Source organism: Aerococcaceae bacterium zg-252 (assembly GCA_016237705.1).
Taxonomy (GTDB): Bacteria; Bacillota; Bacilli; order Lactobacillales; family Aerococcaceae; genus Globicatella; species Globicatella yangjingiae.
In genome coordinates, this window is the sequence record CP066204.1 from 1,610,001 (window position 1) to 1,725,343 (window position 115,343).

General features: G+C 36.4%; 111 protein-coding genes, 1 tRNA gene, 2 rRNA genes and 2 pseudogenes (2 of these 116 cut by a window edge). 21 read left to right on the forward strand and 95 right to left on the reverse strand.

Annotated elements, in window-relative coordinates; genetic code table 11:
* From JDW14_07475 to JDW14_07495, 5 genes are all read right to left on the reverse strand, one after another.
* A 23S ribosomal RNA gene (locus tag JDW14_07475) occupies positions 1–537 on the reverse strand (it extends 2,352 nt beyond the left edge of the window).
* Between the two features lie 199 nt (positions 538–736).
* Positions 737–2,285, reverse strand: a 16S ribosomal RNA gene (locus JDW14_07480).
* The 16S and 23S rRNA genes sit together here, the layout of an rRNA operon.
* A 406-nt stretch (positions 2,286–2,691) precedes the next feature.
* Complete coding sequence (locus JDW14_07485) at positions 2,692–4,035, reverse strand: glucose-6-phosphate isomerase (protein QQD65135.1); 1,344 nt, start codon at positions 4,033–4,035, stop codon at positions 2,692–2,694.
* A 5-nt stretch (positions 4,036–4,040) separates the two neighbouring features.
* Entirely contained in the window at positions 4,041–4,445 is a 405-nt protein-coding gene (locus JDW14_07490; protein ID QQD65136.1) for a S1 RNA-binding domain-containing protein, read from the reverse strand.
* A gap of 25 nt (positions 4,446–4,470) precedes the next feature.
* On the reverse strand, positions 4,471–5,049 hold the full coding sequence (locus tag JDW14_07495) for a peptidylprolyl isomerase (GenBank protein QQD66531.1): 579 nt from the start codon (positions 5,047–5,049) through the stop codon (positions 4,471–4,473).
* 282 nt (positions 5,050–5,331) lie between these two features.
* On the opposite strand from JDW14_07495, the gene JDW14_07500 reads away from it, so the two are divergent.
* From JDW14_07500 to JDW14_07510, 3 genes are all read left to right on the forward strand, one after another.
* Positions 5,332–5,817, forward strand: a complete 486-nt coding sequence (locus JDW14_07500; GenBank protein ID QQD65137.1) for a divergent PAP2 family protein — start codon at positions 5,332–5,334, stop codon at positions 5,815–5,817.
* A 1-nt stretch (position 5,818) separates the two neighbouring features.
* Positions 5,819–6,823, forward strand: a complete 1,005-nt coding sequence (locus JDW14_07505; GenBank protein ID QQD66532.1) for an NAD(P)/FAD-dependent oxidoreductase — start codon at positions 5,819–5,821, stop codon at positions 6,821–6,823.
* Positions 6,824–6,915: 92 nt separating this feature from the next.
* A complete protein-coding gene (locus JDW14_07510; GenBank protein QQD65138.1) occupies positions 6,916–7,404 on the forward strand; it encodes a phosphatidylglycerophosphatase A in 489 nt (162 codons plus the stop codon).
* A 118-nt stretch (positions 7,405–7,522) separates the two neighbouring features.
* On the opposite strand, the gene JDW14_07515 is transcribed toward JDW14_07510, so the two are convergent.
* From JDW14_07515 to JDW14_07600, 18 genes are all read right to left on the reverse strand, one after another.
* Positions 7,523–8,263 (reverse strand): serine/threonine protein phosphatase, encoded by a 741-nt coding sequence (locus JDW14_07515; GenBank protein QQD65139.1) that lies wholly within the window; start codon positions 8,261–8,263, stop codon positions 7,523–7,525.
* A gap of 26 nt (positions 8,264–8,289) precedes the next feature.
* Entirely contained in the window at positions 8,290–10,479 is a 2,190-nt protein-coding gene (locus JDW14_07520; GenBank protein ID QQD65140.1) for an RNA-binding transcriptional accessory protein, read from the reverse strand.
* Between the two features lie 207 nt (positions 10,480–10,686).
* Positions 10,687–11,295 carry a 30S ribosomal protein S4 gene (rpsD, locus tag JDW14_07525; GenBank protein QQD65141.1) on the reverse strand — a complete coding sequence of 203 codons (609 nt, stop codon included), beginning with the start codon at positions 11,293–11,295 and terminating at the stop codon, positions 10,687–10,689.
* 212 nt (positions 11,296–11,507) lie between these two features.
* A complete protein-coding gene (locus JDW14_07530; GenBank protein QQD65142.1) occupies positions 11,508–12,854 on the reverse strand; it encodes a D-serine ammonia-lyase in 1,347 nt (448 codons plus the stop codon).
* Positions 12,855–13,070: 216 nt separating this feature from the next.
* Positions 13,071–13,583, reverse strand: a complete 513-nt coding sequence (locus JDW14_07535; GenBank protein QQD65143.1) for an HD domain-containing protein — start codon at positions 13,581–13,583, stop codon at positions 13,071–13,073.
* Positions 13,584–13,673: 90 nt separating this feature from the next.
* Positions 13,674–15,065, reverse strand: a complete 1,392-nt coding sequence (locus tag JDW14_07540; protein QQD65144.1) for a peptidoglycan binding domain-containing protein — start codon at positions 15,063–15,065, stop codon at positions 13,674–13,676.
* A 168-nt stretch (positions 15,066–15,233) separates the two neighbouring features.
* Entirely contained in the window at positions 15,234–15,782 is a 549-nt protein-coding gene (locus JDW14_07545; GenBank protein QQD66533.1) for a DUF402 domain-containing protein, read from the reverse strand.
* 190 nt (positions 15,783–15,972) lie between these two features.
* On the reverse strand, positions 15,973–17,715 hold the full coding sequence (locus JDW14_07550; GenBank protein ID QQD65145.1) for an ABC transporter ATP-binding protein: 1,743 nt from the start codon (positions 17,713–17,715) through the stop codon (positions 15,973–15,975).
* Positions 17,702–19,429 carry an ABC transporter ATP-binding protein gene (locus tag JDW14_07555; GenBank protein QQD65146.1) on the reverse strand — a complete coding sequence of 576 codons (1,728 nt, stop codon included), beginning with the start codon at positions 19,427–19,429 and terminating at the stop codon, positions 17,702–17,704. Before JDW14_07555 ends, JDW14_07550 begins: the two co-directional genes overlap by 14 nt.
* 2 nt (positions 19,430–19,431) lie before the next feature.
* A complete protein-coding gene (gene mutY / locus JDW14_07560) occupies positions 19,432–20,559 on the reverse strand; it encodes an A/G-specific adenine glycosylase (GenBank protein ID QQD66534.1) in 1,128 nt (375 codons plus the stop codon).
* Between the two features lie 76 nt (positions 20,560–20,635).
* The gene (locus JDW14_07565; protein QQD65147.1) at positions 20,636–21,484 is read right to left on the reverse strand and encodes a RecX family transcriptional regulator; all 849 of its coding nucleotides are present in this window, start codon (positions 21,482–21,484) and stop codon (positions 20,636–20,638) included.
* Between the two features lie 206 nt (positions 21,485–21,690).
* Positions 21,691–23,439, reverse strand: coding sequence for a DNA repair protein RecN (recN, locus tag JDW14_07570; protein QQD65148.1), 1,749 nt, complete (start codon positions 23,437–23,439; stop codon positions 21,691–21,693).
* A gap of 25 nt (positions 23,440–23,464) precedes the next feature.
* Positions 23,465–24,277, reverse strand: a complete 813-nt coding sequence (locus tag JDW14_07575; GenBank protein ID QQD65149.1) for a TlyA family RNA methyltransferase — start codon at positions 24,275–24,277, stop codon at positions 23,465–23,467.
* 3 nt (positions 24,278–24,280) lie between these two features.
* The gene (locus tag JDW14_07580; protein ID QQD65150.1) at positions 24,281–25,165 is read right to left on the reverse strand and encodes a polyprenyl synthetase family protein; all 885 of its coding nucleotides are present in this window, start codon (positions 25,163–25,165) and stop codon (positions 24,281–24,283) included.
* Positions 25,162–25,398, reverse strand: coding sequence for an exodeoxyribonuclease VII small subunit (xseB, locus tag JDW14_07585; GenBank protein ID QQD65151.1), 237 nt, complete (start codon positions 25,396–25,398; stop codon positions 25,162–25,164). The genes JDW14_07580 and xseB overlap by 4 nt, the downstream gene beginning before the upstream one ends.
* Positions 25,399–25,417: 19 nt before the next feature.
* The gene (locus JDW14_07590) at positions 25,418–26,758 is read right to left on the reverse strand and encodes an exodeoxyribonuclease VII large subunit (GenBank protein QQD65152.1); all 1,341 of its coding nucleotides are present in this window, start codon (positions 26,756–26,758) and stop codon (positions 25,418–25,420) included.
* 49 nt (positions 26,759–26,807) lie between these two features.
* The gene (folD, locus tag JDW14_07595; GenBank protein ID QQD65153.1) at positions 26,808–27,677 is read right to left on the reverse strand and encodes a bifunctional methylenetetrahydrofolate dehydrogenase/methenyltetrahydrofolate cyclohydrolase FolD; all 870 of its coding nucleotides are present in this window, start codon (positions 27,675–27,677) and stop codon (positions 26,808–26,810) included.
* A gap of 180 nt (positions 27,678–27,857) precedes the next feature.
* Positions 27,858–29,051: a cation:proton antiporter gene (locus JDW14_07600; protein ID QQD65154.1), complete on the reverse strand. Its 1,194-nt coding sequence runs from the start codon at positions 29,049–29,051 to the stop codon at positions 27,858–27,860.
* 124 nt (positions 29,052–29,175) lie between these two features.
* Between JDW14_07600 and JDW14_07605 the strand changes: the two genes are divergently transcribed.
* Positions 29,176–29,454, forward strand: a complete 279-nt coding sequence (locus JDW14_07605; GenBank protein QQD65155.1) for a hypothetical protein — start codon at positions 29,176–29,178, stop codon at positions 29,452–29,454.
* A 155-nt stretch (positions 29,455–29,609) separates the two neighbouring features.
* On the opposite strand, the gene trmL is transcribed toward JDW14_07605, so the two are convergent.
* Together trmL and queG are read right to left on the reverse strand one after the other, a co-directional pair.
* On the reverse strand, positions 29,610–30,137 hold the full coding sequence (gene trmL / locus JDW14_07610) for a tRNA (uridine(34)/cytosine(34)/5-carboxymethylaminomethyluridine(34)-2'-O)-methyltransferase TrmL (GenBank protein ID QQD65156.1): 528 nt from the start codon (positions 30,135–30,137) through the stop codon (positions 29,610–29,612).
* Positions 30,138–30,140: 3 nt separating this feature from the next.
* A complete protein-coding gene (queG, locus tag JDW14_07615; protein ID QQD65157.1) occupies positions 30,141–31,313 on the reverse strand; it encodes a tRNA epoxyqueuosine(34) reductase QueG in 1,173 nt (390 codons plus the stop codon).
* Positions 31,314–31,646: 333 nt separating this feature from the next.
* Between queG and JDW14_07620 the strand changes: the two genes are divergently transcribed.
* Positions 31,647–32,054: a NusG domain II-containing protein gene (locus JDW14_07620; protein QQD65158.1), complete on the forward strand. Its 408-nt coding sequence runs from the start codon at positions 31,647–31,649 to the stop codon at positions 32,052–32,054.
* A gap of 55 nt (positions 32,055–32,109) precedes the next feature.
* Here JDW14_07620 and JDW14_07625 read toward each other — a convergent pair whose 3' ends face one another.
* The 11 genes and pseudogenes from JDW14_07625 to tsaE form a co-directional block, all read right to left on the reverse strand.
* Positions 32,110–32,496: a methylglyoxal synthase gene (locus JDW14_07625; protein QQD65159.1), complete on the reverse strand. Its 387-nt coding sequence runs from the start codon at positions 32,494–32,496 to the stop codon at positions 32,110–32,112.
* 53 nt (positions 32,497–32,549) lie between these two features.
* The gene (locus JDW14_07630) at positions 32,550–32,840 is read right to left on the reverse strand and encodes a rhodanese-like domain-containing protein (GenBank protein ID QQD65160.1); all 291 of its coding nucleotides are present in this window, start codon (positions 32,838–32,840) and stop codon (positions 32,550–32,552) included.
* 86 nt (positions 32,841–32,926) lie between these two features.
* A complete protein-coding gene (locus tag JDW14_07635; protein ID QQD65161.1) occupies positions 32,927–33,271 on the reverse strand; it encodes a DUF2200 domain-containing protein in 345 nt (114 codons plus the stop codon).
* A gap of 82 nt (positions 33,272–33,353) precedes the next feature.
* Positions 33,354–33,599: a DNA repair protein gene (locus tag JDW14_07640; protein QQD65162.1), complete on the reverse strand. Its 246-nt coding sequence runs from the start codon at positions 33,597–33,599 to the stop codon at positions 33,354–33,356.
* A 564-nt stretch (positions 33,600–34,163) separates the two neighbouring features.
* Positions 34,164–34,679 (reverse strand): DNA repair protein RadC, encoded by a 516-nt coding sequence (radC, locus tag JDW14_07645; protein QQD65163.1) that lies wholly within the window; start codon positions 34,677–34,679, stop codon positions 34,164–34,166.
* Between the two features lie 52 nt (positions 34,680–34,731).
* On the reverse strand, positions 34,732–36,015 hold the full coding sequence (locus JDW14_07650) for a bifunctional folylpolyglutamate synthase/dihydrofolate synthase (GenBank protein QQD65164.1): 1,284 nt from the start codon (positions 36,013–36,015) through the stop codon (positions 34,732–34,734).
* A gap of 1 nt (position 36,016) precedes the next feature.
* Positions 36,017–36,919, reverse strand: a complete 903-nt coding sequence (murB, locus tag JDW14_07655; protein QQD65165.1) for a UDP-N-acetylmuramate dehydrogenase — start codon at positions 36,917–36,919, stop codon at positions 36,017–36,019.
* Positions 36,920–37,152: 233 nt separating this feature from the next.
* A pseudogene (locus JDW14_07660) lies at positions 37,153–37,421 on the reverse strand (type II toxin-antitoxin system RelE/ParE family toxin).
* On the reverse strand, positions 37,411–37,638 hold the full coding sequence (locus tag JDW14_07665) for a translation repressor RelB (protein QQD65166.1): 228 nt from the start codon (positions 37,636–37,638) through the stop codon (positions 37,411–37,413). The pseudogene JDW14_07660 and the gene JDW14_07665 overlap by 11 nt, the downstream one beginning before the upstream one ends.
* Positions 37,639–37,745: 107 nt before the next feature.
* Positions 37,746–38,264 carry a GNAT family N-acetyltransferase gene (locus JDW14_07670; GenBank protein QQD65167.1) on the reverse strand — a complete coding sequence of 173 codons (519 nt, stop codon included), beginning with the start codon at positions 38,262–38,264 and terminating at the stop codon, positions 37,746–37,748.
* The gene (gene tsaE / locus JDW14_07675) at positions 38,248–38,736 is read right to left on the reverse strand and encodes a tRNA (adenosine(37)-N6)-threonylcarbamoyltransferase complex ATPase subunit type 1 TsaE (protein QQD65168.1); all 489 of its coding nucleotides are present in this window, start codon (positions 38,734–38,736) and stop codon (positions 38,248–38,250) included. The genes JDW14_07670 and tsaE overlap by 17 nt, the downstream gene beginning before the upstream one ends.
* A gap of 242 nt (positions 38,737–38,978) precedes the next feature.
* Here tsaE and JDW14_07680 point away from each other — a divergent pair, with 242 nt between their 5' ends.
* Positions 38,979–39,548 (forward strand): DUF4430 domain-containing protein, encoded by a 570-nt coding sequence (locus JDW14_07680; GenBank protein QQD65169.1) that lies wholly within the window; start codon positions 38,979–38,981, stop codon positions 39,546–39,548.
* A gap of 267 nt (positions 39,549–39,815) precedes the next feature.
* Here JDW14_07680 and JDW14_07685 read toward each other — a convergent pair whose 3' ends face one another.
* The 14 genes and pseudogenes from JDW14_07685 to JDW14_07750 form a co-directional block, all read right to left on the reverse strand.
* Entirely contained in the window at positions 39,816–40,010 is a 195-nt protein-coding gene (locus JDW14_07685; protein ID QQD65170.1) for a DNA-directed RNA polymerase subunit omega, read from the reverse strand.
* Positions 40,011–40,040: 30 nt separating this feature from the next.
* A pseudogene (gmk, locus tag JDW14_07690) lies at positions 40,041–40,671 on the reverse strand (guanylate kinase).
* Between the two features lie 126 nt (positions 40,672–40,797).
* Positions 40,798–41,751: an LCP family protein gene (locus JDW14_07695; GenBank protein ID QQD65171.1), complete on the reverse strand. Its 954-nt coding sequence runs from the start codon at positions 41,749–41,751 to the stop codon at positions 40,798–40,800.
* Positions 41,752–41,753: 2 nt separating this feature from the next.
* A complete protein-coding gene (gene proC, locus JDW14_07700) occupies positions 41,754–42,560 on the reverse strand; it encodes a pyrroline-5-carboxylate reductase (GenBank protein ID QQD65172.1) in 807 nt (268 codons plus the stop codon).
* Positions 42,561–42,757: 197 nt separating this feature from the next.
* Entirely contained in the window at positions 42,758–44,098 is a 1,341-nt protein-coding gene (gdhA, locus tag JDW14_07705; protein ID QQD65173.1) for an NADP-specific glutamate dehydrogenase, read from the reverse strand.
* 137 nt (positions 44,099–44,235) lie between these two features.
* Positions 44,236–44,931: a DUF1275 domain-containing protein gene (locus JDW14_07710; GenBank protein ID QQD65174.1), complete on the reverse strand. Its 696-nt coding sequence runs from the start codon at positions 44,929–44,931 to the stop codon at positions 44,236–44,238.
* A gap of 2 nt (positions 44,932–44,933) precedes the next feature.
* A complete protein-coding gene (locus JDW14_07715) occupies positions 44,934–45,461 on the reverse strand; it encodes a GNAT family N-acetyltransferase (GenBank protein QQD65175.1) in 528 nt (175 codons plus the stop codon).
* 154 nt (positions 45,462–45,615) lie between these two features.
* Positions 45,616–45,689: transfer RNA gene (locus JDW14_07720), tRNA-Arg, on the reverse strand.
* A 129-nt stretch (positions 45,690–45,818) separates the two neighbouring features.
* The gene (locus JDW14_07725) at positions 45,819–46,568 is read right to left on the reverse strand and encodes a hypothetical protein (protein QQD65176.1); all 750 of its coding nucleotides are present in this window, start codon (positions 46,566–46,568) and stop codon (positions 45,819–45,821) included.
* 97 nt (positions 46,569–46,665) lie between these two features.
* Positions 46,666–48,288 (reverse strand): alpha-glucosidase, encoded by a 1,623-nt coding sequence (locus JDW14_07730; GenBank protein QQD65177.1) that lies wholly within the window; start codon positions 48,286–48,288, stop codon positions 46,666–46,668.
* Positions 48,289–48,544: 256 nt separating this feature from the next.
* Positions 48,545–49,366 carry a carbohydrate ABC transporter permease gene (locus JDW14_07735; protein ID QQD65178.1) on the reverse strand — a complete coding sequence of 274 codons (822 nt, stop codon included), beginning with the start codon at positions 49,364–49,366 and terminating at the stop codon, positions 48,545–48,547.
* A gap of 25 nt (positions 49,367–49,391) precedes the next feature.
* Positions 49,392–50,261 carry a sugar ABC transporter permease gene (locus JDW14_07740; GenBank protein QQD65179.1) on the reverse strand — a complete coding sequence of 290 codons (870 nt, stop codon included), beginning with the start codon at positions 50,259–50,261 and terminating at the stop codon, positions 49,392–49,394.
* 109 nt (positions 50,262–50,370) lie between these two features.
* On the reverse strand, positions 50,371–51,597 hold the full coding sequence (locus tag JDW14_07745; protein QQD65180.1) for an extracellular solute-binding protein: 1,227 nt from the start codon (positions 51,595–51,597) through the stop codon (positions 50,371–50,373).
* 306 nt (positions 51,598–51,903) lie between these two features.
* A complete protein-coding gene (locus JDW14_07750; GenBank protein ID QQD65181.1) occupies positions 51,904–54,069 on the reverse strand; it encodes an alpha-galactosidase in 2,166 nt (721 codons plus the stop codon).
* Between the two features lie 262 nt (positions 54,070–54,331).
* Here JDW14_07750 and JDW14_07755 point away from each other — a divergent pair, with 262 nt between their 5' ends.
* On the forward strand, positions 54,332–55,174 hold the full coding sequence (locus JDW14_07755; GenBank protein ID QQD65182.1) for an AraC family ligand binding domain-containing protein: 843 nt from the start codon (positions 54,332–54,334) through the stop codon (positions 55,172–55,174).
* A 156-nt stretch (positions 55,175–55,330) separates the two neighbouring features.
* Positions 55,331–56,635 carry a branched-chain amino acid transport system II carrier protein gene (brnQ, locus tag JDW14_07760; GenBank protein ID QQD65183.1) on the forward strand — a complete coding sequence of 435 codons (1,305 nt, stop codon included), beginning with the start codon at positions 55,331–55,333 and terminating at the stop codon, positions 56,633–56,635.
* A 54-nt stretch (positions 56,636–56,689) separates the two neighbouring features.
* Here the strand turns inward: brnQ and pta are convergent, their stop codons facing one another.
* The 12 genes from pta to JDW14_07820 all read right to left on the reverse strand — a co-directional run bounded on the left by pta (position 56,690) and on the right by JDW14_07820 (position 70,854).
* Positions 56,690–57,664 carry a phosphate acetyltransferase gene (pta, locus tag JDW14_07765; GenBank protein QQD66535.1) on the reverse strand — a complete coding sequence of 325 codons (975 nt, stop codon included), beginning with the start codon at positions 57,662–57,664 and terminating at the stop codon, positions 56,690–56,692.
* A gap of 153 nt (positions 57,665–57,817) precedes the next feature.
* Positions 57,818–58,300: an S-ribosylhomocysteine lyase gene (locus tag JDW14_07770; protein ID QQD66536.1), complete on the reverse strand. Its 483-nt coding sequence runs from the start codon at positions 58,298–58,300 to the stop codon at positions 57,818–57,820.
* 246 nt (positions 58,301–58,546) lie between these two features.
* Positions 58,547–59,572 (reverse strand): tRNA dihydrouridine synthase DusB, encoded by a 1,026-nt coding sequence (gene dusB / locus JDW14_07775; GenBank protein QQD65184.1) that lies wholly within the window; start codon positions 59,570–59,572, stop codon positions 58,547–58,549.
* Position 59,573: 1 nt separating this feature from the next.
* A complete protein-coding gene (gene hslO / locus JDW14_07780; protein QQD65185.1) occupies positions 59,574–60,455 on the reverse strand; it encodes an Hsp33 family molecular chaperone HslO in 882 nt (293 codons plus the stop codon).
* Positions 60,456–60,865: 410 nt separating this feature from the next.
* A complete protein-coding gene (gene ftsH / locus JDW14_07785) occupies positions 60,866–62,953 on the reverse strand; it encodes an ATP-dependent zinc metalloprotease FtsH (GenBank protein ID QQD65186.1) in 2,088 nt (695 codons plus the stop codon).
* A 52-nt stretch (positions 62,954–63,005) separates the two neighbouring features.
* Positions 63,006–63,551: a hypoxanthine phosphoribosyltransferase gene (gene hpt, locus JDW14_07790; GenBank protein QQD65187.1), complete on the reverse strand. Its 546-nt coding sequence runs from the start codon at positions 63,549–63,551 to the stop codon at positions 63,006–63,008.
* A gap of 114 nt (positions 63,552–63,665) precedes the next feature.
* Positions 63,666–65,126, reverse strand: a complete 1,461-nt coding sequence (tilS, locus tag JDW14_07795) for a tRNA lysidine(34) synthetase TilS (protein QQD65188.1) — start codon at positions 65,124–65,126, stop codon at positions 63,666–63,668.
* A 124-nt stretch (positions 65,127–65,250) separates the two neighbouring features.
* The gene (locus tag JDW14_07800; GenBank protein QQD65189.1) at positions 65,251–65,766 is read right to left on the reverse strand and encodes an RNA-binding protein S1; all 516 of its coding nucleotides are present in this window, start codon (positions 65,764–65,766) and stop codon (positions 65,251–65,253) included.
* A gap of 48 nt (positions 65,767–65,814) precedes the next feature.
* Positions 65,815–66,165 carry a septum formation initiator family protein gene (locus JDW14_07805; GenBank protein ID QQD65190.1) on the reverse strand — a complete coding sequence of 117 codons (351 nt, stop codon included), beginning with the start codon at positions 66,163–66,165 and terminating at the stop codon, positions 65,815–65,817.
* Between the two features lie 158 nt (positions 66,166–66,323).
* Complete coding sequence (locus tag JDW14_07810) at positions 66,324–66,614, reverse strand: RNA-binding S4 domain-containing protein (protein ID QQD65191.1); 291 nt, start codon at positions 66,612–66,614, stop codon at positions 66,324–66,326.
* A gap of 20 nt (positions 66,615–66,634) precedes the next feature.
* Positions 66,635–70,171 carry a transcription-repair coupling factor gene (mfd, locus tag JDW14_07815; GenBank protein ID QQD65192.1) on the reverse strand — a complete coding sequence of 1,179 codons (3,537 nt, stop codon included), beginning with the start codon at positions 70,169–70,171 and terminating at the stop codon, positions 66,635–66,637.
* 116 nt (positions 70,172–70,287) lie between these two features.
* Positions 70,288–70,854: an aminoacyl-tRNA hydrolase gene (locus tag JDW14_07820; GenBank protein ID QQD65193.1), complete on the reverse strand. Its 567-nt coding sequence runs from the start codon at positions 70,852–70,854 to the stop codon at positions 70,288–70,290.
* Between the two features lie 357 nt (positions 70,855–71,211).
* Between JDW14_07820 and JDW14_07825 the strand changes: the two genes are divergently transcribed.
* Positions 71,212–72,174, forward strand: a complete 963-nt coding sequence (locus tag JDW14_07825) for an L-lactate dehydrogenase (GenBank protein QQD65194.1) — start codon at positions 71,212–71,214, stop codon at positions 72,172–72,174.
* A gap of 156 nt (positions 72,175–72,330) precedes the next feature.
* Here the strand turns inward: JDW14_07825 and nusB are convergent, their stop codons facing one another.
* From nusB to tadA, 10 genes are all read right to left on the reverse strand, one after another.
* Entirely contained in the window at positions 72,331–72,792 is a 462-nt protein-coding gene (gene nusB / locus JDW14_07830; protein QQD66537.1) for a transcription antitermination factor NusB, read from the reverse strand.
* The gene (locus JDW14_07835; protein ID QQD65195.1) at positions 72,770–73,201 is read right to left on the reverse strand and encodes an Asp23/Gls24 family envelope stress response protein; all 432 of its coding nucleotides are present in this window, start codon (positions 73,199–73,201) and stop codon (positions 72,770–72,772) included. The genes nusB and JDW14_07835 overlap by 23 nt, the downstream gene beginning before the upstream one ends.
* Positions 73,202–73,230: 29 nt before the next feature.
* The gene (locus tag JDW14_07840; protein QQD65196.1) at positions 73,231–74,292 is read right to left on the reverse strand and encodes an aminopeptidase P family protein; all 1,062 of its coding nucleotides are present in this window, start codon (positions 74,290–74,292) and stop codon (positions 73,231–73,233) included.
* 225 nt (positions 74,293–74,517) lie between these two features.
* The gene (locus JDW14_07845) at positions 74,518–75,252 is read right to left on the reverse strand and encodes a hypothetical protein (GenBank protein QQD65197.1); all 735 of its coding nucleotides are present in this window, start codon (positions 75,250–75,252) and stop codon (positions 74,518–74,520) included.
* The gene (locus JDW14_07850; GenBank protein ID QQD65198.1) at positions 75,245–75,664 is read right to left on the reverse strand and encodes a ComGF family competence protein; all 420 of its coding nucleotides are present in this window, start codon (positions 75,662–75,664) and stop codon (positions 75,245–75,247) included. The genes JDW14_07845 and JDW14_07850 overlap by 8 nt, the downstream gene beginning before the upstream one ends.
* Entirely contained in the window at positions 75,639–75,974 is a 336-nt protein-coding gene (locus JDW14_07855) for a hypothetical protein (protein QQD65199.1), read from the reverse strand. Before JDW14_07855 ends, JDW14_07850 begins: the two co-directional genes overlap by 26 nt.
* Positions 75,958–76,341, reverse strand: a complete 384-nt coding sequence (locus tag JDW14_07860) for a hypothetical protein (protein QQD65200.1) — start codon at positions 76,339–76,341, stop codon at positions 75,958–75,960. Before JDW14_07860 ends, JDW14_07855 begins: the two co-directional genes overlap by 17 nt.
* A gap of 28 nt (positions 76,342–76,369) precedes the next feature.
* Positions 76,370–76,714: a prepilin-type N-terminal cleavage/methylation domain-containing protein gene (locus tag JDW14_07865; GenBank protein QQD65201.1), complete on the reverse strand. Its 345-nt coding sequence runs from the start codon at positions 76,712–76,714 to the stop codon at positions 76,370–76,372.
* 18 nt (positions 76,715–76,732) lie between these two features.
* Positions 76,733–77,809, reverse strand: coding sequence for a type II secretion system F family protein (locus JDW14_07870; protein QQD65202.1), 1,077 nt, complete (start codon positions 77,807–77,809; stop codon positions 76,733–76,735).
* Positions 77,763–78,764, reverse strand: coding sequence for a Flp pilus assembly complex ATPase component TadA (gene tadA / locus JDW14_07875; GenBank protein ID QQD65203.1), 1,002 nt, complete (start codon positions 78,762–78,764; stop codon positions 77,763–77,765). Before tadA ends, JDW14_07870 begins: the two co-directional genes overlap by 47 nt.
* 533 nt (positions 78,765–79,297) lie before the next feature.
* Here tadA and JDW14_07880 point away from each other — a divergent pair.
* The 3 genes from JDW14_07880 to JDW14_07890 all read left to right on the forward strand — a co-directional run bounded on the left by JDW14_07880 (position 79,298) and on the right by JDW14_07890 (position 83,612).
* Positions 79,298–81,448, forward strand: a complete 2,151-nt coding sequence (locus JDW14_07880; protein ID QQD65204.1) for a hypothetical protein — start codon at positions 79,298–79,300, stop codon at positions 81,446–81,448.
* A gap of 224 nt (positions 81,449–81,672) precedes the next feature.
* Entirely contained in the window at positions 81,673–81,888 is a 216-nt protein-coding gene (locus JDW14_07885; protein ID QQD65205.1) for a DNA-dependent RNA polymerase auxiliary subunit epsilon family protein, read from the forward strand.
* A 2-nt stretch (positions 81,889–81,890) separates the two neighbouring features.
* Entirely contained in the window at positions 81,891–83,612 is a 1,722-nt protein-coding gene (locus JDW14_07890; protein QQD65206.1) for a ribonuclease J, read from the forward strand.
* A gap of 67 nt (positions 83,613–83,679) precedes the next feature.
* Here JDW14_07890 and JDW14_07895 read toward each other — a convergent pair whose 3' ends face one another.
* Both JDW14_07895 and JDW14_07900 read right to left on the reverse strand, forming a co-directional pair.
* Positions 83,680–85,260 carry a peptide chain release factor 3 gene (locus JDW14_07895; protein QQD65207.1) on the reverse strand — a complete coding sequence of 527 codons (1,581 nt, stop codon included), beginning with the start codon at positions 85,258–85,260 and terminating at the stop codon, positions 83,680–83,682.
* A 142-nt stretch (positions 85,261–85,402) separates the two neighbouring features.
* Positions 85,403–86,053, reverse strand: coding sequence for a DivIVA domain-containing protein (locus JDW14_07900; protein QQD65208.1), 651 nt, complete (start codon positions 86,051–86,053; stop codon positions 85,403–85,405).
* A gap of 398 nt (positions 86,054–86,451) precedes the next feature.
* Here JDW14_07900 and JDW14_07905 point away from each other — a divergent pair, with 398 nt between their 5' ends.
* Positions 86,452–88,212: a flavocytochrome c gene (locus tag JDW14_07905; protein QQD65209.1), complete on the forward strand. Its 1,761-nt coding sequence runs from the start codon at positions 86,452–86,454 to the stop codon at positions 88,210–88,212.
* Between the two features lie 66 nt (positions 88,213–88,278).
* On the opposite strand, the gene JDW14_07910 is transcribed toward JDW14_07905, so the two are convergent.
* From JDW14_07910 to JDW14_07930, 5 genes are all read right to left on the reverse strand, one after another.
* The gene (locus JDW14_07910) at positions 88,279–88,869 is read right to left on the reverse strand and encodes a Fic family protein (GenBank protein QQD65210.1); all 591 of its coding nucleotides are present in this window, start codon (positions 88,867–88,869) and stop codon (positions 88,279–88,281) included.
* A gap of 108 nt (positions 88,870–88,977) precedes the next feature.
* Positions 88,978–89,625, reverse strand: a complete 648-nt coding sequence (locus JDW14_07915) for an ATP-binding cassette domain-containing protein (protein QQD66538.1) — start codon at positions 89,623–89,625, stop codon at positions 88,978–88,980.
* Positions 89,626–89,648: 23 nt separating this feature from the next.
* Positions 89,649–90,491: a hypothetical protein gene (locus tag JDW14_07920; GenBank protein QQD65211.1), complete on the reverse strand. Its 843-nt coding sequence runs from the start codon at positions 90,489–90,491 to the stop codon at positions 89,649–89,651.
* A complete protein-coding gene (locus JDW14_07925; GenBank protein ID QQD65212.1) occupies positions 90,488–91,345 on the reverse strand; it encodes a hypothetical protein in 858 nt (285 codons plus the stop codon). The genes JDW14_07920 and JDW14_07925 overlap by 4 nt, the downstream gene beginning before the upstream one ends.
* Positions 91,342–92,436 (reverse strand): hypothetical protein, encoded by a 1,095-nt coding sequence (locus tag JDW14_07930; protein ID QQD65213.1) that lies wholly within the window; start codon positions 92,434–92,436, stop codon positions 91,342–91,344. The genes JDW14_07925 and JDW14_07930 overlap by 4 nt, the downstream gene beginning before the upstream one ends.
* A 552-nt stretch (positions 92,437–92,988) precedes the next feature.
* On the opposite strand from JDW14_07930, the gene JDW14_07935 reads away from it, so the two are divergent.
* A complete protein-coding gene (locus JDW14_07935) occupies positions 92,989–93,930 on the forward strand; it encodes a helix-turn-helix transcriptional regulator (GenBank protein QQD65214.1) in 942 nt (313 codons plus the stop codon).
* Positions 93,931–94,001: 71 nt separating this feature from the next.
* Here the strand turns inward: JDW14_07935 and lysS are convergent, their stop codons facing one another.
* The 4 genes from lysS to JDW14_07955 all read right to left on the reverse strand — a co-directional run bounded on the left by lysS (position 94,002) and on the right by JDW14_07955 (position 98,102).
* On the reverse strand, positions 94,002–95,507 hold the full coding sequence (gene lysS / locus JDW14_07940; GenBank protein ID QQD65215.1) for a lysine--tRNA ligase: 1,506 nt from the start codon (positions 95,505–95,507) through the stop codon (positions 94,002–94,004).
* Between the two features lie 251 nt (positions 95,508–95,758).
* A complete protein-coding gene (locus JDW14_07945; GenBank protein ID QQD65216.1) occupies positions 95,759–95,944 on the reverse strand; it encodes a hypothetical protein in 186 nt (61 codons plus the stop codon).
* A gap of 28 nt (positions 95,945–95,972) precedes the next feature.
* Positions 95,973–97,169: a 50S ribosome-binding GTPase gene (locus JDW14_07950; GenBank protein ID QQD65217.1), complete on the reverse strand. Its 1,197-nt coding sequence runs from the start codon at positions 97,167–97,169 to the stop codon at positions 95,973–95,975.
* 243 nt (positions 97,170–97,412) lie between these two features.
* The gene (locus tag JDW14_07955; protein ID QQD65218.1) at positions 97,413–98,102 is read right to left on the reverse strand and encodes a zinc metallopeptidase; all 690 of its coding nucleotides are present in this window, start codon (positions 98,100–98,102) and stop codon (positions 97,413–97,415) included.
* Between the two features lie 162 nt (positions 98,103–98,264).
* Between JDW14_07955 and JDW14_07960 the strand changes: the two genes are divergently transcribed.
* On the forward strand, positions 98,265–98,819 hold the full coding sequence (locus JDW14_07960) for a hypothetical protein (GenBank protein QQD65219.1): 555 nt from the start codon (positions 98,265–98,267) through the stop codon (positions 98,817–98,819).
* A gap of 45 nt (positions 98,820–98,864) precedes the next feature.
* Here the strand turns inward: JDW14_07960 and JDW14_07965 are convergent, their stop codons facing one another.
* Genes JDW14_07965 through JDW14_07985 form a run of 5 tightly spaced genes read right to left on the reverse strand, consistent with a single transcriptional unit; the run spans position 98,865 to position 103,971 of the window.
* On the reverse strand, positions 98,865–100,106 hold the full coding sequence (locus JDW14_07965; protein QQD65220.1) for an ABC transporter permease: 1,242 nt from the start codon (positions 100,104–100,106) through the stop codon (positions 98,865–98,867).
* The gene (locus JDW14_07970) at positions 100,103–100,834 is read right to left on the reverse strand and encodes an ABC transporter ATP-binding protein (GenBank protein ID QQD65221.1); all 732 of its coding nucleotides are present in this window, start codon (positions 100,832–100,834) and stop codon (positions 100,103–100,105) included. The genes JDW14_07965 and JDW14_07970 overlap by 4 nt, the downstream gene beginning before the upstream one ends.
* 4 nt (positions 100,835–100,838) lie before the next feature.
* Complete coding sequence (locus tag JDW14_07975) at positions 100,839–101,348, reverse strand: N-acetyltransferase (protein QQD65222.1); 510 nt, start codon at positions 101,346–101,348, stop codon at positions 100,839–100,841.
* A 15-nt stretch (positions 101,349–101,363) separates the two neighbouring features.
* Positions 101,364–102,584, reverse strand: coding sequence for a bifunctional phosphopantothenoylcysteine decarboxylase/phosphopantothenate--cysteine ligase CoaBC (gene coaBC, locus JDW14_07980; protein QQD65223.1), 1,221 nt, complete (start codon positions 102,582–102,584; stop codon positions 101,364–101,366).
* Positions 102,585–102,600: 16 nt separating this feature from the next.
* Complete coding sequence (locus tag JDW14_07985; protein QQD65224.1) at positions 102,601–103,971, reverse strand: TrkH family potassium uptake protein; 1,371 nt, start codon at positions 103,969–103,971, stop codon at positions 102,601–102,603.
* Between the two features lie 146 nt (positions 103,972–104,117).
* Between JDW14_07985 and JDW14_07990 the strand changes: the two genes are divergently transcribed.
* The 3 genes from JDW14_07990 to JDW14_08000 all read left to right on the forward strand — a co-directional run bounded on the left by JDW14_07990 (position 104,118) and on the right by JDW14_08000 (position 106,954).
* Entirely contained in the window at positions 104,118–104,666 is a 549-nt protein-coding gene (locus JDW14_07990; protein QQD65225.1) for a cysteine hydrolase, read from the forward strand.
* 125 nt (positions 104,667–104,791) lie between these two features.
* Entirely contained in the window at positions 104,792–105,799 is a 1,008-nt protein-coding gene (locus JDW14_07995) for a hypothetical protein (protein QQD65226.1), read from the forward strand.
* Between the two features lie 114 nt (positions 105,800–105,913).
* Entirely contained in the window at positions 105,914–106,954 is a 1,041-nt protein-coding gene (locus tag JDW14_08000) for a S41 family peptidase (GenBank protein QQD65227.1), read from the forward strand.
* Between the two features lie 201 nt (positions 106,955–107,155).
* On the opposite strand, the gene mgtE is transcribed toward JDW14_08000, so the two are convergent.
* The 5 genes from mgtE to JDW14_08025 form a co-directional block, all read right to left on the reverse strand.
* A complete protein-coding gene (gene mgtE / locus JDW14_08005) occupies positions 107,156–108,520 on the reverse strand; it encodes a magnesium transporter (protein QQD65228.1) in 1,365 nt (454 codons plus the stop codon).
* 71 nt (positions 108,521–108,591) lie between these two features.
* The gene (locus JDW14_08010; GenBank protein ID QQD65229.1) at positions 108,592–109,488 is read right to left on the reverse strand and encodes an RluA family pseudouridine synthase; all 897 of its coding nucleotides are present in this window, start codon (positions 109,486–109,488) and stop codon (positions 108,592–108,594) included.
* A gap of 1 nt (position 109,489) precedes the next feature.
* Complete coding sequence (locus JDW14_08015; GenBank protein QQD65230.1) at positions 109,490–110,098, reverse strand: thioredoxin family protein; 609 nt, start codon at positions 110,096–110,098, stop codon at positions 109,490–109,492.
* Positions 110,099–110,345: 247 nt separating this feature from the next.
* Positions 110,346–111,200: an NAD kinase gene (locus JDW14_08020; protein QQD65231.1), complete on the reverse strand. Its 855-nt coding sequence runs from the start codon at positions 111,198–111,200 to the stop codon at positions 110,346–110,348.
* A 16-nt stretch (positions 111,201–111,216) separates the two neighbouring features.
* Positions 111,217–111,843, reverse strand: a complete 627-nt coding sequence (locus JDW14_08025) for a GTP pyrophosphokinase family protein (GenBank protein QQD66539.1) — start codon at positions 111,841–111,843, stop codon at positions 111,217–111,219.
* 225 nt (positions 111,844–112,068) lie between these two features.
* Between JDW14_08025 and JDW14_08030 the strand changes: the two genes are divergently transcribed.
* A complete protein-coding gene (locus JDW14_08030; GenBank protein QQD65232.1) occupies positions 112,069–112,656 on the forward strand; it encodes a CYTH domain-containing protein in 588 nt (195 codons plus the stop codon).
* A gap of 96 nt (positions 112,657–112,752) precedes the next feature.
* Positions 112,753–113,421 carry a DsbA family protein gene (locus JDW14_08035; protein QQD65233.1) on the forward strand — a complete coding sequence of 223 codons (669 nt, stop codon included), beginning with the start codon at positions 112,753–112,755 and terminating at the stop codon, positions 113,419–113,421.
* 88 nt (positions 113,422–113,509) lie between these two features.
* Here JDW14_08035 and JDW14_08040 read toward each other — a convergent pair whose 3' ends face one another.
* Complete coding sequence (locus JDW14_08040) at positions 113,510–114,637, reverse strand: ATP-grasp domain-containing protein (GenBank protein ID QQD65234.1); 1,128 nt, start codon at positions 114,635–114,637, stop codon at positions 113,510–113,512.
* Positions 114,638–114,779: 142 nt separating this feature from the next.
* On the reverse strand, positions 114,780–115,010 hold the full coding sequence (locus tag JDW14_08045; protein ID QQD65235.1) for a helix-turn-helix transcriptional regulator: 231 nt from the start codon (positions 115,008–115,010) through the stop codon (positions 114,780–114,782).
* 230 nt (positions 115,011–115,240) lie between these two features.
* Here JDW14_08045 and JDW14_08050 point away from each other — a divergent pair, with 230 nt between their 5' ends.
* Positions 115,241–115,343 carry the 5' portion of a helix-turn-helix transcriptional regulator gene (locus JDW14_08050; protein ID QQD65236.1) on the forward strand. Its footprint extends 239 nt past the window's final position, so only the first 103 of its 342 coding nucleotides appear in the window; its start codon is at positions 115,241–115,243; its stop codon lies beyond the right edge, outside the window.

Consider the following 115,343-nt stretch of genomic DNA (forward strand, 5'->3'; position numbering starts at 1 on the left):
GGTTTCAGGTACTCTTTCACTCCCCTCCCGGGGTCCTTTTCACCTTTCCCTCACGGTACTGGTTCACTATCGGTCACTAGGTAGTATTTAGCCTTGCCAGATGGTCCTGGCGGATTCCGACGGGATTCCTCGTGTCCCGCCGTACTCAGGATTCTGCTAGAGGTTCAATCAATTTCGAATACGAGGCTCTCACTCTCTTTGGCTGACCTTCCCATGTCATTCTTCTATCAATCTCACTCCCACGTTGCAGTCCTACAACCCCAATGTGCATGCACATTGGTTTGGGCTCTTCCCATTTCGCTCGCCGCTACTCCGGGAATCGATTTTTCTTTCTCTTCCTGCAGGTACTTAGATGTTTCAGTTCTCTGCGTCTACCTCGCTTTCGCGTACTACGTTTCTACTCGTAGTGGGTTCCCCCATTCGGATATCGCTGGATCATAGCTTACTTACAGCTCCCCAACGCATTTCGTCGTTCGTCACGTCCTTCTTCGGCTCCTAGTGCCAAGGCATCCACCGTGCGCCCTTTGTTACTTAACCACTTATTTTTGCGCTCGTTATCCTCTCAGATAACTTTCTTGTTAACTCTTTGTTAACTCGGTTTGATTTCTCGGTTTAATTTATATGCTTTGTATAAATTTGTTTGTTTTCGGTTATTCAGTTTTCAATGTGCTTGTTGAGTGAATGCTCACTCAAAACTAAACAAAGTCTCAAGAATGGTAGTTCCATTACTCCTTAGAAAGGAGGTGATCCAGCCGCACCTTCCGATACGGCTACCTTGTTACGACTTCACCCCAATCATCTATCCCACCTTCGACGGCTCCCTCCTTTCGGTTAGGCCACCGGCTTCGGGTGTTACAAACTCTCGTGGTGTGACGGGCGGTGTGTACAAGACCCGGGAACGTATTCACCGCGGCGTGCTGATCCGCGATTACTAGCGATTCCGGCTTCATGTAGTCGAGTTGCAGACTACAATCCGAACTGAGAATGGCTTTTAGAGATTCGCTTACCCTCGCGAGTTCGCTGCTCGTTGTACCATCCATTGTAGCACGTGTGTAGCCCAGGTCATAAGGGGCATGATGATTTGACGTCATCCCCACCTTCCTCCGGTTTGTCACCGGCAGTCTCACTAGAGTCCCCATCTTATTGCTGGCAACTAGTGATAAGGGTTGCGCTCGTTGCGGGACTTAACCCAACATCTCACGACACGAGCTGACGACAACCATGCACCACCTGTATGGATGTCTCGAAAGACTTCACCTATCTCTAGGTTATGCATCCTATGTCAAGACCTGGTAAGGTTCTTCGCGTTGCTTCGAATTAAACCACATGCTCCACCGCTTGTGCGGGTCCCCGTCAATTCCTTTGAGTTTCAGCCTTGCGGCCGTACTCCCCAGGCGGAGTGCTTATTGCGTTAACTCCAGCACTGAAGGGTGGAAACCCTCCAACACTTAGCACTCATCGTTTACGGCGTGGACTACCAGGGTATCTAATCCTGTTTGCTCCCCACGCTTTCGAGCCTCAGCGTCAGTTACAGACCAGCAAGTCGCCTTCGCCACTGGTGTTCCTCCATATATCTACGCATTTCACCGCTACACATGGAATTCCACTTGCCTCTTCTGCACTCAAGTTAACCAGTTTCCAATGACCCTCCACGGTTGAGCCGTGGGCTTTCACATCAGACTTAATTAACCGCCTGCACTCCCTTTACGCCCAATAAATCCGGACAACGCTTGCCACCTACGTATTACCGCGGCTGCTGGCACGTAGTTAGCCGTGGCTTTCTGGTTAGATACCGTCACTTTGTAAGCATTCCCTCTTACAACCGTTCTTCTCTAACAACAGTGCTTTACGATCCGAAAACCTTCTTCACACACGCGGCGTTGCTCCGTCAGACTTGCGTCCATTGCGGAAGATTCCCTACTGCTGCCTCCCGTAGGAGTTTGGGCCGTGTCTCAGTCCCAATGTGGCCGATCACCCTCTCAGGTCGGCTATGCATCATCGCCTTGGTAAGCCGCTACCTTACCAACTAGCTAATGCACCGCGGGACCATCCTTCAGTGACGCCTTAGCGCCTTTCCTCTTCCCACCATGCGGCAGAAAGTCCTATGCGGTATTAGCAGTCGTTTCCGACTGTTATCCCCCGCTGAAGGGTAGGTTTCCCACGTGTTACTCACCCGTGCGCCACTCACTTCGACGAAAGCAAGCTTCCGTCTCCGTTCGTTCGACTTGCATGTATTAGGCACGCCGCCAGCGTTCGTCCTGAGCCAGGATCAAACTCTCATGAAAGTTTCATGAGTCTTCTTTGACTCTTACTATTTACTAGCTTACATCTTTTAAGAGGTGTCCCTCTGTCTCGAATTTATTATTCGGGTTGTGATAGCTATTGCTATCCCCTACACATTCTTGGTTTGTTCTTTGTTTAGTTTTCAATGAGCTTTTGTTGTCGCTTGTGACAACTCCTATATATTACTCCAAGCTTTTAAGTTTGTCAACATCTTTTTTTAGATTTTTTGAAACTTTTTTCGCTCGTTCGTGTTCTCTCCTGAGAACTCCCTTATACTATCATCCTTTACGTTGTCAGTCAATACTTTTTTTGAAAGTTTTTTAATTTTTTGTTAGATTTTGACTGTTACATATAAAGAAAACCCCTAAGAATCTTATTTTTCTTAGGAGTTTTGGCTCTATAATTTTATTATAAACGTTCGTTTAATTCTTTTGCTAAGTCTTCAAATCCTTTTTTACCTAATAATGCGAACATATTTTTCTTATATGCTTCTACACCTGGTTGGTCAAATGGATTAACACCATTTAAGTATCCTGAAATCGCTACTGCAATTTCAAAGAAGTAGATTAAATGACCCAATGAATATTCATCCATTGCAGGAATTGTTACCAATAAGTTTGGCACTTGTCCGTCTGTATGGGCTAATAATGTACCTTGGTAAGCCTTAGTATTGACAAAATCAACTGTCTGGCCTTCTAAATATTGTAAACCGTCTAAGTTTTCTGCCATTTTAGGAATAGCTATATCATGTCTTGGTTTTTCAACTTTAATAACAGTTTCAAAAATATTACGTTTACCTTCTTGGATTGTTTGACCTACTGAATGTAAATCAGTTGAAAAGTTTGCACTTGACGGATAAATGCCTTTGTAATCTTTTCCTTCTGATTCGCCAAATAATTGTTTCCACCATTCACTAAAATATTGTAATCCTGGTTCATAGTTAACAAGAATTTCAATATCTTTCCCTTTGCGATGTAAAATATTACGAATAACTGCGTATTGGTACGCTTCGTTTTCTGCTAAATCAGCTGAACTATATGCGTCCATAGCGTCTGCTGCCCCTTGCATTAAACGATCAACATCTGCTCCTGATACAGCAATCGGTAATAAACCAACAGCAGTTAATACTGTAAAACGTCCGCCAATTCCGTCTGGGATTACAAATGTTTCGTATCCAGCCGCATCTGCTTCTTGTTTTAACGCCCCACGAGCTTTATCGGTTGTTGCATAAATACGTTTAATCGCTTCTGCTTCACCATATTTTTCGATTAATTTTTCTTTTAACACACGAAACGCAATCGCTGGTTCTGTGGTTGTACCTGATTTAGAAATAATATTGATTGAAAAATCACGGTTACCAATTATTTCTAATAAGTCGTGTAAGTACGTTGAAGAAATGCTATTACCTGCAAATAAAATTTGTGGCATTCCTTTATGACCAGCTTTTAAGTTATAGAATGTATGATTTAAGAAATCAATGGCAGCACGTGCCCCTAAATAAGAGCCACCGATACCAATTACTACTAAAACATCTGAATCAGCTTTAATTTTTTCTGCTGCAGCTTTAATACGTGAAAATTCATCTTTATCGTATGCTTTTGGCCAGTCTACCCAGTCGGTAAAATCACTTCCTGCCCCTGTTTTTTCACGTAACATTTTATCTAATGCAGTTACTTGTGTTTGTAACTGTGTTAATTCATGTTCACTAACATACTGCGATACTTTTGAATGATCAAATTTAATATGTGTCATTTCAATTATCCTTCTTTCTTCTTATTTTGATTATAACGATCAATTTCAATATTTTCGATTGCTTCATTTATCCAGTGAGGTAATTTTTTCTCCATGGTCGCAAATCCGATTGACGGCGTATAGCGTTTTCGTCTTTTTTTAGGTCTAGCTGGAAATGGTGGTGTGTTTAATTTATTTAAGGCACGCATTGATAAACTGATTTTACCAGTGTACTCATCAATATCTACAATGATAACTTTCACTTTTTGGCCAATTTTAAATTGATGATCAAAGTCCGTCACATAACCATGTCGGCACTCGGATATATGAATTAATCCTTGTACCTCTTTTGATAACCCAACAAACACACCATAATTTTGAACTCCGGTAACTTCCCCTTCAATAATGTCCCCTATTTTAAATTCTGACATAGTAAGCACCTCACTTATATAGATGCTACTTCACTGTAATCCCTGTAATTACAACAGGTTCTACTGGCTTATCTTGGGCTCCTGTTTCCACTTGTTCAATTGCTAACACATTTTCAAATCCTGCTTTTACATGTCCAAACACAGTATGACGTTGGTCTAACCATGGTGTACCACCATTTTCTGCGTAGGCTGTAATAATTTCCTCTGGAAACCCTAAACCTTTCATTTGACCTAACATTTGTGTCGGCACCATACTGCTTGTTACAATGAAAAATTGACTACCATTAGTATTTGGGCCAGCATTAGCCATTGAAAGTGCACCACGAATATTGAATAATTCACGTGAAAATTCATCTTCAAAAGATTCACCATAAATACTCTCGCCACCCATACCAGTCCCAGTTGGGTCACCGCCTTGAATCATAAAATCTTTGATAACACGGTGAAAAATGATACCGTCATAGTAACCTTTTTTAGCTAATTCAACAAAGTTTTCTACTGTCTTCGGTGCTTGTTCTTTAAATAACACCAATTCAATATCACCCTTTGTTGTATGCATAACTACATTTGTTTCTAATTGTTCAACGTTTAGTTGTGGGAACATCAATTGTTCGCCTCCTTTTGTTATTATCAAAGTTAGGAATAAAAATTTTAGTAAGCCTACAATTCATGGTAAACACCTAGAAAGCAGGATTCTTTACGATTCACTTACACCTAACTCTATTTTTCAATCCTTTATTATCTTACCTTACTTTATTGAAAGTTTCAAAATTTTTTAATAGTTATTCCTTATTTTTTTTGATATGATAGAGAAGTATCTCTAGCGAAATGTTATTAATACTGTACGCTTGATTCCGTTATATCAATGATTAGGAGACCTATATACATGAACTTTCCACTTATAACAGCATTAGTTGCAATTATTTTCACGCAACTAATTAAGTATCCTATTGCTAAAATCTTTAATAAATCAAAAGCGAATATCGATATTGTCACTTCAACAGGTGGTATGCCTAGTTCACATTCTGCTGCTACTAGTTCGCTAATTACTGCTTTAATCTTACAATATGGAATTCGCTCCCCTTATGTTGCGATTGCAACAGTTTTTGGTGTAATTATTATGTTCGATTCCATGGGTGTACGACGTCAAAGTGGTGAACAAGGTTTAATCTTAGATCAATTAGCAAAAGATTTTTTAAAAAATGATGCAAACCATTCAATCGGAGATTATGGCATTGACGAATATAAATCAATGATTATAAAAAAATACTTAGGACATAAGCCAAGTGAAGTCATCGGAGGAGTAATTACTGGCATTATTTTAGCGATTATCTTATACCGTCTTTTTGGACTAGCACTCGAACTACAATAATATCGGAGGTATTAATTTGGAATTATATGATATTACTATTATTGGCGGCGGGCCCGTTGGGCTTTACACCGCCTTTTATGCAGAAATGCGTCAAGTAAAAGTAAAAATTATTGAAAGTTTAGAAAGTTTAGGTGGGCAGCCTGCTCATTTATATCCAGAAAAAAATATTTATGATATACCTGGATTCCCCTCAATTACAGGTGTGGAACTGACACAAAATCTTGCACAACAATTAGAACGCTTTGAAACTACGATTGCCTTGGGTGAAAAAGTAACAAATATTCAAAAAAATTCAGAAGATGTATTTGAAATCACTACTCAAAAAGGTATTCACTACTCTAAATCAGTCATTATCGCTATTGGCAACGGCGCTTTTAGCCCAAGACGGTTAAATCTACCTGAGGCAAGTCTATATGAGGGACAAAATTTACACTATTATGTCAATAATTTATCTCAATTTGAAAATAAAGATGTGGTTATTTGTGGTGGTGGCGATTCGGCTGTCGACTGGTCATTAATGTTAGAAACAATCGCCAAATCTGTTACGCTTTTACACCGCCGTCCACAATTTCGTGCCATGGAACATAGTGTATCCTTATTAGAAAAATCATCAGTCAATGTTCTAACACCATATATCCCAACTAAAATCATTGGCGATAATCACCAACTTTCTGCGATTGAAGTATCCGAAGTACGTGGAGATTCAATATTACAATTGCCTGCTGACCATTTTATTGTTAGCTATGGCTTTTCATCAAGTATTGGCAATATTAAAGAATGGGGTATTATAACACAAGGTAATAAAATTCCGGTGTCCAATCATTACGAAACAAATATCCCCGGCATTTTTGCTATTGGTGATATTGCGACTTATGAGGGGAAAATTGATATTATCGCAACCGGATTTGGTGAAGGGCCTACTGCCGTAGGCAATGCAGTTGCTTATTTTGACCCAACTAGTAAACGACAACATTTACACAGTACCAGTCTATTTGAACAACAATAGCACAAGCATGCCAAATAAACTAAAATAACATATGATAACGAGCTGGAGTGACTATCATTTCAGCTCGTTAAAATAATAGAAGGAGAATAAACATGACTAACTTATTAAAACTAGAAAAAAGAGCGTATGAATTATTAGAACAACGTGGTGTTACAATTCGTGATATCGCTGAAATCGTATTTGAGTTACAAGAAAAATACGTACCTGAACTAACAATTGAACATTGCGAAGAAAATGTCCATGCTGTATTACGCAAGAGAGAAGTACAAAATGCTGTTATCACTGGTATTGAAATTGATATTGCAGCCGAACAAAACCATTTTTCACCTATATTATGTGATTTATTAATGCGTGATGAGGGATTATACGGAATTGACGAAATTCTTGTGCTATCAATTGTCAATGTCTACGGCTCAATTGGCATGACTAATTTTGGCTTTGTCGATAAAACAAAACCGGGTATTATCGGTCGCTTAGATTCTGCCAAAGGTGCACACTGCAATACATTTATTGACGACATAATCGGTGCTTTAGCAGCTGCTGCTGCAAGTCGTATCGCTCATTCACAACCAAAAGGATAGTAATATCAATGAATTATCGGCCAAAAATAGCACAGAAATCAAAACAATAACAAATTTGGGTATTAAGTTTACACTTCCAACTTAATACCCTACTCTTTTATCTCATAAAATCAAAACTTTAATCTTCGTCTTTAAACTCTCCCGGTCCCTTTACACGTGACTCACTCAAAATACTACCGTCACGATGAATATGCAAACCGATTAAATCACCACCATAAACAGCACCACCGTCAATTCCGAGTTTATCTTGATGTTCCCAAATAGTTAAATCACTCGTACTACCATTAAGATACGGTAATGGTGTATGACCAAACAAAAATTTTCTTCCAGTTAAATTATCTGCTTTATGGAAATCATCACGTATCCAATAAAAACGAGTTGGTTCAGATTCTTTCCAATTCTCAATTTTCAAATCAACACCAGCATGCACAATCACCCAATTGCCAAACTCAATATAATACGGCAACGAATGGAGCCAGGGTTCTACCCATGGTTGACGCTCTTTTACTAAAGTTACGAATTCTCCAAGCGATAATTCACTTAATCTCTCAGCTGTTTCTCCGGTCAACTCTGACAATGTTGTCATACCACCATTTCGTTGGTATCGTGACCAATACCGTTCAGCTTCCGTCAAAAACTCCAACAACATCGCTTCATGATTACCACGAATAATGTTAGCCCCTTGGTTTTCTTGCAATCCAATTGCTAATTCTAATGTTCGTTTAATTTTCGGACCACGGTCAATTAAATCCCCAACAAAAATAAGTTGTTCATTTTCTTGATCCCATTCTTGCAACAACTGCTCCAGCATGTCAGCCATACCGTGGATATCTCCAATGACAAATGCACATTCTTTCATAATAATCCCCATTCTTGTTTGATTGTTTAATGGATTTTTTTCAATTGCAAACCAATCCGTTGCTTATCTAATTCTAACTTAATTACTTCAACATCTACAATATCTCCCACCGATAGCACTTCACTTGGATGATTCACTTTACGTTTTTGTCCCAGTTTTGAAATATGAATTAAGCCGTCTTGTTTAACACCAATGTCAACAAAGGCTCCAAAATCAACAACATTACGCACGACACCTTCCATTTCCATTCCAATCGTTAAATCCTCCATTGACAGCACATCACTGCGTAAAATTGGGGTCACCTGACCGTCACGAATATCTGCTGTTGGATTTTTCAAACCAGAAATAATATCTTTTAATGTTTCTACTCCGACTGATAATTGCTCAGCTACTTCTACCACATTCACGATATTTAAGACATCATTGACTTTTTCAGAACCAATTTCAGCTACTTCTAAATCTAGTGATTTCAATAATTTTTGAGCTACATCATAACTTTCTGGGTGAATATTGGTTTGGTCTAATGGATTATCGCCACCGACTACACGCAAAAATCCAATCGCTTGTTCATACGTTTTAGGCCCTAAACGTTTGACATCTTTTACTTGCCGTCTTGAAGTAAAACTTCCTAATTCTTCACGTAGAGCAATAACATTTTGTGCCGTTGTTTTCGTTAATCCCGAAACGTGCTGCAATAACGGAACACTTGCAGTGTTAATATCAACACCCACTTGGTTAACGGCTACATTGACTACGAAATCTAATTGTTCAGTCAATGCTTTTTGTGCAACATCATGTTGATATTGACCGACTCCCATTGATTTTGGATCAATTTTAATTAATTCAGCTAATGGGTCTTGAACACGACGTGCAATGCTGACAGCACTTCTTTCAGATGCTTCCCAATCTGGAAATTCTTGTCGTGCTATTTCGCTAGCACTATAAACTGATGCCCCTGCTTCACTGACTACTAAGTAATGCACTGGTCTTGATAAAGTTTTAATCACGTCACTAACAAATTGTTCTGACTCACGACTTGCCGTTCCATTTCCAATCGCAATTAATGTCACTTGATGTTTTTCAATTAATTCTACAAATGGTTTGCGTGCTTTATCCCACCTTGCCTGTTGACCAGCTTTATCATCACTACCTTTATGCCCAATATGTGGATAGATAACAGCCTTATCTAACACCGCCCCAGTTTCGTTAATAATCGCCAATTTACACCCTGTTCGATATGCTGGGTCAAATCCCATGATAACTTGCCCTTTTAATGGGGCTGTCAATAATAAATTCCGTAAATTTTCGCCGAATACAGCAATCGCCTGTAAATCAGCACGCTCAGTTGCTTCATTGCGTAATTCACGTTCAATCGCTGGTGCGATAAATCGTTTATAAGCATCTGAAATGGATACTTCTACCAATGCTCTTTGTTCGTGAGACAATACTTGTTCGATAAATCGTTGTTGAATATAGCGTAAAACAGGTGCTTCATCAACGTGTACTGCTACCGATAGCACTCCTTCTTTTTCTGCACGATTAATCGCTAAAATACTATGCTCACGTACTTTTTCAATTTTTTCACTGAAATCGTAATATAGTTGGTAGACACCTTGCGTATCCAACGTTTCATCTTTCAACTTTGTTACTAACAATGCGTTGTAGCGGCTATATTTACGAATAAATTCACGATATTCCGCATTATCCGATACCCATTGTGCAATAATCTCATGTGCACCCGCCATTACTGCATCAATATCCGCAACTTCTTCTGTAATAAATTCAGCTGCCTTATCAGCAATTGGTTGCTTTTCAGTATTCGTAAGTAACCACTTAGCAAAAGGCTCTAACCCTTGTTCAATCGCAATCATCGCTTTCGTGCGACGTTTTTGCTTGTAAGGACGGTATAAGTCTTCCACTTGTTGTAATGTTTGAGCTTGCTCAATTAATTGTGCTAATTCGTCGGTTAATTTATCTTGCTCACCAATCAAACGAACCACTTCAGCTTTACGTTCAGCTAAATTTTGTAAGTAACTAAAACGCTGCTCAATTGTATGAATCTGCACTTCATCTAATGACCCTGTCACTTCTTTTCGGTAACGAGCAATAAAGGGAATCGTACTCCCTTCTGCTAATAATTTCAAGGTCGCTTTAACCTGCTCTACTGAAATAGATGTTTCTTTACTTATTTGCGTATAAAAAACTGTATCTGACATAATAACTCCTTCAAAATTATTCTATTAGCAGTATACCATAAAATAGGGTAAATCGGTTGATATAATCATCAACGCATTCAAACCAAAGAAAACATGGCACAAAAATTTACAAATTACATCAACTTTTAGCATTACTTATCATTTGCTTATCAAAGCAGAAAAAACACCCTAAAACCTTATCGTAATAGGGTTTTAGGGCATATATGATTAACCTAATTTGTTGTAGTATTCTACGACTAATGCTTCATCGATTTCAGCATTTAATTCAGCACGTTGTGGTAAACGAGTTAAAGTACCTTCGAATTTATCTGCATCGTAAGAAACGAATTCTAAACGAGATACTGTGCTTTCTAAGTTTTCTTTAACGATTGCTAACTCACGAGAAGACTCTTTCAAGCCGATAACTTGACCAGGAGTTACTAAGTATGATGGAATATCAACACGTTTTCCATCAACAGTAACGTGACCGTGGTTTACTAATTGACGAGCTTGACGACGAGTAGCAGCAAAACCTAAACGGTAAACTAAGTTGTCTAAACGAGTTTCTAATAAAGCCATGAAGTTTTCACCATGTTTACCTTCACGGATTTTACCAGCTTTTTTATATAAAGTTGAGAATTGACGTTCAGTCATACCATACATATGACGTAATTTTTGTTTTTCTTGTAATTGAGCACCGTACTCAGATAATTTTTTACGTTGGTTACCGTGTTGTCCTGGTGCATAGTTACGTTTTGATAATTCTTTACCTGTTTCAGTTAATGAAATTCCTAAACGACGTGATAATCTCCAAGATGGTCCTGTATATCTTGACATAATTCTTTTCCTCCAATATTGGTTGTTTTTTGGAGTAAAATAATCCTTTAAAAAACCGAATGCGTGCATTTCAACTTCAATTTTCGCTTTTTGCAGCCGCAAGTTACTCATTGACCTAAAAGGGTTGAACTGTTGACGCGCTTTCTTTTTTTACGCTGCATTATTTTACACAAACGTTATTTTAACACATAATTACGCACTTAATCAAGTACTTATGCCTTATTTTTACCTAATTGATAAAAAATCTCCATATCTTCTTCTGGCACCATACTACCGCCAGTCGCCCAAGCAATATGAGTTGCTTGATTCATTTTATCTGCTAATCCTCTTGACTCAATATAATGTTGCCCTTCCGGAGTGCTAAAAATTCTTGCAGCTCCTGGTACCCCTGCCACTGCAGCTGGTTCTAAGCGAATATTTTCTAAATCAATCATCTGCGCTAAGAAATGATAGGCTTCTTCTTCTTGCAATGTATAACCACCGTCAAAGAAATCTTTCATCAATTCAGCTACAAATCCTGATGTACGTGGTACAGCTAGTCCATCCATACCGGTTTTACCGTCAACATCAAAATCAGCAATCGAAACTTCGTCAAATGATTCAGTAATTTGTCCGATGAGCATTGACGGCATGTGCACTGGTTGTGCAAAGAAACAATGAACATTATCACCGTATACTTGTTTCAAACCAAATGCAGTTCCACCAGGGCTACCACCAATTCCACAAGGTGAATAAACGAATAGTGGATGTTCAGCATCAACAATGATACCTAAATCATCTAATTGACGTTTTAATCGATTAGCAGCAACGGTATAACCTAAGAACAATTCAACTGAATGCTCATCATCAACAAAATATGATTTCGGGTCTGCATCAGATTGTTGACGTCCATTGCGTACAGCTTCGGTAAAATTCGTATTATGCTCAATTACCGTTACCCCACGTGAACGCAATAAATCTTTTTTCCATTGTTTTGCCTCAATTGACATGTGAACAGTTGCTTCAAATCCTAATTTCGCACCCATTACACCAACACTAATACCTAAGTTACCTGTTGTCCCAACAACTACTTTATAATCGCTGAAAAATTGTTTAAATTCATCACTAGCAAATTTTGTATAATCATCTTCAAATCCAGTTAATAAACCATTTTCAATCGCTAATGTTTCCGCGTGTTTTAATACTTCATAAATAGCACCACGAGCTTTAATTGTCCCTGCAATTGGTAAGGTATCATCACGTTTTAAATACAAATCGCCTTGAATTTGAGTATTATAATAAGTTTCAAGATGTTCTTTAATTTGCTCAATTTTTGTAAGTTCTGATTCAATTAAACCATTGTTTTCTGCCGTTTCTGGAAATACTTTTGCGATAAATGGTGCAAAGCGTGCCAAACGTGCCTCAGCATCATCTACATGTGCTTTTGAATAAGCCGCTTGTTTTGAAGCCTCATTAAATGGTAGTTTCGCCTCATTAACCCAAAACACCGATTTCATTTGCATTACATCATTTAAATATTTTACTTTATCCGTCCACTTTAAACGTGATTGATTTTTCACAAGATACCCTCCAATATCATAATATTTTGAACTCAGCACTGATATTTTATTTACCTGTGCGTACTTCCCTAATATTTTTATTGCCACCAGTCATTGTATCAGATTTTCACTATCAATTGGGATAATTAGGCAAATTCTATCTAAATTCTCATTTTCATATAAAAAAATGAATTCAACTGAACAACTTACCCATTCAGTCAAACTCATTTTAAATCTCTATAATAAAAATGTGGTCACTTTTTTAAAATATCGACGATAAACATTATTCGTATAAGTTCTTGCTCCAATCCACAATTCACTAATCGCACTTTGCTTATCCATTAAACTAACAATTAAACTTTCTGGATATTTCGGTGGAGATAAAGTCGCCCCAAACATATGTTTAACAATTATATCTTGCTCCAAATCTGTCAATTCTGTTAACTCCAAGGCATTCTTTAGTGCAATACGTGGATGCTCCCAATTATGACCTTTACCACCTATCAAATGTTTATTAGCACCTTCATAGAAAAACAAATCATGTAAAAGCCCTGCACGTGCCACTGCTCGAGTATCCAAATTTAAACGTTTTGCCCATAAATAACTGCGGTATGACACTGAAATGGAATGTGCTAAGCGATTAGTTACTTTATGATGAACAAAAGTTTCAAGACGCTGTACTTCATTCGTTTCCAATAAATCTGCAATTAAATCAATGTACTCTTGATTTTGTTGCCAATCTTTGCTCATTTCATCACCTCTTGTGCATTCCAATTTATTATCTATTTTACCGTAAACACTTGAGGTTTCTTTGAATATTTTCTTAAACTTCTATTAAGTTTAGAAGATAATGACTGGCATACCATAATCAACTAATTCATACACTTGTCCCATAATACTAGGTGGTGTGTTTACACAACCTAAGGACCCATTTGATAAATAAGCCTGCCCTCCGAATGTCGGCTGCCAATTTGCATCGTGAATACCTTGTGCTTGGTCATCAAATGCAATCCAATAACTAACCGGCTGTTGGTAATCGACATTCGTTATCGGATTATGCCCAGTTAAAACACTTGGCGTTTCTTTATTCCACACTTGATACGCTCCTGGAACTGTATTTGCACCAACACGCCCTGTCACAACAGGTGTACTGAGCACTAACTCCCAATCACGATAAATAAACATCATCTGATTTGCAATATCAACTTCAACATAAGAACCACCGACACTATCACCCATACCATATCCCGAACCACCAATTATCGGTTCACGTTTAACAACACCACCGGCATGAATATTTTCAATAATCGCATCAGGTTCTTGTGTTCGGTCAATATACCAACCATACGTTCCTGGTTGAACTTGTACCGTTCCTTGATAAGTACTTTCAAAATAACGTGGTAAAAATAATCCAGCATATTGATTATTTAGCTCTCGAATATAATCTTCAACCTCTTCACGATTAACCTGTGCTTGGCCTTCTTCATCGACATAAAGCCACGATTGGATTCTTTCTTTTGGTATTATAACTTCATTTCCGTCAAATGTCAGCGTAATCGAAGTGTTTTCCATTACCTTTAGCTTCTCCATAGTTTGAGAAATCACTTCATCTTCTTGTTTCACTTTTGGTTGAATATAGGCATTCGCAATATCAACAATTGATTGACCTTGATTCAAAGTTTTGAGAACGGCTAGGTGAAGTGACTGTGGATTAACCTGCTGTCCATAAACTTCTGGGACAATTGAAAATTGATTTTCTTCTTTATTAATATAGGCAGATTGACTCGCTGGACGAGATTCATCATTTAATTGTAGCTGTTGAATTAGTAGCAATAATTTTTCTTCGCTAAATTTTAATGATTGCGGCGACACTTCAATATTATTACGCACAATCCCAAAGAAAGCTGGTACCCACTGACTACTTTTTTGCTGATTTAATTTTTGTGTCAACAATTCATTTAGCTCAGTTGAAATATCTAATTCAGATAGTTTAATCGTACCCTTTTCAGATTCTTTTTCTTTTATTTCAAGGATTGTATCTGCTATCTTTTCTTGTACTAATCGACCTGCACTTACTACTGTTTGGTCATCAATTGGTATTCCTAGCACAGTGCTGTTTGCTACAAAGTGATTTTGATAATAAAAGAGACCTGCTACATAAAAAACAATCATCAATACAGAGAGCGTTGTCGCAATCATTACTCCCCATATTTTTTTACTCCATTTAGGCATAATTCAACCTCCTCGCTCTATTTTCTCTATTATTATAAAAGGTTAATCAAATATTATCAAATGCAACATTTTAATTTTTTTGACAGTACTACATCAAGCCAACCTACGCAACATAAAAAAGCCAGGCAAATGCCTGACTTTTTAACAAACAGTGAACTCATACTATTGTTAAAGTTTTCCTTTTTTCCGATGGGTTAGTTGAATATAGCGTTCATACCAAATTTCAATAAATTGTGGTGAAAATGGGCCTTTCTCTTCTTCAATCCATCTTACAAGTTCTTGGATATTATATTTTAAAATACGATCAATTTCCTCGGGATACTGATAACGTCTCCCATGTAATTCGTATTCATCTAAATCCAATAATCGTTTCTCTCCATCAGGAAATACTTTGATATCTAAATCATAGTCGATATACTTCAATGCTTCTTGATCAATCAAGTAAGGAGAAGCTAAATTGCAGTAATAAGTGACACCACGTTTTCGAATCATCGCTACAATATTAAACCAAAAATGTTTATGGTAATACAATAACGCTGCTTCTCTCGTTACCCATCGACGACCATCGGATTCAGTTACCAACGTATGATCATTACAACCAATAATTGCTTGATCGCTAGTTTTTAATACCATTGTATCTCGCCAAGTACGGTGCAATGACCCATCATGTTTATAACTTTTAATAGTGATGAATTCACCCTCTTTCGGTTGTTTCATCACTCAATCCTACCTTCTGTTTGTCAAATTAGATGTCATCAAGCATTAAAATCACACTTTTCAAATGAATTTTACACACTCTAAAACATCTTCAAATCGTAAAACATTATATCACATTTTTATATGTATGAATACTCATAAGATAGGAATTGTCTAAAAATATACTTGACCTTTTAATAGCTACATAGTTTTATGCACTCTCACGTGTATGTTGCATTTGATAATATAATCCTTGTTGACGCATCAATTGCTCATGATTACCTTGCTCAATAATTTTACCGTCTTGCATGACTAAAATAAGGTCAGCCGTTTGTATCGTTGACAAACGATGAGCGATAATAAAACTTGTTCGTCCTGTCATCAGTTTATCAAATGCTTTTTGAATCAAGATTTCTGTACGTGTATCAATTGATGATGTTGCCTCATCTAAAATCAGTAATTGTGGTACATTGATGAAAATTCTCGCTATACACAATAACTGTTGCTGCCCAATTGATAAATTCTCGCCACCGTCTTCTAAATATGTATCATAACCATTTGGTAATTGTTCAATAAAATGATGTGCATGTGCCGCTTTAGCTGCTTGAATCACTGATTCACGAGACGCATTAGGATAACCATACGCAATATTTTCATAAATCGTACCGGTTTTTAACCATGTTTCTTGTAAGACCATACCAAAATTTTGACGTAATGATTCACGTGTATACTGCGTAATCGACTCATCATCAATTAAAATTAAACCACTATCCACTTCATAAAAACGCATTAACAAATTGATAATCGTTGATTTTCCTGCACCAGTCGGCCCTACAATCGCCACTTTTTGCCCCGGTTGTACCTTTACATTTAAATCGGTGATCAATGGTTGAGTCGCTTCATAACTGAATGCAACTTCTTCAAATGCAATAGCACCTTTCAATTGTTGATGAGCTATCTGCTGTTGACCTGTTTCCGTTAAAACCGGCATATCAAATATTTCAAAAATGCGTTCTGCACAGGCTAATGCCCCTTGTATTTCTGAAAATACACTCGATATATCATTAAATGGTTTTGTATATTGATTGACATAATTTAAAAAGGTCGTTAATTCTCCTACGGTAAAGGTGCCATTAATAATTCGCATTGTAGCAATAAAAGTTAAAATAGCATAAATAATCGCATTGATAAATCGAGTACCTGGATTGGTTATGGAAGAATAAAAAATTGCATCTTGTGAATTTTGAGCATATTCATCATTGATTTTTATAAATTTTTCTAATGTTGATGCTTGCCCATTAAATACACGCACTACTTCTAACTGCTGAATCGTTTCTTCTACCATTTGCCCATGCTGACCGCGAGCACTCGTTTGTTTTCTGAAAAGATGATAGCTACGTTTAGCAATAAATCGTGCAAAGAACAAGGATAATGGTGTCAGCAACACTACTATCATCATCATGAACCAATCTAATTGTAGCATTGTGATAATCGTGACAAAAATGGTTAAAACACCGATAACGAATTGGCTAAAAATCATGGTCAATCCGTCACTCAACTGTTCTATATCGGAAACAACACGTGTCACTAAATCACCCGTTGATAATCTATCAAATTGCTGCATCGGTATCCGATGAATTTTTTCTAATATTTCTTGTCGTAATATCGTCATCATTTTTAAAATCAAGCGATTATATAATTGTGGATTCACCCATTGAACTAATGATGAAATCGCAATTACCATTCCCATTTGTTTTAAAATATCGAGCAACTGAACAAAATCCACTTGCCCTTGTCCAATCATTACATTAATTGCTTGCCCCATTAACACAGGCAAATAAATTGCTAAACCTACTTGAAGAACACTTAATATAAAAATGATGATGAGTGATATTTTTTGTTTAAAAAACAAAGGTGCTAGACGTTTAATTGTCATTCGATTACGCATTTTCACTCACCTCTTTCACTTGTTGCGACTGGTGAATTTCTCGATAAACTGGACAAGTATCCAATAATTTTTCATGCGTCCCTAAACCAACTTGCTCACCCTCGTTTAAGACTAAAATTTGGTCAGCACTCGCCACACTATGTGTTCGTTGCGAAATCATAATAATCGTTCGATTACCGTACTGTTCTTTCAATGCTTGTTGAAATCTCGCCTCTGTTAAATAGTCGAGTGCCGAAGTCGAGTCATCAAAAATATAAATTTGTGCTGGTTTCACTAAAGCACGTGCTATTGTTAAACGTTGACGTTGTCCACCCGAAAAATTCCGTCCGAAAGCAGTCACTGCTGTATCAAGTCCGTCCTTACTACGAATGAAATCTGCTGCTTGAGCTACGGTGAGTGCTCGCCACATCTCTTCATCAGTCGCCTGTGGATATGCCATTTGCAAATTACTGCGTACCGTCCCTTGAAATAAAGTCGCTAATTGTGGTACTAAACTAATCGCATTACGCACACTTTTTCGTGTCGAAACATCAATCAACTGATTATTAATAGCAATAGCACCCTTACTCGTATCATAAGTTTTAGTAATTAATTCTAATATAGCCGATTTCCCAGCACCAGTCCCACCGATAATACCGAAAAATTCACCTGAACGAATCGAAAAATCTAATTGGTGCAATGCAGGAGATTGTCCATTAGGATATGTAAATTGCACATGCTCAAATTGATACAATGCTTGACTATCTGTCAACTCGCCATTGACAAAAGTATCCGTTTCGTCCACTTCATTAAGCACTTCAGCAACTCGCTTAGCACTGGTATATGATTTATTAAGCATAGTCACGACCATTGTCAATTTGACTAACTCAACTAAAATTTGCAATAAATAATTCACTAAAGCAACGATACTTCCTTGTTGTATCACGCCGTCATGAATCCAGTGACTTCCTTGCCATAAAATGACAATCAAAGCGATATTAACTACTACATATGTTAAAGGATTGGTTAATAAATTAATATTCGTCACAAATAATTGTTGCCGATAAAGTGTTGTATTCGTTGCTTGAAATTCATCTATTTCACGTTGTTCTTGACGAAACGCACGAATCACTCGCATTCCTTTCATCTGTTGACGTGTCTGTTGCACTAATCTGTCCAATGTATAACGAACTTTAGTAAATAATGGTGCAGTTGCGTATAATATGCCACCTACAATCATAAACAATAAGATTATCATACTGGAAAACACAAGTGTCACCTGCGGTTCTAATTTCACTGCCATTACCAATGAACCTAAGACGATAAATGGTGAGCGTAAAAACAATCGGAAAAATATATTTAAGCCAGATTGTATTTGTAAAGTATCATTTGTTAAACGATTGACTAAACTCGCCGGAGAAGTTATATCCAATGCACTTTTCGGTAAAGCTAATACTTTTTCAAACACACGCTCATTGAGTTGTCGTGTAAAACCTACGGCTGCTTTGGCAGAAAAATACTGTGCTGTAATCGAAAAAACAAAGCCTATCAATCCTAGTATTAGCATTAAAATAATATAACGAATAATTAATGAAGTATCCCGACTTGATAATGCCGTATTAATCACTTGAGCAACAATCATCGGAATCGTCAACTCTAATAGAGCCTCAAACAGTTTGAATAAAGGGCCTAAAATACTTTCTTTATAATAACCTTTAAAAAATATAGCTAATGATTTCACTATTACGAATCACTCCTATCATCCCGCACTTGTTCTAATTTTTTCTGCAAAGTTGAAATTGGCAATATTAACCAGTCTTGATTGGAAACCCACTGCCAGCCACTTGGAATTTCTTTGACATTCGACTCTGTTAAGGTAACGGAAATCAGTTGAACATGCCACACACGATGCGAGAATACATGCTTAACGACTGGAAATGCTATTGCATTTACCCTAACTTCATCATGTAAAAGCCAGTCAAGGCGATAACGCTCAGCTAATGGTTCTAACAATTCCTTTTGAGTGGCAGCCTCATAATCAATATCATATTCAACCATTGGAAAATGCCATAATCCAGTTAACAATTCTTCTTCAAGATGTTGACGATATAAAACATTCCCACTGCTATCTTGAATATAGTAAGCAATCATTGTGTGATGTGTTTGCTTTACTTTTTTCGATTTTACTGGATAATTTTCAGCCGTTTCATTAATAAATGATGCATCATAATCTTTTACCGGACTGTTTTCAGGATAATAATTTGTCGGTGTCATAATTGTCGCACCTAAATCCATCATCGCTTGATTAAAATCACCTGGTCTTTTTGGGTCAATCAGTTCATATAAAATCGCAGCAAATTGTTTGCGTGAACTCGGTTTGGCAATATCGGCATCTAGTTCAAACAATCGTGCTGTGACACGCAATAAATTTCCGTCAATCGCTGGTTCAGGTAAATTGAATGCCATACTACCAATTGCAGCTGCCGTATAAGGCCCTATTCCTTTTAATGCTAATAATTCTGGCATGGTCTTAGGCATTTCGCCACCATGTTTTTCTACAATTTGTTGTGCTGCAATTTTTAAATTCCTAGCTCTCGAGTAATAACCTAATCCTTGCCACAACTGCAACAATACTTGCTCATCCACTTGTGCTAATGTGGCAATATCTGGAATTGTCGCAATAAATCGTTCAAAATACGGAATGACAGTTGCCACTTGTGTTTGTTGCAACATAATTTCACTAATCCAAATATAATAGGGATTATTATCTCGTCGCCAAGGCAAATCACGCTTATTCGCATCATACCACGCCAATAAATCTGAGCGAAACTGATTTATCTTCTGCTGATTCCAACCATATGATTGTAAAATGTTAGTTGTTTCTTCCAAGCTATAAACTCCTCCGTCTATTTCTTATATCACGATGATGAATGACATTTTTCATTCATTAGTTATCAAATACTTCCGAATTATCTTCTTGCCACCGTTTTATCGCATCATAGTCGAACCCTTTGCGTAATAATGTTTCTGTTATTTTCTGTTTAAGCAGATAACCGTCATATTTGCGAGATAAGCGACGCAAAGCTTTATCTGCTTCTTTTATTAATAATTCATCTTGTTGGTCCTCCTGTGTCGATACATCAACCATTTGCAAGACACTTTGTATTATCTCTTGTTCATAACCCTTTTTACGCAATTGCTCACGTAATTTTTCAACTAATTTTTTAGGTGGATAATTCGTCTTACTAGCAATATATTTATTCACAATCAGTTCAGCATTTTCTAATTGCTGTTGTGATGGATATTCTTGTAAAGCCTCATCAATAAGCGTATCGGCTACACCCTTTTGTCGCAATTGATGCTTTAATAATGTAGGCCCTTTATAGTTCAAATTCGCATGTGTTCGAATATAGCTCTGACTATACATCAAATCATCTAAATATTTTTGCTCAATCAATCGTTGCACAACTGATTCAACTACTAAATCCGGTCGCTGCTCACTCAAATCAGCAGCCTCTTCCTTTGCTCGCTCATCAACATATTCAAATAAATAATCACACATTTCTTGAATTGTTCGTAAACCATACGATAAATAATGAACCCCTCTTAAATAGACACTCTGTGCATATTCGCTTGCAATAATTTCTTGCATGGTCGAAGTTGTTATATCTTGTGCTTTATAAAGTCCAAATTGAATAAGTACCGATTCGTGTACACCAAGCCAAAACTCACCTTCGATATATAGGCTATAACGCTCAGTATTCTTTTTTTGACGTTCAATTTTTGTTAATTTCATACTCTCACCTACTTTCTCTATTCTACTCACTTAAGATGACTTGAATTACTTCGCAAATCATATAAACTTTCACATCAGTGATTCAAGTCAAAACAATCTCACTCGCATCGTATTTCTATTATAGTCAAATTCATAAAATTAAACCAATAATTTTAAAAGAGACTGTTGTGAGCAGCCTCTTTTCTTACATTTATTTCAATTGCAAATTATCCAAGCCTTTGTTTGACCGCTTGCATTTCAGCTAGCATTTCTTTCGCTAATTGTCTTGATGAATCAGTAATTTGTTTGCCTGAAATCATATTTGCTAATATTTCAATTCGTTCGTCCAAATTAACGAGTGCCACAGCTGTATGCGTGCGATTATTTTCGACAATTTTTTGAATGTATAATTGCTGCGCAGCAATCGCTGCGACTTGTGCCAAATGTGTAATACATAGCACTTGATTCATCTGCGCAATTTGAGCAATTTTTTCAGCAATCGCTTGAGCCACACGACCCGATACACCCGTATCAATCTCATCGAACACCATGACACGTTCCTTCGATTGTCGACTAAAGACAGCTTTTAGAGCTAACATAAAGCGTGATAATTCGCCACCACTCGCTACTTTTACCAATGGCTTGCTCGCTTCACCGACATTGGTTATAGCATAAAATTCAGCAATATCAAATCCTAGTTCATTCAATTGCAGAAATTCAACTGCCCCAATTTCAACCAAATCAAAGCGTTGTGATTCGACCGTCTGAAACTGCACGTCAAATCGACTATGCGGCATATATAAATCAGCTAATTCTTTTTCAATCGCTTTAACTAATTGCTCTGCTAATACAACTCGTGCATCATGCAACTGTTGTGCTAAAACAACTGCCTTTTGGTATACAACATTAAATTCTTGACTTAACTCTTTTAAGTAATCTTCACGATGTTTTACTTGATAGATTTCTTCTGAAATTTGGTCGTAGTAAGCCATAATCTCATCAATTTCCATACCATATTTGCGTTTCAATTGCCCTAATTCACTCAATCTCGCTTCAATTTCATCAATGGATTGGCTGTCATCTTCACCGAAATCACCACTCATTGCGATTTCATGAGCGACTTCTTGTAAATCGAAACGCATTGATTTTAATTGTTCATAAAGAGCTGGAAAAGCATCATGATAATGTTGAATTTGTGCCATTTCACCGATGACTTCGTTCAAATTACCTAGAACACTACTTTCGTGCTCCGATAATAAATAATTGATAGCCGATACCCCTTGAGCAATTTTAACTGCATTTTGCAAGCGTTGACTCGTTTGTTCTAATGTTTCATATTCATCTTGTGAGAGATTCGCTGCTTCGATTTCGCTGACTTGAAACTCTAAAAAGCTCAAACGTTGTAATTGCTCTTGCTCATTTTTTTGACTCTGTTGCCATTTCGTACGAACAGCTTGATAATGTTCATATGCTTGTTGATAATCTGCTTTCAACTGTTCAAATTCAGCATCACCTAACTGGTCTACCAACGCTAAATGCTGCGTATTATCAAGTAGTGCTTGATGTTCATTTTGCCCATGGATATCAACTAAATGTTCGCCGATACGTTTCAATGCTGTCACATTAATGAGCTGACCATTGACACGAATAATATTTTTACCTTGCTGCGTAATTTCACGTCTAATGATTAAACCGTCTGCTGACAGAGAACTGCTGTCAATTCCCAGTTCGTCCAATGTCCGAATTAACGCAAGTGGCACTTCATCAAATGAAAACATTCCTTCAACTACTAATTTGTCACTACCTTGACGAATATATTCATTTGAGCCACGACCACCACAAAGAATTCCCAATGCATCAATAATAATCGACTTTCCTGCACCAGTTTCCCCCGATAAAACGGTCATGTGATTGGAAAAATCAATCGTCACCTGTTCAATTATCGCAAAGGATTCTATCATGATACTTTGTAACATCGTTTATTTTCCTCTCCTATCCGTTTTAAAATGTTTCATGTGCTTGTGCAACAATTTCGCTAATCGCAACATTTTTCCAGCTCTGATTGTTTAACTGCTTAGCATTTCGCAATTTCGCTAAAAATTCGATATTGCCCTCACCACCAGTAATCGGTGAAAATGTTAAGTCTTCTACGACATAACCAATCGAACTAGCAAATTGTAATACTTCTTCTAGTACATCTTGGTGGACACTTGCATCTTTTACAATTCCATTTTTACCAATACGCTCACGTCCAGCTTCAAATTGTGGTTTAATCAAGGCTAAAACAATACCGTCATTGGCTAGAATATCCACTAAAGGTGGTAAAATCAATCGCAAAGAAATGAATGATACGTCAATACTCGCAATAGTTGGCACACCACGTGTAAAATCAGCCGGTGTTGAATAGCGAAAATTTTGTCGTTCCATTACTTCCACTCGTGAATCAATTCTCAACGAGTAGGCAAGTTGATTATAGCCTACATCTAGTGCATAACTCATTTCAGCACCAAATTGCAATGCTGCGTCGGTAAAGCCACCTGTCGATGCCCCAATATCTAATAAACGCTGATTGGTCATATCAATATCAAACACTTTAATTGCTTTTTCTAACTTCAAGCCCCCACGACTGACATAGGGCATTGTTTTACCTTTAATATGTAATTCCTTATCTGCCGGTATTTTTTCACCTGGTTTATCATACCGTTGATTATTTTCATCGTAAATTTGTCCAGCCATAATTAAGCGTTTCGCTTGTTCTCTGGACTCTGTCAATCCTAATTGGACTACTAATTTATCTAATCGTTCTTTTTTCATTCTTTACTCCACACTTACAAACGATAAAAATTGCGCTAAAGATTGGTAATCCTTACCTGTTTGTACTGTTAATGTTTCTAAAATTTTCATTGCTTGTGCCACTTCGTCTGATAGAGCTTGTTTAGCACCCTTTAAGGATAATAAACTTGGGTAAGTTGCTTTTTCTAAGGCACTATCAGCTTGCGTCTGTTTCCCAGTCGTATCCAATGTCCCAATTTCGTCCATAATATCATTATGGATTTGAAATGCTCTTCCAAAATGTGCAGCAAATTGTTCTAACTGTTCTTGAACTTCGATAGGTAATTCAGCAATTACACTGGCTGCCTGAACAGCAAATAAAAATAATTTTCCTGTTTTTAAATAGTGAATCCGAGCCAATTGCTCCAATGTAATGGATTGACCCTCAGATTGAATATCGCTCATTTGACCAGCAACCATGCCGACTGACCCAGCTGCTTGACTAAGCAAATGAACAATCTGCACTTTTTGCTCAGCTGTTAAAAAATCATCGGTGGCAATTAAATTAAAAGAATCAGTCAACAATGCATCGCCAGTTAAAATAGCCGTTGCCTCACCAAATTTTTTATGGCTCGTCAAATGACCACGACGATAATCATCATTATCCATTGCAGGTAAATCATCGTGAATTAAGGAATATGTATGAATATATTCCAATGCTATCGCTGTTTTCAAACCTAATTTGACTGAATCAATCCCTTGAATACCTAATACCCACAATAACATTACTGGACGCACCCGTTTGCCGCCATTTAATAAGGAATAAATCATCGGCTCCATTAACTCAATTGGTGTTGTTTCATAGCGAGTCGTTTGTTCTAATCCACGATTAAAAATTTCTCGGAAATTATCAAAAGTTAAGATACTCATACTGTAGCCTCATCTAATAAAACTTCCCCTTGTGGTGTCATCATTTTCGCAACCGTTTGTTCTGCATTGGTCAATGTCGTTTGACAATACTGACTTAATTCAATACCCTCTTTAAAGGCAGAGAGTGCTTCTTCTAATGGTAATTCACCACGTTCCAATTGCTGTACAATTTGCTCTAACTGCGATAATGCTATCTCAAAACTTTCTGGTTGTTTTGCTTTCTTTGTTGGCATGACAATCCCCTTCCTTTGTTTACTTTCGTTGTGTCGCTGTCACATTCGCATCAATCAAACCGTCACTCACACGAATGGTTATCGCTTGATTTACTTCCACTTGTTGAACACTTTTAATTACTTCATCATCAGTAGTCCTTACGACCGAATACCCTCTAGCTAAACTGTTTAAAGGACTATATGCATCAAGTTGTACGACTTGCTTTTGAAAAACTTGTTGTTTTGCTTGCAAATAATGCTGCATACTACGGCTAAGACGCTCTGCTAAAAAGTTTATTTGTTGTTCATGTTGTTTTACTCTTTGTTGTGGCGTTGATAAAAGCAATCGCTGCGTCAATAATTGAATACTATGATTGCGTTGATTAAAATAACGTTGCTGATACTCATTTAATAATTGAGATAATCGGTCTAATTGTTGCGAATAAGCTTGATACAAACGCTCTGGCTGAGTTAATAAATATGATTGTTGTACAGTTGCTAAACGCTTTTGTTTGTCTTTCATTAATTTATTCATTGCATGAATCAGTCGCTCTTGATGACCCGTTATTGCTTGCAACAAATCCACCATGACAGGCGTCGATAATTCAGCGGCCGCCGTTGGTGTCGGTGCACGTAAATCAGCGACCAAATCAGCAATGGTCGTATCCGTTTCATGTCCAATCGATGAAATCACTGGTATCGGACACGAAAGTATCGCTTGTGCGACAACTTCTTCATTGAATGACCATAAATCTTCGATTGAGCCACCACCACGCGCTAAGATAACCGTATCAAATTCATCGGCTCGTTGTTTCACTTGGTCAAATGCAGCGACAATTTCACCAACTGACTCCTTACCTTGAACACGAGTTGGAAAGACCGTCACTTGTACAATCGGATAACGGCGTTTAATTGTCGTTAATATATCACGAATAACAGCACCAGTCGGACTTGTAATCACAGCGATTTTCTTAGGGAAACGTGCGATAGGACGCTCATTTTGTTGGAATAAACCGGCTGCCTGAAATTTTTGCTTCAATTGTTCCAATGCTTGATATAGAGCCCCAACACCGTCAGGCTGAATTGATTCAATCACCAATTGATATTGCCCCGATGGTTCAAACAATGTCACACGCCCTACTGCTAATACTTTCATTCCTTCTTCTAAGCGAAATGACAACTTATTAAAGGCTCCCTTGTACATCACAGCACTGATTCGTGCCGCTTCGTCCTTCAAATTAAAATATTGATGCGAATTCGGTCGCAATCGAAAGTTCGACACTTCCCCTACCACAAAGACACGTTGTAAATGCGGGTCTACATCAAATTTTCGCTTTAAATATTGCGTTAAAGCCTTAACACTTAAATACTTTTCTGACACATTTCCACCACCTATTCTGGTTCGCTTGGACTATTTTTTCACTAGTGTTTTATAATGAATTTATATCAATTTGATGCTGCTCACAAGCACATTGTAAAGTCTGTTGCATTAACATCGCAACGGTCATCGGCCCAACACCACCGGGAACTGGTGTAATCGCAGCTGCTACTTCACTGACTTCTTCATATTGTACATCGCCAACTAATTTACCATTTTCTTGACGATTGATACCGACATCAATCACAACTGCACCTGTTTTAACCATTTCTTTCGTAATCAGTGCGGGTTGTCCAACGGCTGATACGATAATATCAGCTTGTTTGGTCATTGCTTTTAAATCAACCGTACGTGAATGACAAACCGTAACAGTCGCATTTTCATGTATCAATAATTGTTGTAGTGGTAAACCGACAATTAAGCTCCGTCCAACAACGACAACATGTTTTCCACTCATTTCAATATGATGTGCTTTTAGTAAATCAAGAATTCCTTTCGGTGTACATGGCAACAAAGTCGCTTGATTTGCCATTAATTTCCCCATATTGATTGGGTGAAATCCGTCGACATCTTTATGTGGTGCAATCGCTTCTAATAATAAGCGTTCATTCAAATGTTGTGGTAATGGCAACTGCAAAATCATACCATTAACCCCAGTATCAGCATTCAATTGATTGATTGTATTAAGGAGTTCTTGTTGAGTAATGGTTTCAGGTAAAGTTAACCACTCAAAGTCAAAGCCAATTGATTTTGCTTTTTTCTCTTTTTGTCCAACATATACCCTGCTCGCTGGGTCTTCACCTACTGTAATCACCACTAATTTAGGTACAATATTAAATTGTGCTTTCATTTGCGCAACTTGTTGCTTATAATGTGCTAACAAAACTTTAGACCTATCTATTCCACTTAAAATTTCTACCATATTGCCTTACTCCTTTATCTCGCAGTGATTCAAGTCGGAACACCCACGCTCCACTATTTATTTCTAACTGTAACTTACACGAACATTAGTGACTTCAATTCCAAAGCCAACATTGTCGCACACCATTTATTCGTATTATACCTTATTAACTATTAAATTTCATTGTGAAATACATCATTCTTATTTATTTTCTGCTTGAATTAGCCATTTTGATGCTAATAAATCAATAAGCCATGCTCCAATCGGTGCCGTAATTAATATCGACAGCACAGCCACCGTTAAAATTAATTCACCACTTTGTATCCCCATTGCTAATGGAATGCCACCAATTGCTGCTTGCACAGTTGCTTTTGGCAAATATGCGAGCGCCGTAAATAATTTTTCTTTCGATGATAGATTAGTACCCAATTGTGCTACAAATACTGCTAAAATACGAAAAACAATCGCTAACACAATCAAGGCGACAGCTGCCCCACTGGAAAGAATCGCATATTGAATATTGATTGACGCACCCACTAATACAAATAAAAAGATTTCACCTAAACGCCATAATTGCCCCAACTGGTTCGATATTGGCTTAACTTGAGTAGACGTATCCGAATACAAATTCAACGTCATGCCCATAGTCATAATCGCTAATAAACCTGAAAATTTAACGATTCCCGTCATCGCATCCTCGATACTTACTAAACAAAATGATACTACTAATAATAAAACAATTTTTTCAAAGCTCGCAATTGAAATTCGTTTGAATAACCATTGCATCAATCTTCCTAATAAAAATCCGACTGCAATACCTAATACAATGGCACTCGGTATCCCCAATAATTGCATTGCCTCAAAATGATTGCCCAGTGCTAATTGCGATACGGTACTGAATAATACGATAACAAATACATCGTCAACTGACGCACCTATCAAAATCATTTGTGGTATTTGTTTTTCAGTTCCACGTCCTTGTTCCATTAAATTAACCATTCTAGGAACAATAACAGCTGGCGATACAGCCGCAATCACTGTACCAAGTAAGAGTGCATCAACCGTCGACAATGGAAATAAAAGTGGCGCTATCAAAGTAATCGCAATCATTTCAAATAAAGCTGGTAAAAAGCACATCAGTAATGCCGGTCTTCCCACTTGTTTTAATTGCTGAATGTTCAGATTTAATCCTGCTCGCAATAAAATAATAATGAGTGCCATACGTCGAATATCTGAAGAGATAGATAATATCATTGGTGATAATAAATTCCAACCAAAAGGCCCAACTACCACACCTACCAGTAACATTCCGACTAAACTCGGTAATGTTAAGCGTTTTGCTAGATTGCCACCTAAATACCCCAGAACGATGATGAGTGCTATGGACAATAACATAATATTCTGCTCCTAACTATATAATTTTTATGAAAAGGGTTTTACTATTACGACTTTGTGATATAATAAACATATAAACATGAGTTATTTTTTTAGACGATAATAATTAGAAAGGAATCTGCTTATGTCTCAGTCAATTATTTCAATACTCAAGTACGAAACATTTATTTCCCCTGGTGCTTATTTTAATTTACAAACCGACTGGTTTTCAACTGATGACGAAATCAAAACGATTATCATCGACCAAGACCATGTCTACTCTAAACTGTTATCAATTTATCCTAAGGGATTTGTTATGTATTTAGAACAAGATAGCCATGGTAGCTTATATCGCACCAATATGCCAATTCATCTTAGTGACAATAAAGACTACTATGTGGTTGATTTCACCAAACAAGCATAACTAAATAATAAAGTTCCTACGATTTGCCTTTTCAGTCAAGGTACATCATAGGAACTTTATTTATTGAAATATCCGAATCGTTTGACGTCCACTTCAGAAATCTTCTCGATAAGTGCAACAACTTCTATATTCTAAAAACTTACCACAAATGCTTATTACCACTCTAATTGACGCGCCTTATCAGTATCACGGTACGCATGCGTTTTATCCATGTCAGCATAATTTTGCTGTCTTAATGCTTCATAAATAATAATATTCGCTGTATTCGATAAATTCAAGGAGCGAACATGGTCATCATTCATCGGTATTCGTAAACAATCCTGCTTGCGTTGCTCCATTAATTCAATCGGTAGTCCAGTTGTTTCCTTACCAAATAAAAATACTTGTTCTGACACCGATTCATCTGCCAAATTTGCCTGTGAATAAATGGACGGTGCAAATTTTGTAATCAAATACAAACGTCGCTCTCCCACCCATTCTAAAAAGGCAGCTAAATCTTTATGGTAATAAATTTCAACATGGTGCCAATAGTCTAATCCTGCTCGCTTTAACATTTTATCATCAGTGCTAAAGCCTAATGGTTCAATTAAATGCAGTGCCGTATTGGTCGCAGCACAAGTTCTGGCAATATTGCCTGTATTAGCAGGCATAACAGGTTCAAATAATGCGATATGATTTTTCAATTATTACTGACCCCTTTCTTGACGTGGTAATCTTTTTTCTTTTAATACTTCTAATGCACGAGACATTTCAGCGATTGTTTCTTCATCGGTTTCTTTAGCAAGTTGAGCTGCTACACACTCAATCATTGACGGATTATGGTAGCGTTGAATTTGTGAAATTGCCCACGCTGCCGTTCCACGAATCATCGGTCGTGTATCTTTTTCCATAACTTCCAATAGCAGTGGTAAAGCCGTTTGGTCACGATAATTCGCTAATGCCACAATTGCATTACGTTGCAATGGCTTTTTTCCACGCCATGAACCTGCCATATGACCAAATTGTTCCTTAAATTGCTTATTCGTTATCGTCAACATCGGTTTTAATAATGGTTGTACCGACTCTGGTTCCGGCTCCATTTCTGGATGAATATGTGAATCAATCCCTTGATTATATGGACAAACCAGCTGACAAATATCACAACCATATATCACATGCGTGATTTTACGGCGAAATTCATCTGGTAAGTAACCTTTCGTCTGTGTTTGAAAGGATAAACAGCGTGGAGCATTTAGACGTCCATCACCCATAATAGCCCCAGTTGGACAAGCATCAACACATCGTGTACAATCACCACAACCATTTTCCACTGGTTCATCGGGTTCAAATTCAATATTGGTAATAATTTCGCCCAAATAAACAAATGAGCCAAATTCTTTAGTAATCAACAAACCATGCTTACCAATAAAACCTAAACCTGCACGCTGTGCCGTTACAACATCAATCAATTCACCAGTATCCACCATGGGTTTGAATGTCGCTGTTTCAGAACGTTCTTTAATAAAGGCGATTAATTTATCCATTCGGTCACGTAAAATATCATGGTAATCAATCCCCCACGAAGCACGTGCAAACATCCCACGTCGGTTTTCCTTATCTTGTGGTACTTGATATTTTAAACGACTAGGATACGCTAATGCAATCGAAATAATTGATTTAGGCTTATCAAAAATCAATTCTGGATACAACCGCTCATCAATTACAGGATGTTCAAAACCAGTTGTACGTCCTGCAGCCTTTTGTTCTTCCAATGAGGCTTTTAAATGGTCAAATGGCGCAGCTGTCGTAAAGCCAATTTTATCAATACCAATTTCTTTAGCAGCTTGAATAATATCTGCTTTTAACTGTGCTGTTGTCATTCGCTCACTTCTTTCATTTATTCTGGTTCCAGCTCGCTGAAATGACATCCACTTCAAAAGTCTTCTCTGTGCGATACTCGCACGCCGACGACTTTCTCCAGTGATTCATTTCAGTGCGCTCATTGTCACACTATAGCTTATTCTGTCTCGCTTTTGGGAGAACACTTACTTTTCACTCCTATTGTAACATATCTTCAATTAAGTGTTGAGATTTTATTCATGCTACCAACTAAAAAGTGTATCAAAATACTCTTAGTATTCAACATAGTTGCATTCAGACATACAATCCCTTAAAATAATCACATGAAACCAAATGAAAGAGGTCTTAAATAAATGGATAAAATTAAACATTTTTTAAAACCATGGGATTATATTTTAATTATCTTAGCATTGTTTTTATCTTTCTCACCTAATCTCGTGACAGCTATTCAGCAGAGCACAAAGCCAAAAGTAACAGCTGTGGGAATTGTGAAAATTTACGGTGTAGAAGTAGACCGCTTTGAACTATATGACGGAGCACCGAATGAACAAAAAACCTATCACCCAAGCGAAGGTCAGTATAATATTATTGAACGTGAAGGTACGCATATTCGTATCAAGGAAGATAACTCGCCTGACCAAATTGGTGTTCGAACTGGTTGGATTCATAAGCCTGGACAAGTCGCTATCTGCCTACCACATGGCTTAATTATCGAAGTTCAAGGTGCAATGGAGCAAGATGAATTAGTCCTACCCCTATAAGAAAAGAATGTATGTTGCACATCTTTCACGCATCATACATTCTCTTTTTTATTTTTTAATTAGTCGTCACTTCTGCAATAAATTCAAGTGAAGACAACAGTACTTCTGCCGTTCCTAAATTCGTTGCCAATGGAATATTGTACACATCACATAAACGAATCAAAGCATTAACATCTGGTTCATGCGGCTGTGCTGCTAAAGGGTCACGCAAAAAAATCACCAAATTAATTTTTTGCTCTGAAATCATTCCCCCAATTTGCTGGTCACCACCTAATGGACCAGAATTTAATCGATGAATACTTAATTTTGTCTGTTCCATAATAACTTTTCCAGTTGTACCTGTGGCATATAACTCATGCTGTGCTAACTGCAATTCATACTTTTTAGCTAATTCTATGATACTCTCTTTCTTTTGATCGTGTGCTATCAAAGCTATTCTCATATTAATACTCCCTGTAATGTATCTTATTCCGGTTCGTTCGAACTATCGTTTTCTTAGCTCGCAGTTACTTCTCCTTGCCATTGAGACATACCACCTTCAACATTCACCACATTAAATCCTAATGCATCTAACTCAGTCGCAATACGCAATGATGTTACTCCCATTTGGCAAACAATATAATACACGTCATCTTTTGGCAATACTTTTTCCGTTTCGCCTGCTTTGAAATGTTTTGCACCTGGTATATGTCCTGATCGATATTTTGATTCATCACGAACATCTAAAATTAATAAAGCTTCATTAGCTACTTTTTCAGCAAATGCTTGCATGGATATTGATTGCATCTCGTCACTTCCTATGTTAATTATTATTGGTTTCATTATACCATTTAGTAAATTTAAAAATCTATGCTAAATCACAGCTTTCAGCTTTAACGTAATATCTTCTCCAATAGTTTACCTTTGGCTAATTCATCAATCAACTTATCTAAATAGCGAATATCTCTCATTAAAGGGTCTTCAATCTCTTGAATTTTCACACCACAAATAGAACCTTTAATTAAATGACGTGCTTCATTCATCGCTGGGGCTTGCTTAAAAAATGTCTGATAATCAATCTCTGTCTGTGCCATTTCACTTAATTGCTCTACACTATACCCTGTCATCCATGAAATAATCGTATCTACTTCTTCTTTCGTCCGATTCTTACGTTGTGCTTTATTAATTAACGCATCATAAATACTTGAAAATGTCATCGAATAAATTTTATGACTCATCTTATCTGCTCCTTAACCTAACTTCTAACTCCTTTATTATGTCGAGAAAACAGCTAACCGTCAATCATAGTATTTCAAACTCTTACTTTTCATCAAACAAATGTGTTGTTTCTCTCAAACTGATAAAACAATCTTGTCCCACAATAATATGATCCAATAATTCAATCCCCATTAATTCCCCACATTCAATCATTCTTTGCGTGAAAATTAAATCAGCAGGCGACGGTTCCGGGTCTCCTGAGGGATGATTATGTCCAATAATAAGCCTAGCTGTTGGATATTTAACAGCTTCTTTAAATAATTGTGATAGGTAAATATTTGAAGTCATCGCCTACTTTTCCCCCACACCACACGGTACAAGCAACTTTCATCGCATACCGCGTTCCATCAACAATCGTTGACTGGTGGCTATTCCTCGTTGTGCATTACCACAAGTCATCGGTCGTCCCACCGCTTTCACGAGTATTAAAAAATGTCACCATTTTACTAGTTCATCAAACGTAAATTCTCCCTATTACTCGCTTCCAATGTCCACTTATTTCTATCAAATACTAAACTTAGGTGGCCACTTTAATTGCATTACTTTCCAGTACCATTTATACTGCAAGGTTTTTCATAGCGAAACATTTTACTCAACCTCAAGTGAATACAATCGTCAACATGGCTTTGTCCCCTCACCATATTTAGCGACTTCCGGCATATCTACTTAGCCCTATTCTGCCGACTTCACTGCACTTCACACCCAATATTGTTTACGCAATATTACGCATGGCAGAGTTTAAAGAAAGTATTTCATGGCGTTACCCAATCATTCTACTTTTCAAAATAAGCGTTCGAGTTAATATGACTAATAATTACTCTATTAATTACTAAACCTCCATACCAGCTCGCATTATCTTTTCAATAATGAACATTTCGTACTTTCACGTGGATGGGCCACGGAACTATTAACCGTTCCGATAAATATATTTTTATACTTTAATATTTCATTTTTTGTGTTTAAAAAGACTGCTATTAAATGTTCTTGATGAAAGTCTTTCATCGTTAATTTCATCCAATTACCAATATCTTCTGTCGAACGAATTTTTCCAAATTTAGGTAAATTACTGGCAGTAATGCGTAAACCTAGCTCAATCATCGCTTTTAATTCTACTGCTTTGATACTGCCAATGCCTGCAACTTCTTGTAATTCATCAAGACTCGCCAATGACAATCCAGCTAAATTTTCAAATCGTTGCAGCAATCGCATCGACAATTGTAGTACATGCTCTTTACGTGTTCCAGTACGCAAAAGAATTGCTAATAATTCATGGTCTGAGAGTGCTTTTTCGCCATACTCCAATAAACGTTCACGTGGTCGTGATTGGCTCGGCACTTCTTCGATAAATGATAATATTTTTGACTCCATAAAAAAACTCCTTTCATTGTATAAATACAACAAAAAGAGATAAATTATTCTTTTATCCTATAAATTTTTGACGTACTTCGGATACAAAGTACAGAGAACCAGTCACAATCCAGATTGTATTATTCCGAGATTGTAAGACAGAATACCAATCCGATTCAAATCGTGTTGGCACATTACTATCTTGATATATCTCAGCAAACTGCACTTCTGTCATTGCTTGATAATGGTCAAAAGTAGTCAACACTAATTGTTCAAGTGGCATAGATTGCAATAAAGCTAAATGTTCTACTTGATTTTTCGTTTGCAAACCAGCATACAATATTGAAACCGACTGATTTTCAAAATGTGTTTGAATTACTTGTATAAGTGCCTTAATCCCTGCTTCATTATGAGCACCATCAATATAAACAAGTGGATTGTCGCTCATCTTCTCCATACGAGCTAGCCACTTGGTCGCTGCTAATGCATGACGCACTTTCGTTTCATCTAATTTTTGACAATTCTTTTGCATCCAATTGACAAATACCATTCGTGCCAATGCAGCATTATGTACTTGATGACGTCCTAATAAATGAATAGTATAAAAATTATCAGCAATCTTAAACGATGTGCCCTCAACTAATGATTCCGATACTAGTTGATACGGTTGTTCCTTTGGCAAATGATGTAATGTGGCCCCCTTTTCATGGCAGACAGATTCCACTGCTAGTAAGGCTGATTCTGGCAATTCTCCTACATAAACATCGGAATGTGGATAAATAATACCAGCTTTTTGCGTAGCAATCTCGGCATAAGTTGAACCTAATTTATCAATATGGTCTAAACCTACAGTCGTAATCACCACATCAGACGACTCGATAACATTAGTACAGTCCAACAAGCCACCGATTCCTACTTCAATCAAGCAAATATCCGGCTGTTTTTCTTGAAAGTATAAAAACATCAAGACGGTATATAATTCAAAATAAACTAAACGACCGTATTCCGTCTGTTCCATATAGTCATTCATTAATGCTACTTGACTCATCAAACGCATTAATGTTTCATCACTAATTTCTTCATGATTAAACGTAATTCGCTCATTAAAACGCATAATATGTGGCGAAGTAAAAGCACCCACTGACATACCATGTGCTAAAAATAATTGTTTTAAGTACGCCGTCACGGAGCCTTTGCCATTCGTTCCAGAGATGTGAATCGTCTTTAAATTTTTATGTGGATTCCCTAAAAAAGCCAGTGCCATTTTAATTTTATCCAAACTCCCACGATGTATCAGATTCTTCTGACCATGCAGCCAAGCTAATGCCTCTTCAATCGTTGAAAATTGAGTCGCCATTTTATGCTTCCTCACCAATAATACGCACTTCTGTTTCAAGACGAACTTGATTACGATTCCAAATTTCATCTTGAATAAAGGCAATTAATTGAACATAATCCGTTGCAGTTGCATTATCGATATTTACAATAAAGCCAGCATGTTTTTTTGAAACTTCTGCCCCACCAATGCGATAGCCCTGTAAGCCAGCATCTTGAATTAATTTACCAGTAAAATACCCCTCTGGACGCTTAAAGACACTACCACATGACGGATATTCTAATGGCTGCTTACTTTCTCGCAACTCTGTTAAATAAGCCATTTGCTCTTCAATTTCAGCTAAATTACCTTTTGATAACTTAAAAGTCACTCCTAAAATAATATCATCTGTCTCTTGGAAATGACTATGGCGGTAACTAAATTCACATGCTGAATTATCGACAGTTCGAATTGTACCGTCTGCCGTTAAAATATCAACCGATTCAATCACGTCCACAACTTCACCACCATAGGCACCAGCATTCATATAGACAGCCCCACCAATACTACCTGGGATACCACAAGCAAATTCTAGCCCAGTCAAATGGTGATTCGCTGCCATACGACTCACTTGAATCAACGCAGCACCACTCTGTGCATATACGCTATCTTCCGTCACTTCAATGTGATTCATTTCCGTTAAAATAAGCACTAAACCACGAATGCCACCGTCACGAACAATTAAATTACTAGCATTACCTAAAACAGTCAAAGGTACTTGATTTTCTTTTACCCAAGTGCATAATGCTTGAAGTTCTTCAATCGTTGCCGGAAAAGCAACGGCATCAGCAGGTCCACCAGTCTTTGTATAAGTATATTTAGATAGTGGCTGATTAAATTCTATTTTTATTGTTGGAAAAAGCTCGATTAAGTTTGTATATACCATTTCGTTTAATCATTCCTTTTATTTTATCAATTCGATTCATTGTAACATACTCTTACACAACGAGCAATTACACCCATTTTCATTTACTGCTAAACCCTTTATCCTATAGTTTTTAACAGTTATCTAATCTTTAAGACGCACTTACAACGATTTTACCCTTAACTTATTTTTTATGTTAGTATTTCTTGTATCCATACATTACTGCATACAAAAAAAACGCCCATCCTAAGCGTTTATTTTGTATATATGTCTTTTCTGTGCCCAACTTCTAGAGCTAATATAATTAACTCATCATCAACAATATCGCAAATAATGCGGTAATTTCCAACTCTGTACCGCCATAACCCTTTATACTGACCTGTTAGTGCCTTACCTATCTGTCGTGGATTAGTCAGCCCATCAAGCCTTTTTTCATATCTTTAGCCAGCATAAGCCCTACATGCTTATCCATTTTTTTTATTTGTTTTCTAACATCATCGCTAACCACTAGCTTATAACTCATTTTCTAGTTCCTCAATAAGATCATCTATCGAATGTGTTACAGGGTTATCGTGAAATTTATTTAAGGCTTGTATGCCTGTTTCATAGTCTAGTTGGTTTTCTATTTGTTCCAATAGTGCACTTTTAAACAGTTCTGATAAGGTTTTTCCTGTATGTATTGCGTAACTTCTAAATAATTCTTCTTCTACACTGTTAAGTCTTAACGATACCATTCCCATAAATTCATACCTCTTCCCTATGTTTGTAATACAAACAGAAGAACAAAGTCAATACACCTTATATTAAATACACCTTATATTAAATATGTTTCATCTAAACGCTTTGACTATCCGATACGTTTCTCCATAACATACGAATCGAAATATTCACATTCATGACATAATCGTTTGGATAATTTACCTACAATTTCAAAGCCAAAAGATTGATACAATCCAACGGCTGCAACATTTTCTTGTACAACTTCCAATGTAATCACCTTAATAGCAGAATGTTCTGCGAAATCCAGTAACATTTCCATCATCATTTTCGCCAAACCGTAGCCCCAATATTCCCGAATTAAACAAATTCCAATTTCAGCAACATGTTGCTGTTTTTCCTCATTAAACGCAGTTAAATTTGCCATACCTACTAATTGGTCGTCTACTTCAGCTACAATTAATAAGCTATTTTCCGATTGTTGATAGCGACGAATTTGAGTAGCTTCTTGCTCAACTGACAAATCTAATCCTTTTGGCCCAAAAGTCAAATAAGGCGTCTCACTTCCCACTTGCTGACATAGCCCAATAATTGCTCGTGCATCTTGTGGTTCTGCTAACCGAACAATTGCTTCAATTTCTTGATTCATTCATTAACTCCCTCCACCTCATCAATACTTCCTGATACTCATTCGCATAATCACCCTCAACTTGTGCGACAATTAGTCGTGCGTCCGTTTCTTCTTGTGGGATAAATTGAATTTTCAATCGATTTTTTGGTAAATAATCTTCTAAAAATTGTGCCCATTCAATCACAATAATCGTATCTTCAGTCAAATAACTTGCAAAATCAATGGTATCTGCACCACCATCTTCAAGACGGTATGCGTCAATATGAACTAAACGTCCTGTCGCATGGGGATATTCCTTAACAATCATATAGGTTGGACTTTTAATTGCACGTTGGATACCTAATTGTTTACCAAATGCTTGTGTAAATGTCGTTTTTCCACTTCCCAATAGCCCGTCCAATAATATGACCATGTTAGATGGTACACTTTTTGCTAGTAACTGGGCGCAAAATTGTGTTTCTGCTAACGATTTAATATAAAATTGCTCCATTACTTAACTCCCTTTTCTGAGTATCGCATAATAGTTATTATTATAAAGAATCAAATTATAGAATACTAATAATTTGACTTTTTAACATTTTATTGTTAAATTTATAGTTAAGAAGTAGGTTATATGACTTATACATGAAGTAAAATAACACTATAAGTATGGCAGAATATTTGTATGTTTATCTTATGTATTGCGAATGTGTATAACTCATTTCACCGAACAAAACTATAGGAGGTTATATAATGAAAAAAATCGCAAAATTATTATCATTACCTGTTTTAACAATTGTTTTAGCTGCATGTGGACAATTTAATTCTTCTACTCCTGAAACAACGACAACTGTTGCACCTGAAACAACTACTATGGCTCCTGCGACAACTACGGAAGCTCAAGTTAGTACACCTAACGATATGACAACTACTGTTGCTGGAGATGAAATGACAACTACTAGTGCTGATAACAGTGCAGCAGAGGGTACTGATTCAACAGTTGCTAAAGAAGATGTAATGTTCAAAATTTATGTTAACGGCGAAGAAAAAGCATCACTTGTTGCTAAAGAAGCTGTTGGTAAATCAATTTTAGAAGCTATGGAAAGCATTGACGGCTTTGACTTCAATTTTGATAAAGAACAAGGTATCATTACTGAAATCTCAGGAACAGAAAATGATTATGACAACATGAAAACTTGGGTATATTTATTAAATGGTGAATATGCTGAATACGGTGTTGTTTCTCAAACATTATCTGAGGGTGATGTAGTAGCATGGTACTTCGGTACAACTGATGAATTACCAGTTAACATCTATCAATAATTGAATAATTATTTTGGACATAAAAGCTCCTAGCGAGTCTTTTATGTCCCTTTTTTCTGTGTCCATAGATGAAAAAGGCAATGCATGATGATTCATACATTACCTTTTACTCACTCTAACAATTTCTTGCAATGCTCTGAGATAAAGCTATCTCGCTCGCACTATATTATTCCGGCTTGCTTGGGTTGACTTGACTTCCAATTCGCAAAGCACTTCTGTGACCTTTGCTCCAGTGTTTCGAGTCAGAACACCCTCACTCGCACTATGTTATTCCTTGGGCATTAATTTTTCAGCGATAACTTCTTCTAATGCTTTCCCTACTGCTTTTTCAGATTCATAGTTATCTAATAAATAGTCATGATTCACACGCATATCATGCGCACGTTTGCTTGCTAAAATGATTAAACCGTATTTTGACGGTACTTTTTCGATTAATTTATCAATTGACGGGTATAACATCATAATAATCCACTCCTTTGCTCTATTCTTGTATTACGATTCTTGAAAATAATCATGAATATCTGATTTAATTCTATCCACGACGCGTTCTACTTTTAAATGTTCACTTTGAATAATTGCATTGACTTTTTCAACAGCATTTTCAACTGTATCATTCACTACAACATAATCATAATGTTGCATCAATTCAATTTCTTCACGTGCCATTTGCATGCGTTCATATATAATTTCAGGTTGATCTGTTCCACGACCTAAAATACGTGATTCTAATTCTGCTAAATTTGGTGGTGCTAAGAAAATAAAAATTCCTTCCGGCATTCGCTCACGTACTTTTAACGCACCTATGTACTTCAATTTCTAAAAAGACATCATTACCTGCAGCTAAGTTTTCTTCAATTTTTTGAATTGGAGTACCATAGTAATTGCCAACATACTCGGCATACTCTAATAATGCATCTTCTTCAATATATTGTTCAAATGTTTCTCTTGAGACAAAATGGTAATCCACACCATCTACTTCACCCGGTCTACTTTGTCTTGTTGTTGCTGAAACCGAATAAACATAATTAAATCGATTATTTTTAAATATTGCAGCTCGAACGGTACCTTTTCCTACTCCCGATGGCCCTGATAATATAATGAGAAGTCCACGTTGTTGTGACATTTATTTCCTCCGCCTATCTATATTCCACGCTTTTTATATAAAGGTTATTGTATCATAATAATACCTTTTATAAAAGATACAAACTTTATTTTCATTGAAATGTAAACATATTCTCACATGCGAAACTTATTCATTCAGTTCTAATTGTGCTTTTAATTGTGTAATAACCTCGCTCAATTGAGTTTTATCTAACATTTCATAGTAAATATCATCTCGTAATTCACCAGTCCCTGAAAGTTGAATCGTATTTAACGATTGCAACGCATCGCCATATTTTTGCATTATTTTAATCATCTCAGCAAATGGCATATCCGTTGATAAATTTCCGTTCAATGTCTGTAATATCTCTTGATATTTTGCTACTAAATTCAAACTCAATGCAGCTTGTGCAATTGCTTGTAATAATTGTCTTTGACGCTCTTGGCGACCATAATCACCTTCTGCATCTGCACGATTTCGTGTATAGGCTAATGCCATTGCACCGTTCATTTGAACTGGTTGTCCTTCATTGAATTCGTAACCGTCTTGTGTAAAGGTCGATGTCGGTGTAATAGTGATACCCCCTACTGCATCGACAATATCTTCAAATCCTTGCATATTAATTGAAAAAGTATAATCGATTGGAATATCGAGTAAGGCTTGAACGGTATTCACTGCCATTGCTTTTCCACCAAATGCATACGCATGATTAATCTTGTCTTCCGTATCATGGCCAATAATTTTTGTATAGCTATCACGAGGGATACTCACTAATGTAGTTTGTTTGGTCTTAGGATTAAGCGTCGCCACCATTATCACATCTGAACGACCTTGCTCAATTCGACCAAATTCACCAGTATCAATTCCTAATAATAGAATTGAAATCGGCTTAATTTCCGATACTTTCGCTGAAGTATCACGTATCACTTGTTGTGTTTGTGGTTTTTCAGTAAACACATTCTGTGAAAGACTCTTTGCATCTCGATAAAGCTTAAATAATAAGCCACCCGCGATTAAAAGAATAACGAATAATATCAATAAGAAAAACTTTAAACAGCCCCCTCGTTTTTTGGAACGTCGCCGATATTCTCTTCTTCTCATATTTAACCTCTTTTCTCTTCTTTTAATTGTTGCGTTCGTTCAAATGCTTTTACCACCGCTTCAATTGTAGCATGGCGAAACCCATTCGCCTCTAAAGCCGTCACACCAGCAATCGTACTCCCACCTGGAGAAGTTACTGCATCTTTCAATGCAGCTGGGTGTTGAGCCGTTTGTTCTACCATTTGGGCTGAACCGATTAAGGTTTGCGTTGCTAGTCGCTGAGCTAAAGCACGTGGCAAACCAATTTTAACACCGGCATCACTTAATGCCTCAATCATTTGATAGACATAGGCTGGCCCACAACCAGCAATAGCCGTAGCAGCATCAATTTGCGCTTCAGGCAACTCGATTATCGTTCCAGTCCGTGTCATCAATTGTTTAAAAGCATTCATCTTAGAATGGGTAACATAGTTATTAGCTACATATGTCGTCATGCCGAAACCAATTTCCACCGGTGTATTAGGCATAATGCGAATAACTGCTTGCTGGTTTGTCACCTCGGTCAACTGCATTAAGTCAATGCCAGCTGCCATTGACACCCATGTAATGTTGGGATTCGCAACTTTAGTTAATCGTGCTAATTCATCAAGTATCAAATTTGGTTTCAATCCTATAAATACACAATCTGATTGAGCCACGATTTGAGCATTATCCATAAGGTAAGCATTAGGATGATGAAGCTGCGTCAATAATCGTTCTGCTTTTTCTAAAGAATAATTACTGATAAATAGCTCAATATCATCGTTTAAGGCAATACTCTTACAAAGAGCACTCCCCATATTTCCAACTCCGATAAATCCGACTTTCATTTTTTGCCTCCCTTATTATTGGCGATAAACCATTCATCACTAAACAAGATAAATGTTTTCCCCATACGTTTAAGTGTAATACAAAAATCTAAAAAATGCTATGTTTTGCACGAGAAAACGGTAGGATAAGAATGTCATATCGTTCATTCTTACCCTACCGTTTAAAGTTTATTTACAGCCTTCTCGGACTTTATTAATTAGATAACACCATGTAATAATAACAATGTTACTACTTGTTCAAATGATGCGATGTCTGCTGCTTTTCCATAATCCACACCTAAATCATAAGTATCACGAGCTTTAATACATTGTGCAAATATATTTTTCATAATTTGTTGTAATTCTTCGTCAACACGTTCAGCATCCCAGCTTAAACGCATTGAATTTTGGCTCATTTCCAAGGCTGAAACAGCAACTCCACCAGCATTGGCAGCTTTACCTGGTCCATAATGAATTGCATGTTGACGATACACTTCAATCGCTTGAGAGTCACTTGGCATATTTGCTCCCTCAGCAACAAATTTCACACCATTTTTAGCTAAACGTTCTGCTTGGACGTGGTTAATTTCATTTTGTGTTGCACATGGTAGAGCAACATCTGCTTGAATGTCTGTATCCCAAATTGAACCTTCGATAATTGTCGCTGTGGCATCAAATTCTGCATAACGACTAATTCGTTCACGACCGTCAACTTTCAATTGCTTAATAATATCTAAATTAATACCATTTTCAGCAACAACAGCATGATTAGAGTCACTTAAAGAAACAACAACCCCACCAAATTCTTCGACCTTACGAGCTGCAAAATAAGCAACATTACCTGAACCTGAGATAATTACTCTTTTACCTTTTAATACTTCACCAGCTTCAGCTAGCATTTCATTTAAGAAATAAACTAATCCATAACCTGTCGCTTCAGCACGACCTTTTGAACCACCGGCTGGAATAGGCTTACCAGTTAAGACACCCGCAGTCGGTAATTGCAGACGTTTGTATTGACCATATAAATAACCAATCTCACGTGCTCCTACCCCAATATCACCTGCGGGAACATCGACATCAGCACCAATATGGCGACTCAATTCTGTCATAAAACTTTGGCAAAAACGCATCACTTCTTCGTCTGATTTTCCTTTAGGGTCAAAATCAGAACCGCCTTTACCACCACCAATTGGTAATCCAGTTAATATATTTTTAAAGATTTGTTCAAACCCTAAAAATTTCAAAATACTTTGGTTAACCGACGGGTGAAAACGTAAACCACCTTTATAAGGGCCATTTAACGAATTGAATTGTACACGATATCCACGGTTTACTTGTACATTTCCTGCATCATCTACCCATGGAACTCTAAAAGAAATGATTCTTTCTGGCTCAATTAGGCGCTCTAATACTGCCTCTTTTTCATACTCTGGGTGTGCTTCAATCACAGGTTCCACAGCATCTAAAAATTCTTTTACTGCTTGTAAATATTCTAATTCATGTGGTAAACGTCTTTCTAATTCTTCATAAACACGTGAAATATACGCTAATGTCATACAACCGTCTCCTTTAATGGTTTTTTCATATCGACAGTATAGCACAAACAAATGTTGACTGCCTATGCTTTCTTATTAAATTTTCATTAAAATTAAAAACTAAAACTATTTCTCAAAAATACTCAACATTCTCACAACTACCGATTATTTGGAATGTCAAGTATTGAGTTAATATGTCGCTTTAATAGATGATACAATAAAAAGTAATAAAAACCAGCAAAACCTGAAATAAGAGATGCTAAATAAAAGGCACTACTACCTATAATTTGGACTGCAAAAGAAGCACTCATACAGCCGATAACAAAAGATACCCAATTCGCCAATAAAAATGTGAATTTGTTCCGATAGCGTCGGTCATTTCCACGTATCCAACGACCTAATGTTAACCCAATATCTGTTAGATTGCCTGTCATATGCGATGTACGTATGACCATTCCACGATAAAATACGAACATACCATTTTGTGTCCCCATCATAAAACTGGCATACCATAAAAAGAAATGATCAGTAAAATGAAACCATTTCACTAAAAATAAACCTAGACTTAAATAAATTAATGTTAAACCGTAACGTTTTTTAGGTCCAAATTCTTCACTATGAAATACATAACCACTCAGCATAGCACCTAAAATATAAGCGAATAATAACCCTACTAACAATACAATCGAATCTGATGTTTTGTGAATAATATTAATACCTACTTGCGTACTTGTGCCAGTATGATGCGTTACGACCACTCCATAAGTTAAAAACACTGATGCATTTAAAAAGCCAGCCGACAAGGTTAACAAAAGAATCCAAAACTTCAAAATAAAATCTAATTTTTTTTGCATCACTATGGCTCCAATGTCAACCAATAACGATACAGTACATCATTTTCTTCAAGAAATTGAACCGATTGTTCAAATACCCCACCATTATTTTCAATCACTTTTTGAGAAGCGCCATTCGTTTCGCTAGCAGTAATCAATAATTTTTCCATACCTAATTGTCGAGCGATTGGTAATAATAAGGCAAGCTGTTGCGAACCAAATCCTAGTCCTCTCACATTTGGTAATATAGAATAACCTACATGACCCCCATATTGAGCCAAATAATCATTCAACTTCAAACGCAAATTAATCATGCCTAATATTCGTTGATTGTCGTCAACTAACACATATTGATGAGCAGGCACTAAATTATCCGGTGCTGTTTCTTCCTGCTCCAGTATCTCTAAAAAATGCAGCCATTCCTCTATTGAATCATAACTCGTTAAAAACGATGTTCCGTCAATACCGTTTGGCGTCTCACCGAATGCATTACGATAAGCGATTAACTCTTCTTTATCGGATAAATTAGGTTTTCTTAGTGTTAACTTCATCAGACTACTCCTCTTTCATGTTCATTTATTCTCAAACTACTATAACACAACTACGAACGTGTTGTTTCGAAAGGGACTAAGCAACCGTTCAAGCTGAAATACAAAAAAAGATACGAAAATGAGTGAGTCATTGTCGTACCGTTTCATTTCATAACGTCACAGGCAGGATTCGAACCTGCGACCGTTCGCTTAGAAGGCGAATGCTCTATCCAGCTGAGCTACTATGACGTGTTGTTTCCAACTATTACAGTATAAAATATTTTGTGATGTGGGTCAAGAATTTTTTTCGTTTTTTGCCTTGCTTGGATTGGGTTGATACATGATGTTTTTCCACCACAAATAGTCATCTATCCACTATCATTGATTATCCATTGTCAAAACCACTACCATTCGCACATACGGCGATTTGTCCACTAAATAATCGGAAGCAGCCACTTTTATCGCAATATATTGTGATACCCATTGCTGTTCATGATTGAAGAAATCATTTTTCTCCAGTGCCTTTAATAAATAGTCTGCAAGAATTTCACTGTTTTTCCATGTCTTTAAATGAACATCTGTTGCCACAATATGCAGCTCATACAAATATTCACTGATACGAGTTTCTGCTTGAGAAATCTCAAATAAACTAGCAAAACTTTCACCATTTATTGTTTCTGCATTCAAATAATGGAAATCTGATAATTGTGCTGCACGTTGTATCGTCCCCTCAGATAGATGTTGCCCTACAGATTTTACAGCATTATACTTTTCATTGATTTTAGAAACAAATATACGATTCAATTCATCTAAATTCACGTCTTGATTAAACTGCTGTGCCACACGTTCTGCATACTGAAAATTATCATGATGATACACTGCTGAATTCAATTGCCGTGGTTTAGCGAATGTCGTTTGATTTGTTCCAATAATCTCACTACTTACATTCTTTTCTGGAAGAGGCAAATTCAACAATTGACGAGTTACTTGAACTACTTTGTCTAAAGTCGATTGATTATCTTGTTGGATAATGGATTGAATCGCTTCTTGATTTGGTAAATATAACATCAACCATACCACTGCAATAAAAATTACCTTGAAAAGTAACCATACTCTTTTCTGATTCACCCTATCACCTCGCATTCTCTGACATCAGTATAACAAATTTCACTGACTAAATTCTATGCAAAAGCTCTTTGAACAATCGTTCAAAGAGCTTGATAACTTATCGTGTTACTCGAATACAAAAGGCTTCATAAGGTGCTAACTGTAAAATACCATTAAATTCGCTGCGACTGTTGATATTCGAGATTAAGGTTTCATGCCACTGATAACCGGATAAATCAATCCCTTGATTGTCAGCACTAATATTAGCAACGGTCACCCACACCTCATCTTCAAACAAACGTTCAAACGCAAACACATTATCAACCGTATCCAATAATTTGTATTCACCCCAAGTGACAATTGAATGATTTTTACGCAACTGAATTAAGCGTTGATAAGTATAAAAAATAGAATCTGGATTATCTAATGCTGATTCAACATTAATTTCGACATAATTTTCATTGACTGCCAACCATGGCTTCCCATTAGTAAACCCTGCATGTGGTGTCGAATCCCATTGCATAGGCGTACGAGCATTATCACGTCCCTTAGCATTGATTGAACGTATCGCTTGGTCATGAGAAATCCCACGACTTAACGCATCATGATAAAAATTAATAGATTCAATATCATCCGCTTGGTCAATCGATTCAATCGGACGATTAGTCATTCCAATTTCTTCTCCTTGATAAATATAGGGTGTACCTTTCATCGTATGTAATAAAATCGCAAATAATTTGGCACTACGTTCACGCCACTCTTTATCATTTCCCCAACGACTGACAATACGAGGCGTATCATGATTATTCCAGAATAAACTATTCCAGCCGTCATTACCTAATTCTGTTTGATAACGACTCAATGCTATTTTCAGCTTTGGAATGCTTAAAGGTGCTAAATCCCATTTTTCACTACCTGCTTGGTCAAGCATGATATGCTCAAATTGGAAAATCATCGACAATTCCTTACGTTCCGGATTAGAGTACAATTTCGCTCTTTCAACATCAGCACTCCATGTCTCTCCAACCGTCATCAAATCATGACCTGCCAATACTTCTCGATGCATTTCTTGTAAATAATCATGTAACTTAGGGCCATTAACCGTAATCGATTCATCTGGTATTTTCCCAATTAAATCAATCACATCCATACGGAAACCACCAATTCCCTTATCGACCCATTGATTCATCATATCGTACACTTCTTGTCGTAAACGAGGATTATCCCAGTTCAAATCTGGTTGCTCTTTACTAAACAAATGGAAATAATATTGTCCTGTTACTTCATCCCATTGCCATGCACTTTCATTCCATGCCGCCTGCAACTCATTCGGTTCCTTACCGTCAACTGCATCACGCCAAATATAATAATCACGATACGGATTGTCTTTTGATTTTCTCGCCTCAACAAACCACGCATGTTGGTCACTCGAATGATTCACAACTAAATCCATAATAATCTCAATATTGCGTTTTTTAGCTTCTGAAATTAATCGCTCCATATCTGCCATTGTTCCAAATTCAGTCATAATCGCTAAATAATCACTAATATCATAACCATTATCCCGATTGGGCGATGCATAAACTGGACTGAGCCAAATCGCACCAATACCTAGCTTTTCTAAATAATCTAAGCGTGAAATAATCCCTTGTAAATCACCGATGCCGTCACCATTTGAATCTTGAAAACTGCGTGGATATACTTGATATACCACGACATTTTGCCACCAATGTTGTTCCATTGTCTTCTTCCTTTCATAGTCAAAAAAGGCACATTGACCTTGTTCACCTCATATAACTGAATTGAACTTTGCCAATGCCCCCTTGATTTTATTCTAGTTCGCTTAGCTAACCTCAAGTTCCACTAGCTCACACTATATTATTCCGGCTCGCTCGAGCTGCCTCGACGTCCACTTCACAAAATGCTTGGAGTGCTGATGCACTCCAACTTTTTTACTCCAGTGGTTCATTTCAAAACACTCGTTGTCACACTATTTTTTATTTGATTGCTCCATTCGCCATACCTGAAATGATATTACGTTGGAAGATTAAATAAACGATTAAGATTGCTACGATACCAATCACATATGATGCAAATGACGGTCCAAAATCACTAAAATATTGTCCTTGATAGTTATATTGGAACAATGGTAATGTCCATGAATCTTTATTGCGGTTCAACATCAATAATGGTAATAGGAAATCATTCCATATCCATAATGCATTGATAATTAAAACCGTTGCGTGCATTGGTTTTAATACCGGAAAAATAATTTTAAAATATGTTTGAATCGGATTGCAGCCGTCAATTGAAGCTGCTTCATCTAATTCAGCCGGTATTACCGAACGAATATATCCTGTATATAAAAACAATGTCTGTGGAATCGCAAATGTTAGATACAAAATAATTAAACCAGGAATATTTGCTAAATTTAGTTTTCCCATTAAATTTGTTAAAGGTAACATAATCACTTGGAATGGCACGAAAATTCCAATAATTAATAATGTGTAAATCATTTGATACGATTTTTTACGTTGCATATGACGCACTAACGCATACCCAGCCATTGGAATCACTAAAATAATTAACGCAATTGATACGACTGTAATAATACCAGAGTTAATAAAGTGCATTGATAAACCGTCTTTAAATACACGTTCAAAGTTGAATAATGTAAATGGATTCGGTAATCCAAAGAAATCACTCGTAATTTGAGAGGTTTCTTTAAAAGAACTCGTCAACGTCAAATACATCGGCACAAAAATCAAGAGTAGCCCTGCAACTAAGGCTGCAAAAACAGCTGTTTTTTTCGCTTTCATCTAATATCCCTCCTCACTCGATGTTCTAGAGCTCAAATTTCTTACTGATACGCATTTGTAAGACTGAAATAACTACAATAATAATGAATAATACCACTGCAATCGCATTAGCATAACCCACTTCATTCGTTTTAAAGGCTGTATTATAAACTAGCAATCCTAAACTTGTTGTTTTATTTTGAGGGCCACCACCTGTTAAAGCATAGATATTATCAAAAGCCGTTAGCCCACTCTTTAAAGCTAAGATGAACACCATACTAACAGACGGTAATAAATACGGCAACTTAATTTTGAAGAATAATTCCCACTTATTAGCACCGTCAATTTGAGCTGCTTCCGTAATATCCGTTGGAATACTTTGAATCCCTGCTAAGAAAATAATGATTGGCATCGCAACACCTTGCCATAATGCCACAAAGATAACACCCCAAACAACTGTCTTTGGACTAGCTAATAAGTTACCTTGTAGCCATTCAATATTTAACCATTCACCAATTTGTGGTAAGCCATAGTTGAATAGCTGATTAAATATTAATCCCACTGTTACGGTACTCAATACTGCTGGGAAGAAATAGGCAGTTCTAAAAAAGCCGACAGCTGGAATTTTTTCATTTAATAGCAAGGCAACAGCTAAACCAATGACAATTTCGCCAATAATCAATGCTAACGTAAATACTACCGTAAATTGAATACTCGTAATAAATCGGTTGTCAGAAAAAATACGTACAAAATTTTCAAATCCAATATAATCATAATTTCGTGTTAAACCTGACCAGTTCGTTAAACTATACATAAACCCTCTTAATAAAGGATAAAAAAAGAAAATGAGTTGTAACATGATGGGTACCACCACAAACAAATAACCCCAGTTTCTTGCTAAAAACTTCCCTTTCATTCCATTCCACCTCATTTACTTTTTTTGTCTTTCATTAAAATAAATGAGGCAAAAAGTGGCATCGTAAATTTGTCTTATCCACTTTTTGCCCATTCATAACTTTAATTGATTAACGTTTCATCGTATCGAAGAAGTTGTTTAAGTATTGTGCTAATGCATCTGGTGTTGCTGAATCATCATTGATGAAGTCAGTCGTTAAATGCCAGAATCCTTCTTCAGAATCCCATTCTTTTTGTAACCATACAATTTGTTTTTCAGTAAAGGCTAAATCAGTGATACCTTTAGTTTCTTCAAATGCACTTTCGTTTTCTAAAGCTGTTAAAGAAGTTGGCATTCCGTCAACTGCATAGTATTTGCGTAAAACATCTTCATTTGATAAGTAATCTAAGAATTTAACAGCTAATTCTTTGTTTTTAGAAGATTCTGCAATTGAGAATGCTAAATCGGCTGCACCTACTGTCATCGCTTCGCCTTCTTTTTCACCAGGGAATGGGAATGATGCAACTTTAAATCCTGGTTTTTGCTCATTAATTGCTGGTAATGCCCAGATACCTTGCGGCAGAATTAATGCTTCACCTTTAGCAAATGTTGCGACTGCATCAGCATAAGAAGCTCCATTAGCATTTTTTTGTGCTGTACCTGTTAGTAAACGTAAGCGTTGAGCAACAGCTTGTAATTGAGCGTCGTCACCTTTAATTGCACCTTGGTCGCTATGACGTAAGTAAGCATTTGCTCCATCGAATCCACCCGCAACTGTTGCCCAAGCTAATTGATGATAACCATTTAATGACCAAGAATCTGCTGTTGAGAATGAACCAGCAAATGGTGTTTCACCTTTTTCTTGAATGGCAGCTACTAATGCTTCAAATTCTGCCCAAGTTTTTGGTACTTCTAAACCTAATTCTTCAAATTTATCCACATTATAGAAGAATCCCCAAGCATTTGTTGTTAATGGCAAGTTATATACTTTACCGTCAACTGCATATTGTTCAGCTGAACCTGGTTTTAATTTTGATAAAAATTCTTGTTCTGTTAAATCAACAAATTGTCCGTCTTTAGCCCATAATTGAAAATCCATATTTTGTGGGTAAATATTAATAATATCTGGAGCTTCACCATTAGCCATACGTGTTTTTAATACATTTCCTGCATCTGGAACAGTTACTAATTCAACTTGTGTTCCATTTTCTTTATTGAAATCATCGACGATTTCTTGTAACACAGCTTGCATTTCACGTTTTTGGTTAAAAACTTCTAATTTTCCGTCTTGTGCATACACTTGTAATCCTGATAATAAAGCTGATGAAGCAGCTAATAATGCAACTAATTTTTTCATATTAAAAAAACTCCTTTTCTTTTGCTCTGATTCCAACAAGTTAAAATGATATTTTTTTCAACTTGTTGTCACACTATTTTATTCCGGTTCGCTCGGGTTGCCTCGACGTCCACTTCACATAGCTCTCCGAAGCGTCTTTACGCTTCTACGACCTCTGCTCCAGTGATTCGAGGCATAGCACCCTCGCTCACACTATTTTTATTCTGGCTCCAACTCGCTGAAATGACGTCCACTTCGCAAAATGCTTGGAGTGCTGATGCACTCCAACGCTTTTTACTCCAGTGGTTCATTTCAAAACGCTCGTTGTCACACTATTCTTTTAAATACTAATTGTTGACTTAGGAAATCTCCTGCTGGTAAGACCATTGTTAAGCCGGCATACATTAACTCAGCACCGGAATAACATAATCCTGTTTCTGCCAATTCATATACAGTATCTTCTTCTAGTCCTTTTAAATAAAGGGTTGATTCAATGGTTTCAATCGTAGATAAAATACGTACGTAAGTCACAACTGTTTGTTCTTCATCTGAATACTGTACAGCAACTTCATTACGCAGTTCATCTGGATTAATCAAGCGATAAAATTTCCCATTTTGAACAGTGGAACGAATTGTTTTATAACGTTCTACTTGCTCTTTCACAATGGCTTTTTCTTCATCGCTCAATTGAGTTAAGTCTAACTCATATCCTAAATTGCCCATCATCGCTACATCACCACGAGTCTGAATACTCGTCAAACGATTCACTTGATGATTCGGTACAGCTGATACATGTGAACCCATACTAATCGTTGGATATAAGAAATTCGAACCATATTGAATATCCAAGCGACAAATAGCATCAGTATTATCACTCGCCCAAACTTGTGGGAAGTAACGCATCATACCCAAATCATTACGGCCACCGCCACCAGAACAGCTTTCAAATAAAACTGTTGGATGATTTTCAGTCAAATGTGCTGCTAATTCATAAACACCTAACATATAACGATGCGATTGTGCACGTGTCGCTAAATAGCTATCCCCATTTCCGATATTCGTCATATTGCGATTCATATCCCATTTAATATAATCGATTTCATGGGTCGATAGCAAGTCATCAAATAATTTTTTCATATATTGGACAACTTCTGGATTGCTGTAATCCAACACTAATTGATTACGTGAATAAGTATGCTCACGCCCTGGCACTTGAATCACCCATTCAGGGTGTTCTTGATACAAGTCACTCTCCTGCGAAATCATTTCAGGCTCAATCCACAATCCAAACTGTAAACCACGTTGATGAACTTCTTTAATCAATTCTGCTAAAGAGCCACCTAATTTAGTTTCATTTACATACCAATCACCCAGTGCACGATTATCATCGAATCGATTACCAAACCAGCCGTCATCTAGTACAAATAACTCCATGCCTAATGCAGCTGCTTCATCAACAATTTCCAATAATTTTTCTTTATTGAAATTAAAATACGTCGCTTCCCAATTATTAATTAAAATTGGTCGCTCTTTATCTGAAAATGCTGCCGGAATAATATGTTGCTTAATATAGGACTGGCTTTCACTCGTCAAACCTTGCAAACCATTTGCACTATATGAAAGCAATGCAACTGGTGAATCAAATGACGTTTGTGGGGCTAATTCCCATGAGAAATTATCATCATTAATCCCAATACCTAAACGAATTTCATTTAATTGATTTTGTTGAACAAACGCTTGGAAATTTCCACTGTACATTAATTGTAATGCGATTGCTTCACCTTGATTATCCGTTGCTCGTTGGTCACATAAAATCAAAGCCGGTGTCTGAGCATGTCCTGAAGCTCCACGATTTGATTCAATCGAGAAAATTCCTTGCGTGACCGATTGACGACGCACTGTTTTTTCTCGCCCATACGACCCTTGTAGTGTCACTACATCGTACGGTTTCGCCGGAACATCTAGCATTGTACTTAAAACACGGTGTAAGACAATCGGCTGTTTCGATTCATTGGTCACTCGAACAAATTGCGTAATCGTATCGACTTCATCACTAACAGTGTAGAACAATTCATAACGAATGCCTGCTAATTCATCTTTAAAAATTAACTGCAGTGTTTCTGCTTCTTCTAACCCATGTGGATTTGGCAATTTATCAGCCTGTTCATGTCCTTTCATTACCTTATAGTCAACCAGTTTCAAATCTGTCCATTCATTTTGCTGATGTTGAATTCGAATTGACGGCTGCCTAAAGTCTCCTAGACCATGTTGTCCAACAATATGACGTTGCGTATCATAACTATACGTTCGGTTCAATGGGTCTCGATTTCCGGAAAAAGCATGGTCTCGTTCATGTAATTGATTGGAAAAATGATAATTCGTTATTTTCCGCCCAAAATGTTTAAGGGTAACGATTCCGTCACGATTTTCTAAAATCATTGACACCGATTTTCCATGTAAATAAAATAGAGTATCGTTTACAATAATCACCATTTTCCTACCTCCTCACTGTATGTCTTTAGAATGGAAATTCCACGTTTCTAGTGCATTCCTATCTCTAACACTGGTTCTATTATAAACGAAGAAAACGATTACCAAAATGGATATGCGCAAGCAAAATATGGAAAAATGTAAGATGTTAAATAAAATTTCAAAAAATATTGAAGAACCCGAGAATCTAAATTCATCATCTTATTTGGTGCATTTCCACAATTCGTGATACACTCATAATGAACTTTTTATGGAGGTATACAAAATGCACTATTATTCAGAATATGAAACCAATTCAATCGACCTAACTCTCGATTTTTGTGGTTTTGAACATTGTCCTCCCGGATATGCTTTTGGCCCAGCAATTCGTGAAAATTATGTGCTTCATTATATTGAAAAAGGACAAGGTTTTTTTGAACATCAAAACATTCGCTATCCATTAAAGAAAGGCGATTTATTTTTACTGCGTCCAAATGAATCAACCTATTATTACGCTGATAAAGACGACCCTTGGTCATATTATTGGATTGGAATGAATGGCACAAAACTGAAAGATTTTATTAACTTAACATTACTAGCTGACATTCCAGTGCTAATCAATTCAGCCCAAACACCTACTGATTTAATAGGTTTTTCCGTCAAATCAACAGTCTATCAAGCAAACACAATGCAAAAGACCTTAATCAACGAATTACATATATATAGCAAGCTCTACGATGTACTCTATCAAATAGCAAAAACAGTACCTAACCCACAATCAAGTATTCAAAATTTACAATATAAGCTCTATATGCAAGCACAACAAATTATGTCGACACAATATACCAAAGTGGATTTAACCATTCATTCTGTGGCACAACAATTATCCATTACACGCAACTATTTGTCTGCCGTATTTAAGCAATTTTCAGAATTATCACCAAAAGAGTACTTGCTACAAATTCGCATGAAACGTGCCAAACAATTACTCGAAACAACCAATGAACCGGTACAAGTTATTGCGTTTTCGATTGGATTTCGTGACCCACTACATTTTTCTAAAGCCTTTAAGCAATATATAGGACTTTCACCTAAACAATATCGCCAACAACTTTATGCGACACAATAATTAATCACTCAAATATAATTGCCTACTTTTTTCTTATATGTTATGATGATACTAAAAATTTAGTGTTGATTAGAATTGCTTTATTATTTACTAATTTAAAACTAATTTTTATATTCTTATATCAGAAACGAAATTATTATTTTAAAGGAGCTTTATATGTTAACAAAACGTCAATTCTTTGCCGTTGCTTTAATGGCATTTGGAATCTTTTTCGGAGCAGGAAACTTAATTTTCCCTCCTGCTGTTGCACAATTAGCTGGTTCAAATATTTGGCATGCTTGGTTTGGTTTCTTGATGACAGCCGTCGTTCTACCAGTATTAAGTATTGTCACTGTTGTCAAAACAAATGGCTTGTTAAATCTAGGTAAAAAAGTCGATACTGTTTTCGCCTACATCTTAACTATTGGTATCTTAATTGCAATCGGACCTGGTCTTGCGATTCCTCGTACAGGTAGTACTTCCTTCGCTATGGCAGTTCAACCTTATTTGAATGAATCACATCATACAATTTCCTTACTCTTATATACGATTGTATTTTTCGGATTAGTCGCTGCTGTCAGCTGGTCACCTAATAAAATTGTTCATCGCATTGGACAAATTACGACACCTAGTTTATTGTTAGCTATTGCCGTCATGTTTTTCATTACCATTTTCGGACAACCTACTGCTACTTTAGAACCAACTGTAGAATACCAAGCAAAACCTTTTATAACAGGATTTTTAGCTGGTTATAACACATTAGATACATTGGCAGGTTTAAATTATGGTCTATTGATTGCGACCGTTTTACGTTCGTATCAATTATCGGACGAAAAAATCACTAAAACGGCTACAAAGGCTGGATTAGTTGCTGGATTAGTATTAGCAATTGTGTATTTTGCCTTAACAATTATCGGTCAAGCTGGAGCTGACCAAGTGGCGAGTGGTTCAAATGGTGCCGCCATTTTATTAGCAGCAAGCCATAAAACAATGGGCTTATTCGGTTCTATCACACTTGGATTAATCTTTGTATTAGCCTGCTTTAATACATGTGTTGGCTTAATTACGTCAATTTCTCAATTCTTTAATCAAATTATACCGGTGATTAGCTATCATGGATTTGTCATCATTTTAACAATCTGGAGTTTAGTATTAGCCAATATCGGCTTAGACGGCATCTTAGCTTATTCCGTACCAATTTTATTGTTACTCTATCCGATTGCCATTACACTCGTGATTTTATCACTCACTGAACATCGCTTGCATCACACAAAACTAACTTATAAAGTGATTGCTTATACTGTTTCATTCATTAGCGTCATTAGTGCGTTAAAATCCATTAACATTTCCATTCCACTAATTACTAATCTTGTTCATTCACTGCCATTGACAGCAGAAGGACTCAATTGGTTGATACCAGTCGTTATCTTACTCATTGGTTTTGCTGCCCATAATTTGAATGCCAAACGCAATACAATATAAAGTAAAACACCGAGAGAATTCGTCGTTCTCTCGGTGTTTTCGTAGTATTTAATCTTACATCATCGCTTGATTAGCAGTGATGATTGATACTTTATAAACATCTTCTTCCACGCAACCACGTGATAAGTCAGATACTGGTTTGTTTAAACCTTGTAAGATTGGGCCAACTGCTTGATAGTTACCTAAACGTTGTGCAATTTTGTATCCGATATTACCAGATTGAATTTCTGGGAATACATACACAGTTGCAGAACCAGCTACTGTTGAATTTGGTACTTTTTGTGCAGCAACAACTGATGAATAAGCAGCATCAAATTGTAATTCACCGTCAATTTGGTATTGTGGTGCTAATTCTTGAGCAATTCTTGTTGCTTCCACAACTTTTTCAACTTCTGGAGAAGAAGCAGAACCTTTAGATGAGAAACTCAACATTGCTACACGTGGTTCAATACCGAATAATTCAGCTGTACGAGCAGATTCAACAGCAATTTCAGCCAACGCTTGTGCATCAGGATTAATATTGATTGCACAGTCAGCAAATACTAATTTTTGTCCGTCCATTTGTGGTGGAATTAAGACGAAAGCACCACTTGTACGGCTCACACCTGGTTTTGTTTTAATAATTTGTAAGGCAGGACGAACTGTATCACCTGTTGAATAAACAGCACCACATACTAAACCGTCTGCTAAGCCCATGTGAACAAGCATTGTTCCAAAATACGCTTTATCTTGTAATTGAACACGTGCTTGCTCTTCTGTTGCTTTACCTTTACGAACCGCAACAAATTCTGCTACCATTGCATCAAAGTTATCGTAATTAGTTGGATCGATAATTGTTAAGTCCTCGATATTCCAGTGTTGTTCTGACGCTAACGCTTTAATCTCACTTGGCGAACCAATTAATACTGGCTCTACTAAATTATCAGATTTTAAACGAACAGCTGCACCTAATACACGTCTGTCATTTGCCTCAGGGAAAGCAATACGAATTCCTTTACCAGAAATTTTTTGACTTAATTCTACGAACATATCCACTACTTTTCGCCTCCAAATTTTTGACTAATACAGTTTTGAATATCTATTAATACACATAACCGGATTAAATCGCTATTTATATTAATTATATTGTTACACTTTTTTAGTTAAAATACAATACGCTGCATAAAAAAATGTAAGCATTTTTTAAACTTCTGTTTTATAACTAAAGGTTAAATCCGTCCATTGTTTTAATACAGCTACATAACGTTTCGCATAGTAGCGTGCCATTGGTAAATTTTGATCTAAATAATTACCACAATCACGTGCTGATGCACCTGGAATGTCACCTTCATAATCTTGAATGAATTCAAAAGTTCGTGTTAATAAATCCAATACAGCTGTAGGTTTCACTTTATCTGTTAAAATTAGATAAAATCCAGTTCGACAACCCATTGGCCCAAAATAAATTACTTCTTGCTTATACATTGGGTCATTGCGTAAAAATGTCGCAGCTAAATGTTCGATTGTATGAATCTCTGCCGTATTCATTACTGGTTCAAAATTAGGTGCTGTAAAACGCAAATCATAAGATTTTAATGTTGCATTACCTACATGGTCTTCTCGTGATAAATAAAGACCTGGTTCAAGTATTAAATGATTGACCGTAAAACTCGGAATTTTTTCCATTTCCATTGCCGTTTCTCCTTTTACTATGTTAATCCAGTTCCAACGAGATGAAATGCGTAATTTGCTTGGAGCACTGTTGCACTCCGGCACTTTTTATTCCATTGATTCTAACGCTCGTTGTCGCACTATGTATTCCGGCTTGCTCGGGTTGGCTTGACGTCCACTTCGCAAAGTTCTTGAAGTACTTGCGTACTTCAAGAACTTTACTCCAGTGATTCAAGCCAGAACACCCTCGCTCACACTATTTTATTCATTTGTTAGTCGTTCCAATTTGCGTTCTGCTTGTTTTTCTTCGTGCATTTCTGCTAAATCAGCAAATTCTAATAACATTTGTTTCACAACAGCTGATTCTTCTGTTTCATTAATCGCTACTTTCACTTTAGAGGCACGTGGAATACCTTTTAAATAGTAATGAGCTTGCGTACGGAACTCACGTGTTGCTGGTCGGTCGCCTTTTAATTCGACTAGACGGTTTAAATGGTCAATCGCTGTATCAATTTTTTCTCTCGCCGTCATCGGTGGCAATAATTCACCTGTTGTAACATAGTGAACCATTTGCTTAATCATCCATGGATTGCCTAAAGCTGCACGTCCAACCATGACACCGTCAACACCGGTTGTATCCAATAAATGTTTTGCTTGTTCAGGTGTTCGCACATCACCATTACCTACGAATGGAATCGTCTTAATTTCTTTTTTAACTTGTGCTAAAATATCCCAATCAGCTTTACCCTCATACATTTGAACACGTGTACGCCCATGCATCGCAACCATTGCTGCTCCTGCTCGTTCTGCTGCCAAAGCATTTTCAATCGCATATAAATGCTCATTATCCCAACCAGTTCGCATTTTAACAGTGACCGGTTTTTTAACAGCATCAACTACTGACGCTACCATTTCATATACTTTGTTCGGATCTAATAACCAACGAGCACCAGCTTCTGCTTTAATCACTTTATTCACTGGACAACCCATATTGATATCGATAATAGCACAATCCGTATTTTCAGCCACATATTTAGCTGCTTCAACAAGAGTTTCTTTATTTCCACCCATAATTTGAATGCTCAATGGATACTCATTTTCAGCAATATGTAACATACTCAATGTTTTCTTATTACGAAACTGAATCCCTTTATCACTAATCATCTCACAAACTACAAGCCCAGCACCAAATTGCTTTACAATTGTACGAAAAGCAGAGTTAGAAACACCTGCCATTGGTGCCACTACAATGGGATTATCAATTTGAATATCTCCTATTTTAAACATCTTATTCTCCTACCGTTAATAATGATTCTAACTCTTTTTTTGTAAAATGATAATGCTCATTACAATAATGACATACTGTTTCTGCTTGACCGTCTTCGTCAATAATTGCTTGAAGTTCAGTATTACCAATCATTTTTAAGCTATTAGCGAAACGCTCTTTGCTACAAGGGCAGTAAAAAGCAACATCATGCTTATCTAAAATTTGTGAATTTCCCTCACCAACTAAAATATCTAATAATTCTTCTAATGGTTTCTTTTGGTCTAATAAGTCCGAAAAACGCCCAATCGCATTGATTCGTTGTTCCAAAATAGTAATTGTTTCTTCCGTTGCACCTGGCATGACTTGAATCATAAAACCACCTGCTGCTGCCACCGATTCATCCGGATTAACTAAAACACTCAATCCGATTGAAGACGGTGTTTGCTCGGAAATCGCCATATAATAAGTGAAGTCTTCTGCTAACTCACCACTAATCATTGGTACTTGTCCTGAAAATGGTTCATCTGTTCCTGTAATATATTTACGAACAGTTAGTGTGCCTGGTAGGCCAACTGCACCCGCTACATCTAATTTACCTTTACTATTTAATTCTAATGCCACATGTGGATTTTGAATATAGCCTCGTACATTACCAACAGAATCTCCGTCAGTAATAATGCGACCAACTGGACCTTCTCCTAAAATTTCAACACTGATACGGTCTTCGCCTTTCAGATTTGATGCTAATAAACTCGTCGCTACTAATGTACGCCCTAATGCAGCTGTCGCTGTATGCCAAGTATCGTGACGGCGATGTGCCTCATCAACTGATTGAGTTAAGTCCAAGACAAATACACGTACCTGTCCGTCGAATGCTAATGCTTTTAAAATTTGATCTGTCATTTATTTGTTATTTCCTTTCTATATATAGTTGTGAATTAGTAAATGAGAATATTTTATTGTTGCATCCTAAATCAATGCCTAACAATTAAACCAATGCTAGATAGCGATTCTATCTGTAATGCCAATCCACTCACTTTGTTGCTTTTTCTATCAAACACGCTTTAGTCTACCAAAAAATGATTGTAATTGCGAATGGTTTGCCTAAAAGATTTATTTGTCTGACACATTAGTTAATAGGCTTTGTAAAATATCATCAATAGAATTAATTTTAAACAATTGTTTCAATATTAATTTTACAATTTTCTGAAAACTATATTATCCAAATATTTATTCTTGTATTTCCACCAAAACGCTCATATAAAAATCAGGATAACTAAGAAAAATACTTAGTTATCCTGATTACACTCATTTTACAATGCATCATCAGCATCATATGGATTTTCTTCAACCTGTGTTTCTTGTTCAGACTCAGCAATTACTGCCTCATGGCTTTCTTCAACCACTTTGCGTTTAATATCATCGTAACTTGCTGGTGTCACTTCTTCTGCATTATCTTTTTGTTCCTCCACTGGCATTTCACCAGTTTCAAACAATGCTTTGATTTGACGGCGATCCAATGTTTCGACTTCTAATAATTTTTCAGCAATCACATTTAATTGCTCACGATGTTCATTAATAATATGGTGTGCCTCTTCGTACGCTTCACGCATAATACGGCGAATCTCTAAGTCGATTTCATAAGCAACTTGCTCAGAATAATGTGCATTTTGTCCATATTGACGACCGACAAATACTTTTTGATTACCCTCAAATTGAACCGTACCTAATTTTTCTGACATACCATATTCTGTTACCATGGCACGAACTAAATTAGTTGCTTGTTCAAAGTCATTACTTGCACCTGTCGATTGAGAGTTAAAGACGATTTCTTCTGCAACACGTCCACCTAATAACCCAACTACTTGCTCGTACATTTCTGTTTTCGTCACGATGAATCGGTCTTCTTTTGGTAACATAATCGCATAACCACCGGCACGACCACGTGGCACAATCGTTACTTTATGAACTGTACGTGCATCACTTAACACCATACCAACTACTGTATGACCTGCCTCATGGAAAGCAATTGTACGTCGTTGTTTTTTAGACATCACTTGGTCTACTTTTGCTGGTCCAGCTACCACACGGTCTTGTGCTTCGTCTAAATCCAAGCGTGTAATATGCTTACGGTTGAAACGAGCTGCTACTAAGGCTGCTTCATTCAAGACATTTTCTAATTCAGCACCTGAATAACCCGGTGTTTGTTGTGCTAATACTTTTAAATCCACATCTGGCGCAAACTTTTTATTACGTGAATGAACACGTAAAATCGCTTCACGTCCTTTAACATCTGGATTACCAACTAAAATTTGACGGTCAAAACGTCCTGGACGTAATAACGCTGGGTCTAAGACATCTGAACGGTTGGTCGCTGCAATGACGATAACCGCTTCACTTCCTTCAAAACCATCCATTTCAACTAATAATTGGTTTAAAGTTTGCTCACGCTCATCATGGCCACCACCCATACCGGCACCACGTTGACGTCCAACAGCATCAATTTCATCGATAAAGACAATGGCTGGAGCACTTTTCTTCGCATTTTCAAATAAATCACGAACACGACTTGCACCGACCCCAACAAACATTTCCACAAACTCAGAACCTGAAATACTGAAGAATGGTACACCAGCTTCACCAGCTACGGCTTTCGCAAGCAATGTTTTACCAGTCCCTGGGGGTCCCTCTAATAAGACACCTGCCGGAATACGAGCACCTAAGTCAGTATATTTCTTAGGATTTTTAAGGAAATCAACGATTTCAACTAATTCTAATTTTTCTTCTTCAGCACCGGCAACATCTGAGAAACGTACTTTGACTTTCTCTTTTGATACTTCACGTGAACGTGTTTTACCGAAGTTCATCACACCACGTCCACCACCGCCACCTTGTTGGAACATTGAAAAAAGAAAAACAAAGCCTGGAATTAATAATAAGAAAGGAATTAAAGATAGCCACATTTCTAAATTAGATTCTGCTATCGTCTTCACTTCTGTTTTATTCTCTTGTGCTAATTTCATAATTTGAGCGAGTGTCGTATCATTTCCTAATACACGTGTAGTAAAGCGTTTTGTCGTATTGGCATTTTGCAATACTTGAATAAAATTATCACGCTCTGTTTTTTGTGTTTCAGCAGTTGGTTCATACTCACCACGAATATTATATGAGCCAGCACCAGCTTGAATTTCAAAAGACTTAATTTTATCCTCTGATAATTTTTCTATAAATTCTGTCGCTGTTATTTCACTTGTATTACCATTTAACATCATATTGCCAGCAAATAATTGGAAAGCTCCCATCATCGCTAATACGGCAATTAAATAAAATAATGGACCTTTAAACGGACTACGTGGACCAAGATTACGATTATTTTGTTTTTTTCTTCTTGGATTCTGCATATAGCGTTTTTTCCTCCTTTAATGATTGTTCATTCACATCATAAAATGACGATTACGATGTATATACTTCGGGTTTTAATACACCGATGTATGGTAAATTACGATATTTTTGTTGATAATCTAAACCATATCCTACTAAAAATTCATTCGGCACTTCAATACCAACATAATCTGCATAAACATCTTTTTCAACACGTGCTTCTGGCTTATCCGTTAAAGTACAAACCTTAACAGATGCTGCTTTACGATATTTCAATAAGTCGATAATATAACGCAATGTACGACCTGTATCGATAATATCTTCAATAATTAAAATATGACGTCCTTCAACGGCAGTATCTAAATCCTTAATAATTTTCACTTCACCTGATGATGATGTGCCACCATGGTAACTTGATACGTCCATAAAATCAATTTCTAAGTAGCAATCCATTTCACGAATAATATCCATCATAAAAAGTGCCGCACCACGTAAAATACCGACTACTAATACATCTTTGTCATGGTAATCTTCGGTTAATTGTTTTCCTAATCTTACGGCTGCTTCTTGGATTTCTTCACGTGTTATAACGACACGTTCAATATCTTTTTCTAACATAATAACGTCCCTTCTTATTCTTTTACGTTCATATCAGATGAAATTAGTGTTCTCAATCAAACACCTCTTCACCTACCCTTTATGTTTTCTGTCATAATTGTTATTTTAACATATTCAATTTGAATAGTCTTGCAATTTGCGATACAAAAATACATAACACTGAGCTTGTGGGTGACGATTGCGATAATGTTTTGATGCGATATGCCCTACAATTGAAATGACTTCATGCTTTTTATCGCACAAGAGCCATAATTGCTCTCGCTCCGACATCGGTATTTTTTGGTCAATCATATAGCGACTGACTTTTTTATGAAATACATTCCCTTTGCCGTCATTCAATTCTAATCGGTCACCCTCATTACGATGTCGTAAATAAAACCCACGTAATTGATGTGGTTTTAAATATAATCTTAACGCATACGGCATTTCAAGCAATTCAGCTGTTGAAAAATACCGTTCATCAAATAAGCCCACCAATTCTGTTTCGCTTAAATTATGCCAATGATTTAATTGGTTGATATGAATATTAAAATCAACCTGTGTCATATCTTGCATTTCTTTCGGGTGAATATAAATAAAATCATATTCTCGCCGAGCTACCCAGCCCTCACTCAATTGAAACGTACTATTCGGTAGTCGGTCATTAACAATCAATTGGTCAACTCTATCAATTGCTTCTCGGGTATAAGTTGGAATGTCTTCAACTAATCGTTCTTCAAAGAACAAAGTAAGATACACACGCCGTTTATCTACTCCCAATTCTGAAAATGCTGGTACATAGAGTACCCACTTATATGCTTGCGAATACATCAACAACATCGGCTCTTCCTGTAAATAGCTGGCATAATGGACACGATAACTCGCTTGTAATTGTTCTTGCAAGGCGAGCATATTAACTAAAAAATTCGGATTTTCTTCCATGAATAGTGGCAACAAACGTTGTCGCACACGATTTCTTAAAAACTTATCATCTTGATTCGTTTCATCTTCAATAAATTGAATGCCACGTTCCTGTGCATATTGTTGAATTTCTTCTTTGCTAATCTTTAAAAAGGGACGCATCATTTGCACATGTACCGCTCGTTTTTCAGTCGTCATTAATAAACGACGATAATTAGGCTCTATTCCACGCAATCCTCGAAGCGATGTCCCACGAATCATACGCATCATCACCGTTTCAGCCAAATCATTCAAGTGATGTCCTGTCATCAATATATCCACTGCTTCACGTTCGATAATTTCAGCAAAAAACGCATATCGAGCATCTCGAGCATTCGCTTCAATATTTTTACTCGCAGGATTCGCCCAATTATGTGAGTAATAAATTAATCCATGTGTTTCAGCTATTTGCTTAACAAACTCAGCATCTCGGCTGCTCAATTGTCTTAAATTATGATTAAAGTGTGCCACAATTAAACGCTTCGGTTCTTTTAGTTGTGCATTAATTTCAACCATTACATCAAGTAATACAGTCGAGTCTACCCCACCTGAAATAGCCAATAGAATCGTATTACTCGTAATCCATTCATTCCATTGTTCTAATTGTTGATTGATTCGTTGAATAAATTTTTCCACTTACTTCACCTCATTTCTATACAAAAAACGTCACCCGTTTCCTGCCTTTTTTATGGCAAAAAACGGTATGACGTTATAACATTAATTTTTCACGTTTGAATGCCTTAAACTTTGAAAGTTAATACTAACTGCGACGTCCCCCACGTCCTCCACGTTTCCCTTCAGTATTACGTTTAAGTGAAGTTAAGCGGTCCTCACTGTCCTTCAAAAAATTGCTCATCAATTGGTCAAAATCAGTGTTTGAACGAATAGATGAACTAGCTGAGCTAGCATTTGGATTACTTGGTCGGTGGGAAGTTTTATTCATGTCATTACGTTTCGCAAAACGTGGTTCTTGTTCGCCTTGCTCTTTTTTATCGAAAGGACGTCTTGTTTGTGGACGTGCCGGACGATTTTCAACTGGTTTATCAACAGCTTGACGAATCGATAAACTTACTTTTCCGTCCTCTGCCACAGATAATACTTTGACTTCAACTTCTTGTCCAACTGTTAATACCGTATTAATATCCTTAACGAATCCGTCGGATACTTCACTAATATGAACCAATCCTGATTGTTTTTCTGGCAATTCAATGAAAGCTCCAAAATGTGTAATCCCAGTAACCTTCCCTGACAGTTTTTGACCTACTTCAATTGACATAAATACTTAGTTCCTCCTTAAAATTCAGACCTTTCGTCTGTGTTCATCTCAATTGTCTTCTTCGTTACTTGTCGTTTTAACTTCCTTACCAAAGTCAAAAATAACTTCCCCAGGCTTCGAATAATAATAATCCCTACGTGCTACCTGAGCTAAATAATCTTCATCTTGCGCCTGTTGATATTCTTGTTGTGCTTGCCGATTCTTTTCAACTGCTTGCTTATTATCAATTTGCGCTTGTGCAAGTTGCATCATCACTTCTTCTTTTTTTTCAATCACTTGCCACAAAGACCAGCTTGAAACACCAATGATGAATAAACAAAATAATAAGACGATTTTACTAACACCTTTACGTTTTTTCTGTTGAGACTGTGCCGTATAATTTTCCCTATTATGTTTCATTTGCTTCACCTCTCATACAGATTGAGTATACCACCCTATCCCATGAATTGCTATGAAAAACTGTGAAATAGTGTCTATTTTTTTCAAATATTCGGTTTGATATTGCATACTCACTATCAGCTAACAATAAGAATCTCTTATATCAAATGCTACAAGCATTAAGCTAAAAATTCATCTTTATCTTCAACTTTTGATTCAAGACGTTCTTCAGCAATGATTTTGTATAAATCAGCTGCCTCTGCTTTTTTCGTTGTATCTTGAATCGCTGAAATTTCCACTGTTAATAAACGATTACCAAAACGAATCGTTAATTCATCGCCAACTTTAACGGTACTGCTTGATTTTCCCACTGTTCCATTAATTGTAATACGTCCTTGGTCTGCTACTTCTTTTGCCACTGTACGACGTTTAATTAAACGTGATACTTTTAAAAATTTATCTAATCTCATGTATATCGTTTCCTTTCTATTTAATTGGTAACTTCTGCTTGATTCATCGTTTGAATATTGCGTGCAAATTGTTTCAAATAATTTAACCACTGATCTGCAGCCAATCCTTTAATGTTAAAACCAACTCGTAGCTCACCTTCATTAACTGCCACTTGCATTTTCACCGGTATATCTTGCATCGCTTCAAAAATTTTAACTCCTTGCAATTTAGCCGTCATTTTGTCATTGAAATCAACAAAGACTTTGTCTGCTTTTTGCTTAATGCGAATAATACCAGCAGATAGACCATAATATTTAATTAAAGCAATCTCTAATAAATCAGCGACTTCATCTGGAAATTCACCAAAACGGTCAATCAATTGGTCTTGCACTTGACGATAATTTTCTTCCGATTCAATATGTTGAATCGCTTTATAGACAGCAATCTTCTGACGTTCATCTTCGATATATGATGACGGAATATAGGCATCTACCAATAAATCCCACTCAATCGAATCGGAGGCAGCACTATCTTTATGTCGAGATAGACCACGTTTCATATCGACGGCTTCTTTTAACATTTGAGAGTATAAATCAAATCCGACCGAATCAATAAATCCAGACTGCTGCTTACCTAATAAGTTTCCTGCACCACGAATGGACAAATCACGCATCGCAATTTTAAATCCAGAACCTAACTCGGTAAATTCTTGAATCGCTTGTAGACGTTTTTCGCTGACTTCACTCAATTGTTTAAATGGCTCGTACATTAAATAGGCATAGGCCACACGATTCGTCCGTCCAACACGACCACGCAACTGATACAATGTCGATAAGCCCATATGGTCTGCCATATCAATAAACAAGGTGTTAGCATTCGGAATATCTACCCCTGTTTCAATAATCGTGGTGGTTACCAACACATCGTAAACCCCTTGAATAAAATCAATCAAAATGGTTTCCAATTGCACTTCTGTCATTTGACCATGTGCAATCGCAATTCGTGCGTCGGGTACAAGATCAGCAATTTCATTGGCACGTTGTTCAATCGTTGCTACTCGATTATATAGGTAGAAACATTGCCCACCACGTGCTAATTCACGTTCAATAGCTGATTTTATCGCACCGTCATTACGTTCCATAACATACGTTTGAACAGGGAAACGATTATTCGGTGGTGTTTCAATTACTGATAAGTCACGCACACCAATCATCGACATATGTAAAGTTCGTGGAATCGGCGTTGCCGTCAATGTTAACACGTCGACTTGAGATTTTAATTGTTTTAACCGTTCTTTATGACGCACACCAAAGCGTTGTTCTTCATCGACAACCAATAATCCTAAATCTGAAAAAGTAATGTCTTTCGATAAAACTCGGTGCGTTCCGACTACAATATCAATCTGCCCTAGTGCCAATTTTTCAAGCGTTTCTTCTTGTTTTTTCTTCGATACAAAACGACTTAATAATCCTATCTTCACAGGAAAATCAGCAAAGCGCTCCACCAATGAATTATAGTGTTGTTGTGCTAAAATCGTAGTCGGCACAAGGAACGCAACTTGTTTACCGTCCATTACAGCTTTAAATGCTGCTCGCATCGCCACTTCCGTCTTACCATATCCCACATCACCAACAAGCAAACGATCCATTGGACGAATTTTTTCCATATCGGCTTTTATTTCTTGTGCACTTCGCAATTGGTCATCCGTTTCTGCATAGGCAAATGCTTTCTCAAATAATTCTTGTTCAGGTGTATCTTTCGAAAATGCATAACCACGTTGGCTCTCACGTTTCGCATATAACTCAATTAATTCATCGGCAATATCTTCAATTTTAGTGGCAATTTTTCGTTTCGTTTTCGCCCAGTCGCTCGTTCCTAATTTATTTAATTTCGGTTTTTTTGACTCGGACGCTACATATTTTTGTAGCAATTGAATTTGGTCTACTGGAATTAAAATACGTGCATTATCTTGATACACAATAGCTAGCATATCACGGTGAACACCGTTGATTTCAATTGTATCAATTCCAGTGTATTTCCCAATCCCATGATTAATATGCACGACATAATCGCCGATTTCCAATTCATTATAGCTCTTAATTCGTTCTGCATTCGATAAATTTTGTTGTCGAGCAACTCGTTTTTTAACTTGATTAAACAACTCTTTCTCAGTCAAAACAACCCATTTCATCAAAGGTAATTCAAACCCATTGGACAGCTGACCAACAACCACATTGACTACTTTTTCAATCGGTTGACTTGACTCTTGCAGTATCACTGGGGTAATCTCATTTTCTTCAAAGATACGAATAATTTTACGAGCCTCTTCCAATGTCGGTGCAACAACTTGAATACTATGATTTTGTTGCAACCAATGGTCAATTTCAGCTTTAACAACTGGCATTTGATTGAAAAATTGATTCATACTACGAAAATGCACATGATGAATCGCCTTAAAGGTTAAGTTACCTAAACCTTTTTGGATAACAGAACAATACACTTTCGCTTGTTGAGCATGCTTAATCGCATCAATAGCTGATAATTTAATTGACAGCCCAGGCATTAAGTCCCCTTTTAATACTTCTTGCTCAATCCAAAAATTATCTTCATCAAATGCTTGACGTTCTCGATTATGCACTCGGTCTAACTCATTAATGATGAGTAAGCCGTCACTCGCTAAATAATCAATTAAAGTTGTCCCTTTCGCATCAATATATTCTAAGTAAGCAGTGGCATGATGAAGAACCTCACCCTCCATAAGTGCATCTAAATGGTCACCCATTCGACGCTTAGACACTTGTTGCAATGATTCATCACTCATTTTAGCCGTTCGTTTGGCTAAATCATCACGCAGTTTAGGTAACAAGCGGCGTTGCTCGTCTAAGCTGAATAATAAATCCATAACTGGCAAAACATGCACTTCTTCAATATTTTCAATCGAAGTCTGTGTTTCCGCATCGAAATAACGCATCGAATCAATTTCCGTATCAAAAAAATCAATCCGCACCGGATAAGGCAAATTCAATGGATAGAAATCAACAATACTGCCTCGAATACTGTATTCACCTGGCGATTGCACCATTGTTTGTCTTGAATAACCTAAATACGCTAAACGCTTTTCAAGTTCAAAACGTTCAATATCTGTTCCTACCGTCAATTTCAATTGAGCATTTCGCCATACTTCCACTGGTGTAAGACGTTTACGCAACCCTAATCCCGATGTAATAATTACACATGGTTCGCCACTCGCTAACGCTGCTAACGACTCTACTCGCATCATCTGATTATCAAATGACGCAAATGAAAATTCCAGTGCCATTGACTCTTCCACTGCAAAATGCAACACCGGTACATCTGGCAATAATGCTTGTAAATCCTCAACTAATTGAGTTAATCGTGTTGCGACTGGCTCAACGATTAATAATTGACGTGGATTCTCCTTAAATAATTGTGCCCACAAAACAGCACGTGCACTATCATCAATACCTGTTACTAACTGATTCATTTCAGGTTTAAGATATTTTTGTAAATCGGTCACTACCTCTCGAAAAGGTAACTGATTTAATTGTTCAATCATTCCGATATTTTCTCCTTATTTTCATATTATACTAATCCAAACAAGAAACAACCTTACGAATATACTCATCGCAAGGTTTCTTACTCTGTCTATTGTCTTTTACTTATTAAACTACTTTATTTCTGATTATATTGATTCATCGTTAAGACAAAATCATCTTGAGCAATCCAATGTTCAATCGCATCAACTGTTTTGTCAATGGCTTGATTAATCGTCGCACGTTCATCTTCATCAAACACTTGCAACACATGGTCGACTACTTTCCAACCTGGTTTTGGACGACCGATACCTACTTTAATACGATTAAATTCTTGGCTACCAAGCATTTCAATAATACTCTTAATCCCATTATGACCACCCGAACTACCATTTTGACGTAAACGAATGCGACCAGGTGTCAAATCTAAATCATCATAAATGACTAATATATCTTCCATTCCGATACCAAAATAACTCATAAACGGCAATAAAGCCTCTCCGGATAAATTCATATAAGTGTATGGTTTCATAAAGTAAATGCGTTCACCATTATGGTGCCATACACAATAATCAGCACGAAACTTTTCATCAGTCATCGATAATTGGTGTTTCGCTAAAAATTCATCTACCACATCAAAGCCCACATTATGACGTGTATGGGCATATTTTTCACCAGGATTCCCTAATCCAATTATTAATTTCATTCTTTCACCTTTATTTCAATTATATCTCTATTAACACTGCCATAAATGATAGAACAAACACACCCTATCACCACGCTACTCTGTTTATCTTTCGTATTATACCATATAACCTGTAAAATGTCTTTGATTAAAAACTGTTATAATTTTATAAATAAACTGTTATAATTTTAAATACGTTTCATTATCCCTAACATTCGAATTATCAAGAAAATATTTTAAAACGCTTGGCACAAAACCTGTTAATACAGTTTTTATCAACCGTTTTCAAAATTTATTCTCTGTTTTTTTGTCTAGATTAGTCTTTCATTTTTCGAAAATTAGTGTTATACTATTAAAAAATGAATGGAGGTCGTGTAAATGCAACAAACACTATCAAAAAGTAAAATTATTTTAGTTGGTGACGGTGCTGTCGGTTCAAGTTTCGCTTTTGCAACAGTCACACAAAATATCGGTCGTGAATTAGGAATTATCGATATTGACGCTAAAAAAACTGAGGGAGACGCACTAGACTTAGCAAGCGCCTTAGCGTTTACAGCTCCTAAAAAAATCTACGCTGCTACATACGCTGATTGCCACGACGCTGATATTGTGGTTATCACTGCTGGAGCTGCTCAAAAACCAGGTGAAACTCGTTTAGATTTAGTTCATAAAAACTTAAATATCTTTAAAGGGATTATTAAATCAATTGTAGACTCTGGATTTAACGGTATCTTTTTAATCGCTGCTAACCCAGTAGATGTCTTAACTTATGCAACATGGAAATTCTCTGGTTTCCCTAAAGAACGTGTTATCGGTTCTGGTACATCATTAGATACAGCTCGTTTCCGTCAACGCATTGCTGAATTAATCAATGTTGACGCTCGTAATGTTCATGGCTATATTTTAGGTGAACATGGCGATACAGAGTTTCCAGTATGGTCACACGCAAACATCGGTGGTTTACAAATCGCTGAATGGGTAAAACGTCACCCTGAAGTTGACGAAGAAGAATTAGTTAACATCTTCTTTAAAGTTCGTGACGCTGCTTATGAAATTATCGAGAAAAAAGGTGCTACTTACTATGGTATCGCCGTTGCCTTAGCAAGCATTTGTAAAGCAATCTTAGATGATAACAAAGCCGTTTTCCCAGTGTCAGTTTATTTAGACGGTGAATACGGACAAGAAGATATTTTCATCGGAGCACCAGCCGTTATCGGTCGCCATGGTATCGAAAGTGTTATTGAAATCCCATTGAATGATGCCGAATCAGAACGTATGGACTTATCTGCTAAAACATTGAAAAAAGTTATCAACGACGGTTTTGCATTATTAAATAATTAATAACTATCTCCACATCTCTTTCCCACAACTATAAGAGATGTGGATTTTTGATACACAAAAACAGCCTCCCCTACCGAAATGGTAAGAAAGGCTGTAAGAAAGGCTGCAATAAATTCTGTTGTCATTTAAAATGATTGGCAAACACATGAAAATCCGTTACGCTTCTTGATGTTGATTCAAGTACTCTAACAATACACCACTGACAAAGCGACGTGATTTTTCATCACTGAATAATTTACTTAAATCAATTGCCTCGTTGACTGCCACTTTCGCTGGCACTAATTCACGGTCGACATAAAGCAACTCATAGAACGCTACACGTAAGACAACTAAGTCGATTTTCGCTAAACGGTCAATCGTCCAATCTGATAAAAAGGACTCAATTTCACGGTCAATCGCCTCTTGATGTTCCAGTACACCATTCACGATTTCGTATAAGTAAGCATCGCCTACCTCATCAAAACCAGCATCTGGGTCATTTCCAGCTTCCAAAGCAAAGGCAGTTGCTACTTCTACGGTCAAATACTCTGGTGCTTCAATCAATTGAAACAATGTCTGAACAGCTTTTTCACGCACTTGGCGTCGTTTTACTAACTTATTTTTCAAGCGAGTCACCATTTTCATCATCTAAATGAAAGAAATCTGCTTGTGCATTATCCGTTTCAATCGAAAGTACATGCACATTCACTTCATCAATCACTAAATCTGTCATAAATAATATTTGTTCTTTCACGCGTGATTGAACTTGCATTGCAACTTCTGGTACTGAATAACCATATTTCACTTGAATATCCAAATCAATCGAAATAGATGTTTCATTACGACGTACTTTCGCCCCAATTTTTTCACGCTCTAGGCTAAAGAAACTGCCCGAAATTTTTTGGAAAGAAGAATTTGTGTTATAAATCCCCTCAACTTTTGTCGCTGCTTTGGCAGCAATCGTTTCTAATACCGTTGTCGTAATATTAATTTCACCCAAATGATTATCATGTTGTGTTTCGAATGGAATTGATGTTTGTTTCGCCATATCATTTTCCTCCTGCTTTATTCAATATTTTATAATACAATCAAATGCTTAGGACTGCGGTTTAAACTATACGCTCCGTCTGCTTGAATCACTAAATCATCTTCAATACGAACGCCACCTAAGCCCTCAATATAAATACCTGGTTCATTGGTCACTACCATATTAACTTCTAAAGGCTCATTGTTACGGAAGTTAACACCTGGTTGCTCATGAACGTCCAATCCTAATCCATGTCCTGTACTATGTCCAAATTCTGCACCATAACCTTTTTCAGTAATATAGTCACGAGCGATTGCGTCCATTTCTTTACCTGTTATACCCGCTTTAGCTGCACGATTGACACGCTCATGTGCCTCTAAAACAATCGCATAAATTTCTTCTAATTTAGGGTGCACACTACCTAAGGCAATCGTACGTGTCATATCAGAACTATATCCTTTATAGTAACAGCCGAAGTCTAATGTAATCATGTCGCCGTCTTCAATCACTTTATCGCTAGCAACCCCATGTGGCATTGATGAGCGAACTCCACTGGCTACAATGGTATCGAATGACATTTCAGATGCCCCTTTAGATTTTAAGAAACGCTCTAATTCATTGGCAACTTCAATCTCTGTCACACCTGGTTTAATGAACGTTAAAATATGTTCAAACGCTTGGTCAGTAATTTCACACGCTTCTTTAATAATAGCGATTTCTTCTGGCTCTTTAATCGCACGAATCTTCTCGATTAATAAACTCGTTTCAATAACCTCTGCTGGGAATAATTCTTTTACAGCTAAATAAGTTGACACATTCATATCTTCTGCCTCAATCGCAATAGTAGACAACTGCTCTTCTTCTAAAATAGCTGCTACTTCTTGATACACACCATTTTTATGAATACGCACTGTAAATCCTTTAGCTTGTTCATGAGCTTGTGTATTATAGCGAAAATCTGTAATAAAATATTGGTTTTGTGGCGTTACTAAGACCGCCCCTGCTGAACCTGTAAATGACGCTAAATAATAAACATTTTTCAAATTAGTTACTAATATACTTTGAGCCCCTTGTGCTGATAATTGCTCACGTACTCGATTAATTCTTTGCATTACTTATCGCTCCTTGCCTCATTTGACCCTATTTCAATCGAACCGATTAATTTAGACCACACACTTCAATCTAAATCCACTCAATCTCATAGTCATTTTCTTCATTATAACAAACTTTTGCGAAAATGTCGCTATTGTCCAGTTTCTCACCTAAAATTGTTGCACTATAACAAAAACTTCCCCATGATATTCATAGGAAAGTTATAATCGTTTTTAAAAGTTGTCTCAGTTAAGGAGTTCAAAATAATAAGCATAGCTTTCAATTAAATACTGAAAGGCTTGTTTAGGGAGTGTTTCAACAGCTGTTAATCTTGAGTCATTTACTGTCGAATTTAAGCGCCATTCATTTAATCGTTGTTCAACCATGACCGTTCCATTTTCAAAGTAGAATAGCTGTACAGGGAGCTTGTCCACTTGAATCCGGTACTGGAAATTACGTTGTTTCTTTCGTTTAATATTTTCTTGTAAATGATTCTCTTGCATCGTGGTAATGAATCGATTTACTTCTTGCATCAATTCTTCATTCATCATTTTCTTTTTAGCATCTTTTAACAGCACACCATCCAAAACAAAATCACTTAAAGGGAGTAAGGATTTTGGAAACTGTTCATCTAAATAGAGATGATGAGCCATTAGTACAACGGCATTATCATTCGTCTGATAAACTACCATTTGTTTAGTTCGATACAATTCTTGCTCAATCGGGAGTAATCGAGCAAAATAATCGGTTTGCTTTTTAATGATAGTATCTAATTCTTCTTCCATTTTTGTGTTAATATCAGTAGCTGCTAACAGCTGTTTAGCTAAAGCAAACTGAATTTGATTTTCGTAATATGCCGTAAAATTTTTATACCGTTGACTTTGAATTTGATTATAGGATAATAAACTCATATAGAGTAATTGACTTAAAAACAGAAAAACAATCACAATCGGCAGTGCCATTCCACGCTTATTATTCAAGGTGAATCACTCCTGAAAAAGTTTGGTTATTACGATAAGTTAGGATAATTTCAATCACAGAATTTTGATACGATACATACCAATCTTTCACATCATAAGCATAGGGTTGATGACCGGGTTTCTTGAATAGTTTATGATTTTGCAACACAATGTGATACGGTTGTTTCCCTGATAATAAATTAATTTGCGTTGGAGTGACATTTTCAACCGTATAGTGCTTTAACTCTTGTTCTAACACTACCATTAATTGTGCCCAATCAGCTGCGCGATTATCGAGTTCTAACTGCCGCATTTTCTGATAAGACGTCAGTGCAACAAAAAGGCTATGTATCATCATACTTATGATGAGCAATGCTAGTAGTGCTTCCCACAAAATAAATCCTTTCCTATTCAATCGCTTCAAGTCTAACATGGTGCTTCTCTCCATTCTCAAAGGAAATCCAACATTGCATCTCGTCACAATCAAATTCCGTAATAGCATCATACTGCAAATTGTATGACGCAATCCGATTACTCAGCTGCTCGGATTCAATTTCTTTTACTAGTTTCAATTTAACCAAATCATAAAAGACTTGCCATTGGGTCATTTCATCTTGTAATCGTGACAGTCGCACCACCTCTGATTGAAAACTAGGGATATAGAGCATTAGCATTATACTCATCAATAAAAATCCAACAAGTGCCTCAGTTGCACTGAATCCTTCTTTATTGCCGAACTTCAAATTTACCACTTCCTAATTGAAACACTAGCTGCACTCTCTTGCCGGCATCTGAATAAAACGAAACCGTACTAAATTGGTCTGTACGCCCATTGGCAAAATAATTAAACTCATAACTCGTATACAGTTTCCACCCACGTGGAAATGGAAATTGCACTTCATTAAATGTCACTTGATTTTGCGTTGCTTCAAAACGTACTGTCCGTGTCCGCTGCATAATAATTGCCTCTTGCTGTGCTAAATTTAATTGTGCCGTCACTTTTTCGATAAATAATCGCTCAGATACGCTCTGTTGCCATGATTGGAAAGGGAGTCGAACAATCATCAGCAATACAAAGCTCATCATCAACAAAACGATTAAACATTCCATTAAAGTGAATCCTGCACAATTTTTTCGTCTATTCCACATTTATCGGCAATTGAATCACAGTATCTGATGATAGTTTTAATAGACGTTGTGCTTCATCGGATTGCTTTTGTGTAATATAGCCTTCCGATACTAATTTTGCTAACGACGCATCTTGTGTACTTTCAACTAAGTTATAGGTATTGACTTGAGTTTCAATAATTTCAGCAATATTTTCTCGTGCTTGCTTTTCAATTCGATTTCGTTGTCCAGCGACATTTGGAATAATAATCGCCATTAACAAAGCAACAATAATCAAGACAATCAACATTTCAATTAAAGTAAACCCTCGCTTATTCTTAATGCTATTCAATTTTCTGAGTAATTTTTCTCGCATATATTTTCACCTTCTTTTTTATAAACCTTCCATAGTTAACATCGGTAACATCATCAATAAATACATCGCCATAACCATAACAGCAATCACTATAAATAAAATCGGCTGTAAATACGTCAATTTTTTCGCCATATCTTCTAACATATCCGACAAAATCTTACTGGCATAGACTAAACACTTGGTCGGTAATTGGCTAGTTAATTCACCTTGGTAAACAATCATTCCAAACTCCGTACGAAATAACTGCAATTGATTTAACGTGTCACTTAACGACTCTCCTTGTTGATATCCTAATTGCAAATGCAATGCCAACTCACTTAAAAATGGGTCAATCGGATATTGCACAATAAAGTCAATGGTCTGCTGAATCGAAAAGCCACCACCAATGAAATGTCCCAGACTATCTGCTAATTTATATGTACAATAGCTGCGAACCCACTGCCGTACAATCGGCACTTTGAGCAATAGTTTATGCCGATAAATATACGATTGCTTCATTAAATATAAATCGAAAAACAAATACGCAACTATCACCAAACCGACACCGCCCAACATCAATTGTGGTAAATATGTAAAAAATAAAATTAATACTCTTACTAATATATTTGAGTCAAATGTTTTTTGCGAAATAAAACTAATAATATGTGGCAACAAGAACAGACGCATTCCTAGTAATAATGCAATCAAAAATATAAACATCACACATGGATACATCAATGCCTTGATTATTTTCGTTTTATTTTCTTGACTTTTTGCTAATTTATTAGCACTCGAAAGTAAGGCATCATAAAAGCGACCTTGCCTTTGTGCATAATAGAGTTGTGCGACAATATCGAGGGAGTAGCCGATTTGACGCAAACCTATTTCAATGCCTTTACCAGATTCTAATGTCGATACCAATGTATGAATCAATGGTTGATAACTCGGCATTAACAGTTCCATAAAGACCAGTGCTTGATTTAACGAAAATCCCTCTGTCAATAATTCGTACAAAGTCCGTAAAAAATACGCATGTGCTTTTGCAGGTAATTTAGAAATCGGTCGGCGTCTAAATAATTTCAAATTGGTAATAGCTTTTTGTTGAAAGATAGCCATTCGCCCACGCCTTTCTCAATCGTTGATTCAATGTCCGAAACGTCATCGGTTGTTGATGACATGCAGCATACAGCGCTTTCCCCTCTAATATTTCAAATAAAGCATAGCGTTGCTCTTGAAAGCTAGGAATTAATCGTTGTGAGACAATGCCAATTAATGTCTGTTGAATTTGTTGCGTCGTCACCGATAATTCTTGCAGACGCCCTATCACACCCAATGTGTTTTTCGCATGAATCGTCGCAATCATTAAATGCCCTGTCAACGCTCCACGTATTACCATTTTAGCTGTTTCTTCATCACGAATTTCACCAATCAATAATATATCTGGGTGATGTCGCAAAGCTGCTTTAATTAATTGCTCATAAGATACCCCTGCACGATAATTCACTTCTGTTTGTAGAAATTGTGGTTCAATAATTTCGACTGGGTCTTCCATTGTAATAATTTGTAGCGTTTCGTCAGCCATACGATTTCGCAATAAATGATAAATAGTCGTTGTTTTTCCAGAACCGACTGGCCCCGAAAATAAAATTAACCCACTCTTTCGTTGCACCAATCGATTCAGTCGCATTACATCATTTGGAAAAAAGACATTCATATTATTTTGTTCATGCTTTTTCTGATGTATCACACGAATCACTAATGACTCGATTAAATCAATATTCGTAATAGTCGACAACCGCAACTCAATTTGTCCAATCGCCATTTGGTAATGTATTGCACCCGATTGTGGTTTACGCTTTTCACCTACATCTAAATTCGCTAAAAATTTCAAGTAGCTAATCAATTTCTTGCCCCAATCCAATGCTCGTTCTGCATAAAATGTCATCTTTCCAAATTGTCGAAAATATAATACATAATGCTGATTAACTGGCAATAAATGAATATCGGAAACATTGCTTTCTACTGCATCTTTTATCAATTGCTGAACATCTTCTTCAATCGCTGATTTCATTCACACTCCCTCCTCTTCTGGCTCCAATGCGCTGAGATAACTTCCACTTCGCAAATCACTTTGAGTACTAAATGCCCCAGTAATTTTTACTCTAGTGGGGCAAGCCAAAACACTCCCGCGCACATCATCCTATAATCACTGATAAATACACGAAAATAATGATATTTACTTTTTTAAATAAATCTAATTTAGAAACAAGCTAATAACAAGCATTATTCAATTTTTACAATACTTTATTGATAGAAATCGAGTGCAATTTTACTCGCATCAGCACAAATTCATAAAAAAGTCATAAAAAAATCTTGGAAAATCAAAAATATAAACATGTACAAAAGATGACAAAAGAGTTACAATTAGATTACATTAAAGCGTTTTTATATTACCATGTACAATTAGAGCAAAGGAGAGAGAAATAAAGGCACTAAATGTATCATTGAAAGTTTACTATTAATTATTTTAGCTTAATTGATGTATTCAAACTGATATTATTATCGAACTACTCAATGCACCGAAAAAAATATAGGAGGATTATTATGAAAAAACGTATGTTACTTATGTCCAGCTTAACGCTATTGTCTTGCCTTACTGTACCGATTGAATCGATTATCAGTCACTCAACAACTTCGGTGCACGCTCAAGAGTCCACCACAATCGAAGAAATCTATCAAGTCATGACCCAACAAGGGCCTATTAGAGATGAACAGTTTAACATGATACCAGCAGAAGATTGGTTGCGTTATGCTAGCCAAGCTGGTAGAACCATGTATATGGATAATATCTTCTACCAAGCATATAGAGAACATGCCGTTGTCTTTACCAGTGCCATGTTACGTGCATTCAATATAATGGACAAGAAATTTAGTATAGAGGCTGATAAGTTCAATGAATTTATCAACAATGAATTTAATGCCCTAGAAGTTTTAATGAAAGAAAGACTTGATGACGGAAATGGTAGTCATCTCAATAAAGAACTGGCTCAGAGAATTGGTCTTTTTAAGGAAAATATCGCAACTGAGGGCGTTTCGGAATTAACAAGAGAAGAAGCCATTGCTCGTGTGAAGAAATCCGATGAAGCTGAAGCAATGAAAATCACTGTCCTTAAATTAAGCAGTATCCCTGCTGGAAAACTCAACCAATTAACAGATGATGACTTTTTTGAAGCTGCTGTTGTTCATGCCATGAAAAACCCACTTGGAGGTGATTATGGTACTCAATTAGCTGTATTCAAATCATTGCACCCTGAGTTATATATCAACACAGAAGAATTAAATGAAAGTCTAAAACCTAGAACACGAGAAGAAGCCATTGAATATGTAACAAAATATGGTACAGCTGAAACCATGAAAGATAATGTCCTTAAATTAAGCAGTATCTCTGCTGACAAACTCAGTCAATTAACCGATGATGATTTTTTTGAAGCTGCTGTCGTTCATGCCATGAAACTTCAAACAGGAGGCGATTATGGTACTCAATTAGCCGTATTCAAATCATTGCACCCTGAATTATATACAGATATGGAAGAATTAAATGAAAGCCCAGCACCTAGAACACGAGAAGAAGCCATTGAAAAAGTAAAAGCAACTGGTCTTGATAAAAGAATCCCTAGCTTTTTATCAGCGGTGTTCCAACAAGCAATCATTGATAAAATTCCTAAGAGTGCCTTTTATGAAGTAGCGATTCAATTTTTCATGACTCATACGACATACGATGACTTCTACACCGTCGTTTCATTCTTTACAAATTTATATCCAGAATATTTTACAGGGGATAATCACCCCGATGATACAACACGCCAAACTCGTTTAGAGAAAATACAAAAGAATCAAGAAAAATTGACCGCTCATCAAACTTCAACTGATAAAAACTATCTCACTCTTAAAGATAACCAAACATTCAGTTTTAATGAGGGCGAATTTAAAATTACCAACACTTATCTTTTAGTACCAGGTGAAGCTGGTAATCAATCCGATAACTATTTATTGGGCATTCATTATCAATTCACAAATCAATCGAAAGAAGATGTTATCGCTCCACAAATGATACTTGCGAATCATTCAAACGCACTACAATTTAAGGATGATAATTTAACTACCTTAGAACCTGGAACGTATCGTGTCCAATCCGAACAATCGGATACAGAATCAATGACTGTTTTTGATGATATTGCGACCGCTAAGCCACAGGAAACAATCGAGGGAACACTTTATTATAAAGTGCCAAATGCTCATAATGATTTAGTATGGTCCGTAATCCAAAATGATAAAGTAAATGCTTATCGCTTTAAAGTCGCTGATTTACAAAAATTACCATATCAAAGTGCAAGTTATATCTCAAATACTGACAATCAATTAGGCTACCTATTTGACTTCGAACGCTTGTATTTGGTATTTAGCAAAGATACGGATATATCAACTTGGGATAATAAAGACGGTGTTAACACTAATCCCGATATCAATTCATTATCGAAAGAAGCGACTAATCATTACAACCACTTGGTGCAACAACTCGGTGAAAATATTAAATTAGTGGCATTAGAAAATGTCCATTACACTCTTGATAATGAAGCTATCAAAGTAACTCTTGGCGAAAACAAAGAATCCGTACTTCAACTCATGACGGATTCTAAATGGGATTCCTTTACCGATAATACAGAAAACACTTATCAATTGATTTCCATACATTAAACTATCAATCCACTTACCCACCAGAGTAAGTGGATATTGTTATGTTTTCATTACACTTATAACTATCGAGAAAAAATATCCGATTTCTATACTTCACCCTTGAATTATGTTAAAATGAAAGCAGTAGTGGCTAATGGCAGCTTAAGAGTAGTAGTATTCATCAGATTACTGCATCTTACTACCATTACCAATCAATTCGTTAACGAAATAAAGGAGTCTATCAAATGATTTTTAAAGCAACTTATCAAGAAACAAAAACGCAAGTCCCATTACGTGAGAACACAAAATCACTTTATATCAAAGCTGACAACAAAGTAGAGGCACGTGAAAAATTCGATAAAAATACACCATACAGCATTGAATATTTACAAGAAATTTCAGATGCTCATTTAGAATATGAGCGTGAACACAATCCTGATTTTGAAATCTTGGAGTTTTAATTATGTCCGTATCATTGAAAAACAATGAAACAGGCGTCTTCGCATTAGGAGGATTAGGTGAAGTTGGAAAAAATATGTATGGTGTCCAATTTCAAGATGAAATTATCCTTTTAGATTGTGGCGTCATGTTTCCAGAAGATGAATTACTAGGAATTGATTATGTGATTCCTGATTTTCAATATATCTTACAAAACAAACATAAAGTATCTGCACTTATTATCAGCCATGGCCACGAAGACCATATCGGTGGTATACCCTTCTTATTACAACAACTGAATGTACCGATTTACGCAGGAAAATTGGCGAGTGCCTTAATTCGTAATAAATTAAGCGAACGTGGATTATTACGTGATGCAAATATTACTGAAATTGACGAAACGAGTGTGTTGCGTTTCAAAAAAACAACAGTGAGTTTTTACCTTACGACACATAGTATTCCAGAAGCATACGGTGTCGTAATTAAAACACCTCCTGGAAATATCGTCTTTACTGGTGACTACAAATTCGATTTCACGCCAGTAGGTAAACCAGCTGATTTACATCGCATGGCTCGTATTGGAGAAGAGGGGGTACTGGTCTTACTAGGTGATAGTACCAATGCCGAAATCCCTACTTTTACCAAATCTGAAAAAGTAGTAGGTCGCTCAATCAAAAATATTATTCAAGGCGTTGAGGGACGTGTGATTTTTGCAACATTTGCATCAAACGTATCTCGTTTACAGCAAGTTGTTGAAGTAGCAAAAGAAACTGGACGTAAGATTGCTGTCTTTGGTCGCAGTATGGAATCAGCCATTAAAACTGGTCGTGAGCTTGGGTATATTGATACAGACGGTCAAGATTTATTTGTCGACGCTCGTGATATGCACACTGTCGACAGCAAAAAATTAATTATTCTTTGTACAGGTTCTCAAGGCGAACCAATGGCAGCCCTTAGCCGTATTGCGAACGGGACACATCGTCAAATTACTGTACAACCTGATGACACTGTCATCTTTTCAAGTTCACCAATTCCAGGAAATACCCTAAGCGTCAATCGTGTCATCAATCGACTCACTGAATTAGGTGCTAATGTCATTCATGGGAAAGTGAACAATATTCACACTTCTGGACATGGTGGTCAACAAGAACAATTATTAATGTTACGCTTGATGAAACCAAAATATTTCATGCCAGTTCATGGTGAATTTCGTATGCAAAGTATTCAAGCTGAACTTGCACAAGAAACAGGTATTCCAAAAGAAAATTGTTTCGTGATGAAAAATGGGGATTTATTAGCTGTAACACAAAATTCTGCACGCATTGCTGGAAATTTCCAAGCACAAGATGTCTATGTTGACGGTAGTGGCATTGGGGATATTGGTAGTATCGTATTGCGTGACCGTCGTACTTTATCTGAAGACGGCTTAATGATTGTCACAGCAACGATTGATTATACTGCTAAACAATTAGTGAGTGGCCCTGATATTATGTCACGTGGCTTTATCTATATGCGTGAGTCACTCGATTTAGTAAATGAAATCCAGTCTGAATTACGTGCAGCAATTTATCGTGCCTTATCGCAACCAACCGTTTCTGAACGTCAGCTACGTGAAACGATTTTCGATACAATTTATCCATTAATTCATGAGCGTACAGAACGCAAACCAATGGTATTACCGATACTATTAGACATTAATAAAGGTGTTCGCAAACGTGTACCCCTTGAAACTGATGAGAAAAAATAACACTTAGTCCGACTAAGGTGAACTAAAAAAGCGAAGATACCACAACGGTGTCCTCGCTTTTTTGTTACTATAATAATTGATGCAATTTCACATCAGGATACTTATCCTTGAACCAATTTTCTGCAAATTGATTTTCAAATAAAAATACAGGCTTACCAAAACGGTCACGAGCTAAAAGATTTCGGCTACTTGACATATTGGGATTCAAATCTTTTTCATCAATCCAACGAGCAATCTTATTGCCAATCGGTGTCATATCCACTTCTGCATTATATTCGTTTAATAAACGATATTGGAACACTTCAAACTGTAATTGCCCCACTGCTCCAATAATATATTCTTCCGTATGGTAAGTTTTATATAATTGGATTGCACCCTCTTGCACTAATTGCTCAATTCCTTTGTGGAATGATTTTTGTTTCATAACATTTTTAGGGCTGACTTTCATAAACAATTCTGGTGTAAATTGTGGCAATGGCTTAAACTCCACTTTCGCTTTACTCGTATATAAAGTATCCCCAATTTGCAAATTACCAGTATCATATAAACCAATAATATCACCCGCAACTGCCTCTTGCACTTCCTCACGTGCATCTGCCATAAATTGTGTCGTATGTGCCATTCGCAAAGTCTTACCTGTACGGCCCAATGTAACATTCATTCCTTTTTCAAATAGACCGGAGCATATACGAATGAACGCAATTCGGTCACGATGTGCAGGGTTCATATTAGCTTGAATCTTAAAGATAAATCCTGTAAAATTCTGGTCTGTCGGCTCAATCACTTCTTCCGTTACCGTTTCAACAGGTGCAGGGGCTGGAGCTAGGTCAACAAAGGCATCAAAAAAGGTTTGCACACCAAATCCGGTTAAAGCCGAACCAAAAAATACGGGTGTCAGTTTCCCTTTAGCCACTAATTCCTTATCAAATTCATTACCAGCCTCTAATAATAATTGAGCATCTTCCAATGCTTGCGAATAAATAGACGAGTGTTTAAATGCATGGTCTCCCTCTGCTTCACCGTCAGCATCTAATGGAATATAGCTGTCATCTTCATCATTAACTCCTCGCAATTCTACACGTTGGTTATAAATATCATATAAACCTAATAAGCCTTTCCCCATACCCATTGGCCAGTTCATCGGATAAGCATTAATACCTAACACTTCTTCTAACTCTGCTACTAATTCTAACGGCTCACGTCCGTCACGGTCTAATTTGTTCATAAAGGTAAAAATCGGAATCCCACGCATACTACATACTTCAAATAATTTTTTCGTTTGTGGCTCAATCCCCTTACCAGAATCGACTACCATGACAGCTGCGTCTACTGCCATTAATGTACGATACGTGTCCTCTGAAAAATCCTCGTGCCCCGGTGTATCCAAAATATTAACTTGATAACCGTCATAATCGACTTGCATTACCGAACTCGTCACCGAAATCCCACGTTGTTTCTCAATTTCCATCCAGTCTGATTTTGCGAACTTTTTCGATTGTTTTCCTTTCGCTTTTACTGTCCCAGCTTCACGAATCGCCCCACTAAATAGCAATAATTGCTCCGTAATAGTTGTTTTACCGGCATCTGGGTGCGAAATAATCGCAAATGTACGACGCTTATTCACTTCTTTTTTTATATCTAAACTCATTATAATCTCCTAACTTAACTTTGATTGGCTTGCCTTTCTCCAATGGTTCAAGACAAATCAAACTATTTTATTCTAGCTCTCTATATTTTGCATTAGAAAAGAGCAGTGCTCAGCACAGCTCCTCTACTGTATTATCTAAATTCTAACTATTTTTGGCAAATTGAACTAACTTTGATTCAAGTCCCTTTTTTTCATCAGACTTTTCGTTGCCAATAACCTCATGAATTAATTTTTCTAACTCTTTTTTTTCCTCTTCAGTCATACTCGAACTGTCCCATGTTTTCCTTTTCGGTTCTTTTTTTGCCATTAAATCAAAATCTTCAAAGTCTTGTATCTGATGTTTAAAACGCACCACTTGGTCATCTGGATATAATGCATCAAAGTCAGTATTATCCAATAACTCACGATAATTTTCAATAATATCTAGCATTTCATTTTTCATATCTTTTAATGCATCACGAATATGAAGCCCAGAATCCACTAACTCATGACTCTGCTCTGTAAACTCAACTTGATATTGCTCTACTTGTTCAGTTGTACGCTGTAAAATACGTTCGGCTTCAACATTCGATTCCTCGACAATTTTATTCCCCATCATACGAGCATCAACAATACCATCTTTTAAAGCTTGTTCCATTTGAATGTAATGTGATAACTGTGCTTGGATATCTTCTACTTGCCCCTGTAAAGCTAATAATTGTTGTTGTAATTCTGAAATTTGATTTTCTTTCTCTTTAAGGGCTTGGTCGACTTGAACTTTATTATATCCAAACAAGCTGTTTGAAAATTGCATATCATAACCCACTCTCTACTTATTCTATCTCACTGACACCTAACACTCTAATTTTAACAAAAAAACTAGGCTTTCGCACCCTTTTTTTAATAAAAATCATAGTGAAAACAGCTCAACAAACCAAAATTTATCCTTTCTTTACTCATCATTATTTTAATTTTCACAAACTCATTCTTTTCCCATTATAACAATCATTCTACACACTATAAACAAAAAAATAATTGTTATTAATTATAATGAATATAAATATTATGAGTAGATTATGAGTGATTCTACTTTTTTTAATTAAAATTTTATATTGTTTGTGTATACTCATACAAACTTTAGTGTTAGAATAGCATCTGGATGTTTTAAAGGCAATGATATCCAGAACATAAAATAGGAGAGGATTTTTGTAAATGAAAAATATTTCAAAAATTTTATCAGCTGCCATATTAATGATTGCGAGTGTATTTTTATTTTTAAATGCTCCATTAAACAATGTACTTGCAGCTGAAACAGGTACTGCTACCGAGAAAGGAAATGGTGGCGATGTCACTGTAACCGTAACACTTGAAGACGGTAAAATCATCGATATCCAAACTCAACATGGTGAAACTGGTGGATTAGGTGAAGAAGCAATCAATCGTTTAGTTGAAGAAGCGATTAATAATCAATCAATTGAACTTGATACTGTATCCGGTGCGTCATTAACTTCTAACGCTTTTATTACTGCCTTAGCAAAAGCAATTGAACAAGCTGGTGGTGATATTGAGTCATTCAAAGGTAAAAAAGCAGAAGTAACTGAAAAAACAGAAGAAACAATGGAAACAGAAATCGTAGTTGTTGGTGCTGGTGGTGGTGGTTTTGCTGCTGCAGTAACCGCAAAACAAGCTGGTGCAGATGTTGTCCTACTTGAAAAATTATCAGTGGTTGGTGGTAACACCTTAATCTCTGGTGGTGAATATGCTGCTCCTGGCAACTGGTTACAAGCCAAAGAGGGAATCGAAGATTCTCCAGAAAACTTTGCGAAAGACATTGAAGCTGCTGGTGGCGACCCTGAATTAATTAAAGTTGTCGCAGAAAATGCAACAGCAACAGCTGAATGGCTACGTGATGAAATCGGTGTTAACTGGTTAGATCAATTAATGTTCTTCGGTGGACATTCAGTAAAACGTTCATTAATTCCTGAGGGACATACAGGTAATGAATTAATTTCAAAATATAAAATTAAAGCAGAAGAATTAGGTATTCCAGTATTAACTGAACACAATGTTAAAGAAATATTATCTGAAAACGGTAAAATCGTAGGAGTAAAAGTTGAAACACCAACTAAAATCCTTACAGTAAAAGCAAAAGCTGTCGTTTTAGCATCAGGTGGTTTCGGAGCTAACAAAGAAATGCTTTATGAAAATGACCCTGAAGTTGATGAACATGTCTTAACTACTAACTCTCCAGGGGCTACTGGTGACGGTATTAAAATGGCACAAGTATTAAACGCTGATACAGTCGGAATGGATAAAATCCAACTATACCCTATCTGTGATACAGAAACAGGAAAATTACTTTACGTTGGTGACACTCGTCTAGTCGGTGGTGCTCTACTAGTCAATAAAGAGGGTAAACGTTTTGTTGAAGAATTAGACACACGTCGTGCTATTTCATTAGCGATTAAACAACAAACAGATTATGTTGGCTACCTTGTATGGGACGAAGCGTCTTCTGAAAAAACAGGAACAATTCATTCACACCCTGCTGAAGCAGAAAGTTTATTTGAACGTGGCTTACTTTACAAAGCTGATACATTAGATGAATTAGCTGACCATTTTGGTATTGATAAAGAACAATTAAAAGAAACTGTTGCGAATTTCAATGAAAATTCTAAAAATAACCAAGACCCAGAATGGAATCTTCGTATGTTAGGTTGGACAATTGAACAAGGTCCATTCTACATGCTTAAAGCTGGCCCTGCCGTTCACCACACAATGGGTGGTTTAAAAATCAATACGGAAGCACAAGTAATTGATGAAAATGGCGAAGTGATTCCAGGTTTATATGCCTCTGGTGAAGTAACTGGTGGTATTCATGGTTCTAACCGTCTAGGCTCTTCAGCAATGGCTGATATTTCCGTATTCGGACGTATCGCTGGTAAAAATGCTGCTGAATTTGTTAAAGAATAGTAAAGAAAAAACCCAAATAGAAATGTTGCTCAATCAGCATTTCTATTCGGGTTTTCTTCACTAATGCTACATCTCATCATGTGATATTAGACTAGATAAGTCTTGTGCTTTCGATGATTCATAAGCATAGGATTGGTCAATCCCTTTCATAAATATCTCTCGATTATGTATTTGTTCCGTTAAAGCAGACCGAAGTAATTGAGTAATATATTTTGAATTGGTTGGACTTAGTCGCATAAAATCAAGGTATTCTTGCTTATCAACTAATTGCCAATCCACGCAGACATTCAATTCTTGTTTCAACATTTGGTCTAGCCATAATCGAGTAGCCCGTCCATTCCCCTCAATAAAGGGATGAACAATATTCATTTCAATATATTTATCCATAATCTGTTCAAATGTTTGTTGTGGTAAATCTTCAACTGCTTTAACAGCTTGGGGTAAATACAAAGCAGAAGCAAATAAAAAATTATCTTTTGAGATATTCACTTCTCTCAACTTCCCTGCATTATATCCCGGTATATCATAAAATAAATGCTCATGAATTTGTCGTAACCCTTCAAACGTTCCAACTTCAATTCTATCAAATTCTCCTGTGTCCCATAATCTTAACGCTCGCACTTTGGAACATTCATCAAACTGTCTTTCATTATCCAATCTACCTCACCCCTCACATTGTTTCTTACTCACTCATTATACCACATGAAAACAAAAAACAATCCTACAAACCCATACTGCTTGTAGGATTACATACTCCCTTATCGTCTACATTTCCAATTCTTCTAATAAGAATCCGTCTTCAAATTTAAACACTTTATCGCATAACACTTGAATATCTTCTTTATTATGCGAAGTTAATAAAATTGCCGTCCCAGATTCTTTCAAATCAATCAATACTTGACGCATCTCCCTTACACCAGAACTATCCAAACCATTCAAGGGTTCGTCCAATATCAAAACAGACGGCTTTTCCATAATGGCTTGTGCGATACCTAACCGTTGTCGCATTCCTAATGAATAAGTTGAAACATGATTCTTATTATTAGAATCTAATCCCACTTGCTCAATCGCTGCATTAATCTCGTAGTCAGATATCTTATTATTGATTAATGCCAGTAATTTCAAATTATCAAAGGCTGACTTATTATACAAAAAACCAGGATTTTCAATCATAATACCAATATCTTTAGGAATATCCACATCTTTGCCAACAATTTGTCCATTGACGATTACTTCCCCCTCATTCAATGGTAGAAATCCTAAAATCGTTTTGAACAAAATCGTCTTCCCACTACCATTTTTTCCGACTACTCCGATAATTTCGCCTTTTGTCACTTCTAAATTGACCTTTTCGAAAATCCGTTTCTTTTTAAAATACTTAGTCGCATTTCGCACTTGAATTAATGGTTCCAACACCGATGACCTCCCTATCCTGTTTAATAATCAAAATTCCCATTACTTTTTCCTTTATATAGCGTTGCACCGAGCATTAACACAATCCCAGTCACAATAAATACAATCACATAACACCACGTTGGATACTTAGAATAATTATCCAACGCAATAATATGAATCGCAATCCACGTCAGTGGCGAAGCATAATAAAGGAAGAAACCTTGACTCGCATAGGCAAATATGCCGAAAAACAATAGAATCCCACCTAATAAAAAACCTAGAAAGTTGACATATAAATTGCCGACAAACACGATGAATCCAAATAGTATTAAAATACTGATAATCGTTAGAGATGCTATCAATAGATACTGCATAGGACTATACGCTTCAATTACTTTCGGTGAAACCCAAAAACTATAAGGTACAATTTGACTCAATGAACCGTCCGCCCTACTCAGTCCACCTAAAAATTTGCCCCAATTTGAAAAGAATCCAATGGAATTAAATAAAATAATCGCCATTAACCCGATTACTGTCACAAAATAAATGATTGCCGTACAAATCAAGTACGCAATTTGATTGAATAGCCAACGGAGCTTTCCCATTCTAATTAGCACTTGTTTTTGAATATTTTGCTTAAAAGGAATATTTGAAATAACAATCAAATATCCTAAGAAAAAGACCATTCCATTCCATGAATCTACTAACAAGAAAAATATTCCAGCAAAGTGCATTCTTAGTCCAACAGTTGTTGACGCATTGTTTAACTGCAACAGCAAGGGCATTAAATAAGATAATACAAATAAAATAGCAGCCAAATATTTGAACGAAAAGATATTGTCTTGTAAGTATTGTTTTAGTAAATTAAACCGTTTATTTCTCATCTTATCACCTCGACTTTACCTAATTGAGACATTTCACTTTGCAGTAACCACTTAATAATAAAGAATGTTATTATCGAGAAAATCAGCAAATAAATTATTGGAATAATAATGACCACTGCATTAAAATACCATTGTGAGTAAACCTCTAAGACAATTCTTTCAAAAGTAAAGTTTGGGTCAAAAACAGATTGTGGTAACAACATAATGACAAGTGGGTGCATTCGTTCATACGGTATTTCCATTAAATTGATTAGATTATGTAATACCATTGGAGCGACACAAATAATATAGTTATCTCTCACCTTAATTGAAATAATCAATGTCAACAAGCTATAAAAGACTGCTTCAAATATCTTTTGACTAAAAATAATCAAATAATACATTAAGACGTCCAAATGATTACCTGTCAGCAAGGTACGAAACCCTCCATTCAACACCTCGTTATTTAATGCCGAAGTGTTCGTTCCCAACGGTGTATGCGTTAATAATACCAAGCCACTATATACGCATTGTGATAGCAGTGTTACTAATGAAGTTCCAATAATAACGGTGAAAATCATTGCAATGATGAATTTATTTTTGCCTAAGCGATAGAGTTGGAATAACGCTGCTCCAGAATTCCAACACGAATTATACAATCTTCCCATAGGAAAACATAAGATTAATATTAAAACAACTCTAACACCGTCTAACTTCATCATAAAGTTTAAAAAATAAAATAGCCCATGTTCAGTCGCAACACTGAGTTCTTGTATCGACCTCAAATATAGAAATATTGCATATACCATAATCGTCCCAATAAACAAATGTGATTTAATAAAATGAAGTAGACTTTCTTTTATAAAACGTATCATCTTGTCACCTCTTCTCCGGTTTCGATGTCAATATAAAGAGGTGAAAAATGGAATCTTTCATTATTTGAATTATTAGCAGATGTCGACAATACTAGAGTCGGTCTGTATTCATATTGTTCTCTTTGCGTATCAATAATAGGTAGATATTCTAATTCAACCTTATCAATCACAACTGGCTCATCTGTAAAACGATTTTCTAAAATTGTTTTTAAATTATTAAATAATCCCTCTTGCGTAATACTCACTTGTCGACTGGCTTTCGTATCAAAAGGATATAAATTAACTATATGAAACTCTTCTATTCTAGAATTTTTCACAACAAATTCCATGACAGTACCTGAAATAGCATTTTTACCGTCGTCTTCACTGATGATGCTAGACCCCAAAATATTAAATGTATCAATTTTAGGCGTTACCTTATAGTAAACAAACGGTTCATCAGATGAAAGGTTAAATCCCTTATCTTCTTTTGCCGATTCCATATTTTGATATATTTCAGCAAATGCTTCTATCGCTGGCTTATCACAATAAACATAAGTCATATCAACACTTTCAACATTAAAGTTATGTTTTAAAAAATCTTCAATCAACTGTTTTCCCTGAACAATTGTAGGATTATTTTCAGGAATTTGTGGTAACTCAATGTTGCCTGCTTGATTGTGATAAATAATTTCTTTCGCAGTCCAATGCATTGAGGTTGGATGCAAAGTATTAAAAATCGCTAATTTCCTACTCAATTGCTCTATTCTTATTAAACGTGTTGCAGAATTAACAAAATATACACTCTCCTGCCCTCCAATTTTTTGTTCAAAAGAATAGTTTTCTCCATATAAATTTGAAAATAACTCTCGATAAAAATTCTCATCATAAGATACTTCTGTAATGTTATACATATTAAAGGCTTTATCTGTATATTCTTTCAATACTGAATCCGTTATAGAGAATAAATCATTAATTTTTTGGACATCATTTTCTTGCTTCGCTACTTCTGAACTCGTACTTGGTCTTTCACTAAAACTATCTTCTTTGTTTTTCTCTTCACTACACCCTGTGACAAAAAATATGGCGATGAGCAAAAGAATCCTTTTCATACTGATACCCCCATAAAAAAATATAGCACCATACATCAGGTGCCCAAACTCCTGATACTACACCCAACAAATATTTCTTTTGTGTCAAAAAAACGCTTTCTTTATAATCTGTATATCTAAAGAACAGCTTTTTGATAGCGACAAAGTCCCACCAGTATTATATGTCTACCTTATTCTTGGATTAATTACAATGAATAGTTACATTAGCAGATAAAAATATCATTTTCACTCCTTTCCTTTTATTTTAAACCCCTTACATTTATCCATATGCGTTATATTTTTTCATTACAAGAGAATTTATGACAATCTATATTAAACAATATTTTATTGTTAGCTATAATTAAAAAGTTAAAAAAATATATCAAGCTTAATTTCTGTTAAATTAACTATATTTTATCACATATTACTATAAATTCAATAAAAAAAAAACAATTGTATATAAAAACACATTCAGATTTTATTAACTGAGCATCTCAAACCTACTTTATCTCTTGTTTAACCCCTTATATTAAGGATATAATAACATTAGTCTAGTCGAAAGGAAGATTTCGAGTGAAAGTAAATATCGCCGAACGAATTAAAACATTACGAAAAAAAAAGAATATGACTCAAAAAGATTTAGCCGACGGAATTTGTAGCCAAGGTTTAATCTCAAAAATTGAAAAAAATGAAATATCACCTGACCTAGATGTCATCATTCAATTAGCGAACAGATTAGGGATAAGTGTCGGTTTCTTAATTGGCGAAGTTGATGAAGCAGCTAATGCCGTTCATTCAACCTTACCAAAATTTCTTGAAAAGATTAATCGTTTCTTAGATAAGAATGAATACCATGATTTAGAACTTTACTATAGAGAAATTTCAGACGACCAAGTCTTCGTAAAAACTAATAAAGAGTACCTTTTATGGATAGAGTCTATCGTAGCTTCACAAAACTATAATAATTATGATTTAGCTCTTAAACTTTGTGAAGAAGCACTATCCTTATTAGACGATGAAGTTGCTTTAAATCCTTTCACCTATAATTTAAAATTTAACTTATTAAATTCTAAAGCAACTTATCTCATTGATAAAAAGGAATATGAACTCGGTATTGAATTGCGTAAAGAAGCATTTGCTCTAATTGAATCTCAGAGTAACTATACTATTGAACAAATTAAACTACTATACGGCTTAGCTCGTACTTATGCCATACTTGATGATATTATTGAATCCAATTTTTATGCCGAAAGGGCTTTGCATTTATCTACACACACCGAAAATTTAAAATACGTAGATTCTATCTATCACCTTTTGACCGAAAACTTTATTTCACTTAAAAAATTTGATATTGCAACAGATTATTTAAAGAAAGCAAGATTTATTGCAGAATTAAAAAACAATACATTCTTGTATCCATATATCAATCGCTCTGAACACAAAATCGAACAATATACTTCTAGAGCCCATGAAACGAACCATTGCAGTTCATTAGGTCTAGACACTAATCAATAATGTCACTAGCAAAAAAATACCCCTTATCAAATAGTATCGAACTATCTGATAAGGGGTATTTAATATTATATTTACACATTTCTCAATGTTGGGAATAATAACACGTCACGAATTGATTGTGAATCAGTTAGTAACATTACTAAACGGTCGATACCAATTCCTAAACCTCCGGTTGGTGGCATACCATATTCTAGTGCTTCTAAGAAATCTTCATCTAATGGGTGCGCTTCGTCATTTCCAGCATTTTTCTCTTCGATTTGTGCTTCAAAACGCTCACGTTGGTCGATTGGGTCTGTTAATTCCGTAAAGGCATTCGCATATTCTTTACCGACAATAAATAACTCAAAACGGTCTGTAAAGCGTGGATCTTCTTCATTTTTACGTGCTAATGGTGAAATTTCCACTGGGTGTCCATATACAAATGTTGGTTGTACACATTTTTCTTCACAGTGTGTTTCAAAGAAATTATTGATAATGTGTCCCACTGTATTGTCATGGTCATTCACTTCTACATGATGTTCTTTCGCTAAGGCTTTTGCTTCTTCATAAGACATCGGTTGCCAGAAGTCTACTCCAGTCGCTTCCTTAATTAAGTCTACCATGTGACGACGTGCCCAAGGTTTGCCTAACTCAATCGTTTGGCCATTATACTCTAATGTCGCAGAACCCAATACACGTTCAGCCACGCTACGAATTAAACCTTCTGTTAAATCCATAATATCTGTATATACAGTATAAGCTGTATATACTTCAATCATCGTGAACTCTGGATTATGCGTTGTATCAATTCCTTCGTTACGGAACACACGACCGATTTCGTAAACTTTTTCCATACCACCGACAACTAAACGTTTTAAGTGTAATTCCAAAGCGATACGTAAGTATAATTCCATATCTAACGCATTGTGGTGTGTAATAAATGGACGCGCACTCGCACCACCCGCTAAGTTATGTAAAGTTGGTGTTTCCACTTCTAAGTAACCTAATTCATCTAAGTAATGACGAATTTCACGTAAGATTTTAGAACGATTAATAAAACGTGCACGGCTTTCTTCATTACTAATTAAGTCTAAGTAACGTTGACGATAACGTTGTTCAACATTTGTTAAACCATGATATTTATCTGGTAATGGACGTAATGCTTTCGTCAATGGAATAAATTCAGTTGCCCATACAGATAATTCACCTGTATTCGTTTTGAATAGGTAACCTGTTACTCCAACAATATCACCTAAGTCAGCCACTTTAAACCATGGATAAGCTACTTCTCCAACACTGTCTTGACGTACATATAATTGGATTTTGCCGTCCATATCTAAGATATGCGCAAATCCTGCTTTACCTTTTCCACGTTTTGACACTAGACGTCCTGCTACTGATACGATGATTTTTTCACCTTCATCAATCGCTGCTTTCTCTAAATGGTCATAAGTATCAATAATTTGTTTTGATGTATGCGTTCTGCTAAAACCAGCAGCAAAAGGATGTACACCTTCTGTTTGTTCCATTTCAGCCATTTTCTCACGTCTGGCAATTAATTGGTCATTTAATGTTTCTTGAATTTCGTGTTCGCTCACGTGTCCGTCACTCCTATTGATTATTTCATGATTCAGCTATTTCAGCCAAGTTTAGCCTATCAGTGCGTACTTTACTTATCACGCACATGCTTTCTTCTTGATACACATAGCATTATTTTATCGTAAAATTAGCTAAAAGTCACATGATTTATTGAAAAATTATTTTGTGTTTTTGATTATTATTAATAGTCGAACGCAATACTACCGTACCAATCTTAGAAAAGCGATTGATACGGTAGTGTTGAGATTATTTACTTCTTATCATCTTTCTGATTCCAATTGAATTTCGGTACTCCTTTAACTCCTAATGTCAAAAAGATAATCCCAAAAACAGCGTCGAAACTAGCTGATGATGTATCTGCATTCACATAATTATAGATAGCCATACCTACAAATACTAAACCGGCGATAAAATAGATGATATTAGCAATTTTCATATTCATTTCTTCTTTCTATATTTGATTCTTAATCGAGAAATCCATGTAGCCATTCTGGTAATTGGTCTTTCATGGCTGTCGGAATAAATTGAGAAGCTACTTTCAATTGTTCTTCTAATGATTGATTCATTAACCGTTGTAATTCACTTAATTTCAAGTCATGTCCCATTTGCTCAGCCTCAGAAATGCGACGCAATACTTCTATATAACTATATGCTAGAGCAATCGTCAAACTACTTGCCGTTGCACCACTAATAACACCACCTGCAACTGTTCCTGCACCAGGAAATAATTTTAAAATATTACCTACCATATACTTACCTAACATGGTCACACCACCTGTACCACCAATACCCGCTAATAAGCTCACAATTTGAGCTTTGTCTAGCGATAAACCAAAGATAGCCGTAATATGACCTAACATAGTAATTTGCATTGGTACTAAAACTGTCGCATCGGATACTGGAATTGGCATAAATCCAACACCGAATGAAGTAGTAACATATTTTTTCGCCCAACTTCTCGCACTAGTGACCTTTCGTTCCATATCGATTTGTTGGGCATTGATAAAAGCCTGGTGTGCCTTAGACGGAACTACTTTTAATGTCCAGTCAATCAATGTTTGCAGACCATAACTAGCGATTTTAGTTTGTTTCGCAATCACATATTCTTTCGCTAAAATTGGCACGACTGCTTGGACTGGCAATGCCATTTCCTTAATATATTGATAAAAATGTTTCGAATCCTCACCGATAGACTGAGTCAATACCAAAATAACTGGTACTTCCTTGGCTAATGCTTGAATAATCTCAAGTTCTAGTGGTTCAATACGAGCCATTGTTGCATTAATACAATAATAAGCAATATGAATCGCTTTTTCTTCGCCTAATGCACGTTGATTTTTAATTAGATGCGCTAAACTCGTCAGCACTTCGCTTTGACTACTTGCCGTTAATTCCAATCCCTTTGTATCATAAAGGGTTAACGGAACACCATCTTTTGTTAGACGCTCAACATGTTGCGTAACCGGCATTCCGACACCTGTCTTGGCGATATTATCACGGAATAAGGCATTGATTAAAGTACTTTTACCACTCCCTGTTTTACCAGCAACTAAAATATTAATCGGTGGCATTTTCTCTACTTCTTTCTTTGCTTTATCTAACAAATCAGTCGCTAATGTTCGGTCAACTTTCCGTTTAGCAATTTGTTGCCATAACTTCATTCATCATTGCTCCTTTTTGGGTTACTTGTACTATGGTATTCCGGCTCCACCGAGCTGAAATGACGTCCACTTCAGAAGTCTTCTCTGTGCGATAATCGCACGCCGATGACTTCTTCCAGTGGTTCATTTCAGAACGCTCATTGTCGCACTATTTTATTCCGGCTCCACTGAGCTGAAATGACGTCCACTTCGCATAGCTCTTGAAATGCAAAAGCATTTCTACGACCTCACTCACACTATATTTTAGTCTCGGCGTCGTTGTGCCATTAATACAAAACGTAAAAGTGTTAAGGCACTGTTCAATGTACTAGCTACATAAGTTAAAGCAGCTGCATTCAATACTTTTTTTGCTGCTGGAATTTCATCTGGTTCTACTAAATGATATTGTTCCATAATGACAAGTGCACGTTTGCTCGCATCAAATTCAACTGGTAATGTAATCAACTGAAATACTAAGGCTGCACTAAAAGCCAAAATTCCTACCCAAACAAGTGAAAAAACATTTAATACAAATCCTATCATTAACAGTGGCATCGCTAAATTTGAACCGAGCTGCGCAATCGGAACAAAGGCATTGCGTAACCGTAAAAAGCCGTAATTTTCAGCATCTTGCAAGGCATGTCCACATTCATGTGCTGCAACAGCAACAGCTGCAATTGATGTTTCTCTGTCTGTCGCATCTGAAAGACGCAGCACTTTATTTTGTGAATCATAATGGTCAGATAGATGTCCTTGAATATGTTCAATTTGAACATTATGGATATTACTTGCTTGTAATAAAGTTTGAGCTGCTTGGCGTCCTGTCACACGATTCGTCGTCTCCCACTCACTAAACTTACTAAATGTTGATTTTACTTTTGCTTGTGCATACATCACTAATAATGCACCAATAATCACTAAAAAATATGTACTATCAAATCCATAACCATACATTGCGTCCACTTCCTTTTCTTTGCAATCTTACTGTATCCTTATTATAACAAGGTTCAGTCGGCATTTCATCTTTTGCAACCTATATCACATTTTTATTTTAAAATAAGTCTGAACAAGTGTCATCGTACTAAAGTTGCAGTATAATGGAATTGAGGTGTTAAAATGAATATAAATGAACAAATAAAAGCGTTGTATGCTCAACATCAAGAAATGCCCTATATTAATCCGAATCGTGATTTAGAAAGCTGGTTAAATGAAGTAAAAACATCGAGTAACAAACTCGTACCTAAACGCAATATGATGCGTCTCGAGGAGGGATATCTACCAGGTCATATCATCATTCTTTGGCGAGTCCAATTCGGTACATATACTAATGAAACGACAATTTCAAAATATTTCGAGTACAGTTACGGAATCGATGCGAAAAAAGAAATGGACGTTTTAATACAGAATGGTTATGTCATTGAACTAAGTGCCTTTGACTCATTGGATTTTCAAACTGCTGGTCAACTCAAAGCCTACTTAAAAGATAAAAATATTTCAGGATTAACAAAGCTGAAAAAACATGAATTAGAAGAACTGATTAGAACACATTTCACCGAAGAAGAACTATCCACATACTTCACCATTCGCAAATATGCGTTAACCCCAGCAGGTGAAACACTGCTCAACAATCATTCCGAAGTCATCGACAAACATCCGAAAAAGAAATTTTAATCGATACAATTTTAGGGCTGCTGGCAAATACCAACAACCCTTTTTCTATTTTTTCTGTTGTTTTTGATACCAAAAACGCACATACCCCTCTACTAATACGATTGCTGCAAGTATCCAGCTTACCAATATCATCACCAAACTCGCACTAGCACCAAATTTCACACCAGCAATGATACTAAAGAGCAGCAATTGCAAGCAGATAACAATACGCATGACTTTTAACAGTGCCGTCAATTGCGATTGTTGGACTTGCGGATAAATCAGTTGAAATGGATTAGCTTCATACAATTCAATCATCGGCAATAATTGCACAATGGTCAGCATAAAACTCACAATTCCCAACCCCATGATTAAATAGTGATTTTGAGTTAGGAACATTAAAATACTAAAAAATACTAATACACGCACCCAAATTCCACTAAAAGCATGGTTACGGAACAATACACGCACTAATAAATAGTAGTCACGATTTTTTGTACCATGACTTAATCGCTGAATTAATCCATTAAAATAGTGTCGTGTGCGAATAACCGGTCGTTGATTTGGAACATCAGCAAAAAATGCAATCCACTTATAAAAAGTTGCTTGTCGTTTTTGGTCTGTTTCCACTGCATATTCAAACGATTGCCAATCAAATACTTGACGGCAAAACCAATAAATACTCGCCACACCAATGATTATGAAGATAACCAGTGTCACGATAAGTGCATACTGTGGCAAAAAAGCACTAAACAGCACTAGCCAAATACTATAAATAAGACTACTCCACATACGCAACTTATCAGTCGGCTTAAAAATCGTCACATAATATAACCCATGATTCCAAATGACTAACAAAAGTTGTAAGATTACCAAGATGCTCAGTTCTGCTGTGGACCAATGTGTCGCTACTTTAATAAATGGATATAATACTACAACGGATGCAACATTAACAATTATCGGTAGTATCAACCCAACTAATGACCCTTTTCGCCAGTATTGACGCCAACGCTCCCCTTGTACAAAGACATAGCTCTTATCTGCTTCGTTCATCAACCACAATGGTCGCCCAAACAAACTCAATTGCCCTAATAATCCCATTGATACAACTAAAATCGGCCACTTGATGACATCATAATTCATTTGGTTTAATACCATTAATTGTTCACGATAGAAAAATAATAGAAACCCAATCATCACTAATAAGATAAAGGAAAAATGGTCATTGAAGATTAAACGGCTATATTTACCTATTTCTTTACTGAACTGTCGAAATCGCTTTGACCATAAGTCTAATAAACTCGTCATACTAGTGCCTCCGTCATTGCAAGATACAATTCATCGAGCGTTGCATTCGGAAGATTAAGTTGCGTTTGCAGTGCCTCTAATTGCCCACTGGCTACTAGCTGTCCATTTTGCAACATCAAATAACGATGACATAATTGTTCAGCAATCGATAAAACATGTGTAGTGAAAATAATCGCTGTTCCGGCTGCTGCTCGCTCTTGCATTAACATTTTAAAGTGATTGATTGCCAGTGGGTCTAATCCTAAAAATGGTTCATCAATAATTAAAACTTTCGCATCGGTCACAAAGGCACAAATAATCATCACCTTTTGTTTCATACCTTTTGAGAAATGAATCGGAAACCAGTTTAAATGTTTATCTAAACGAAATAATTTCAATAAAGGTTCAGCACGCTGCATCACCACTTCAATCGGCAAATCATAGCCTAAAGCTGTCATCTCAAGATGTTCTTTTAATGTTAGTTCATCATACAATACAGGTGTTTCAGGAATATATGCCAATTGTTGTGCATATTGTTGTTGATTTTCAAAAATAGTTGTACCATTAATGGCAATTTCCCCTTTTAATGGTTTTAATAATCCTAAAATTGTTTTTAATAGTGTTGATTTCCCAGCCCCATTTAATCCAATCAGCCCTACAATTTCACCTAATTCAATTGAAAAGTTAATATCTTGTAGTACCGGAACATTGCGATAACCACTCGCCATTGCTTTAACTTCTAATGCCATTTTGTCACTCCATTTCTCCAAGGTTTTCTTGTAGTTTTGTCCAATGATACGCCACTCGTGGGTCGCCATTTGCTAAATAGATAATGCCACAATGTTGAAAGCCAAGTGATTCTACCACATGACGCATTGGACTATTTTGTTCATGCGTATCAATTCTTACATTATCATACTGAGCCATAACCCATTGTAAAATAGCTTTACCGATTCCTTTATTCGGCACAGTTACTAAGCGATGTATCGTAACATAAGACGCATCATTTAACCATTGTCCCTGTTCAATCATCGCATAAGTTGGGTCAGGTGTTCTCAGCAGAAAGAAACTTCCCACAATTTCTCGGTCAACTGCCACCACATAACTACCCTTTTGAGCCATATCTTCTCGTAATAAATCTGCACTAGGATAACCTTTTACCCACTGATTTTCATTACCAGTCGCCACTTGGTAAAGCCGTCCTTGTTCAAATAATGCTCGTAACTGCTCAATTTCTTCAACTCTAGTTGGTCGTATATTCATTCATTGTCCCCAAATTTATTTATTTTCTGTTTCACTCGCCATAATCATTTGCCAAATATAGTGTGACAAGGATAATTTGTCTGCAAAAGGCGACGTGATTGGCTCTTGATGTCGACTAATCAAGGTCACTTGATTTGCATCACTATTAAATCCAATATCTTTTCTTGATACATCATTGGCAATAATCCAATCAGCTTGTTTCTTCGCCAATTTTTTCATTGCATAATTTTCAACGTCTTGCGTTTCAGCAGCAAAGCCAATAACTAATTGTCCTGACTTTTTGTGATGTCCTAAATGGGCTAATATATCGGGATTCTCAATTAAATTCAATTGCAAGCCTTGCTGTCCAGCCTGTTTTTTAATTTTTTGTTCAGCAATCTCTGCGACACGATAATCACTGACGGCTGCTGTCATCACGAAAATATCTTGTTGCTCCAACTGAGTTACCATTTCATTCATCATTTCCTGTGCACTAGCAACATAGTGAACTGTCACCCCTTGTGGTGTTGTCAATTGTGGTACTGTCGACACTAACGTCACATTCGCACCCAAATCACGTGCAGCACGAGCCATTGCGTAACCCATTTTCCCTGTCGAATCATTGGAAATATAACGCACTGGGTCAATGCGTTCACGTGTACCCCCAGCTGATATAACTACTTTTTTACCGTTCAATACTTGTGGCAAAGTCGTTTTCGCAATCAACCATTCGAGTTGCTCGACAATCGCCGTCAATTCAGGCAAACGTCCAATACCACTGTAACCCTCAGCTAAAAAACCAGTATCCGGTGTCATCACATCATAACCGTCTTCCTTTAACTGTGCCAAATTTCGTTGCGTCGCTGGATTTAAGTACATATTGGAATTCATCGCTGGCACAATCAATCGTGGACAATGAACAGCGAGTAAGGTGGTTGAAACAATATCGTCCCCAATGCCTTGTGCCATTTTCGCTATACTATTAGCAGTCGCTGGGGCTACTACCACATAGTCACACCAGTCTGCCATATGAATATGCTGCACTGTGGCGGGGTCTTTTTCATCAAACACATCGACTAACACTGGCTGCTTGGTCAATGTTTGCATAGTCAATGGAGTGATAAATTCGCATGCGGCTTGCGACATCACCACACGAACTTCTGCCCCTTTTTTGATGAATTGACGAGATAATTCTGCCATTTTATAGGCAGCAATACCACCAGTAATAAACAATCCAATTTTTTTTCCTGTTAACATGGGTTTTCTCCTCATCTTATCCTAAATAAACATTTGTATTCGCATAACGCACTTCTTTTTTCGCTTTAATTGCTAAACTCAATAACACCGTAGTCGGTCCAACTCTTCCAATAAACATTAAGAGCATAATAATCATTTTACCTGTAACGGACAATTGCGTCGTTACATTCATTGTCACGCCAACCGTTGCTAAGGCACTAAAGGCCTCAAATAATAAAGCGAACGGCTCCAAATCCGGTTGCGTTATGAGCAATAATACATATCCAGTAATTAACACACTAAAAAAGAAAATGACAATGGATACCGTTTGACGAATAATTACTGAATGAATTGTACGACGCTGAAACTGTATGCCATTTAATCCTCGCAGTTCAGAGCGAAAAATTAATAATAATACGGCAGCAGTCGTAATTTTCATTCCCCCAGCAGTTCCACCAGGAGCACCACCAATAATCATTTGTATCATATAAAGAAAATTAGTACTCGGTTTAGTCAATGAATAGTCAAGCGTCGAAAAACCAGCTGTTCGCATTGTAACGCTTTGAAAAAAACTTACCATTCCTTGCTGCCACCAAGCATACGGTTGAATCGTAGCAGGATTATGTAGTTCCGTCAGCCATGTTGTGACAGTTCCCATTGCCAATAAAATTAGTGTTGAATACAAAACGAGTTTAGTATGACTGGTCATTTTGCGTGAAACTAATCGCCAAACACGTGGTTTTGAATGCCAATATTCTTTTACCAATTCGATTAATTCAAACCAAACGATAAATCCCATACTTCCTGAAATAATTAAGAGTGCTAGCACTCCATTTACTAAAGGATTTAGTACTTCTCCTTGCATACTAATACTACCCACATTATCAAAACCGGCATTACAAAATGCTGATACAGCAATAAAAATCGCATTAAATGCTCCATGAAAGATTCCATATTTAGGAATAAAATCAATCATCAGTAATAATGCTGCCCCTAATTCAACAATAGCTGTGAATCGATAGATTGAACGCAATAAAGCCTTTAAATCTTGATTGGACTCATGACTAAAGCTGGATTGCAAGGTGTATTGGTCTTTTAATGATAATTTTTGCTTTAAATAAAACGTACTCGCTGCTAGCAAAGTAAGTAGACCCAAACCTCCTATTTGCATCAATACTATACATAGCATCTGACCGAATAAATTATAAGTATCTGCCACAGTAATCACCGTTAACCCTGTAACACAAACCATTGAAACAGTCGTAAATAAATGGTCTAAATAGGTCGTTCCAACATTTCCAGTGTGAAATATAGGTAATGATAATAAAATACTGCCACAAAAAATAACAATAACAAAGCTGGCAGTTAATCTCTGTGGAATGGTTAATCGATTTAGTAATAATCGCATTTTAACGGCTCTCTTTTCTATTTTGATAGTTCTATCATACAAAAAAATACCCTTTCTTTCAAACGTATTTATTGCATACTAGAGTTAAAATCGTTATAGTACAATTAGTTTTAAGTATAAATTTTACACTTTCGGGAGGTTATCTTATGAAAAAAGCATTGATTCACATTGATTATACAAATGATTTCGTTGCAGATGACGGTGCCTTAACTTGTGGTAAACCAGGGCAGGACATTCATCAATATATTCTTGATATAACCAAACAATTCGTGGAAAATGGTGATATGGTCGCTTTCACCATTGATTTACATCAACAAAATGACCCCTATCACCCAGAAACTAAACTATTCCCACCACATAATATTCAAGGAACAAAAGGACGTCTACTCTATGGTGAATTAGAATCCTATTATCAATCGATTAAATCCTATAATCATGTCTTTTATTTCGATAAAACACGCTATTCTGCATTTTCTGGAACTGATTTAACACTACGTCTGCGTGAACGTGGCATTGAAGAATTACACTTAGTAGGAGTGTGTACGGATATTTGTGTTCTACACACTGCCATTGATGCATACAATCAACATTTCAAACTAGTCATTCACGAAAAAGGTGTAGCCAGTTTCAATGCTAGTGGTCATCAATGGGCACTGTCCCACTTTAAAGATTCACTTGGTGCAACCATTGTTTAATATTATTTTAGTGTTGGTAAAAAAATTGCCAACACTATTTTTATTTTCTAACGTTATATTGATTTAGGTCTGGTTTAGGAATAAAATAAGGTTAATTTATTTAAAAGAATGCGAGGAGGCTTGTCATGAAAAAATTAGTAAAACTGTTCATACTATTTTTCCTACTATTCCCCTTTATCAAGATAGACGCATTTGCTGAAGAACAAAACGAACAATCACTGAATGAATTTTACGCTGACTTCATGGAACTGTTAAATACAGAGGCAATCCATAAAGATTCGCAGGAGTGGAAAGAGTTTTACACGAACTACCAAAAAATTAATAAAAACTACACTTCCTTTTCTTCACTGTATTTCGACCTTTATGATGCTGTTAAAATTGCTGGTGGAAAACATTCGCAGTTATTAAGAGCAGATGCTGGATTTGAAAATAGAAAGGCTGACTTTTATGAGTATCCTACCATTGAGGAATTAGATAATGGAATTATTCATATCACTATACCCAATACAAAAAACTATCTATCTGCTGTTCTTAACAGAAAAGACATTACTCAATTAGAAGAATATCAACGTTATATTAATACCGTATTAGATTATATAAGAAATAACAAGGATAAAATTAAAGGATTTATCATTGATTTACGGAATAATACAGGTGGTTTCCCCTTTCCTATGATTCGTGCTACTAATTTCTTATTTAATGAAGGTAAGCTAATTGAGATTGTCAATGCGAATGAAGAAAACATCGGCTACATAGAATTACAAAAAGATTCACTCGTTGACACAATCGAAAACGAAGTTGAATTTTACGACAAAAGAATTGAAAAAATAGATGTTCCAGTTGCGATACTAACAAGTAAGAATACAGGGAGTGCTGGAGAATTTTTGTGCCTTATGATTAAAGATGCCAATACTAATAGTAGTAAAATATTTGGAAAAAACACAGCTAAATATACGTCAGCTAACAGAATGTATCATCTTCCAATTGAAGATAATTATTATGTCAATTTAACCGTTGGTTATCCTAAAAGTATTACAGGAAAAATCTACAAAGAAGAACCAATTGAACCCGATGTTGAAACCGAAACTCCATTGGAAGATGCGGTTGAGTGGTTAAATGAAATGATAAAATAAGAATAAACATATTTTTAGTGTTGGTGAGTAATTGCCGACACTATTTATTTCACCACATTAAAAAATAGCAGTTTGATTAAAATTTGGTTATAATATAAGTAGGAGGGAGATTAAATGAACCACAACTTTTTTACACACAAAAAACATTTTCAGCAATTATTCATCGTTCTAAGTTTATTTTTCACTATTATCACAGTTAATGTATTAGCCGAAGAACAAAATGATGTATCACCAAATGAATTTTTTGCTGAGTTTATAGAAGTGTTAAATACAGAGGCAATTTATAAAAATACACCTGAGTGGAAAGAGTTTTACTCGAACCATAAAAACAGCGATACAAATTATACGTCTTACTCTTCATTGTATTTAGACCTGTACGACGCTGTTCGCATAGCAGGTGGAGCACATTCTCAATTACGGAGAGTAACTCCTAGCTCCCAAAACAATAGTTATACTGATACTGCCTTTTACGAATATCCTACCGTTGAACAGTTAGATAATGGTATCATTCATATCACCATTCCAAGCACATTGTCTTTTTCCACAGATGAGCTTAGTGGCAAAAAAATCTATCAATCGAAAGAATATAATCAGTATATCAATACCGTTCTAGATTATATGGTAAGTAATACTAATAGCATTAAAGGGATTATTATTGATTTAAGAAATAATAATGGCGGTTTCTTACATACTATGATTCAAGCTACTAATTTTTTATTTGATGAAAGTAAATTATTAGCCCTTGTAAATAGTGACGAAAAGGAAAATGGTTATTTTGAATTAAAAAATGCTACGCTCCTTTCATCACGAGAAAAAGAAAGAAACTACCCTATAAATCGAATTGAAAAAATAAACGTACCTGTCGCAGTTCTGACAAATGGAGGTACAGTCAGTGCAGGTGAGATAATGTCTATTTTGATTAAGGAATCTTATGGTAATAAAAGCAAATCATTTGGAAAAATGACTGGTGGCTATACCTCTCCCTTAGAAACTTATAAGCTGCCAAACAATTATTTTTTATCCCTAGCTACTGGTTACTTTAAAATTAATGGAGTAATTTATAAAGATAAGCAGCCTCTTAAACCAGATGTTGAAACCGAAACCCCATTGGAAGATGCGGTTGAGTGGTTAAATGAAATGATTAGCAATGACTAAACTAATTTTATAAATTATTGTTACCCCAAAATGAAAATCAGCTTAGAAAGATATGTTTGTCCATATGTTCCTAAGCTGATTATTTATTGATGTAGTTTGGGACTCGCTAAGACTACCTCGACATTCACTTCATAAAATCTCATTGTGTGCTTCTCGCACAACGAAACTTCATCCCAAAAACTCCTTTCTCAAACTATGTTTTTAAAACAAATATTGCATAAAGGCTGAGGCAATTGAGAAGTAAATCAATACTGAAGTTAAGTCACTTAGAGTTGAAATAAAAGGACCACTGGCAACGGCTGGGTCAAAGCCTAAGCGTGCCATTAATTTTGGAATTAACGAACCGGCTAAGTTGGCTACAAAAATGGCAGTCGCCATTGAAATACCGATAATAGCACCTAATACTAGATTCTTTTGCCAAATCCCTGCCACAATCGCAATCGTTGCTCCAACAATTACCCCTTTAATCAAACCAGTTAAGATTTCAAACATCAATGATTGGAAGAAATTATCGTCTTCCGATTTATTCGTAATCTTACGGACGGCTACGGCAAGGGATTGCGTACCTGCATTACCCGCAGTACCAGTAATCAACGTCACAAAGGCTGACAAGACGCTGGCAGACGCAATTAATTCTTCATATTGACTAATCAATGTCGCCGTTCCCATTCCTAAAAATAACAAAGTAATCAGCCAAGGTAAACGACTTTTCGCTGCTGACCAAGGTGACATATGTTCTTCATTAACATTAACGGCAGCCAAACCTGAGTAGTCACTATCAGCTTCTTCTTGGATAACGTCTAAAACATCATCGACCGTAATAATCCCCAATAACTCTCGGTCAAAACCAACAACTGGTAAAGCTAGCAAGTCATAGTCTTGCACCATACGAGCTACTTCTTCTTGTCCGTCACTCACTTGAACCGTAATCACACGTGGATTCATCACATCTTTAATTAAACGAGCATCTTCATTAATAATTAAATCCCTTAACGAAATAACACCCGATAAGCGACGATTCGCATCAACTGCATAAATATAATAAATCGTTTCGGCTTGTATCGCAGCTTCTTTTAAATGCTCATACGCTTCACGAACCGTAAAGTTTTCATCAACCCAAACAAATTCGGTTGTCATAATCGAACCGGCTGTGTCTGGTAAGTAATTAATCAATTGACTGATTTCACGAGCACTTTCCGGTTTCATCAATTGCATGTACACTTTAACATTTTCTTTGTCCGTTAAATTATTTAAAATATCAACGGCATTATCGGCATACATTTCACCTAAGACACTAGCAGCATAATTAGGATTCATCTCTTCAAAATAATCATTGACTGGCACATCTTCTGCTTCAAATGCGTCAAAAAGACTTGCCAATTCAGACGGTGACAAATATTGATAGACTTTTTGTCTTTCATCTGCTGCTATCGCCTCAAAAATTTTCGCTTGGTCATATTGATGCAATGCTAAAAATTCCGAACGAAAGCGTGTCATGCGATTATTGTTCAATAATTGCTGAATCACTTCAACATGCTCTTCAAATGTTCTTTCAAATACTTCCATGCAATCACTCCAATCTCACTCATGAGGTGTTCCCTTTCAGTTTCACCTCATTTTATACTTTATTTAAATTTTTAGTTAGTTAAACCATGTTCATCTACCCATTGTTGCATATCCTGTGGTAATGGACTGTTTAATTCAATCCATTGCCTTGTAAAAGGGTGTAAAAACTGTAATTCACCACAATGTAATGCTTGGCGACTTAATATCGGTGTTAAAGGTCCACCGTATAAATCATCTCCAACTAAAGGGCCACCTTGATAAGTAAGATGCACACGAATTTGGTGCGTGCGACCGGTATGCAATTGTAACTTTAACAAGGCACTATCGCACAATGATTGATGTAACCAATACTCTGTCAGTGCTTGTTTACCACTTTCATGCACTTGTCTAGTAATCAATGAGGCTTCACTACGTGCAATCGGGGCATCAATTAATCCATGCGGCTCCCATTGTGCTTGACTTGAAATAGCATAATAGATTTTTTTGATTTCACGATTCTTTATTTGGCGGTCAAAATAGGCATGAGCAAGTCGATGTTTAGCGATTAACATTAATCCAGTCGTATCACGGTCTAATCGTGTCACAATATGAATCACTTGGTCTGCATATTGTTGCTGAACATAGTACCCTTTAATACGATTTGCCATAGCACTGTCTGGGTCTTTAATTGACGGAATAGACACCACATCTGCCGGTTTATTAACCACTAATACATCTCGGTCTTCATAAACTATCTCAATCGGTTCAAAAGACGGCAACACAGTATCATGCCCCTTTTCATCAGGTGCTACTAATGTTAAAGTATCACCTTTTTGAATTGTCGCTCGCACCGTTACAGGATTGCCATTCAAAAGAATCGCACCACCGAATTTCACTGCCGTTGTAAATCCTCGTGGCAAATCAAGGTGATGAAAAAAATACTTAATTTGCGTTGGTTCTTCCAGTTGGCAACTATACTCAAACTTCATCTTATTGGTTTAACTCAGCAACTTTTTTAACAAAGGCTTCAATAGCATTCATTGTATGTTCATGATTAATCTTATCGACAACCTCTCCATTTTTTACAATAAATGCGTGTGGCACTGTTTCAACATTATACGTGCCAATAATTGATTGGTAACTCGCATCATCACTACGTTTTCTTGTATTGTAATAATGCACTTTCACACCATACTCTTTAGCTAAATGACTTAATTTTGGCGTAAATGCTTTACAATATGGGCACTCATCAAAGCCTAAATAAATAATGCCTACCTCGTTTTGTGTACCTAAAATAAAATCTGTATAAGCGGCATCTGATGTAATTTCTTCCACATTCGCATAACTAATTGGTGATTTTGTCCCCTCTGAATGTTTTTCAATTTTATCCAATTCAGCATATAATTTATCTTTTTCTGCTTGAGCCATTGTCTTGAATTGTGTATCTTCTGGAATCACCACTTCTTTATCCAAGCGATTTTCTGCCGTAACAGTTTGATTAATGTCAACAGAAGAACCACCTAATTGCGAAACTAAATCACATCCTGCCACTAAAAATGCTGCCGCTGCAGCGATTAAAGTTAATTTATATTTTTTCATATTTTCTACTCTCCTATTCTGGTTCGCTTGGGTTGACTTGGCGTCCACTTCAAAAGTCTCTTCTGTGCGTTTTACGCACGTCAGTGACTTTCTCCAGTGATCCAAGTCAGAACACCCTCGCTTACACTATGTTTATTCTGGTTCGCTTGGGTTGACTTGGCGTCCACTTCAGATGTCACATCTGTACGTTTTACGCACGTCAGCGTCTTCTTCCAGTGTTCCAAGTCAGAACACCCTCGCTCACACTCTATTTTAAATGATTATTTAATTTTGTTTCCGTTGGATAATTACGTCCGATAAAGGACGCTTCTACTCTATCCCAAAAATGCGTATGGCGAATATTCGCAAATCGAATGCGTTCATTCGCTATTTGTAAACGAATCGAGCGTACTGGAAGATTTTCCAATGTCACATTGTCGAACATTAATGTAAACACGCTATCTTTACCATGAATGGACGGTTCAATACGAAACCATTCATCTTTAGGAATAATCATCGGCGAACCGAGTGAACGGTAAACTCGATTATTTAATGATGCCATTTCAGTCAATTGAATCGCATCTAATCGTGGATGCATCACAGCGCCACCTAATGATTTACTCAATCCAGTAGAACCTGTTGGTGTCGCTACACATAAGCCGTCACTTCGCAATGTTTCAAAAAAACGATTTTTCACATAGATGTCACTCACCATAGTTCCTGTATTGGAACGCAGTGAACATTCATTCAATGCCAAGTACCGAGTAAGCGTTCCGTCTTGTTGTGTTACTTCAATATCGAGTAAGGGATAACTAACAGACTCTTTTTGATTACTAGAAATTAAGCTATCGACCAATTCATCTAATTCATACGATTGCCAATCTGCATAAAAGCCTAAGTGACCTGTATGAATTCCGATAAATTGAATCGTTGACAATAATGATTGATACTGATGAAAGGCAGATAACAAAGTACCGTCCCCACCAATCGTCATCAGATAATCGAATGGTTGCCCCTCTTCTACAATCATTAAGCCCCGTTTTTTCATCTTGTGTATTAACATTTCTTTCAAATGCAACGATACTGTTTGGTTATTCGTATACACATATACTCGGGATTGCATAATATCTACTCGCTTTCTATTTTCTATCAAAAATACGAATTGCCTCTCTAATTTCATCTCGAATTTCCGACATTTCTTCGTCTAACATAAACGCAGCTTCACTCGCACGCTCAAGACGTAATAAAATTTCTTCTGGATATTCTCCACGATATTTATAATTTAAGGAATGTTCAATCGTTGCCCAAAAATTCATCGCTAATGTACGAATTTGAATTTCAACAATAACCGAAATAATTTCACTGGCACGTTGAACAGGATATTCAACAACCATGTGATACGACCGGTAACCACTTGCCTTATGATTTTTTATATAATCACGCACTAACAATACCTTAAAGTCTTGGCGTTCTTGTAATAAATGTGCCACCTCATAAATATCTTCAACAAACTGGCACATAATACGAATACCAGCAATATCCTGCACTCCAATTAAAAAATCTTCTGGCTTAATATTGCGAATCGCCATTTTTTCTAAAATACTCTCTTTGGTTTTCACTCGCCCAGTGACAAACTCAATCGGCGTATGGCGTTGACTTGAACGATATTCTTTACGAATATTTTTTAATTTCAATTTCAACTCTTCTACTGCTTGTTCGTACGGCGCTAAAAATTGACTCCAGTCTTCAATAAAATTATCTTCAATCATGACGCTACACCTCATTTATCCCTGGTCTATTTTCGATGAGTTGTATCGCTCACCCTGTCTATTTTACCACATCTATACGAAATGTCATTGTTTATTATCAGAAAAATTTGTATAATTGACACTAAAATTACTACAAAATATAGCATCGTGTTAGCACAGACATTTTAACTTGAACCACTCTTAAAGTGAACCAAGCTAACTAGATTAAACAGGAGGATTGAGATGAGTTATTCGATTGAACAGGAAATTAAATCATTACTAACGCAAGAGGAATTTTATCAAATATTAAATTATTTCCAATTAACAGCAACCGATTATCAGTCGCAACAAAATACCTACTATGACACTGAAAATCAATTGCTTAAACAACATCATGCAGCTCTACGACTGCGTAATTTTAGCATGGCAAGCGAATGGACATTTAAGCAAAAGCACGATGCACATCGTTCATTGGAATTAACCTACGCACAAAATTATTTACAGCTACCTGCACCTGCATCTATCGCTGTTTATCAAGTAGAAGATGCCGTTATTCGTGACCAATTAGAACAATTAATGCCGACTGATACGGAATTATACTCGTTTCTCACAATCAAAACAAATCGTTGGATTGTCAAAGTCCCTTATGGTGAATACGCCATTGACCAAACTTTCTATGGCGATAGCATGGATTTTGAAATCGAATTAGAAACTGATGACTTAACCACTGCCATGGCAGAATTTAACACATTATTAGAGGATTTAGCCATTCCGTTTCGTGTTGCAGATAAAAAAATTGCTCGAGCTTTGCGTTACTTGTCTCAAAAATAATTCACAAAAAATTCATATTTAAGAGCATATCATTCGCATTCCCTTATTATATTTGATAGTATAAACCTATCAATGAAAAAGAGGGGGAAAATCATTTTGGAATCCAATTATCAAGTTGAATATATGACAAATGGTGTTCCCAAAGTGTTTGAATTCTATTTATTTGTAAATCCTCTAGGTCAGAAATGCTATGTTTGTGAGTGCGAATTGCAAAAAACACTGACGAAAATATCGACAAATGTTGATATTCATGTCATTTGTTTCCATAATCAACAAATTGTTTCTGATTTTATGAAACAATTAAATATTCCAAGTTCTGATTTAACATCACGAAATTATATTTATCAATCCGTCTACCTTGCATCATTGGCCTATAAGGCTGCTACTATGCAAGGTAAGAAAAAAGGTCGTCGCTTTTTAATGCGAATGCAAGAAGAAATTGACGGTTACTTAGAACGTTTTTCAGACCAATTTATTTTAGACCTTGCCGAAGAGGTGGGACTTGATATGATGACTTTTAAAGAAGATTTAGAGTCAGATTATGCACGTGACTTAGTCTTCCAAGATTTACAAATTGCTAAAGAAATGGCAGTAGAAGGCACTCCAACATTAGTTATGTTTGAGCATCGCCTCGGTGAAAAAGGATTGCTTTTAAAAGAAAATATCACAGCATCCAACATCATCTCACATTTAGATGAATTGGTTCGTTATGATTTTATTAATCAATCCAACAAACCTAATTTAGTTCTACTACAAAATAAATAGCACTAACCCATGGAATTTTTATTTTATGGAGTGCAATAACTATATTCAAAAAAGTGTTGGCGATTCATTTCACCAACACTTTTTATTATTACTTTTTAATTAATTCTGTTAATTCAATTTGGCGTTCACAATTAGCAATTGATTCACCAGTAACAATTACTTGTCCAACTAAATCCTCTGGTTGTTTTCCGACTGGGTTAAATAATGCAAATCCCCAATCTGTGCGTAACATATATTGCGTCAAGACATTCTCAATCTCCAAATCTTGCACTTGTAAAGAAATGGCTGCAAAACTACGTGGACGCAATGTTGGTAAAGGTAAACCGACAAGTGAGCGAATCATCGCCTCGAAATGTGAAACCGACATCGAACCTATAGTAAAAATCGCTTCATCAGCCAAACCGACGGACGCTTTATTCACATATACCACACCTGCTGATGTAATTAAACATTCAATCGTTAACGAACCTATTAAGCCAACAGATTCAGCAATTAATTGACCAATTCGCTCGATTTCTTGCTCTATTGCTGAATGCAAAGTTATCGGATAACGCACTTGCGAACGTCCCTCTGCATTGATACGCTCAAAAATAGGATAAATTAATACTTCTCCACGGTCATTTCGCACCACTGTCATCACAGCTTTTTTCATCGTTGGAATCCATGCTTCTAGTATACATGAACTATGTTCAACCTTTTGTGCTGCTGCTTCATAGTCATCTTCACTATATAATACCACCGAATTTTCTGAATTAGGCAAATGACGATTCGTTGATTTTAAAATACATGGGAACCCGATATATTCAATCGCTTCTTTAATATCACTTAGCGATGTCACTAATGAAAAAGGTGCTACCAATAAGTGCAGTGAATCAAGATACACTTTTTCAAGTAACCTATCCGTTACCAACGAAATTAAATCTTCAGACAATACTACATTAGCAATCTCTTTCAAGACATGGTAATCTTCAGGAGAAAGTAAGCCTGTTTCTGCAATGACAATATCCACTCGCTCTGCAAATTGGCTTAAAACAAACTCATCATAATTTTCAGCAATAGTCTGCCAAGATGCAAATTGATGCACAGGATTATCCGATACAAGCACCAAACTTCCCACGTGATACCCTAAACGACCTGCTTCTTGTGCTAAAATAGCAGACGCAATACTCGAACCAATAATACCAATCGTCGCTCCTGGATAATATTTCACCGACATTTTCACACCCCACTTTTTCTGATTAAATCATCACTCATTATCTTATCATATTTTCAGTAAAAATCGAGATGTTTTCGTTAATATTCCCATTTTTTCGCTAATTCTCTTACGTCTCTTGCGTCTCTTACGTCACACATTATTTTCATACAATATCTGAAGAATTCTCACTGGAATTTTTCATTTGAGTACTATCTAATAAATAATCGACCGATACTTGATACAAATTAGATAATTTTATTAATAAACTTCCTGTAATTTCTGAACTACCATTTTCAATACGAGAATAGGCTGATTGTGACAATGCTAAATAATTCGCTACATAATGCTGCTTATATGAATATAATACTCTTAAATCTTTGATACGTGGAAACATTGTTCAACACCCTCTCTATCTCTATTTAATATCAATTTATCATAATATTGTCGATATTTCAATATCAACATTTTTACACATTTGATTATTTTATACATATTTTCATTAAAATACACTTATTACTAATGAAGTTTGATAATACCTATTAAGTTGGTAAAAATTACCTTTAAATAGAGTGAGATTGATTAACTTTGTACGCTATTATTAATAATAGATAAAGGGGTGATTTTATGTCGTTTGGTCAACGTATTCGTAAATTAAGAAATGAATACCAGCTATCTCAAGATGACTTAGCTAGAGAATTAAATATGTCGCAACAAAGTATTAGTCGTA

Coding starts and splice junctions, on each gene's coding strand:
- JDW14_07485 (QQD65135.1), bottom strand. CDS start 4,035: ATGACACATATTAAATTTGATCATTCAAAAGTATCGCAGTATGTTAGT.
- JDW14_07490 (QQD65136.1), bottom strand. CDS start 4,445: ATGTCAGAATTTAAAATAGGGGACATTATTGAAGGGGAAGTTACCGGA.
- JDW14_07495 (QQD66531.1), bottom strand. CDS start 5,049: ATGTTCCCACAACTAAACGTTGAACAATTAGAAACAAATGTAGTTATG.
- JDW14_07500 (QQD65137.1), top strand. CDS start 5,332: ATGAACTTTCCACTTATAACAGCATTAGTTGCAATTATTTTCACGCAA.
- JDW14_07510 (QQD65138.1), top strand. CDS start 6,916: ATGACTAACTTATTAAAACTAGAAAAAAGAGCGTATGAATTATTAGAA.
- JDW14_07515 (QQD65139.1), bottom strand. CDS start 8,263: ATGAAAGAATGTGCATTTGTCATTGGAGATATCCACGGTATGGCTGAC.
- JDW14_07520 (QQD65140.1), bottom strand. CDS start 10,479: ATGTCAGATACAGTTTTTTATACGCAAATAAGTAAAGAAACATCTATT.
- rpsD (QQD65141.1), bottom strand. CDS start 11,295: ATGTCAAGATATACAGGACCATCTTGGAGATTATCACGTCGTTTAGGA.
- JDW14_07535 (QQD65143.1), bottom strand. CDS start 13,583: ATGAGCAAAGATTGGCAACAAAATCAAGAGTACATTGATTTAATTGCA.
- JDW14_07540 (QQD65144.1), bottom strand. CDS start 15,065: ATGCCTAAATGGAGTAAAAAAATATGGGGAGTAATGATTGCGACAACG.
- JDW14_07545 (QQD66533.1), bottom strand. CDS start 15,782: ATGAAACAACCGAAAGAGGGTGAATTCATCACTATTAAAAGTTATAAA.
- JDW14_07565 (QQD65147.1), bottom strand. CDS start 21,484: ATGAAATTAACAAAAATTGAACGTCAAAAAAAGAATACTGAGCGTTAT.
- recN (QQD65148.1), bottom strand. CDS start 23,439: ATGTTACAAAGTATCATGATAGAATCCTTTGCGATAATTGAACAGGTG.
- JDW14_07575 (QQD65149.1), bottom strand. CDS start 24,277: ATGAAAAAAGAACGATTAGATAAATTAGTAGTCCAATTAGGATTGACA.
- JDW14_07580 (QQD65150.1), bottom strand. CDS start 25,165: ATGAGTATCTTAACTTTTGATAATTTCCGAGAAATTTTTAATCGTGGA.
- xseB (QQD65151.1), bottom strand. CDS start 25,398: ATGCCAACAAAGAAAGCAAAACAACCAGAAAGTTTTGAGATAGCATTA.
- folD (QQD65153.1), bottom strand. CDS start 27,677: ATGGTAGAAATTTTAAGTGGAATAGATAGGTCTAAAGTTTTGTTAGCA.
- JDW14_07600 (QQD65154.1), bottom strand. CDS start 29,051: ATGTTATTGTCCATAGCACTCATCATCGTTCTGGGGTATTTAGGTGGC.
- JDW14_07605 (QQD65155.1), top strand. CDS start 29,176: ATGTCTCAGTCAATTATTTCAATACTCAAGTACGAAACATTTATTTCC.
- queG (QQD65157.1), bottom strand. CDS start 31,313: ATGACAACAGCACAGTTAAAAGCAGATATTATTCAAGCTGCTAAAGAA.
- JDW14_07620 (QQD65158.1), top strand. CDS start 31,647: ATGGATAAAATTAAACATTTTTTAAAACCATGGGATTATATTTTAATT.
- JDW14_07625 (QQD65159.1), bottom strand. CDS start 32,496: ATGAGAATAGCTTTGATAGCACACGATCAAAAGAAAGAGAGTATCATA.
- JDW14_07630 (QQD65160.1), bottom strand. CDS start 32,840: ATGCAATCAATATCCATGCAAGCATTTGCTGAAAAAGTAGCTAATGAA.
- JDW14_07635 (QQD65161.1), bottom strand. CDS start 33,271: ATGAGTCATAAAATTTATTCGATGACATTTTCAAGTATTTATGATGCG.
- JDW14_07640 (QQD65162.1), bottom strand. CDS start 33,599: ATGACTTCAAATATTTACCTATCACAATTATTTAAAGAAGCTGTTAAA.
- radC (QQD65163.1), bottom strand. CDS start 34,679: ATGGAGTCAAAAATATTATCATTTATCGAAGAAGTGCCGAGCCAATCA.
- JDW14_07650 (QQD65164.1), bottom strand. CDS start 36,015: ATGGCGACTCAATTTTCAACGATTGAAGAGGCATTAGCTTGGCTGCAT.
- murB (QQD65165.1), bottom strand. CDS start 36,919: ATGGTATATACAAACTTAATCGAGCTTTTTCCAACAATAAAAATAGAA.
- JDW14_07665 (QQD65166.1), bottom strand. CDS start 37,638: ATGGGAATGGTATCGTTAAGACTTAACAGTGTAGAAGAAGAATTATTT.
- JDW14_07670 (QQD65167.1), bottom strand. CDS start 38,264: ATGAATCAAGAAATTGAAGCAATTGTTCGGTTAGCAGAACCACAAGAT.
- tsaE (QQD65168.1), bottom strand. CDS start 38,736: ATGGAGCAATTTTATATTAAATCGTTAGCAGAAACACAATTTTGCGCC.
- JDW14_07680 (QQD65169.1), top strand. CDS start 38,979: ATGAAAAAAATCGCAAAATTATTATCATTACCTGTTTTAACAATTGTT.
- JDW14_07685 (QQD65170.1), bottom strand. CDS start 40,010: ATGATGTTATACCCGTCAATTGATAAATTAATCGAAAAAGTACCGTCA.
- JDW14_07695 (QQD65171.1), bottom strand. CDS start 41,751: ATGAGAAGAAGAGAATATCGGCGACGTTCCAAAAAACGAGGGGGCTGT.
- proC (QQD65172.1), bottom strand. CDS start 42,560: ATGAAAGTCGGATTTATCGGAGTTGGAAATATGGGGAGTGCTCTTTGT.
- gdhA (QQD65173.1), bottom strand. CDS start 44,098: ATGACATTAGCGTATATTTCACGTGTTTATGAAGAATTAGAAAGACGT.
- JDW14_07710 (QQD65174.1), bottom strand. CDS start 44,931: ATGCAAAAAAAATTAGATTTTATTTTGAAGTTTTGGATTCTTTTGTTA.
- JDW14_07715 (QQD65175.1), bottom strand. CDS start 45,461: ATGAAGTTAACACTAAGAAAACCTAATTTATCCGATAAAGAAGAGTTA.
- JDW14_07730 (QQD65177.1), bottom strand. CDS start 48,288: ATGGAACAACATTGGTGGCAAAATGTCGTGGTATATCAAGTATATCCA.
- JDW14_07735 (QQD65178.1), bottom strand. CDS start 49,366: ATGAAAGCGAAAAAAACAGCTGTTTTTGCAGCCTTAGTTGCAGGGCTA.
- JDW14_07740 (QQD65179.1), bottom strand. CDS start 50,261: ATGAAAGGGAAGTTTTTAGCAAGAAACTGGGGTTATTTGTTTGTGGTG.
- JDW14_07745 (QQD65180.1), bottom strand. CDS start 51,597: ATGAAAAAATTAGTTGCATTATTAGCTGCTTCATCAGCTTTATTATCA.
- JDW14_07750 (QQD65181.1), bottom strand. CDS start 54,069: ATGGTGATTATTGTAAACGATACTCTATTTTATTTACATGGAAAATCG.
- JDW14_07755 (QQD65182.1), top strand. CDS start 54,332: ATGCACTATTATTCAGAATATGAAACCAATTCAATCGACCTAACTCTC.
- brnQ (QQD65183.1), top strand. CDS start 55,331: ATGTTAACAAAACGTCAATTCTTTGCCGTTGCTTTAATGGCATTTGGA.
- pta (QQD66535.1), bottom strand. CDS start 57,664: ATGTTCGTAGAATTAAGTCAAAAAATTTCTGGTAAAGGAATTCGTATT.
- JDW14_07770 (QQD66536.1), bottom strand. CDS start 58,300: ATGGAAAAAATTCCGAGTTTTACGGTCAATCATTTAATACTTGAACCA.
- dusB (QQD65184.1), bottom strand. CDS start 59,572: ATGTTTAAAATAGGAGATATTCAAATTGATAATCCCATTGTAGTGGCA.
- hslO (QQD65185.1), bottom strand. CDS start 60,455: ATGACAGATCAAATTTTAAAAGCATTAGCATTCGACGGACAGGTACGT.
- ftsH (QQD65186.1), bottom strand. CDS start 62,953: ATGCAGAATCCAAGAAGAAAAAAACAAAATAATCGTAATCTTGGTCCA.
- hpt (QQD65187.1), bottom strand. CDS start 63,551: ATGTTAGAAAAAGATATTGAACGTGTCGTTATAACACGTGAAGAAATC.
- JDW14_07800 (QQD65189.1), bottom strand. CDS start 65,766: ATGTCAATTGAAGTAGGTCAAAAACTGTCAGGGAAGGTTACTGGGATT.
- JDW14_07805 (QQD65190.1), bottom strand. CDS start 66,165: ATGAAACATAATAGGGAAAATTATACGGCACAGTCTCAACAGAAAAAA.
- JDW14_07810 (QQD65191.1), bottom strand. CDS start 66,614: ATGAGATTAGATAAATTTTTAAAAGTATCACGTTTAATTAAACGTCGT.
- mfd (QQD65192.1), bottom strand. CDS start 70,171: ATGATTGAACAATTAAATCAGTTACCTTTTCGAGAGGTAGTGACCGAT.
- JDW14_07820 (QQD65193.1), bottom strand. CDS start 70,854: ATGAAATTAATAATTGGATTAGGGAATCCTGGTGAAAAATATGCCCAT.
- JDW14_07825 (QQD65194.1), top strand. CDS start 71,212: ATGCAACAAACACTATCAAAAAGTAAAATTATTTTAGTTGGTGACGGT.
- nusB (QQD66537.1), bottom strand. CDS start 72,792: ATGGTGACTCGCTTGAAAAATAAGTTAGTAAAACGACGCCAAGTGCGT.
- JDW14_07835 (QQD65195.1), bottom strand. CDS start 73,201: ATGGCGAAACAAACATCAATTCCATTCGAAACACAACATGATAATCAT.
- JDW14_07840 (QQD65196.1), bottom strand. CDS start 74,292: ATGCAAAGAATTAATCGAGTACGTGAGCAATTATCAGCACAAGGGGCT.
- JDW14_07850 (QQD65198.1), bottom strand. CDS start 75,664: ATGTTAGACTTGAAGCGATTGAATAGGAAAGGATTTATTTTGTGGGAA.
- JDW14_07860 (QQD65200.1), bottom strand. CDS start 76,341: ATGGAATGTTTAATCGTTTTGTTGATGATGAGCTTTGTATTGCTGATG.
- JDW14_07865 (QQD65201.1), bottom strand. CDS start 76,714: ATGCGAGAAAAATTACTCAGAAAATTGAATAGCATTAAGAATAAGCGA.
- JDW14_07870 (QQD65202.1), bottom strand. CDS start 77,809: ATGGCTATCTTTCAACAAAAAGCTATTACCAATTTGAAATTATTTAGA.
- tadA (QQD65203.1), bottom strand. CDS start 78,764: ATGAAATCAGCGATTGAAGAAGATGTTCAGCAATTGATAAAAGATGCA.
- JDW14_07880 (QQD65204.1), top strand. CDS start 79,298: ATGAAAAAACGTATGTTACTTATGTCCAGCTTAACGCTATTGTCTTGC.
- JDW14_07885 (QQD65205.1), top strand. CDS start 81,673: ATGATTTTTAAAGCAACTTATCAAGAAACAAAAACGCAAGTCCCATTA.
- JDW14_07890 (QQD65206.1), top strand. CDS start 81,891: ATGTCCGTATCATTGAAAAACAATGAAACAGGCGTCTTCGCATTAGGA.
- JDW14_07895 (QQD65207.1), bottom strand. CDS start 85,260: ATGAGTTTAGATATAAAAAAAGAAGTGAATAAGCGTCGTACATTTGCG.
- JDW14_07900 (QQD65208.1), bottom strand. CDS start 86,053: ATGCAATTTTCAAACAGCTTGTTTGGATATAATAAAGTTCAAGTCGAC.
- JDW14_07905 (QQD65209.1), top strand. CDS start 86,452: ATGAAAAATATTTCAAAAATTTTATCAGCTGCCATATTAATGATTGCG.
- JDW14_07920 (QQD65211.1), bottom strand. CDS start 90,491: ATGAGAAATAAACGGTTTAATTTACTAAAACAATACTTACAAGACAAT.
- JDW14_07925 (QQD65212.1), bottom strand. CDS start 91,345: ATGATACGTTTTATAAAAGAAAGTCTACTTCATTTTATTAAATCACAT.
- JDW14_07930 (QQD65213.1), bottom strand. CDS start 92,436: ATGAAAAGGATTCTTTTGCTCATCGCCATATTTTTTGTCACAGGGTGT.
- JDW14_07945 (QQD65216.1), bottom strand. CDS start 95,944: ATGAAAATTGCTAATATCATCTATTTTATCGCCGGTTTAGTATTTGTA.
- JDW14_07950 (QQD65217.1), bottom strand. CDS start 97,169: ATGAAGTTATGGCAACAAATTGCTAAACGGAAAGTTGACCGAACATTA.
- JDW14_07955 (QQD65218.1), bottom strand. CDS start 98,102: ATGTATGGTTATGGATTTGATAGTACATATTTTTTAGTGATTATTGGT.
- JDW14_07960 (QQD65219.1), top strand. CDS start 98,265: ATGAATATAAATGAACAAATAAAAGCGTTGTATGCTCAACATCAAGAA.
- JDW14_07965 (QQD65220.1), bottom strand. CDS start 100,106: ATGACGAGTTTATTAGACTTATGGTCAAAGCGATTTCGACAGTTCAGT.
- JDW14_07970 (QQD65221.1), bottom strand. CDS start 100,834: ATGGCATTAGAAGTTAAAGCAATGGCGAGTGGTTATCGCAATGTTCCG.
- JDW14_07975 (QQD65222.1), bottom strand. CDS start 101,348: ATGAATATACGACCAACTAGAGTTGAAGAAATTGAGCAGTTACGAGCA.
- coaBC (QQD65223.1), bottom strand. CDS start 102,584: ATGTTAACAGGAAAAAAAATTGGATTGTTTATTACTGGTGGTATTGCT.
- JDW14_07985 (QQD65224.1), bottom strand. CDS start 103,971: ATGCGATTATTACTAAATCGATTAACCATTCCACAGAGATTAACTGCC.
- JDW14_07990 (QQD65225.1), top strand. CDS start 104,118: ATGAAAAAAGCATTGATTCACATTGATTATACAAATGATTTCGTTGCA.
- JDW14_07995 (QQD65226.1), top strand. CDS start 104,792: ATGAAAAAATTAGTAAAACTGTTCATACTATTTTTCCTACTATTCCCC.
- JDW14_08000 (QQD65227.1), top strand. CDS start 105,914: ATGAACCACAACTTTTTTACACACAAAAAACATTTTCAGCAATTATTC.
- mgtE (QQD65228.1), bottom strand. CDS start 108,520: ATGGAAGTATTTGAAAGAACATTTGAAGAGCATGTTGAAGTGATTCAG.
- JDW14_08010 (QQD65229.1), bottom strand. CDS start 109,488: ATGAAGTTTGAGTATAGTTGCCAACTGGAAGAACCAACGCAAATTAAG.
- JDW14_08015 (QQD65230.1), bottom strand. CDS start 110,098: ATGAAAAAATATAAATTAACTTTAATCGCTGCAGCGGCAGCATTTTTA.
- JDW14_08020 (QQD65231.1), bottom strand. CDS start 111,200: ATGCAATCCCGAGTATATGTGTATACGAATAACCAAACAGTATCGTTG.
- JDW14_08030 (QQD65232.1), top strand. CDS start 112,069: ATGAGTTATTCGATTGAACAGGAAATTAAATCATTACTAACGCAAGAG.
- JDW14_08040 (QQD65234.1), bottom strand. CDS start 114,637: ATGTCGGTGAAATATTATCCAGGAGCGACGATTGGTATTATTGGTTCG.
- JDW14_08045 (QQD65235.1), bottom strand. CDS start 115,010: ATGTTTCCACGTATCAAAGATTTAAGAGTATTATATTCATATAAGCAG.